106 protein-coding genes and 2 pseudogenes (1 of these 108 only partly in view) are annotated in these 111,717 nt (G+C 59.5%); 59 read left to right on the top strand and 49 right to left on the bottom strand.

Features of this window, described 5'->3' with window-relative positions:
* Together AC0ZWN_RS15945 and AC0ZWN_RS15940 are read right to left on the bottom strand one after the other, a co-directional pair.
* Window positions 1-394 carry the 5' end (the start) of a C13 family peptidase gene (locus AC0ZWN_RS15945; RefSeq protein WP_476335687.1) on the bottom strand. 1,334 nt of this gene lie to the left of the window's left edge, so 394 of the gene's 1,728 nt are visible here — the first part of the coding sequence; the start codon lies at window positions 392-394; the stop codon falls past the left edge of the window.
* A gap of 112 nt (window positions 395-506) precedes the next feature.
* The gene (locus AC0ZWN_RS15940) at window positions 507-962 is read right to left on the bottom strand and encodes a MaoC family dehydratase (RefSeq protein WP_007909575.1); all 456 of its coding nucleotides are present in this window, start codon (window positions 960-962) and stop codon (window positions 507-509) included.
* 193 nt (window positions 963-1,155) lie between these two features.
* Between AC0ZWN_RS15940 and AC0ZWN_RS15935 the strand changes: the two genes are divergently transcribed.
* From AC0ZWN_RS15935 to AC0ZWN_RS15915, 5 genes are all read left to right on the top strand, one after another.
* Window positions 1,156-1,518, top strand: coding sequence for a CidA/LrgA family protein (locus AC0ZWN_RS15935; protein ID WP_093434544.1), 363 nt, complete (start codon window positions 1,156-1,158; stop codon window positions 1,516-1,518).
* Complete coding sequence (locus AC0ZWN_RS15930) at window positions 1,518-2,234, top strand: LrgB family protein (protein WP_095048787.1); 717 nt, start codon at window positions 1,518-1,520, stop codon at window positions 2,232-2,234. The genes AC0ZWN_RS15935 and AC0ZWN_RS15930 overlap by 1 nt, the downstream gene beginning before the upstream one ends.
* A gap of 10 nt (window positions 2,235-2,244) precedes the next feature.
* Complete coding sequence (locus tag AC0ZWN_RS15925; RefSeq protein WP_476335685.1) at window positions 2,245-2,835, top strand: LON peptidase substrate-binding domain-containing protein; 591 nt, start codon at window positions 2,245-2,247, stop codon at window positions 2,833-2,835.
* A gap of 114 nt (window positions 2,836-2,949) precedes the next feature.
* The gene (locus tag AC0ZWN_RS15920) at window positions 2,950-3,180 is read left to right on the top strand and encodes a hypothetical protein (RefSeq protein WP_093434550.1); all 231 of its coding nucleotides are present in this window, start codon (window positions 2,950-2,952) and stop codon (window positions 3,178-3,180) included.
* A gap of 71 nt (window positions 3,181-3,251) precedes the next feature.
* Entirely contained in the window at window positions 3,252-3,812 is a 561-nt protein-coding gene (locus AC0ZWN_RS15915; protein WP_460089054.1) for a hypothetical protein, read from the top strand.
* 59 nt (window positions 3,813-3,871) lie between these two features.
* Here AC0ZWN_RS15915 and AC0ZWN_RS15910 read toward each other — a convergent pair whose 3' ends face one another.
* From AC0ZWN_RS15910 to AC0ZWN_RS15890, 5 genes are all read right to left on the bottom strand, one after another.
* Entirely contained in the window at window positions 3,872-5,599 is a 1,728-nt protein-coding gene (locus AC0ZWN_RS15910; protein WP_476335684.1) for a hypothetical protein, read from the bottom strand.
* A gap of 353 nt (window positions 5,600-5,952) precedes the next feature.
* Entirely contained in the window at window positions 5,953-9,426 is a 3,474-nt protein-coding gene (locus tag AC0ZWN_RS15905) for a calcium-binding protein (protein WP_476335682.1), read from the bottom strand.
* 49 nt (window positions 9,427-9,475) lie between these two features.
* The gene (locus AC0ZWN_RS15900; RefSeq protein ID WP_476335680.1) at window positions 9,476-11,293 is read right to left on the bottom strand and encodes a hypothetical protein; all 1,818 of its coding nucleotides are present in this window, start codon (window positions 11,291-11,293) and stop codon (window positions 9,476-9,478) included.
* Between the two features lie 564 nt (window positions 11,294-11,857).
* Complete coding sequence (locus tag AC0ZWN_RS15895; protein WP_476335679.1) at window positions 11,858-13,174, bottom strand: bifunctional DedA family/phosphatase PAP2 family protein; 1,317 nt, start codon at window positions 13,172-13,174, stop codon at window positions 11,858-11,860.
* Window positions 13,175-13,245: 71 nt separating this feature from the next.
* Window positions 13,246-13,941 (bottom strand): DNA-3-methyladenine glycosylase, encoded by a 696-nt coding sequence (locus tag AC0ZWN_RS15890; RefSeq protein ID WP_476335678.1) that lies wholly within the window; start codon window positions 13,939-13,941, stop codon window positions 13,246-13,248.
* 177 nt (window positions 13,942-14,118) lie between these two features.
* On the opposite strand from AC0ZWN_RS15890, the gene AC0ZWN_RS15885 reads away from it, so the two are divergent.
* The 13 genes from AC0ZWN_RS15885 to AC0ZWN_RS15825 all read left to right on the top strand — a co-directional run bounded on the left by AC0ZWN_RS15885 (window position 14,119) and on the right by AC0ZWN_RS15825 (window position 26,704).
* Window positions 14,119-15,390 (top strand): glutamate-5-semialdehyde dehydrogenase, encoded by a 1,272-nt coding sequence (locus tag AC0ZWN_RS15885; RefSeq protein WP_099759364.1) that lies wholly within the window; start codon window positions 14,119-14,121, stop codon window positions 15,388-15,390.
* Window positions 15,359-16,081 (top strand): nicotinate-nucleotide adenylyltransferase, encoded by a 723-nt coding sequence (nadD, locus tag AC0ZWN_RS15880; protein WP_228759245.1) that lies wholly within the window; start codon window positions 15,359-15,361, stop codon window positions 16,079-16,081. Before AC0ZWN_RS15885 ends, nadD begins: the two co-directional genes overlap by 32 nt.
* A gap of 72 nt (window positions 16,082-16,153) precedes the next feature.
* Window positions 16,154-16,648, top strand: coding sequence for a ribosome silencing factor (rsfS, locus tag AC0ZWN_RS15875; RefSeq protein WP_016986117.1), 495 nt, complete (start codon window positions 16,154-16,156; stop codon window positions 16,646-16,648).
* 9 nt (window positions 16,649-16,657) lie between these two features.
* Window positions 16,658-17,125: a 23S rRNA (pseudouridine(1915)-N(3))-methyltransferase RlmH gene (gene rlmH / locus AC0ZWN_RS15870; RefSeq protein ID WP_003185785.1), complete on the top strand. Its 468-nt coding sequence runs from the start codon at window positions 16,658-16,660 to the stop codon at window positions 17,123-17,125.
* Window positions 17,126-17,135: 10 nt separating this feature from the next.
* A complete protein-coding gene (mrdA, locus tag AC0ZWN_RS15865; RefSeq protein WP_093434576.1) occupies window positions 17,136-19,031 on the top strand; it encodes a penicillin-binding protein 2 in 1,896 nt (631 codons plus the stop codon).
* 31 nt (window positions 19,032-19,062) lie between these two features.
* Entirely contained in the window at window positions 19,063-20,166 is a 1,104-nt protein-coding gene (rodA, locus tag AC0ZWN_RS15860) for a rod shape-determining protein RodA (protein ID WP_175559619.1), read from the top strand.
* Between the two features lie 17 nt (window positions 20,167-20,183).
* Window positions 20,184-21,194: a lytic murein transglycosylase B gene (gene mltB / locus AC0ZWN_RS15855; RefSeq protein ID WP_476335676.1), complete on the top strand. Its 1,011-nt coding sequence runs from the start codon at window positions 20,184-20,186 to the stop codon at window positions 21,192-21,194.
* The gene (locus AC0ZWN_RS15850) at window positions 21,194-22,204 is read left to right on the top strand and encodes a septal ring lytic transglycosylase RlpA family protein (protein WP_093434584.1); all 1,011 of its coding nucleotides are present in this window, start codon (window positions 21,194-21,196) and stop codon (window positions 22,202-22,204) included. The genes mltB and AC0ZWN_RS15850 overlap by 1 nt, the downstream gene beginning before the upstream one ends.
* Before the next feature lie 187 nt (window positions 22,205-22,391).
* The gene (locus AC0ZWN_RS15845) at window positions 22,392-23,549 is read left to right on the top strand and encodes a D-alanyl-D-alanine carboxypeptidase family protein (protein WP_038361911.1); all 1,158 of its coding nucleotides are present in this window, start codon (window positions 22,392-22,394) and stop codon (window positions 23,547-23,549) included.
* Between the two features lie 85 nt (window positions 23,550-23,634).
* Window positions 23,635-23,910 carry a DUF493 domain-containing protein gene (locus AC0ZWN_RS15840; RefSeq protein WP_476335674.1) on the top strand — a complete coding sequence of 92 codons (276 nt, stop codon included), beginning with the start codon at window positions 23,635-23,637 and terminating at the stop codon, window positions 23,908-23,910.
* On the top strand, window positions 23,910-24,557 hold the full coding sequence (gene lipB / locus AC0ZWN_RS15835; RefSeq protein WP_460089048.1) for a lipoyl(octanoyl) transferase LipB: 648 nt from the start codon (window positions 23,910-23,912) through the stop codon (window positions 24,555-24,557). Before AC0ZWN_RS15840 ends, lipB begins: the two co-directional genes overlap by 1 nt.
* Before the next feature lie 25 nt (window positions 24,558-24,582).
* Window positions 24,583-25,581, top strand: a complete 999-nt coding sequence (gene lipA, locus AC0ZWN_RS15830) for a lipoyl synthase (protein ID WP_167394918.1) — start codon at window positions 24,583-24,585, stop codon at window positions 25,579-25,581.
* 172 nt (window positions 25,582-25,753) lie between these two features.
* On the top strand, window positions 25,754-26,704 hold the full coding sequence (locus tag AC0ZWN_RS15825; RefSeq protein ID WP_476335672.1) for a S66 peptidase family protein: 951 nt from the start codon (window positions 25,754-25,756) through the stop codon (window positions 26,702-26,704).
* 125 nt (window positions 26,705-26,829) lie between these two features.
* On the opposite strand, the gene AC0ZWN_RS15820 is transcribed toward AC0ZWN_RS15825, so the two are convergent.
* The 5 genes from AC0ZWN_RS15820 to leuS all read right to left on the bottom strand — a co-directional run bounded on the left by AC0ZWN_RS15820 (window position 26,830) and on the right by leuS (window position 32,885).
* Entirely contained in the window at window positions 26,830-28,152 is a 1,323-nt protein-coding gene (locus AC0ZWN_RS15820) for a lytic murein transglycosylase (protein WP_476335670.1), read from the bottom strand.
* Window positions 28,153-28,212: 60 nt separating this feature from the next.
* A complete protein-coding gene (gene arfA, locus AC0ZWN_RS15815) occupies window positions 28,213-28,377 on the bottom strand; it encodes an alternative ribosome rescue factor ArfA (RefSeq protein WP_064390740.1) in 165 nt (54 codons plus the stop codon).
* 131 nt (window positions 28,378-28,508) lie between these two features.
* Window positions 28,509-29,546, bottom strand: coding sequence for a DNA polymerase III subunit delta (holA, locus tag AC0ZWN_RS15810; RefSeq protein WP_093434601.1), 1,038 nt, complete (start codon window positions 29,544-29,546; stop codon window positions 28,509-28,511).
* 39 nt (window positions 29,547-29,585) lie between these two features.
* Window positions 29,586-30,191, bottom strand: coding sequence for an LPS-assembly lipoprotein LptE (locus AC0ZWN_RS15805; protein ID WP_095048769.1), 606 nt, complete (start codon window positions 30,189-30,191; stop codon window positions 29,586-29,588).
* Between the two features lie 87 nt (window positions 30,192-30,278).
* On the bottom strand, window positions 30,279-32,885 hold the full coding sequence (gene leuS / locus AC0ZWN_RS15800) for a leucine--tRNA ligase (protein WP_257356227.1): 2,607 nt from the start codon (window positions 32,883-32,885) through the stop codon (window positions 30,279-30,281).
* A gap of 255 nt (window positions 32,886-33,140) precedes the next feature.
* Here leuS and AC0ZWN_RS15795 point away from each other — a divergent pair, with 255 nt between their 5' ends.
* Both AC0ZWN_RS15795 and AC0ZWN_RS15790 read left to right on the top strand, forming a co-directional pair.
* Complete coding sequence (locus tag AC0ZWN_RS15795; protein ID WP_095048767.1) at window positions 33,141-33,464, top strand: hypothetical protein; 324 nt, start codon at window positions 33,141-33,143, stop codon at window positions 33,462-33,464.
* Window positions 33,465-33,568: 104 nt separating this feature from the next.
* Window positions 33,569-34,330, top strand: a complete 762-nt coding sequence (locus AC0ZWN_RS15790) for a YdcF family protein (RefSeq protein ID WP_095125492.1) — start codon at window positions 33,569-33,571, stop codon at window positions 34,328-34,330.
* Between the two features lie 85 nt (window positions 34,331-34,415).
* Here the strand turns inward: AC0ZWN_RS15790 and lnt are convergent, their stop codons facing one another.
* The 5 genes from lnt to miaB all read right to left on the bottom strand — a co-directional run bounded on the left by lnt (window position 34,416) and on the right by miaB (window position 39,809).
* Window positions 34,416-35,939, bottom strand: a complete 1,524-nt coding sequence (gene lnt / locus AC0ZWN_RS15785; RefSeq protein WP_093434616.1) for an apolipoprotein N-acyltransferase — start codon at window positions 35,937-35,939, stop codon at window positions 34,416-34,418.
* A 17-nt stretch (window positions 35,940-35,956) separates the two neighbouring features.
* Window positions 35,957-36,796 (bottom strand): HlyC/CorC family transporter, encoded by an 840-nt coding sequence (locus AC0ZWN_RS15780; protein ID WP_007909641.1) that lies wholly within the window; start codon window positions 36,794-36,796, stop codon window positions 35,957-35,959.
* A gap of 5 nt (window positions 36,797-36,801) precedes the next feature.
* The gene (gene ybeY, locus AC0ZWN_RS15775; RefSeq protein ID WP_476335666.1) at window positions 36,802-37,296 is read right to left on the bottom strand and encodes an rRNA maturation RNase YbeY; all 495 of its coding nucleotides are present in this window, start codon (window positions 37,294-37,296) and stop codon (window positions 36,802-36,804) included.
* On the bottom strand, window positions 37,289-38,287 hold the full coding sequence (locus AC0ZWN_RS15770) for a PhoH family protein (protein ID WP_095048764.1): 999 nt from the start codon (window positions 38,285-38,287) through the stop codon (window positions 37,289-37,291). Before AC0ZWN_RS15770 ends, ybeY begins: the two co-directional genes overlap by 8 nt.
* A 193-nt stretch (window positions 38,288-38,480) precedes the next feature.
* Window positions 38,481-39,809 (bottom strand): tRNA (N6-isopentenyl adenosine(37)-C2)-methylthiotransferase MiaB, encoded by a 1,329-nt coding sequence (miaB, locus tag AC0ZWN_RS15765; RefSeq protein ID WP_476335664.1) that lies wholly within the window; start codon window positions 39,807-39,809, stop codon window positions 38,481-38,483.
* Window positions 39,810-39,942: 133 nt separating this feature from the next.
* On the opposite strand from miaB, the gene AC0ZWN_RS15760 reads away from it, so the two are divergent.
* Window positions 39,943-40,272, top strand: coding sequence for a DUF1820 family protein (locus AC0ZWN_RS15760; protein ID WP_003185742.1), 330 nt, complete (start codon window positions 39,943-39,945; stop codon window positions 40,270-40,272).
* A gap of 54 nt (window positions 40,273-40,326) precedes the next feature.
* Here AC0ZWN_RS15760 and AC0ZWN_RS15755 read toward each other — a convergent pair whose 3' ends face one another.
* The 4 genes from AC0ZWN_RS15755 to AC0ZWN_RS15740 all read right to left on the bottom strand — a co-directional run bounded on the left by AC0ZWN_RS15755 (window position 40,327) and on the right by AC0ZWN_RS15740 (window position 43,845).
* Entirely contained in the window at window positions 40,327-40,881 is a 555-nt protein-coding gene (locus AC0ZWN_RS15755) for a tetratricopeptide repeat protein (protein WP_003228518.1), read from the bottom strand.
* Window positions 40,882-41,106: 225 nt separating this feature from the next.
* Complete coding sequence (gene hemL, locus AC0ZWN_RS15750) at window positions 41,107-42,390, bottom strand: glutamate-1-semialdehyde 2,1-aminomutase (protein WP_099757261.1); 1,284 nt, start codon at window positions 42,388-42,390, stop codon at window positions 41,107-41,109.
* A gap of 15 nt (window positions 42,391-42,405) precedes the next feature.
* Complete coding sequence (thiE, locus tag AC0ZWN_RS15745) at window positions 42,406-43,029, bottom strand: thiamine phosphate synthase (RefSeq protein ID WP_476335662.1); 624 nt, start codon at window positions 43,027-43,029, stop codon at window positions 42,406-42,408.
* Between the two features lie 18 nt (window positions 43,030-43,047).
* Entirely contained in the window at window positions 43,048-43,845 is a 798-nt protein-coding gene (locus AC0ZWN_RS15740) for a hydroxymethylpyrimidine/phosphomethylpyrimidine kinase (protein ID WP_007909650.1), read from the bottom strand.
* A 304-nt stretch (window positions 43,846-44,149) separates the two neighbouring features.
* Here AC0ZWN_RS15740 and AC0ZWN_RS15735 point away from each other — a divergent pair, with 304 nt between their 5' ends.
* From AC0ZWN_RS15735 to AC0ZWN_RS15720, 4 genes are all read left to right on the top strand, one after another.
* Window positions 44,150-46,504, top strand: a complete 2,355-nt coding sequence (locus AC0ZWN_RS15735; protein ID WP_476335660.1) for a 7TM diverse intracellular signaling domain-containing protein — start codon at window positions 44,150-44,152, stop codon at window positions 46,502-46,504.
* Window positions 46,505-46,600: 96 nt separating this feature from the next.
* Window positions 46,601-48,250: an acyl-CoA dehydrogenase family protein gene (locus AC0ZWN_RS15730; protein WP_476335659.1), complete on the top strand. Its 1,650-nt coding sequence runs from the start codon at window positions 46,601-46,603 to the stop codon at window positions 48,248-48,250.
* A gap of 191 nt (window positions 48,251-48,441) precedes the next feature.
* Window positions 48,442-49,941, top strand: coding sequence for an AMP nucleosidase (gene amn / locus AC0ZWN_RS15725; protein WP_016986142.1), 1,500 nt, complete (start codon window positions 48,442-48,444; stop codon window positions 49,939-49,941).
* A 72-nt stretch (window positions 49,942-50,013) separates the two neighbouring features.
* Window positions 50,014-50,649 (top strand): pseudouridine synthase, encoded by a 636-nt coding sequence (locus AC0ZWN_RS15720; RefSeq protein WP_476335658.1) that lies wholly within the window; start codon window positions 50,014-50,016, stop codon window positions 50,647-50,649.
* Here the strand turns inward: AC0ZWN_RS15720 and AC0ZWN_RS15715 are convergent.
* On the bottom strand, window positions 50,644-50,853 hold the full coding sequence (locus tag AC0ZWN_RS15715) for a DUF2788 domain-containing protein (protein WP_007909655.1): 210 nt from the start codon (window positions 50,851-50,853) through the stop codon (window positions 50,644-50,646). The genes AC0ZWN_RS15720 and AC0ZWN_RS15715 overlap by 6 nt on opposite strands.
* A 294-nt stretch (window positions 50,854-51,147) precedes the next feature.
* Window positions 51,148-51,627 (bottom strand): Lrp/AsnC family transcriptional regulator, encoded by a 480-nt coding sequence (locus AC0ZWN_RS15710; RefSeq protein WP_007909658.1) that lies wholly within the window; start codon window positions 51,625-51,627, stop codon window positions 51,148-51,150.
* A 451-nt stretch (window positions 51,628-52,078) separates the two neighbouring features.
* Between AC0ZWN_RS15710 and AC0ZWN_RS15705 the strand changes: the two genes are divergently transcribed.
* The gene (locus tag AC0ZWN_RS15705) at window positions 52,079-53,140 is read left to right on the top strand and encodes a DUF6515 family protein (protein WP_476335656.1); all 1,062 of its coding nucleotides are present in this window, start codon (window positions 52,079-52,081) and stop codon (window positions 53,138-53,140) included.
* Here the strand turns inward: AC0ZWN_RS15705 and AC0ZWN_RS15700 are convergent.
* Both AC0ZWN_RS15700 and AC0ZWN_RS15695 read right to left on the bottom strand, forming a co-directional pair.
* Window positions 53,134-54,042, bottom strand: a complete 909-nt coding sequence (locus AC0ZWN_RS15700; RefSeq protein WP_093434645.1) for a cation diffusion facilitator family transporter — start codon at window positions 54,040-54,042, stop codon at window positions 53,134-53,136. The genes AC0ZWN_RS15705 and AC0ZWN_RS15700 overlap by 7 nt on opposite strands.
* A gap of 12 nt (window positions 54,043-54,054) precedes the next feature.
* A complete protein-coding gene (locus AC0ZWN_RS15695; RefSeq protein ID WP_007909665.1) occupies window positions 54,055-54,474 on the bottom strand; it encodes a hypothetical protein in 420 nt (139 codons plus the stop codon).
* A 364-nt stretch (window positions 54,475-54,838) separates the two neighbouring features.
* Here AC0ZWN_RS15695 and hrpB point away from each other — a divergent pair, with 364 nt between their 5' ends.
* The 3 genes from hrpB (at window position 54,839) to AC0ZWN_RS15680 (ending at window position 58,498) form a co-directional block, all read left to right on the top strand.
* Window positions 54,839-57,358 carry an ATP-dependent helicase HrpB gene (hrpB, locus tag AC0ZWN_RS15690; RefSeq protein ID WP_476335654.1) on the top strand — a complete coding sequence of 840 codons (2,520 nt, stop codon included), beginning with the start codon at window positions 54,839-54,841 and terminating at the stop codon, window positions 57,356-57,358.
* A gap of 128 nt (window positions 57,359-57,486) precedes the next feature.
* Window positions 57,487-58,059 (top strand): hypothetical protein, encoded by a 573-nt coding sequence (locus tag AC0ZWN_RS15685; protein WP_093434649.1) that lies wholly within the window; start codon window positions 57,487-57,489, stop codon window positions 58,057-58,059.
* Between the two features lie 13 nt (window positions 58,060-58,072).
* The gene (locus tag AC0ZWN_RS15680; protein ID WP_093434651.1) at window positions 58,073-58,498 is read left to right on the top strand and encodes a hypothetical protein; all 426 of its coding nucleotides are present in this window, start codon (window positions 58,073-58,075) and stop codon (window positions 58,496-58,498) included.
* Here the strand turns inward: AC0ZWN_RS15680 and AC0ZWN_RS15675 are convergent.
* Window positions 58,477-59,406 (bottom strand): LysR family transcriptional regulator, encoded by a 930-nt coding sequence (locus AC0ZWN_RS15675; protein ID WP_093434653.1) that lies wholly within the window; start codon window positions 59,404-59,406, stop codon window positions 58,477-58,479. The two genes, AC0ZWN_RS15680 and AC0ZWN_RS15675, sit on opposite strands and share 22 nt — an antisense overlap.
* Window positions 59,407-59,627: 221 nt before the next feature.
* Between AC0ZWN_RS15675 and AC0ZWN_RS15670 the strand changes: the two genes are divergently transcribed.
* From AC0ZWN_RS15670 to AC0ZWN_RS15655, 4 genes are all read left to right on the top strand, one after another.
* The gene (locus tag AC0ZWN_RS15670; protein ID WP_476335652.1) at window positions 59,628-61,118 is read left to right on the top strand and encodes an aldehyde dehydrogenase; all 1,491 of its coding nucleotides are present in this window, start codon (window positions 59,628-59,630) and stop codon (window positions 61,116-61,118) included.
* 501 nt (window positions 61,119-61,619) lie between these two features.
* Window positions 61,620-62,606: an ABC transporter substrate-binding protein gene (locus AC0ZWN_RS15665; protein WP_476335651.1), complete on the top strand. Its 987-nt coding sequence runs from the start codon at window positions 61,620-61,622 to the stop codon at window positions 62,604-62,606.
* 10 nt (window positions 62,607-62,616) lie between these two features.
* The gene (locus AC0ZWN_RS15660) at window positions 62,617-63,420 is read left to right on the top strand and encodes an ABC transporter permease (RefSeq protein ID WP_064392296.1); all 804 of its coding nucleotides are present in this window, start codon (window positions 62,617-62,619) and stop codon (window positions 63,418-63,420) included.
* Window positions 63,408-64,244, top strand: coding sequence for an ABC transporter ATP-binding protein (locus tag AC0ZWN_RS15655; RefSeq protein ID WP_034153794.1), 837 nt, complete (start codon window positions 63,408-63,410; stop codon window positions 64,242-64,244). Before AC0ZWN_RS15660 ends, AC0ZWN_RS15655 begins: the two co-directional genes overlap by 13 nt.
* A 148-nt stretch (window positions 64,245-64,392) precedes the next feature.
* Here the strand turns inward: AC0ZWN_RS15655 and AC0ZWN_RS15650 are convergent, their stop codons facing one another.
* The 3 genes from AC0ZWN_RS15650 to AC0ZWN_RS15640 form a co-directional block, all read right to left on the bottom strand.
* Window positions 64,393-65,313: a WaaS/CpsH family glycosyltransferase gene (locus AC0ZWN_RS15650; protein ID WP_476335650.1), complete on the bottom strand. Its 921-nt coding sequence runs from the start codon at window positions 65,311-65,313 to the stop codon at window positions 64,393-64,395.
* A 50-nt stretch (window positions 65,314-65,363) separates the two neighbouring features.
* A complete protein-coding gene (locus AC0ZWN_RS15645) occupies window positions 65,364-66,443 on the bottom strand; it encodes an endonuclease/exonuclease/phosphatase family protein (RefSeq protein WP_476335648.1) in 1,080 nt (359 codons plus the stop codon).
* A gap of 75 nt (window positions 66,444-66,518) precedes the next feature.
* Window positions 66,519-67,193, bottom strand: a complete 675-nt coding sequence (locus tag AC0ZWN_RS15640; RefSeq protein WP_093434664.1) for a YciC family protein — start codon at window positions 67,191-67,193, stop codon at window positions 66,519-66,521.
* A 178-nt stretch (window positions 67,194-67,371) separates the two neighbouring features.
* On the opposite strand from AC0ZWN_RS15640, the gene AC0ZWN_RS15635 reads away from it, so the two are divergent.
* From AC0ZWN_RS15635 to AC0ZWN_RS15625, 3 genes are all read left to right on the top strand, one after another.
* Window positions 67,372-68,127, top strand: coding sequence for a DUF2076 domain-containing protein (locus AC0ZWN_RS15635; RefSeq protein ID WP_476335706.1), 756 nt, complete (start codon window positions 67,372-67,374; stop codon window positions 68,125-68,127).
* Between the two features lie 138 nt (window positions 68,128-68,265).
* Entirely contained in the window at window positions 68,266-68,745 is a 480-nt protein-coding gene (locus AC0ZWN_RS15630) for a LabA-like NYN domain-containing protein (protein ID WP_007949802.1), read from the top strand.
* A 41-nt stretch (window positions 68,746-68,786) separates the two neighbouring features.
* Window positions 68,787-69,392, top strand: coding sequence for a 3'-5' exonuclease (locus tag AC0ZWN_RS15625; RefSeq protein WP_077574644.1), 606 nt, complete (start codon window positions 68,787-68,789; stop codon window positions 69,390-69,392).
* A 128-nt stretch (window positions 69,393-69,520) separates the two neighbouring features.
* Here the strand turns inward: AC0ZWN_RS15625 and AC0ZWN_RS15620 are convergent.
* Together AC0ZWN_RS15620 and AC0ZWN_RS15615 are read right to left on the bottom strand one after the other, a co-directional pair.
* Window positions 69,521-69,595 (bottom strand): annotated as a pseudogene (locus AC0ZWN_RS15620) (Lrp/AsnC family transcriptional regulator); the annotation flags it as partial.
* Between the two features lie 33 nt (window positions 69,596-69,628).
* On the bottom strand, window positions 69,629-70,633 hold the full coding sequence (locus AC0ZWN_RS15615) for a hypothetical protein (RefSeq protein WP_476335646.1): 1,005 nt from the start codon (window positions 70,631-70,633) through the stop codon (window positions 69,629-69,631).
* Between the two features lie 450 nt (window positions 70,634-71,083).
* On the opposite strand from AC0ZWN_RS15615, the gene AC0ZWN_RS15610 reads away from it, so the two are divergent.
* Window positions 71,084-71,596 carry a BRO-N domain-containing protein gene (locus AC0ZWN_RS15610; RefSeq protein ID WP_476335645.1) on the top strand — a complete coding sequence of 171 codons (513 nt, stop codon included), beginning with the start codon at window positions 71,084-71,086 and terminating at the stop codon, window positions 71,594-71,596.
* 153 nt (window positions 71,597-71,749) lie between these two features.
* Here the strand turns inward: AC0ZWN_RS15610 and AC0ZWN_RS15605 are convergent, their stop codons facing one another.
* The gene (locus tag AC0ZWN_RS15605; RefSeq protein WP_150706848.1) at window positions 71,750-72,205 is read right to left on the bottom strand and encodes an Lrp/AsnC family transcriptional regulator; all 456 of its coding nucleotides are present in this window, start codon (window positions 72,203-72,205) and stop codon (window positions 71,750-71,752) included.
* Between the two features lie 163 nt (window positions 72,206-72,368).
* Here AC0ZWN_RS15605 and yedA point away from each other — a divergent pair, with 163 nt between their 5' ends.
* Both yedA and AC0ZWN_RS15595 read left to right on the top strand, forming a co-directional pair.
* Complete coding sequence (gene yedA, locus AC0ZWN_RS15600) at window positions 72,369-73,304, top strand: drug/metabolite exporter YedA (protein ID WP_476335644.1); 936 nt, start codon at window positions 72,369-72,371, stop codon at window positions 73,302-73,304.
* Between the two features lie 52 nt (window positions 73,305-73,356).
* Window positions 73,357-74,694 (top strand): RNA helicase RhlE1, encoded by a 1,338-nt coding sequence (locus AC0ZWN_RS15595; RefSeq protein ID WP_093434676.1) that lies wholly within the window; start codon window positions 73,357-73,359, stop codon window positions 74,692-74,694.
* A gap of 234 nt (window positions 74,695-74,928) precedes the next feature.
* Here the strand turns inward: AC0ZWN_RS15595 and AC0ZWN_RS15590 are convergent, their stop codons facing one another.
* Entirely contained in the window at window positions 74,929-76,164 is a 1,236-nt protein-coding gene (locus tag AC0ZWN_RS15590; protein ID WP_476335643.1) for a TIGR03862 family flavoprotein, read from the bottom strand.
* Between the two features lie 308 nt (window positions 76,165-76,472).
* Window positions 76,473-77,393, bottom strand: a complete 921-nt coding sequence (locus AC0ZWN_RS15585; RefSeq protein WP_476335641.1) for a histone deacetylase family protein — start codon at window positions 77,391-77,393, stop codon at window positions 76,473-76,475.
* An 82-nt stretch (window positions 77,394-77,475) separates the two neighbouring features.
* Between AC0ZWN_RS15585 and AC0ZWN_RS15580 the strand changes: the two genes are divergently transcribed.
* The 3 genes from AC0ZWN_RS15580 (at window position 77,476) to AC0ZWN_RS15570 (ending at window position 79,616) form a co-directional block, all read left to right on the top strand.
* Window positions 77,476-78,045 carry a GNAT family N-acetyltransferase gene (locus tag AC0ZWN_RS15580; protein WP_093434681.1) on the top strand — a complete coding sequence of 190 codons (570 nt, stop codon included), beginning with the start codon at window positions 77,476-77,478 and terminating at the stop codon, window positions 78,043-78,045.
* A 111-nt stretch (window positions 78,046-78,156) separates the two neighbouring features.
* Complete coding sequence (gene tesB / locus AC0ZWN_RS15575; RefSeq protein WP_003228466.1) at window positions 78,157-79,026, top strand: acyl-CoA thioesterase II; 870 nt, start codon at window positions 78,157-78,159, stop codon at window positions 79,024-79,026.
* A complete protein-coding gene (locus tag AC0ZWN_RS15570; RefSeq protein WP_476335640.1) occupies window positions 79,023-79,616 on the top strand; it encodes an HAD family hydrolase in 594 nt (197 codons plus the stop codon). Before tesB ends, AC0ZWN_RS15570 begins: the two co-directional genes overlap by 4 nt.
* A 115-nt stretch (window positions 79,617-79,731) precedes the next feature.
* Here the strand turns inward: AC0ZWN_RS15570 and AC0ZWN_RS15565 are convergent, their stop codons facing one another.
* From AC0ZWN_RS15565 to AC0ZWN_RS15550, 4 genes are all read right to left on the bottom strand, one after another.
* Window positions 79,732-80,682 carry an alpha/beta fold hydrolase gene (locus AC0ZWN_RS15565; protein WP_476335638.1) on the bottom strand — a complete coding sequence of 317 codons (951 nt, stop codon included), beginning with the start codon at window positions 80,680-80,682 and terminating at the stop codon, window positions 79,732-79,734.
* On the bottom strand, window positions 80,683-81,573 hold the full coding sequence (ypfJ, locus tag AC0ZWN_RS15560) for a KPN_02809 family neutral zinc metallopeptidase (RefSeq protein ID WP_476335636.1): 891 nt from the start codon (window positions 81,571-81,573) through the stop codon (window positions 80,683-80,685).
* A gap of 192 nt (window positions 81,574-81,765) precedes the next feature.
* Window positions 81,766-82,599: an aldo/keto reductase gene (locus AC0ZWN_RS15555; RefSeq protein ID WP_476335635.1), complete on the bottom strand. Its 834-nt coding sequence runs from the start codon at window positions 82,597-82,599 to the stop codon at window positions 81,766-81,768.
* Entirely contained in the window at window positions 82,583-84,322 is a 1,740-nt protein-coding gene (locus AC0ZWN_RS15550) for an FAD-dependent oxidoreductase (RefSeq protein ID WP_476335633.1), read from the bottom strand. Before AC0ZWN_RS15550 ends, AC0ZWN_RS15555 begins: the two co-directional genes overlap by 17 nt.
* A 176-nt stretch (window positions 84,323-84,498) precedes the next feature.
* Here AC0ZWN_RS15550 and AC0ZWN_RS15545 point away from each other — a divergent pair, with 176 nt between their 5' ends.
* The 4 genes from AC0ZWN_RS15545 to AC0ZWN_RS15530 all read left to right on the top strand — a co-directional run bounded on the left by AC0ZWN_RS15545 (window position 84,499) and on the right by AC0ZWN_RS15530 (window position 88,391).
* Complete coding sequence (locus tag AC0ZWN_RS15545; RefSeq protein ID WP_476335631.1) at window positions 84,499-85,275, top strand: IclR family transcriptional regulator; 777 nt, start codon at window positions 84,499-84,501, stop codon at window positions 85,273-85,275.
* A 244-nt stretch (window positions 85,276-85,519) separates the two neighbouring features.
* Window positions 85,520-86,581, top strand: coding sequence for a Gfo/Idh/MocA family protein (locus AC0ZWN_RS15540; protein WP_476335630.1), 1,062 nt, complete (start codon window positions 85,520-85,522; stop codon window positions 86,579-86,581).
* Between the two features lie 2 nt (window positions 86,582-86,583).
* Complete coding sequence (locus AC0ZWN_RS15535; protein ID WP_476335628.1) at window positions 86,584-87,399, top strand: sugar phosphate isomerase/epimerase family protein; 816 nt, start codon at window positions 86,584-86,586, stop codon at window positions 87,397-87,399.
* Window positions 87,400-87,512: 113 nt separating this feature from the next.
* The gene (locus AC0ZWN_RS15530) at window positions 87,513-88,391 is read left to right on the top strand and encodes a DMT family transporter (protein ID WP_034153813.1); all 879 of its coding nucleotides are present in this window, start codon (window positions 87,513-87,515) and stop codon (window positions 88,389-88,391) included.
* A 126-nt stretch (window positions 88,392-88,517) separates the two neighbouring features.
* Here AC0ZWN_RS15530 and AC0ZWN_RS15525 read toward each other — a convergent pair whose 3' ends face one another.
* Complete coding sequence (locus tag AC0ZWN_RS15525; RefSeq protein ID WP_099757240.1) at window positions 88,518-89,855, bottom strand: MFS transporter; 1,338 nt, start codon at window positions 89,853-89,855, stop codon at window positions 88,518-88,520.
* 358 nt (window positions 89,856-90,213) lie between these two features.
* Between AC0ZWN_RS15525 and quiC the strand changes: the two genes are divergently transcribed.
* Together quiC and AC0ZWN_RS15515 are read left to right on the top strand one after the other, a co-directional pair.
* Complete coding sequence (quiC, locus tag AC0ZWN_RS15520; protein WP_095048737.1) at window positions 90,214-92,115, top strand: 3-dehydroshikimate dehydratase QuiC; 1,902 nt, start codon at window positions 90,214-90,216, stop codon at window positions 92,113-92,115.
* A gap of 101 nt (window positions 92,116-92,216) precedes the next feature.
* Window positions 92,217-92,894, top strand: coding sequence for a TetR/AcrR family transcriptional regulator (locus tag AC0ZWN_RS15515; protein WP_095048736.1), 678 nt, complete (start codon window positions 92,217-92,219; stop codon window positions 92,892-92,894).
* A gap of 98 nt (window positions 92,895-92,992) precedes the next feature.
* On the opposite strand, the gene AC0ZWN_RS15510 is transcribed toward AC0ZWN_RS15515, so the two are convergent.
* Both AC0ZWN_RS15510 and aroQ read right to left on the bottom strand, forming a co-directional pair.
* A complete protein-coding gene (locus AC0ZWN_RS15510; protein ID WP_476335626.1) occupies window positions 92,993-93,847 on the bottom strand; it encodes a shikimate dehydrogenase in 855 nt (284 codons plus the stop codon).
* A gap of 5 nt (window positions 93,848-93,852) precedes the next feature.
* Window positions 93,853-94,293 (bottom strand): type II 3-dehydroquinate dehydratase, encoded by a 441-nt coding sequence (gene aroQ / locus AC0ZWN_RS15505; protein ID WP_008084592.1) that lies wholly within the window; start codon window positions 94,291-94,293, stop codon window positions 93,853-93,855.
* Window positions 94,294-94,607: 314 nt separating this feature from the next.
* On the opposite strand from aroQ, the pseudogene AC0ZWN_RS15500 reads away from it, so the two are divergent.
* Window positions 94,608-95,035, top strand: a pseudogene (locus AC0ZWN_RS15500) (DUF4160 domain-containing protein).
* On the top strand, window positions 95,032-95,478 hold the full coding sequence (locus AC0ZWN_RS15495; RefSeq protein ID WP_008084597.1) for a DUF2442 domain-containing protein: 447 nt from the start codon (window positions 95,032-95,034) through the stop codon (window positions 95,476-95,478). Before AC0ZWN_RS15500 ends, AC0ZWN_RS15495 begins: the two are co-directional and overlap by 4 nt.
* A 55-nt stretch (window positions 95,479-95,533) precedes the next feature.
* Here AC0ZWN_RS15495 and trmA read toward each other — a convergent pair whose 3' ends face one another.
* Together trmA and AC0ZWN_RS15485 are read right to left on the bottom strand one after the other, a co-directional pair.
* Window positions 95,534-96,613, bottom strand: coding sequence for a tRNA (uridine(54)-C5)-methyltransferase TrmA (gene trmA, locus AC0ZWN_RS15490; protein WP_476335625.1), 1,080 nt, complete (start codon window positions 96,611-96,613; stop codon window positions 95,534-95,536).
* Window positions 96,610-97,905 (bottom strand): NCS2 family permease, encoded by a 1,296-nt coding sequence (locus AC0ZWN_RS15485; protein WP_095048731.1) that lies wholly within the window; start codon window positions 97,903-97,905, stop codon window positions 96,610-96,612. The genes trmA and AC0ZWN_RS15485 overlap by 4 nt, the downstream gene beginning before the upstream one ends.
* Window positions 97,906-98,127: 222 nt before the next feature.
* Between AC0ZWN_RS15485 and AC0ZWN_RS15480 the strand changes: the two genes are divergently transcribed.
* On the top strand, window positions 98,128-98,577 hold the full coding sequence (locus AC0ZWN_RS15480; protein ID WP_476335624.1) for a DUF4879 domain-containing protein: 450 nt from the start codon (window positions 98,128-98,130) through the stop codon (window positions 98,575-98,577).
* Window positions 98,578-98,643: 66 nt separating this feature from the next.
* On the top strand, window positions 98,644-99,189 hold the full coding sequence (locus tag AC0ZWN_RS15475) for a DJ-1 family glyoxalase III (protein ID WP_095048729.1): 546 nt from the start codon (window positions 98,644-98,646) through the stop codon (window positions 99,187-99,189).
* 12 nt (window positions 99,190-99,201) lie between these two features.
* On the opposite strand, the gene AC0ZWN_RS15470 is transcribed toward AC0ZWN_RS15475, so the two are convergent.
* On the bottom strand, window positions 99,202-99,489 hold the full coding sequence (locus tag AC0ZWN_RS15470) for a HigA family addiction module antitoxin (RefSeq protein WP_095048728.1): 288 nt from the start codon (window positions 99,487-99,489) through the stop codon (window positions 99,202-99,204).
* 118 nt (window positions 99,490-99,607) lie between these two features.
* On the bottom strand, window positions 99,608-100,846 hold the full coding sequence (locus AC0ZWN_RS15465) for an MFS transporter (protein WP_007909739.1): 1,239 nt from the start codon (window positions 100,844-100,846) through the stop codon (window positions 99,608-99,610).
* A 395-nt stretch (window positions 100,847-101,241) separates the two neighbouring features.
* Here AC0ZWN_RS15465 and AC0ZWN_RS15460 point away from each other — a divergent pair, with 395 nt between their 5' ends.
* From AC0ZWN_RS15460 to AC0ZWN_RS15450, 3 genes are all read left to right on the top strand, one after another.
* Window positions 101,242-102,684, top strand: coding sequence for a cytochrome ubiquinol oxidase subunit I (locus AC0ZWN_RS15460; RefSeq protein WP_093434734.1), 1,443 nt, complete (start codon window positions 101,242-101,244; stop codon window positions 102,682-102,684).
* Between the two features lie 3 nt (window positions 102,685-102,687).
* Entirely contained in the window at window positions 102,688-103,695 is a 1,008-nt protein-coding gene (cydB, locus tag AC0ZWN_RS15455) for a cytochrome d ubiquinol oxidase subunit II (protein ID WP_093434736.1), read from the top strand.
* Between the two features lie 79 nt (window positions 103,696-103,774).
* Window positions 103,775-103,942 carry a DUF2474 domain-containing protein gene (locus AC0ZWN_RS15450; protein WP_095048725.1) on the top strand — a complete coding sequence of 56 codons (168 nt, stop codon included), beginning with the start codon at window positions 103,775-103,777 and terminating at the stop codon, window positions 103,940-103,942.
* 72 nt (window positions 103,943-104,014) lie between these two features.
* Here AC0ZWN_RS15450 and AC0ZWN_RS15445 read toward each other — a convergent pair whose 3' ends face one another.
* Together AC0ZWN_RS15445 and AC0ZWN_RS15440 are read right to left on the bottom strand one after the other, a co-directional pair.
* Window positions 104,015-105,139, bottom strand: coding sequence for a methyltransferase (locus tag AC0ZWN_RS15445; RefSeq protein ID WP_476335622.1), 1,125 nt, complete (start codon window positions 105,137-105,139; stop codon window positions 104,015-104,017).
* A 177-nt stretch (window positions 105,140-105,316) separates the two neighbouring features.
* Window positions 105,317-106,030, bottom strand: coding sequence for an autoinducer binding domain-containing protein (locus AC0ZWN_RS15440; protein ID WP_460096983.1), 714 nt, complete (start codon window positions 106,028-106,030; stop codon window positions 105,317-105,319).
* A 322-nt stretch (window positions 106,031-106,352) separates the two neighbouring features.
* Here AC0ZWN_RS15440 and AC0ZWN_RS15435 point away from each other — a divergent pair, with 322 nt between their 5' ends.
* Entirely contained in the window at window positions 106,353-107,129 is a 777-nt protein-coding gene (locus AC0ZWN_RS15435) for a ferredoxin--NADP reductase (protein ID WP_476335621.1), read from the top strand.
* Between the two features lie 46 nt (window positions 107,130-107,175).
* Here the strand turns inward: AC0ZWN_RS15435 and mscL are convergent, their stop codons facing one another.
* Window positions 107,176-107,589, bottom strand: a complete 414-nt coding sequence (gene mscL / locus AC0ZWN_RS15430; RefSeq protein ID WP_093434751.1) for a large-conductance mechanosensitive channel protein MscL — start codon at window positions 107,587-107,589, stop codon at window positions 107,176-107,178.
* Between the two features lie 286 nt (window positions 107,590-107,875).
* On the opposite strand from mscL, the gene katB reads away from it, so the two are divergent.
* The 3 genes from katB to radA are packed head-to-tail and all read left to right on the top strand — an operon-like array spanning window position 107,876 to window position 111,435.
* Complete coding sequence (gene katB, locus AC0ZWN_RS15425; RefSeq protein ID WP_476335619.1) at window positions 107,876-109,417, top strand: catalase KatB; 1,542 nt, start codon at window positions 107,876-107,878, stop codon at window positions 109,415-109,417.
* A gap of 59 nt (window positions 109,418-109,476) precedes the next feature.
* Window positions 109,477-110,022, top strand: a complete 546-nt coding sequence (locus tag AC0ZWN_RS15420) for an ankyrin repeat domain-containing protein (RefSeq protein WP_476335618.1) — start codon at window positions 109,477-109,479, stop codon at window positions 110,020-110,022.
* A 45-nt stretch (window positions 110,023-110,067) separates the two neighbouring features.
* Window positions 110,068-111,435: a DNA repair protein RadA gene (radA, locus tag AC0ZWN_RS15415; protein ID WP_007909773.1), complete on the top strand. Its 1,368-nt coding sequence runs from the start codon at window positions 110,068-110,070 to the stop codon at window positions 111,433-111,435.
* Window positions 111,436-111,482: 47 nt separating this feature from the next.
* Here radA and AC0ZWN_RS15410 read toward each other — a convergent pair.
* The coding region (locus tag AC0ZWN_RS15410) for a transposase (protein ID WP_476335616.1) at window positions 111,483-111,717 on the bottom strand (235 nt) is incomplete at its 5' end.

Here is a 111,717-nt window from a genome sequence, read left to right as displayed (position 1 = left end):
ACTCGCCACGATAGGTCATGGCGTTTTCTTTCAGGGTGCCTTCGCCTTCGCGGCGTCCCTGTTTGAAGCCGCCGGTGTAACTGCTGGCGTTGGTGGTCAGGCTGCCTTGGCCGTCGAACAGGCCTTGCTGAAACTGCCCGCGATAGACCTCGCCGTTGCTGCCATGCCATTCGCCCTGACCATGCCACTGACCCTTATCGAACTGCCCGGCATACCAGCTGCCGTTGGGGTAGTCGACGCGGCCCTGACCTTGCAGCAAGCCATCGACCAGTTCACCACGATAGCGTCCACCGTCGGGCAGGCGCGCATCCGGGGGCAGCAGCGATTCGCCGTCGCCGCACGCGGTGAGCATCAGGGTCAAGGCAAGGGGTGCAAGACGAGCGAGTGAGCGCATAGCGGGATCCGGGCAATTAGGCGACCGAGTATGCCGCAGCTATGTGACCTAATGCAGCCGGTAAAAACAGTGTTGACGCGAAACAGCGTGCGCTGCTTCGCATCCAGAACCATCAGACGAAGCAGAGCGACAGTGGCTCGGCGATATAGGCCGGTTTGTCCGAGCCTTCTATCTCCAGTGTCGCGGTGGCTTTGAGCAGCCACTGGCCCGGTTTTTTCTCGGTCACCTCGCCCAGATCGACCTTGAGGCGGACCTTGGAATTGACCTTCACTGGCTGGATGAAACGCACGCTGTCCAGGCCGTAATTGACCACCATCTTCACGCCTTGCGGCAGGATCAGGATGTCTTCCATCAATTTCGGGATCAGCGACAACGACAGGAAACCGTGGGCAATGGTGCTGCCAAATGGCGTTTGCGCGGCTTTGACCGGGTCGACGTGAATGAACTGATAATCACCGGTGGCTTCGGCGAACAGGTTGATGCGTTCCTGATCGATGGTGAGCCATTCGGAACGTCCGAGTTCCTTGCCGACATAATCTTTGAGCTCTGCAACGGGAACATAGGGCATTGAGACTCTCCTTGGGTTCATCGGTTTTATAGTTTTTCAGGTGGGGGATTTGACCGCCCTGCGAACCACTGTAGATCATCATGGCGATTTGCTCCGGTCAACCGACCATGCTTTTGGCGAATGCCGATCCATAGCGCAGGCGTGCTTATAATGCCGAGCCCCTGCTGGGTGAAAAGTAAGACGGAGATGTCGGATGTTGCTACGTGGCCTGACCCTGCTGGTGCTGTTCCAATTGCTCGGCACGGCGCTCAATCATTTGCTCTTGCCAGTGCTGCCGGGGCCGATCATCGGTCTGCTGCTGTTGCTGGTCTTCCTGATCGTTCGCGGTGAAGTGGGTGAGCCGCTGAACCTCGCGGCTGGCAGCCTGCTGCGCTATCTGCCATTGCTGCTGGTGCCGCCGGCCGTGGGCGTGATGGTTTATGCGAGCGACATTGCCGCGGATTTCTGGGCGATTGTCGGTGCGTTGGTGCTGTCGTTGATCCTGTCGATGGCCTTCGCCGGGGTGCTGATGCAACGCCTGGTCAAACGGCACGCCCCCACGTCGGAGGAGTCCTGATGCTCTTTGACTGGCAGGGCGCCTGGGCCTCCGTTATCCATCATCCGCTGTTCGGCATCGGCATCACCCTCGGCGCCTATCAACTGGTGCTGGCGGCGTTCGAGAAAACCCGCTGGATCTTTCTGCAACCGGTGCTGGTCTCCATGCTGTTGGTGATCGGTGTGCTGGTCGGCTGTGGCCTGACCTATGCCGAATATCGCAAGAGCACCGAGATCCTCAGCATTCTGCTCGGCCCTGCGACCGTTGCATTGGCGGTGCCGCTGTATCTCAACCTGCGGCGTATTCGCCAATTGTTCTGGCCGATTTTTACTACGCTGGTGATAGGCGGCGTAGTCGCCACAGGCATGGGGGTGGCGCTGGGCTGGTGGTTCGGTGCCGAGCACATGATTCTGATGACCATGGCGCCGAAGTCGGTGACCTCGCCGATCGCAATGCTGGTGGCTGAGCAGATTGGTGGCGTTGCGGCGCTGGCGGCGGTATTCGTGTTGATCACCGGGGTGATCGGTGCGATCTTCGGCCCGGCGTTGTTGACCCGCCTTGGCGTGCACAGTCCCGAGGCGCGTGGCATGGCGCTGGGCATGACCGCGCATGCGGTCGGCACGTCGGTGGCGTTGCAGGAAAGTGATGAGTGCGGCGCGTTTGCGGCGCTGGCGATGAGTCTGATGGGCGTGGCCACGGCAGTCTTCCTGCCGCTGGCGGTGTCGATGGTGGTGTAAGGAAATGTCTATGAGTCTGCCGCTTTTCCCGCTGAACACCGTGTTGTTTCCCGGCTGCAACCTCGATTTGCAGATATTCGAGGCGCGCTATCTCGACATGATCGGCCGCTGCATGAAGCAGGGTGGCGGTTTCGGTGTGGTGTGCATCCTTGATGGCCACGAAGTCGGCGTCGCGCCAGAAGGTTTTGCTATGGTCGGCTGCGAAGCACGCATCACCGATTTCCAGCAGCAGGACAACGGCTTGCTCGGCATTCGTGTGCAGGGCGGGCGGCGGTTCACGGTGTTGCGTACCGAGGTGCAGCGCGATCAGTTGATCCTCGCCGATGTCGACTGGCTGGATGACGAACCCGAGCAACCGTTACAGGACGAGGATGCTGATCTGGTGGCGTTGCTCAAGGCACTGGCCGAGCACCCGATGGTGGAAGCGCTGGACATGGGCACTGAAGCGCTGGGTCAGCAATCGCTGGCCAATCAGTTGGCCTATCTGCTGCCCTTCGCCGAAGAAGACAAGATCGATCTGTTACAACTCGATGATCCCCAGCAGCGGCTGGATGCAATTCAGGCGCTGCTCGACGAACTACAAGGTGAATTGTTCGCCTAGTTGCACTTTGAATTAACTGATGGCGCCTGCCAGCATTGTTTTGCTTTTGTCTTTGTCTTAATTTCAAGTTGTCCGCAGGAAGCGGATAACTTGAATAAAAATAAGGATAAAAGCATGACTGTCTATGAAGATGAATGGGCGTTTTGGGATGATATTGCCGGCAAGTATATTTTGAAACATGCCGAGACGGATCATAACGTTAGCCACGTAATTGAGGCGGCATCCACTTATGCGGACCGGATGGTAATAGCCCGGCGTAAACGAAAATCTGAAAAAGTCCCTGGCGGCGAAGTGCCACGGATGTCGGCGTCCGCCACCAGCGTAGTGACTGCGACTGCGGTTTGATTATTTCCTTTTTCAGCATTGCCTGTCGTCGTGGCTAATTGACGGCGGGGTGTTTACAGGTGGGCAATCCCATGGCTTTAGCAAAAACAAATAACCAGACATTCACTGCGCATCTTTATCTTGATGGCCGGCCAGTGGTACTTAATCAACTACGTCTGCAACAGGCTTTGCGTGACCTTCGCATAACCAAGGCAGAAAAACTGGATGCCGAAGTGGGGTTGGCGGATTCGCGCGTGTCCAGCTTCATAACGCTGGCTGACCATGATGACGACACACCACTGTTGTTGAAGTTCGTCCCAAAGGGTGACGTATATGCAATCAGCCTTGTGCTCGCGGGAATATTCGATGGTGCGCGGTTATTCATAGAGGACAAGACTCATAATCTGTTGGCCAGTACCCGTGCGCCAGAGCAATACTTTTCAATCAGCAAGTCTGGTGCTTCAAAGGCCTCCTTCAGTGATATCGAATCCGGTCCTGCCTATCTGGAGTTGATCCGCGAACCTGATGACAAGCCCTTGTATCGCCATATAAGCAGCGGAATGAGCACATTCCTCGACGTCGATCCTAACAGGACGGGGCATAACGCCTTCAATCACAAACCGGCAATATTTGTGATCAAGGTTATCCAATAGCGCCCAGCCGCTACTCCATAAAAAGGCGCCATTCATGTCTGGATGAATGGCGCCTTTTTTCAGGTTCGGTAATGCTCGGGTACCGGCCAGACAATGTCGTCGGCGAACGTCTTGTCGCCTTTGGGCAGATCCAGTATCACACCGCCAGAACCGGCGATTTCATCGATAAGGCTGTCATAGGCGTTGGCGCCAAAATACCCGGCAGCACGACTGTCGGTTCCCGCCCAGGTGGCCTGCTCGATGGCCGCGACCCGGTCACCCGCCTGTGTCAGCACATCCTTGACCCGGGCGGCTTTTGTCAGGTCGGAACGCACCAGCCAGATCCGCTCGGCACTGATGCCGCGTGTGGGCGTGGAGATATGCCCTTCCAGGTCGTCGAAGAGGAATGTGCCGTTAGCGGGGTTGAATGCCTTGTTTTCCGCCCCCGGCACCACTTCCAGGCCTCGGGTATCAATGGCGTAGACGAATGACGTGGTTTGCTGGCGGCGCGTGGATACATAATCTTTCGAATCATCGAAAACGAACGAGCTGTCAGAGTCGGTCTCGTCGCCGGTTCGTTTACCCTCCGACACCGAACTGCTGCCCGAGTCGGAGGATTCGCCGGTTCGTGTTTTCGAGCTTTGAGGGTTCACCCCGGGAAAACGATTGGCCTGCGAGTTGTAATGTAACTCGTGATAGAAGCCGCCCTTGGTCGCCGCGTAGGCGGTGGCGTCATGCAGTCCGAACGTTGCACTCAATGCGCGCTTGTTCGTGGTGCCCTTGGGATTGCCTTTACGGTGCATCATTCGATCATCCCGCGCCAACTCGAAGGGTAATCGGGTTTCGCCGCGGAACATCGCCGGAATGTCGGTGCGATACAACATGCCGTGGCGGGTTCGAAGATAGCCGAGGTGGGTCGCGTAGTCGGCCAAAAAGGCGTCGCTGTAGCGGGTGGCGGGCCAATGGTGGGCGAGGGCCAGTCCTTGACTCCGTAATTCCTCAATGTAGTTTTCCAGCTCTTCGTCGATCAGCTTGAAGCGCTGCTCATTGGTCGCATCGAGCGTCAGGCGTTTGTGCTGTTCAGCCCATTGCGGTATCTGGCCGTCGCCCGACTCTGTGCGCAGCCGACACAGTTGGTTCTGGGTCAGGTTATAGCTGCGCTGCAATTGCAGGCGCTGGGCAAGGGTCATGTGTGGATGCAGCCACTTCAAAGAATCAGCGACAAACAGATGGTCTTCGGTGTTCTGCGCGCGAAGTGCCCAGTCCGGTGGCTTACCGGCCGCTTGTGCTTCTGCGCGGAAGGCGGCAATCCGGGTGTCATCCAGAATGTACATGCGCTGGATGTCCTGATCCGACCATTGCGCAAGTGGCGCATCGGCTTTCCTGTCGCGTTTTGCCTGCGCGGGATCGATGGCAATCCAGTGATGCTCCGGATCCTTGATGGCATAGCCGAGGATGGCGTCATCGCCGCTCGTACCGAGAGCGCGAAAGGTGTAGTAACCGTCAGCATTCGGTGTCGCGGAAAACGCGTAGTCATCAACGTTGAGGAGGGTGAGGTGCCGATCCAGGCTCCACAGATGGCCTTGGGTGGTCCGGTAGATGGGTGGGCCTGGTGCCAGGCGCCAGAAGGACATTGCCCGATAGGCCCTGAGGTCGGCATCGTATTGAACACAAACGTGGTGTCGGCCTTCAGAGCCTGGCAGTCGCACGTCCACCCAGTCCTTGGCGAGATAACGCCGGATGCCGGATTCATTCGGCCCTGGCAGATCGCCGAAATACGGATGGGCGAAATCTTCCAGCGACGTCATCGAAAAGTCCGGCCTGTCTGTGGCGGATCTCGGTGTGACGCTCACTTCGATGGGTGAGGTTTTTGCTTGGGAAGTCCCGGGTTCCTCCAGACGAGGTCGCTTGGGTGAGGAGGTCGCCTCGACGGGTATAGGCCCCGGAATGTTTTCAGAGTTTGCAACTATCGCTCTGCTCGGCGAATGATCTGCGGAGGCCAGTGTTGAGGTGGCGGGCGTTTCGACTGAAGGTGATTTAGGCCGTGGCCCGGGTTTTTGGCGCATGAATAAACTCCGTTTTTTGCGAGTCAGCCTGTCCGTAGGCTGAGGTGAACGGGTGCCCGTGTGGACGTCTGATCCAGACGGGCACGTGGTGAGGGTCAGGTCTTGTCGTTGGAAAAGACCAGGTCTTGCGGGTTGATTCGCATCTGTGGATCGCTGGCCAGCGCCCAGTGTTTCCTTACTGCGTTGTAAACCACCGTACCGATCGTTCCGGCGTCGATTCCGACGTGGGTTACATGAACCCTTGCTGCCAGTTCGTTTCGCTGTTGATGGGCATTGATCTCGGCTAACAGAGCTTCGATATCGGCGTAGCGACGTGCATCGATGACGTAGAGTTGCAGCACTTCAAACAACAGCGACACTTCATAAATATGGCCGGCCGAAGTGGCCACGCTGATGGATTCCACCGGGACGTCGTCTTCGATATCGGGCAATTCGACGGTGACGCTGGCGATGTGCAGACGATTGCCGTCCAGTTGGATGTCGTCGCGGGTGACCGTTTCTTTCATTTTGTCGGTGTACAGCGTCCAGGTCGACGCATCGGCGGTTTTCGCTGCAGCGCCTGGCGTCGAAAGGCGAATGATGGTGTTGCTGGCCAGATGGACATCGTACGTCGAGCTCTGGCCATCGAGTACATAGATGCCGGTGTGCGAACCGGTGTCGATGGTGATGCGACTGGGTTCTGCCGTTATCAGCGGTTTCACGCTGGCCAATGGTCTGACAAAGCGATAGTTGCCATTGCGTTGCTTGAGGCAACTTCGGGTGCTGCGTACGCGGGTGCCGGGGTTTTTTACATCGTCTTCATAATCCAGTGCGGGAACTTGCAGGCGGTAGGAAACCTGGTCCTGCAGCACCAGCACAACATCCTGCTGCAGGTGTGGGGTGGTGACTTTCAGGTTGTTTCTGCCGCTGTAACCGGTGGCCGCCGCGATGGGCTGGACCACACCTTTGAACATGACCAATTTCGACGGCAGGGAGACCGACAGGGTGAAGTCTGTGTAGTACAAGTGGGTCGTGCCAGAGACGCCTTTGCGCACCTGCACCTCATAACTGACCTGCACATCGATGATTTCAGCGTTGTCGAATTCCAGATAAACAGTGCGGGACGTTTCGGCGGTATTGCGCTGGGCAACGAATTCCACCGGACGCTCGGTGCGAGCAACAAAGTGCTGCTTCAAGCCCTGTTCGGCGATCTCGATCATGCCGCCGTTAACGATTTGCGGTGCAGCGGCGGGTTGGCCGATGACGACAACGACGGGGGTTATATCCTGCTGCAGCGCCTCACCTGGCTGCTGGGGTAGCTGGACCAGCAGCTCATAGCCATCCTCGGTCTTGAAACGGAAACGGTCATTGTTCAACAGGCGTTTGCCGTCGACCCACTGGTAGACATTTTCGAGTGTCAGTACATGCTCCGGGTCGTTACCATCCTTGCCGCGCAATGAACTGATCACCAGCGCAGTACCGACGATCTGCCAACGCTGGATGACCTCCGCCGGCCAGCCGAACTCGATCAGACTCGACGCTTCAGCGTCCTCGTTGATGGTCGTGCGGGCGTTGCTGCTGGCGATGTAAAAACGATCTGCGCCGCTGCCGCCGTCAACTCGACAGTCCACTCCGTAGACGGCAATCGTGTCATCGCCTGCGCCGGCGCTGATGCGGTCGTAGCCATTGGCGGAAATCCGGTTGGCCGCGTCGTTTCCACTGACGCGGCTGGTGCCTCTGCGCAGGGTCGAGACGTTTTCGATCGACGTGAGCTGCGCGACGTCAACGGCATTTTCCTCAGGATCAAGACCGCGCAGCGCCACCCTGCCACTGTGCAGGTTGATGTCGTGACCGATATGGCGGGTGTCGCTGAGCGGGCGGCTGCCTTCGAAGGCCAGGGTGTCGGCACCTGCGCCGCCGTCCAGCACATTGAGGTGGGCCGGTTTGCTGGTGAGGTTCAATTGCTGCTCGCTAATGTCCTGATAGAACGCATCGTCCCTGTCGCCTCCGGTCAAAGCTTTGTGATCCGCGCGATAAGTGAACAGATTGGGCTTGTCCCGGACCCCGATAACCCGGTCATTGCCGTCACCCAAGCGCCAGAAAATGCCTTTGTCGTCACCGGCACTGCCCGACACTTTGCCTTTGAGGTTGGCGGGCAGGCCTTTGCCGGCATCGATCACGTCATCGCCGTCGACAACCACGGCCTGGTTGTCGAGCTTGAACGGTTGTTGGCCAGCGCTTTCGTCCCACTGGTAGCGCCAGATTTCAACGGGCTTCAATTCAACCTGAAAGGCACCGTTGATCACGTGTTCGATGGCGTGTTTGTAGGCGTTCTCCAGCATGTCCTTGGCCGACAACTGCAGTTGTCGCTGGTGGTCCCGATAGCCTTTGGCGAGCTTGAAGCGATCCAGTACGTCCTGGTCCAGTTCCTTGTTGGTGAAGGCGAACCAGCCCGAGCGCATGCGTTCTTCAAACGTCAGTTCGATGTAGTCATCGATGTCGTCCACCACTCGGGCGGCCTGGTAGATCATCGAGGCGGCGATAAGCAGTCCGGCGGCGACCAGCCCGACCGGCCCGGCGACGCTGCCAAACCCGGCCAGTGCGGCGACGCCCAGCACCAGGCTGATACCCGCCCCGGCGACGCTAAGACCGCCGCTGACGTAATGATCCTGGGCCTCTTTGCCCTGCGCCGCGGCGGCGGCATTGAACGACTTGATGGCATCGACAATGTCGAAGGGCAAGGTGATGGCGCTGGCGAACATTCCGGCACCGCGGCTCATGTATTTGCCCACCGAGGTCAGCGGGAAATACTTCAGCGCGTTGCCGCCGTTTCTGAGCATGGCCTCACCGGTCTTGGTCAGCCCGCGTTCGATGATCAGTGAGCCGAACTCGGCGGCGATCGAGCCACCCTGGAAAACCGCTTCCAGCGTGTCTCCGTGCTTGATCGCATCAATCATCGCCTTGTAGCCGCTGTAGATGCCGAACGCCTGCATGCCGACCCCGGCGCCGCTCATCAAATAGCTTTTGTTTTTGCTGATCCAGCCCGGGGCATTTTCCAGTGCGTCGGCGCGATGAATATCCAGTTTTTGCGCAGCCTTGCCCAACTGGTTCAGGCGGTCCACCGTGCTGCCGGTGGCAATGGTTATATCGGCGACAAACAGCGGCCCGGCATCGACCGAGCGCTTGCAGGCGATTTCATAAAACAGCATCGCCGCTACATTGCTGTCCGGATTGTCGACGGACAACAGACGCGCCTGCACCCGGTCTGCATCGAAATTGAGTCCGTCGAGAAAGTGTTGATCCACGCGCTGCATGCCGGCATTCGCCGGGCTGATGACTTGGCCGTGCACGGTCGCGCCCAAGGCCAGGAGTTCGACGCGGCTGGTGAGTATTTCGCCGATGCGCAAGGGGCCGAAATGTTTGTCGAGGGACTTGAGTGTGCGTCGATAAGGGGCGTCAGCGTCGTCTGGCAACACTGCGTTGAGCGTGCCCGCCGGCGGCGCATGGGGGTTGGCCGAGACGCTGACGGGATTGACCTGAACGACGCTGCTATTGGCGATTTGAAGTGGCGGAGCGATAAGTTTTGACATGTCATTAATCCTTTAATGAAAACGCATGAGCGGTGTCCCTACCGATGTGTCACTGATGTCGAGCCGCCGGCGTTGTCGACTCGGGCCAGTGGATGGCGTAGGCGAATTCGTCGCCGTTACCCGACAGACTGAGCACAGGTTTGCCGGCGGCTTCGGCGTTGTCGATCAACTGGTCGTAGGCGAATTTGTTCTCGTGTCCGGCATGGGTGGCGGCTTCGATGCGCTCAGCGTTCGCGCCTGCCTGTTCCTTGAGGTCATCGACCCTCACGGCCTTGCTCAGGTGCGAATTCAGCAGCCAGATACGCTCGGCATCCAGTCCTCTGCGGCTGACTGATATCAGCCCTTCGAAGTCATCGGAGGGAAACCAGGTGGGGGGTGTGTCGCGGGCCGCTGAATTGAAACTCATGTTTTCTTCATGAGGCACCACTTCCAGGTCGCGGGTGTCGAGCACATACAGAAACATTTCCCGCTGACGTGTGCGTGTTGATTCATAGCGGCGATCACGATCCCACGGCACCGGGCTTGTGGCGTCGGACCATTCGGACGATGAGCTGCTCTCGGTATCACTGACATCGCTGCCCGAGGCGCTATCGTCAGCATCCCGCCCCGGGTATTTGCTCGTCTGGCTGTTGAACCGCAAGTACTCGGGGTCAGGCTCCCTTGCGTACACCAGGCCTTCTTTGAGGCTGAAGGTTGCGCTCATCGGCTTATGCGTGGTGGCGCCCGGTTTATGCTGGTAGCGCGGTAGCATGAAGCCGTCATTGGCAAGCTCGAACGGTGTGCGTTCATCGCCACGGAACAGCGCCGGCACGTCGGTGCGGTACAGGCAATTGTTCTTGTTGCGCAGATAGCCGAGTTTGCCCAGCAGCGCTTCGCGCACCGGCGCGGTCATACTGGATTCCGGGCTGTACCAGTCATGCCGGGCATCACGCTTGAGGTTAAGTTCCTCGACAGCCTCGCGGCTCAGTTGCTCGAGACGCTGCGGATGGTCGAGAGCGTCGATCAGGTGTTTGTGTGCCTGCGCCCATTGCGGCATTTTCAGTTCAGTTTTCAGGTCCTGTTGCAAGCGGGCCAGTTGGCTGGGCAGCAGGTTATAGGACTGCAGAAATGCTTCGCGCTGTGCAGGATTCATGCTTGGGTGCAGCCAGCGCAGGGTGTCGCGTAACAAGTCGCGGTGCGGGTTCGTGACTTCGGGAATCGCCCATTGCGGACTCTTGCCGCTGGCTTGGGCTTCGGTGCGAAAACGCACGAGATCCTGGCCATGGATGTCGTACACCTGCCAGATCTCATGGTCCGTCCAATGCTTCAAGAGCGTGGGCTGGGCACCGAATCCGCCTGCGGGCGGATCGACCGGGATCCAGTGACCAAAAGCGTCCATAAAGGCAAATTGCGTGATCGCGTTGTTCGCCCCGAATGCGAGGGCCAGTTCGTAATAGCCTTGGGCATCCGGTGAACGCAGCGATGCCTTGTACAGATTCGAATCGAGGTGGGCGGGTCGAGGCCGTTTCGTGCCGGGGGCGATCCCCGGTTGATCGCCCGGTCGCGGCGCAGGTCGTTTTGTCGAGGCCATGGCGGGTGCCGGATGCTCCGTCAGGCGCCAGGTCAACCGGCCTTCATTCCGGTACAGCGCCGGTCCGGACGCGGACCGCTCGGTGACCATCTTGCAGCGATAAACCCCGTCGGCATCCTGGCCGACATGGGTGGTGCGCAAGTCGCCTTCATATTCGACGTCGACAAACTGTCGTCCGACGATCCAGCGAAAACCGTCATCCTCCGCCGGTTTCATTCCACGCAGGAAGTCGTCACGCAGCCAGTAGGTGTCGGGGGAATTATCGCTTGCGAGGCGGGCAGGGTTCGTCGCCTGCATCGGTTGGATGACCACGGCAGGCGGGGGGGCATCCGCGACCGGTCGGCCGCCAGCGGTGTGAACGGGATTCTGGCCACTCGGCAAACCCGGTAACCGGAAAATCGAAGGGCCACCTGGAGTGAACGGTGTGTCGGTACGCAGGGGCGGGAATGTGCTCGCGTCAGGTTGTTGCGTTGAGCTCTGGGTTGGTTTGCGCGGTGTCTTTGGACTCATGGCGTACTCGAAATCAGTTGATGTATTGAAACCCTCGCTTCGTCAGTTGAATTGATTGTTGGGCAGGCAAGTGCAGGCGGTCTCACTTTAATGGGTGAGAATGTGCCGAAGGGTTTCAAATATGTGGATTTAATCTAACCGGTTTTTCAAGTTATGGAAGGCGCTGGGGTGAGGGTTCGTAATTGATATGTAACTTCGGTTGTTTTTAGTTTGAAGTGTGCGAAGTTGCGGTTTGGTAAATAAGGATTCTTACCGTGGGCGAGTAAGTTTGAATAAGAGAACAGCGCTGCTCTTGTCGGAGAATTCCTAAAAGAGCAGCGCAGAAGGATTAAGGCTTGTGTATCGCCAGATTCAATAGGCGTAACGCAACAAGGTATGAGGCAAGTGCCGCAGGACGAAAAATCCGAACAGCGCCAACATTGCCGGCAGGATCAACCACCAGATCTTGAACGGCATGGGATTGAGTGGGGTTTTACGCTGGCTCAGCCACAGGGCGGCAGCGCAGACACAGGCGGCAAGCATGGCGCCGGCCAGCACGTCGGTTGGCCAATGAGCGCCCAGATAGACCCGCGACAGGGCGATGGAGAGGGCCGGAATACAGGCGATCAGCAACCAGGTCAGGCGCATGCGTGGCGGCTGGCCACGGCCGGCGAGTACCGCCAGGGTCAGAAACAGTGCAAACGAACCTGAGGCATGACCACTGGGCATGCTGTAAGTGGTCAGTGGGTCGGTCAGCACTTCCGGACGCACCCGGGCGAAGAAGTATTTGGTCCCGGTGTTGGCCAATGCGGTCACCAGCAGCGTACCGCCAACGAAGATCGCATGACGCCATTGCCGGCACATCAGCAACAGGCCAGTCAGCAGGACGCTGAACAGCAGCATGTTGCGGAACTCACCGATCAGGGTCAGTGTGACCGCAATTTCATCCAGCATTGGCTGGCGATGTTCCTGCACCAGTGTCATCACCCCTTGATCGAGCGCTGTCAGGTACGGATAGCCGATGAACAGACCAATCAGAATCAACAGGCTCATGCTGCTGATCCAGATGGTCGCGCGACGGTGGCGACGCAGGCTGCTGTTCACGCTGAGACCGACCATTGCGGCGATGCTGCCAGCGACAATGCCGGCCTCCAGCCAGAACCCTTCAGGCAATGGCAGGCGGAAGGCCGCGCCGGTGGCCCAGCCCGGCAGCAGATAGGCGAGACTCCAGCCGGCGGCCGCCAGCAGGCTGACAGCGGCGAAACGCGGGAAAGGCATGTCGCACATGCCGGCGACCATGGGCAGCATCGGTCGCAATGGCCCGATGAAGCGGCCGACCAGCAGACTGGCAATGCCGTAGCGCTGGAAATACGATTCGGCTCCGGCCATCCATTCCGGATGATGCCGTAGCCCCGGCAGGCGCCGAATGTTCTGGTGGAAATGGCGACCGAGGAAGTACGAAACGGCATCGCCGAGAATCCCGCCAAGAAAGCCCAGCAACAATGTCTCGCTGAGTGACAGGGCGCCGCTGCCGGCCAGCACGGCGACGGCAAACAGCAGCACGGTGCCCGGCACGATCAAACCGGCAATCGCCAGGCATTCCACAAAGGCCACAATGAAAACTGCAGCAGCCAGCCATTGTGGATTGGCTGCCAGCCACCCGGTAATGCTATCGAGCCATGGGCCCATACAGAAAAACTCCAAATCATTAATGGCCTCCTGTAGGAGCAGCCTTCGGCTGCTCCTACATGAGTGTGTGGTTACAGCAGAAAATAATCCCGGCCTTCGACCTGACCCCGTCGCAACGGGTTCCGCGTGCACCATTGCGCATAGTTGGCGTCGACAAAGCGGTACATCAGGTGCTCGTCACGGCCATGGGGAATGCCCAGGCGGGTGGTTTGAATGATGTGCGAAGGTGCCGGCCCGATGTCTTCTACCAGAAGGACTTCATGATCGAAACGCTTGGCGTCCCACATCGGCACCTTCAGTCCCAGCGCTTTGCACACCAGGGTTTGCCCGGCGCAAAGCTTTTGCGAAGGCCGCGCACGTCCCTGCGCGTCGGGATTGTTCAGCAGCATCTGCGCCAGACTCGCCGGCCCGCTGATTTCATCGACCCACGGATAGGCGGATTTGATCAGTACCGCATTGCCCGGCCCCTGCGCACTGAAATTCAGCGAATCACCGCCACGGGCGTAATACATATAGATGTGGCCGCCATCCAGAAACAAAGCCTTACGCTTTTCTGTGTAGCCCAACGAGGCGTGGCTGCCTTTTTCTGCGCAGTAATAGGCTTCGGTTTCGATGATTCGCGCGCTCAGCCACAGATCGCCGACCCGGTGACGAATGACTTTGCCGAGCAGATCCTGCGCCAGCACTTGCGCATCACGGTCGAAAAAGGCGTCCGGCAGCCCTAGCGGCAGGCGTTCGGCGCGGTGGCGAACGGTCAGGTTGGACATGGCAGGCAATGTTTATCCAGGCTCAGGAGGTCGTGATGATAACAACGCGCGGCTTAATTGGGCCTGAACGCCGGCGAATCCGCGCTCATTTCGACCATCCGCCCGTCACCGCTGTTAGTCCCGGGACGCGGCAGCTATAATCTGCCGCTTTCCTCTTTGCCAAGACCCCAGCAGACCATGACTGAGTCCGTTCTTGACTACATGACCCGATTGGGTCGCGCCGCCCGCGAAGCCTCCCGGGTCATCGGCCGTGCCAGCACCGCGCAGAAAAACCGCGCCTTGCAGGCTGCTGCCAATGCCTTGGACGCCGCGCGCGCCGAGCTTGCCGCCGCCAATGAGCAGGATCTGGCTGCCGGTCGCGCCAATGGTCTGGAACCGGCACTGCTGGAGCGTCTGGAACTGACCCCGGCGCGCATCGACGGCATGATCGTCGGTTTGCGGCAGGTCGCTGCACTGCCGGATCCGGTCGGTGCGATCCGTGATATGAGCTTCCGTCCGTCGGGCATTCAGGTCGGCAAGATGCGCGTGCCGCTGGGCGTGATCGGAATCATCTACGAATCCCGCCCCAACGTGACCATCGATGCTGCCAGCCTGTGCCTGAAGTCCGGCAACGCGACCATCCTGCGCGGTGGCTCTGAAGCGATTCATTCCAACCGGGCGATTGCCGCCTGCATTCAGCGCGGTCTGGCCGAGGCCGAATTGCCGGCTGCCGTGGTGCAAGTGGTTGAAACCACAGACCGTGCCGCCGTTGGCGCGATGATCACCATGCCCGAGTACGTCGATGTGATCGTCCCGCGCGGTGGCCGTGGCCTGATCGAGCGCATCAGCCGCGACGCGCGCGTGCCGGTGATCAAGCACCTGGACGGTATCTGCCACGTTTACGTCAGTGCCCACGCCGATCTGCCGAAAGCTCAACGCATTGCTTTCAACGCCAAGACTTATCGCTACGGCATCTGCGGTGCGATGGAAACCTTGCTGGTCGATCAAACTGTTGCCAAGGATTTCCTGCCGTCGATGGCCGCCCAGTTCCGCGAAAAAGGCGTCGAACTGCGCGGCTGCGAGCGTACCCGGGCGATCATCGAAGCCGTTGCTGCCAGCGAAGACGACTGGAACACCGAGTACCTGGCGCCGATTCTGTCGATTCGCGTCGTCGACGGTCTGGATCAGGCTATCGAACACATCAACCATTACGGCTCCCATCACACCGATTCGATTGTCAGCGAAAACCTCGCCGATACCCGCCGCTTTGTGGCGGAAGTCGACTCGGCCTCGGTGATGATCAACACGCCGACGTGCTTTGCCGATGGATTTGAATACGGATTGGGTGCCGAGATCGGCATTTCTACTGATAAGCTGCATGCCCGCGGCCCGGTGGGTCTCGAAGGACTGACCTGCGAGAAGTACGTCGTGGTCGGTGATGGCCAGTTGCGCGGCCAGGCGACGGTCTGACTTGACCGGCCTCGACCTGACAGCGCCGCAAACCGGCAACGAGTCCCGCCCCCGGCGCATTGGCGTCCTGGGCGGCACGTTCGACCCGGTGCACATCGGCCATTTGCGCGGTGGGCTGGAAGTCGCCGAAGCGCTGGCGCTCGATGAGTTGCGCCTGATGCCGAACGCGCGGCCGCCTCATCGTGGTACGCCGCAGGTGTCGGCGCAGGATCGGCTGGCGATGGTCGAGTGTGCGGTGGCCGGATTGCCGCCGCTGGTGGTGGACGCCCGCGAATTGCAGCGGGACAAACCGTCCTGGACCATTGATACCCTGGAGTCGATGCGCGCTGAAATGCCCGCCGAGACCCAGGTTTTTCTGCTTTTGGGCTGGGACGCATTTTGCGGCCTGCCCACTTGGCACCGCTGGGAAGAGTTGCTCCAGCATTGCCATATCCTGGTGCTACAGCGCCCGGACGCCGACAGCGAACCGCCGGATGCCTTGCGCAACCTGCTGGCAGCGCGTTCGGTGAGCGACCCGCTGGCCCTGAAAGGGCCGAGCGGACAGATTGCATTCGTCTGGCAGACACCGCTCGCGGTTTCCGCCACCCAGATCCGTCAACTGCTGGCCAGCGGTAAGTCGGTACGTTTCCTGGTGCCCGACGCGGTCCTGGCCTACATCGATGCGCACGGTCTGTACCGTGCGTCGAACTGAACAAGGCGTGCTTCACTGATACGAATCCACGTGTCGCCAAGCCGCCGAATATACGAGCAAAACGAGTTTTATATGACTGACAAAGACCAAACCAAAGTAAAGCGCAAAGGCACATTCAAGAGCGCCCCGCTGCCAGAACCGGTCAACACCAATGAGCCGCTGAAAGGCGACGAGCTGGTCAAACTGGCCGTGGCTGCCCTGGAAGACGTCAAGGCACAAGACATCCAGATCATCGATGTTCGCGACAAGCAGAGCATCACTGACTACATGATCATCGCCACCGGTACTTCCAACCGCCAGATCAACGCGATGCTCGACAAGGTTCGCGAAGAAGTCAAAAAGCAGGGCGCCAAGCCGCTGGGCGAAGAAGGCAAGGGCGACAGTGACTGGGTGCTGCTCGACCTGGACCTGGTGATCGTGCACATGATGACCGCCTCGGCACGTCAGTTCTACGACCTGGAACGCCTGTGGGCCGGTGCCGAGCAAAGCCGTGCGGCCGACGCCAAGCATCACAGCCCGGAAAACACCCACGAGCATTTCACCAAGCTCAACAAAGACCAGCTGTAAGGGATTGCTGTGCGACTGCGCCTGATCGCCGTCGGTTCACGCATGCCCAAGTGGGTGGAAGAAGGCTGGCATGAATATGCCAAGCGTCTTCCGTCCGAGCTGGCGCTGGAACTGGTGGAAATACCGCTCAATACCCGTGGCAAGAATGCCGACGTGGCCCGATTCATCCGCCAGGAAGGCGAAGCCATGCTGGCCAAGGTCGGGCCGAACGAGCGGATCGTCACGCTGGAAGTCCACGGCAAACCCTGGAGTACCGAGCAGCTGGCGGTCGAACTCGACCGTTGGCGGCTGGATTCGCGCACGGTCAATTTCATGGTCGGTGGCCCGGAAGGGCTGGCGCCTGAAGTCTGCGCCCGTGCCGATCAGCGCTGGTCGTTGTCGCCGCTGACGTTGCCGCACCCGTTGGTGCGGATCCTGATCGGCGAACAGTTGTATCGTGCCTGGACCGTGTTGTCCGGTCACCCTTACCACAAGTAATCCAGCCCACATGTCTCAGCCGATCCGCATCAAGGACCACGAAAAGGACGCACGCCTGGTGCGTAGCCGCGTCGTGTTCGGGGCCATTGCGATCATGTTGCTGATCGGCGTGTTGATCGCGCGGCTGTATTACTTGCAGGTGATCCAGTACGAGTACCACTCGACGCTCTCGGAAAACAACCGTGTCCATGTGCAGCCAATTCCACCGACCCGTGGGTTGATTTTCGACCGCAACGGCGTGGTGGTGGCGGACAACCGTCCAAGCTTCAGCCTGAGCATGACCCGCGAGCGCTCCGGCGACTGGCAGCAAGTGCTCGACGTCATCGTCGAAGTGCTGGAGCTGACGCCTGAGGACCGGGTGATCTTCGAGAAACGCATGCGTCAGGGGCGCCGACCGTTCGAGCCGGTGCCGATCCTGTTCGAGCTGACCGAGGAGCAGATCGCCCGGATTGCGGTGAACCAGTTCCGGCTGCCCGGCGTAGAAGTGGTGGCGCAGCTGGTTCGTCACTATCCGCAGGGCGCGCACTTTGCGCACTCGGTCGGCTACATGGGGCGGATCAACGAGAAAGAGCTGAAGACCCTCGATCCGGTCAACTACAGCGGCACCCACCACATTGGCAAGACCGGCATCGAGCGTTTCTACGAGCCGGAATTGCACGGTCAGGTCGGTTACGAAGAAGTCGAAACCAACGCCCGTGGCCGCGTCTTGCGCGTGCTCAAGCGCACTGATCCGATTCCCGGCAAGGACATTGTTCTGAGCCTGGACATCAAGTTGCAGGAAGCCGCGGAGGCTGCACTCGGCGGACGTCGTGGTGCGGTAGTTGCGCTCGATCCGAAGACCGGCGAAGTGCTGGCGATGGTCAGTCAGCCGAGCTTCGACCCGAACCTGTTCGTCACCGGGATCAGCTTCAAGGCCTATGCCGAGTTGCGTGATTCCATTGACCGGCCGCTGTTCAACCGCGTGTTGCGCGGTCTGTACCCGCCGGGCTCGACGATCAAACCGGCGGTGGCGATTGCCGGCCTTGATTCCGGTGTGGTTACCGCATCGAGTCGGGTGTTCGACCCTGGCTACTACATGCTGCCCAACTACGATCACAAGTACCGTAACTGGAACCGTACCGGTGACGGTTTCGTCGACCTCGACACGGCGATCATGCGGTCCAACGACACCTACTTCTATGACCTGGCCCACAAGCTCGGCATCGATCGGCTGTCGGCCTACATGAACAAGTTCGGCATCGGCCAGAAGGTCTCGCTGGACATGTTCGAAGAATCCCCAGGTCTGATGCCGTCCCGCGAGTGGAAGCGGGCGACGCGCAAGCAGGCGTGGTTCCCCGGCGAAACCCTGATCCTCGGGATCGGCCAGGGCTACATGCAATCGACTCCGCTGCAGTTGGCACAAGCCACAGCGCTGGTGGCCAACAAAGGCGTGTGGAACCGTCCGCACCTGGCCAAATCCCTCGAAGGGGTGAAGCCGGTGGATGAAAACCCGATGCCGGACATTGTCCTGCGTGATCCGTCGGACTGGACCAAGGTCAACCACGGCATGCAGCAGGTCATGCACGGTGCCCGTGGTACCGCGCGCAAAGCGGCGATCGGCGCGCAATACCGCATCGCCGGCAAGTCGGGTACCGCGCAGGTCGTGGCGATCAAACAGGGCGAGAAGTACGACCGTTCCAAGGTTCAGGAGCGCCACCGCGACCACGCCTTGTTCGTCGGTTTTGCTCCGGCCGACGATCCACGCATCGTCGTATCGGTGATGGTCGAGAACGGTGAGTCCGGTTCCGGCGTTGCCGCGCCGGTGGTGCGCCAGGTCATGGATGCCTGGCTGCTCGATCAGGACGGACGTTTGAAGGCCGAATACGCCAGCCCAATCAGTGCGGAGGCTACGGCCCGTGATGAATAACTTTGATCGCATGCTCTCCAGTGAGGATGTGATGCGTCGCCGCGCGACGCTGCTGCAAAGACTGCATATCGATGGCCCGTTGTTGATCCTGCTGCTGATCCTCGCCGCCGGCAGCCTGTTCGTGCTGTATTCGGCCAGTGGCAAAAGCTGGGATCTGCTGGCCAAACAGGCCACTTCGTTCGGTATCGGTCTGGTGTCGATGATCGTCATCGCCCAGTTCGAACCGCGTTTCATGGCCCGTTGGGTACCGCTCGGTTATGTGATTGGCGTGGTGCTGCTGATGGTGGTGGACATCATGGGCCACAACGCCATGGGCGCGACGCGCTGGATCAACATCCCCGGGGTGATCCGCTTCCAGCCTTCGGAGTTCATGAAGATCCTGATGCCGGCGACCATCGCCTGGTATCTGTCCAAGCGCACGTTGCCGCCGCAACTCAAGCATGTCGGCATCAGCCTGATGCTGATCGGTGTGCCGTTCATCCTGATCGTCCGTCAGCCTGACCTCGGCACTTCGCTGCTGATTCTCGCCGGTGGTGCGTTCGTGCTGTTCATGGGCGGGTTGCGCTGGCGCTGGATTCTCAGCGTGCTGGCGGCGGCGATCCCGGTGTCGGTGGCGATGTGGTTTTTCATCATGCACGACTACCAGAAGCAGCGAATCCTGACCTTCCTCGACCCGGAAAGCGATCCGCTCGGCACCGGCTGGAACATCATTCAGTCGAAAGCCGCGATCGGTTCCGGCGGCGTGTTCGGCAAGGGCTGGCTGCTCGGCACCCAGTCGCACCTGGACTTCCTGCCGGAAAGCCACACCGACTTCATCATTGCCGTACTCGGCGAAGAGTTCGGTCTGGTCGGTATCTGCGCGCTGTTGCTGATCTATCTGTTGCTGATTGGCCGGGGGCTGGTGATTACCGCTCAAGCCCAGACGCTGTTCGGCAAATTGCTCGCCGGCGCGTTGACCATGACGTTTTTTGTTTACGTTTTCGTCAACATCGGTATGGTCAGTGGCCTGTTGCCGGTTGTAGGGGTGCCGTTGCCGTTCATTAGCTACGGAGGAACTTCGCTGGTGACGCTGCTGTCAGCGTTTGGGGTTTTGATGTCGATCCATACCCATCGCAAGTGGATCGCACAGGTTTGAATAAGGTGAAGAGTTCAATGCAAGTTATGCGTGGCTGGGCGACTCGATGCGCGCCATTGGTAGGCCTGATGGGCCTGCTGGGCAGCGTGCAGGAAGCGCTGGCCGGCGAATACGAAGGCTCGCCGCAGGTGGCCGAGTTCGTCGGTGAAATGACCCGCGACTACGGTTTTGCTGGTGAGCAGCTGATGGCGGTGTTCCGCGAAGCTCAGCGCAAGCAGGCGATTCTCGACGCCATTTCCAGGCCTGCCGAGCGGGTCAAGCAGTGGAAAGAATACCGTCCGATGTTCATCACCGACGCGCGTATCGCCCGTGGTGTGGACTTCTGGCGTCAGCACGAGGCCACCCTGGCCCGGGCCGAGCAGGAATACGGCGTGCCGGCACAAGTCATCGTGTCGATCATCGGCGTTGAAACCTTTTTCGGACGTAATACCGGTAATTACCGGGTGATCGATGCCTTGTCGACGCTCGGTTTCGACTATCCTCCCCGTGCCGAGTTTTTCCGCAAGGAACTGCGTGAGTTCCTGCTGCTGGCGCGTGAAGAGCAGGTCGATCCATTGACCCTCAAAGGCTCGTACGCCGGGGCCATGGGCCTGCCGCAGTTCATGCCGAGCAGCTTTCGCGCTTACGCGGTGGATTTCGACGGTGACGGCCACATCAATATCTGGAACAACCCGGATGATGCGATCGGCAGCGTCGCGAGCTATTTCAAGCGTCACGGCTGGGTCGCCGGTGAGCCGGTGGTCAGCCGAGCCGATGTCCGTGGCGAACAGGTCGATGAAGGCCTGACCACCGGCATCGAACCGACGAAAACCGTTGGAGAGTTGCGAGTGCTGGGCTGGTCAAGTCATGATGCGCTGCGCGATGATATGCCGGTTACTGCATTTCGCCTCGAAGGCGACAACGGCCCTGAATACTGGATGGGCCTGAAGAATTTCTACGCGATCACGCGTTATAACCGCAGCGTGATGTACGCCATGGCCGTACATCAACTGTCTGAACAGCTGTTACAAGCACGGGGCGTCAAGTAATGCGGGCATTGCCTAACAATAAACCCCTGAAGCTGGTGGCATTCGCTGCGTTGGCGGTGCTGGTCGCCAGTTGCTCGACCAGCCGTTCGCCGACTCAGAAAACCACCACGACCGCTGTGCGTGCCCAGCCGGGCCTGGACATCAACCGTGCGCATAAAGATGGCGCGCCGTGGTGGGACGTTGACGTGTCGCGCATCCCGGACGCCACGCCGACCCTGCACACCGGTCCGTACAAGGCCAACCCGTACACGGTGCTGGGCAAGACCTACTTCCCGCTGCAGGAATCGAAGACCTACGTGGCTTCGGGTACGGCGTCCTGGTACGGCACCAAGTTTCACGGTCAGAACACTGCCAACGGCGAGGTCTACGACCTGTACGGCATGAGTGCCGCCCACAAGACATTGCCACTGCCAAGTTACGTTCGGGTGACCAACCTGGACAACAACAAGAGCGTGATCCTGCGGGTCAACGACCGTGGGCCGTTCTATTCCGACCGTATCATCGACCTGTCCTATGCTGCGGCGAAGAAGCTCGGTTATGCCGAAATCGGCACCGCGCGGGTCAAGGTCGAAGGCATCGATCCTCAGCAATGGTGGGCCGCCAAGGGCCGTCCGGCGCCTTTGATGCTCAACGAGCCGCAAGTCGCGCAGAATAGCGCCCCGGTGATCACGGCCTCGGCCGGCACCGTCGAGCAATGGACGCCACCACCGCAGCAACATGCCTCCGACACCGTCCCTGTGCCGATGAGTGCAAAAAAAAACGCTTCTGCACCAGCGTCTGGCCAGTATCTGCAGGTGGGCGCGTTCGCCAACCCGGACGCTGCAGAACTGCTGAGGTCGAAGCTCAGCGGGATGGTGAGCGCTCCGGTGTTCATCAGCTCGATCGTGCGCAATCAACAGACCCTGCACCGGGTTCGCCTGGGGCCGATCGGCTCGCCGGGTGAAATTGCCCAGGTGCAGAACAGCGTGCGCTTGGCCAACCTTGGTTCGCCAAGTGTGGTCACCGAGTAATACGTAGAACTTGATTGACGGTTCACTTGCGGTATCGGGGGGTGAACCAGGTTGTTGGCTCGTCGAAGAACAAAAGCCCGGCAAGGGTGACTGGAGTGAGCAACTGAACACGCGATGACTCGTTAGAAAGTCATCTGATTAAATTTTGTCCGCAAGGACAGTTTCCATTAGCGATTTCGAGAGACGGATGAACATCACCACCTTTGCCAAACGCCTGTGTCTGCTAGTCCCGCTGCTCCTCTCGCCAGCCGCCTTCGCGGCCGAGATGATGCCGTCGCCACCGCAACTGGCTGCCAAAGCCTACGTTCTGATGGATGCCAGCAGCGGCAACGTGCTGGTCGAGAACAATGGCGACCAGCGTCTGCCACCGGCCAGCCTGACCAAGCTGATGACCGCTTACATCGCGACCCTGGAAATCCGTCGCGGCCAGATCGGTGAAAACGATCCGGTGACCGTCAGCGAAAACGCCTGGCGCACCGGCGGTTCGCGGATGTTCATCAAAGTCGGCTCGCAGGTGACTGTCAGCGACCTGCTGCACGGCATCATCATCCAGTCCGGCAACGACGCCAGCGTGGCGCTGTCCGAGCACATCGCCGGCAGCGAAGACGCGTTCGCCGACCTGATGAACAAGACAGTGACTGATCTGGGCATGACCAACTCCCACTTCATGAACCCGACCGGTCTGCCAAACCCTGAGCATTACTCGTCGGCTCACGACATGGCGATCCTGGCCCGTGCGATCATCCACGAAGACCCGGCTCACTACGCGATCTACTCGCAGAAAGAGTTCTTCTGGAATGGCATCAAGCAGCCTAACCGCAACCTGCTGCTGTGGCGCGACAAGACCGTTGACGGTCTGAAAACCGGTCACACCGACGAAGCCGGCTACTGCATGGTGTCCTCGGCTGTACGTGACGGCCAGCGTCTGATCGCCGTGGTGTTCGGCACCAACAGCGAAGTGGCTCGCGCCGCTGAGACCCAGAAGCTGCTGACTTACGGCTTCCGCTTCTTCGAAACCCAGACCTTCTATCAGAAGGGCACCGAACTGGCTCAGGCCCCGGTGTGGAAAGGCACCACCAATCAAGTCAAGGCCGGCCTGGCTGAAGACCTGACCATGACCCTGCCAAAAGGCCAGCTGAAAAAGCTTGCTGCGAGCATGACCATGAACCCGCAACTGACCGCGCCAATCGCCAAGGGCGACGTGATCGGTAAAGTCGAAGTCAAACTGGAAGACAAGGTCGTGCACAGCGCTGACCTGATCGCTCTGGATGGCGTCGAGGAGGGTGGTATCTTCCGCCGCATGTGGGATAGCATCCGTCTATTCTTCTACGGCTTGTTCAACTGATTTGTGTTGACCTGCATGGCCCCGCCCCGACCCGGTGCGGGGCCATGCGCGTTATCACGGCTTGCGCTCAAGAGGCCGTTACGCCATGACCGATACCGAAGTAAAGGCGCCAAAGATCGAATTCCCTGTCACGGATTATCCCGTTAAGGTGATCAGCGATACCGGTGTGGGCAACAAAGACAAGATCATCGACATCGTCAAGAAACACGCGACCATCAATGATGAGCGCATCGACGAGCGTCAAAGCACCAACGGCAAATACACCACCATTCAGTTGCACATCGTCGCGACCGACCAGGAACAGCTGTACGACATCAACAGCGAACTGCGGGCGACCGGCTTCGTGCACATGGTGTTGTGATGCCGGGCACGCTGGGCTTTCGTGAACTCGGCCAGATGGCTTACGAGCCGGTCTGGCATGCCATGCAACGCTTCACCAACGAACGCGGCAGCGATGCCGCCGACGAAATCTGGCTCGTCGAGCACCCACCGGTGTTCACTCAAGGCCAGGCCGGCAAGGCCGAACACTTGTTGCTGCCGGGAGATATTCCGGTGGTGCAGGTCGATCGCGGCGGGCAGGTGACTTATCATGGCCCCGGCCAGTTAGTGGCCTATCTGCTGCTGGATGTACGCAAGCTGGGTTTCGGCGTGCGCGATCTGGTCAGCCGCATGGAGCTTTGCCTGATTGAACTGCTGGCCAGCTACGGCGTAATCGCTGCCGCCAAGCCAGATGCTCCCGGCGTCTATGTCGATGGAGCGAAAATCGCTTCTCTGGGTTTGCGGATTCGCCACGGTTGTTCCTTTCATGGCCTGGCCCTGAACGTGGATATGAACCTGGAACCGTTTCGACGGATAAATCCCTGCGGCTATGCCGGGCTGGCGATGACCCAGCTGAGCGACCACGCAGGATCGATTGAATTTGCCGAGGTAAGTGCCCGGCTGCGCGCGCAGCTCGTCAAACACCTCGACTATGCTGAGCAGACGACCCTGACGGGCGGAATCGACTGATATGACTACTGATGCAGTGCAAACCATGATCCCGACGCTCGACGTGACCGAGCGCCCGGCCCCGCGTCCCAAGGTAGAAGCCGGCGTCAAGCTGCGCGGCGCCGAGAAGGTTGCACGCATCCCGGTAAAGATCATTCCGACCACCGAACTGCCGAAGAAACCTGACTGGATTCGCGTGCGCATCCCGGTTTCGCCGGAAGTCGACCGGATCAAGAGCCTGCTGCGCAAACACAAGCTGCACAGCGTCTGCGAAGAAGCGTCTTGCCCGAACCTCGGCGAGTGCTTCTCCGGCGGCACCGCGACCTTCATGATCATGGGTGACATCTGCACCCGTCGTTGCCCGTTCTGCGACGTCGGCCACGGTCGTCCGAAGCCACTGGACGTCAACGAGCCGCAAAGCCTGGCCATCGCCATTGCCGACCTCAAGCTCAAGTACGTGGTGATCACCTCGGTTGACCGCGACGACCTGCGTGACGGCGGTGCCCAGCACTTTGCCGACTGCATCCGCGAAATCCGCAAACTGTCGCCGAACGTGCAGCTGGAAACCCTGGTTCCAGACTACCGTGGCCGCATGGACGTCGCGCTGGAAATCACTGCGGCCGAGCCGCCGGATGTGTTCAACCACAACCTGGAAACCGTGCCGCGCCTCTACAAGGCAGCGCGTCCGGGTTCGGATTACCAGTGGTCGCTGACCTTGCTGCAACGCTTCAAGCAGATGATGCCGCATATTCCGACCAAATCCGGCTTGATGCTGGGTCTGGGTGAGACCGACGAGGAAGTCATCGAAGTCATGAAGCGCATGCGCGAACATGACATCGACATGCTGACCCTCGGCCAGTACCTGCAACCGTCCCGTAGTCACTTGCCGGTGCAGCGCTTTGTGCACCCGGACACCTTCGCCTGGTTCGCCGAGGAAGGTTACAAGATGGGCTTCAAAAACGTTGCCTCGGGGCCGCTGGTGCGTTCTTCATACCACGCCGACGAGCAAGCGAAGTTGGTCAAGGCGGAGCTGCTGGGTTCCTGATCCGGCGCTGAATGAAAAAGTGCCCGCCGAGGTTTTAACGCCCGGCGGGCATTTTTTTGCCCGTCTTACATTCGATGCTGATTTTTCCTGCAACCTGCGGCGTGGCCGACCCTCTTCTGTTTGCCCCCGTTCATGACTACTGTGTGTGCATGACTCACAGGGAGATCCAAGGATGACCGTTCGACCGACCCATACTCTTTGCCCACACAGGGCCGTGCCTGCACTGCCCTCGGAAGGGTTGATCGGCGTCATTGCGCCTGCCGGCCCTGGCGCTCTGGACACCGATGAGGCGGTGCGATGGATGCGAGCCCGCGGCTATGGGCTGAAGGTGTTTCCCGGTGTTTATGAAAAAGACGGCTATCTGGCCGGCAGTGATGATGTGCGCCTGCGAGACCTGCACGCGGCGTTCGCTGACCCCGAGGTCGACGCGATCATTTGCCTGCGTGGCGGCTACGGCACGCCGCGCCTGCTCGACCGGATCGACTACGACCTGCTCAGCCGCAACGCCAAGCCATTCGTCGGCTACAGCGATATCACCGCGCTCCACCTGGCCATCAGCCGTTATGCCGGATTCGTGACCTTCCACGGGCCGCTACTCAATGCCGATCTGCTGGGCGACAAGGAGCCGCCAACCGTCACTTCGTTCTTTGCCATGCTGCGCGGGCAATTGAAGGCGGGAAGTGTGCTGAGCCATCCGGTGGCTTATCCGTTGACCACGGTCGAACCCGGTATCGCCCACGGTCGCTTGCTTGGCGGCAATCTGGCGATGATTGCATCGACGTTGGGTACGCCATACGAGATTGATGTCGAAGGGGTGATTCTGCTGATCGAAGACGTCAACGAGCCGCTATATCGTATTGACCGGTTGCTGACCCAGATGCGTCTGGCCGGCAAGTTGGCCAAGTTGCGCGGGGTGTTGGTTGGGGATATTGCTGGCGTGGATGTCGAAGCGCTGAACCGCTTGCTTAAGCAGACCTTCGAGCCTTTACGAATTCCGGTTTTGTCTGGCTGGCGTAGCGGGCATTGTGATCCGAACCTGACATTGCCGATGGGCGCGTTGGTGCGGCTGGATGCCGGGAAGAAGGAATTGATGCTGGAGCAGGATGTGGTGATCAAGGCTTAAAGATTTATTGCCTGATAGTCAGTCTTCCGAGCAGGCTCGCTCCCACATGGGTTCTGTAAACGACAGAGATCCAATGTGGGAGCGAGCCTGCTCGCTAAAGCGGTATACGCCATACGACAATCGTTCTACTGAGTACGCAGGCTTTCCAGCAACTTGTGCGTCGGATACCCGTCCGCCGGCCAGCCAAATGACTGCTGGGCACTGCGAATCGCCTTGCGCGTATTGGCGCCAATAATCCCGTCCGCCGTGCCGGCATCGTAATTGCGCGCACTCAGCAGGGTCTGCAACTCCATACGCTCGGTGCGGCTCAGCGGCAGGTCATCTTTTGGCCAACTGCCGTTGATCAGGCCGCCACCGCTGAAACGCTCGGACAACAGGCTCACTGCCAGCGCGTACGACGAGGAGTTGTTGTACTTGAGAATCGCACGGAAGTTGTCGAGGATCAGGAACGCCGGCCCACGATAACCAGCCGGCAGCAGCAGGGCGGCAGACAGCTGTTCAGAGCCTGCTGGCACCTGACCGCCATTCGGCAGAGTCACGCCCAACTGACGCCATTCGGCGACACTCTTGCGAATCGCGCCATCAGCCAGGGTGTAGTTGAAGCTGCTCGGCAGCTGCACTTCAAACCCCCACGGCTGGCCACGTTGCCAGCCGGAGCTTTGCAGGTAATGCGCAGTTGAGGCCAGCGCATCGGCAGGACTGCCCCAGATATCGCGGCGACCGTCACCGTCGAAATCCACTGCGTGGGTGTTGTAGGTAGTCGGAATGAACTGGGTCTGGCCCATCGCACCCGCCCAGGAGCCGAGCATTTTCTCCGGTGTGATATCGCCCTGTTGCAGGATCTGCAGCGCAGCGATCAATTGCGCATGAGCAAAGCCCGGCCGACGGCCTTCGTAAGCGAGGGTGGCCAGCGAGTTGATCACCGACTTGCTGCCCTGAAACTGACCGAAATTGCTTTCCATACCCCACACCGAAACCAGTGCCTGACGGTCAACGCCATAACGCTGCTCAATGCTTTGCAGGATGTCGGCGTACTGACTGATCAGTGCCTGACCTTTACGGACGCGCAGCGGCGAGAGGGCGCCATCGAGGTATTCCCACACTGGCCGGGAGAACTCAGGTTGACTGCGGTCGGCCCGAATCACGCTGGCGTCGAAGCTGACATTGGCGAACGCGCGATCGAACAGATCCGCACGAATACCGGCGGCCAGGGCATCCTTGCGGAATCCGGCTTGCCATTCAGCAAAGGTTTGAGTCGGTTGCAGATCGAGAGGGTCGGCGGACGGCACTACCGGCGGGATAATCGCTGGGGCCGTGGCGACAGGGGCAGCTTGAAGGGGTTGCGCATCGGCGGCGGTGGGTTTTTCCGCGCAGGCGACAAGCAGAATGAAGCTGGAGGCAGCGATCAATTGGCGAACAGGCCAACGACGGGAAAGACTTGGGGGCATGCACAGTTCCAGGAAAACGAATCAGGTGCAGACCTTAACATGACCGGGGGGTACTGCGCTTTAAGCGGCCAGAAAGTAAGAAGCCTCCCAGCTGTCAGACTGGAAGGCTTCGCGGCGGTAGCTGCCTTTACCCTTGGCTGGTCGTTCTTGGCGACTGCGGAACAGGGGTTGGGCGACGATGGATTTGGCCTTGTTGGGGCCATGTTTCGATGGCTTTTTGCTCATAAGGATTTTCTCGAGTGAGTGAGTTTTGCGGGGGAAATAATCTGCCGATGTCAGGCGTCTGTCCAGTCCCTGTTGTGTAGGAGTGTTCTGACGCTTTCGCGAGCAAGCTGGCCGTTATGCGGTAGAGCAGGTTATTCGGCGGGGAGTGTCAGACGCTGGCCAGCCATCAACAACGCCAAGCGGCTCAGGCTCATCCACGGCGAGCCGGCAGCCTGACCTTTGATCTGCGCATCGATACGCTGCGCCTCAAGCAACAACTGCGCCCAGCGTTGCGCCGAGTAGCGTTGCAGGGCTTTGCTCATCAAAGGTTTGCGCTTGTCCCAGACCGGCGGCTTCGCCTGGCTGAAACACTTGTCCAGCGGCGTACCCTGGCTGTATTGCAACGAAATATTAGCCAGCAAGCGCAGCTCCCGCGCCAGCGCCCAGAGAATCACCGGCGGTTCGACACCTTCACCGCGCAAGCCTTCAAGCATGCGCAGCGCGTGGGCCGGCTCGCCGTTGAGCACGGCGTCGGTCAAACCAAACACGTCAAACCGCGCACTGTCGGCCACGGCGGCCTGCACGGTTTCAACGGTGATCTGCCCACCTTCGGCCATCAATTTGAGCTTTTCGATTTCCTGCGCGGCAGCGAGCAAGTTGCCTTCGACGCGTGCAGCAATCAGTTCGACCGCGTCCTGGCTGGCCGACAAACCAGCCTGAGACAAGCGCTGACGAATCCAGCTCGGCAACTGATTGGCGTCCACCGGCCAGATCTGGATGAACTGGGTCTGCTGGCCTTCCACCAGTGCCTTGCCCCACTTGGTTTTCTGCGCGCTGCCATCCATCTTCGGCAGGCTGATCAGCAGCACCGTGTCTTCAGCGGGACGCGAGCAGTATTCGATGAATGCAGCGGCGCCTTTGTCACCGGGTTTGCCCGAGGGCAGGCGCAGTTCCAGCAGGCGCTTTTCGGCGAACAACGACATGCTGGCGCCGGCCTGCAACAACGTGCCCCAATCGAAATTGGCGTCGGCGGCGAAGACCTGGCGTTCATCAAAACCTTGCTGACGCGCAGCGCTGCGGATGGCGTCGGCGGCTTCCTGGCACAGTAGCGGGTCATCGCCGCTGATGATGTAGACAGGCGCCAAAGCACCTTGCAGGTGTTTACCGAGTTGGGCGGGAGCGAGCTTCATAAGAAATGCCGAACGGGGCGCCTGAGCGCCCCGAACGTCTTACTGCTGCGGTACTTCGAGCGGCGACTGGCGCGGGGTTTCCGCTTCAGCCTTTTGTGCCGCTTGCAGCGCATCGGCTTCTGCCTTGGCGCGGTCATTGGCGGCTTGCTGCAGCTGCTGCAGTTGACCCGGGGTCAGTTGCTGCAGACGCAACATCATGCGTTGGACCAGTTCGCGAGTGGTTTCGCGACGGGCGTCGTTGGCTTCCTGATCGGAGCCCACGAGGTTGTTACCGTCGTGAATAAACACTTTCTGAACTTCAAGCTTGTCGCTCAACAGTTGCAGGTTCTTGTCGCCACGGATCTCGTAGTTCAGAACAGTACTGACTTGATACTCGCCCGTACGACCGGCACCGGCGTAGCTGAGGATGCGCTGGCTCTCTTGCTGGTCAGCCAGGAACAGCTTGTACGGAGCACCGCTGTAAACCTTGACGCCGCTCGACTCCAGCACCTGACGCAGTTGCGTGACCGTCTCGCCGTAGGCGTTACGGGCGCTCAGGTCGAGTTCCTTGATCGACAGTTCGTTGGTGCCGGTACCGCGCAGCTGGAAACCGCAGGCGCTCAACAGAACGGCGAGGCCCATCACCAGCAGATTGCGTTTGATCATTGTGTTGCTCCCCTTGAAACCACGTGGGCCGACTGTACGGCCCGAAAGGTTTTACTTGGCGCCAGGCGAGCCTGACGCCCGATCCAATTAGCTGGCGACGATGTTGACCAGTTTCCCCGGCACAACGATCACTTTACGAATAGTCAGGCCGTCGACGAAACGCAGTACGTTTTCGTTGGCGCGGGCTGCTGCTTCAACTTCTTCGCGGGTCGCGCTGGCCGGCATTTCGATCTGGCCGCGCAGTTTGCCGTTGACCTGGATGACCAGGGTCAGGCTGTCCTGCACCAAAGCGCTTTCATCCACTGCCGGCCAGCCGGCGTCGATGACTGCATCGGCGTGACCCAGCTGGTTCCACAGTTCGTGGCTGATGTGCGGCGTGATTGGTGCCAGCAACAGCGTCACGGCTTCCAGACCTTCGTGAATCAGCGCGCGATCCTGCTCGGTGCTTTGCGCGGCTTTTTCCAGCACGTTCATCAGCGTCATTACCTGGGCGATGGCGGTGTTGAATTTGTGGTTCTGGCCGACGTCGTGGCTGGCCTGCTTGATGGCCACGTGAATGGCGCGGCGCACGGCCTTCTGTTCGTCATTCAGGCTGGCGATGTCCAGCTTGCCCGGCAAGCCCTGAGTGACGTGGGCTTGCGCCAGACGCCAGACGCGCTTGAGGAAACGGTGCGAACCTTCGACGCCGGAGTCGGACCATTCGGCGCTCATGTCAGGTGGCGAAGCGAACATCATGAACAGGCGGCAGGTGTCGGCGCCGAACTGATCGATCATCGACTGTGGGTCAACGCCGTTGTTCTTCGACTTGGCCATCTTCTCGGTGCCGCCGATTTCTACCGGCAGACCGTCGGACTTCAGTTTGGCGCTGATGACCTTGGCTTTGCTGTCGCGCTCGAGTTCTACGTCCGCCGGGTTGAACCAGGTGTAAGCACCATTGGCTTCGCGACGGTAGTAGGTTTCGGCGATCACCATGCCTTGGGTCAGCAGGTTCTTGAACGGCTCGTTGGAGCTGACCAGGCCTTCGTCACGCATCAGCTTGTGGAAGAAGCGCGCGTAAAGCAGGTGCAGAATGGCGTGTTCGATACCACCGATGTACTGATCGACAGGCAACCAGTGGTCGGCTGCGGATTTTTCCACCAGGCCACCTTCAAAGTGCGGCGAGGCGTAGCGGGCGTAGTACCACGACGACTCGACGAACGTATCCATGGTGTCGGTTTCACGCTTGGCAGGCTGGCCGCATTTCGGGCAGCTGCACTCGTAAAACTCAGGCATGCGCGCCAGCGGCGAACCGGCGCCGTCCGGCACCACATCTTCCGGCAGGACCACAGGCAATTGATCTTCCGGCACCGGCACGTCACCGCATGCATCGCAGTGGATGATCGGGATCGGGCAGCCCCAGTAGCGCTGGCGGCTGATGCCCCAGTCGCGCAGGCGGAACTGAGTGCGCGAGGCGCCCAGTTCTTTCTTGATCAGGGCCACTTCGATGGCGTCGAACGCACCCGCGAAGTCGAGACCGTCGAATTCGCCGGAATTGATCAGCGTGCCGTGCTCGCCGTAGGCGTCTTGCCACGGGGCCGGGTTGCTGTCGCCAGAGCTGGTACGCACTACCGATTTCACCGGCAGGTTGTACTTGTGAGCGAATTCGAAATCGCGCTCGTCGTGCGCCGGTACAGCCATGACTGCGCCGTCGCCGTAGTGCATCAGCACGTAGTTGGCGACCCACACCGGGAGTTTTTCACCGGTCAGCGGGTGCTCGACGAACAGGCCGGTCGGCAGGCCTTTCTTTTCTTGCGTGGCGACGTCAGCTTCGGCGACGCTGCCGCCCTTGCATTCAGCGATGAACGCTTGCAGCTCAGGGTTGTTCTGCGCTGCCTGGGTCGCCAGCGGATGCTCGGCAGCCACGGCGACATAGGTCGCGCCCATCAGGGTGTCCGGACGGGTAGTGAAGACTTTCAGGGTGCCGGCTTCGCCAATCGAGTCGACGTTGTACGGGAACTGCACTTCCATGCCGCGGGATTTGCCGATCCAGTTGCGCTGCATGGTCTTGACCTGTTCAGGCCAGCCAGTCAGTTCGTCGAGGCTCTCCAGCAGCTCATCCGCGTAGGCGGTGATCTTGAAGTAGTACATCGGGATTTCGCGCTTTTCGATCAGCGCGCCGGAACGCCAGCCGCGACCGTCGATCACCTGTTCGTTAGCGAGAACGGTCTGGTCGATCGGGTCCCAGTTCACGGTGCCGTTTTTACGGTAGATCACGCCTTTTTCGAACAGGCGAGTGAACAGCCATTGTTCCCAGCGGTAGTAATCCGGTTTGCAGGTGGTGACTTCGCGCGACCAGTCGACCGCCAGACCCAGGCTGCGCAGCTGGGTTTTCATGTAGGCGATGTTTTCGTAGGTCCACTTGGCCGGCGCGACGTTGTTCTTCATCGCGGCGTTTTCTGCCGGCATGCCGAACGCGTCCCAACCCATAGGTTGCAGAACGTTCTTGCCGAGCATGCGCTGGTAGCGGGAGATCACGTCGCCGATGGTGTAGTTGCGCACGTGCCCCATGTGTAGCTTGCCGCTGGGGTAAGGGAACATCGACAGGCAGTAGTAGGTTTCCTTGCCTGGCTGTTCACTGACTTCAAAGGACTTTTGCTCGTCCCAGAACGACTGGGCGGCGGCTTCGATTTCACGGGGCTGATATTGTTCGTGCATGGCTACTTTTGTACTGGATAGGGGTGGCCTAATCCTCTTCAACGCAGGTGCCGGGGTTGGCCCGGACGAGCTGGAAGTGGAATTACAGGAAGCGCCGTAGCATACATGACCGCGCTCGGCCTAGGGAAACCCTGATTACAGCTGTTTGTCCCGGCAAATCCTTGGCGAGGGCCGTTGGTCGCGGCGTGCAGCCGGTTTGTGCAGCGAAGCTAAGCTCTAACTGGGGAGTGAGTCTTATCTTCAATGAGGTGAGGGATGGTGGAGCAACGGCAAAAAAACGTGACGAAACCCGAGTTGTACGAAAGATTGATCGATCGTCTTGGTATGGCCCTGGACGCATTAAAAACCGCTGACCGGCTGCGCGACGAGCGCCCCCTGGAACTGGAATTGCGTGGCTTGAGCCCCGCCGAGTTCAAACTGGTCAAGGCCTATCTGGATCGCAGTGAACGTGAAACGCACGGATGCTTGTCACAGGCAGTGAAGCAGCTCGATGCAGCACATTCGGCCAAGGTCATCTGGCTCAAGGACAAGGCGCCCGGCAGAGACACCGTCAAGGTTCGCTCTGTACAGGCCAAGTAAGCGCATGGCAGGTCAAGAACCGGATCTTTTTCAACAGGATCCCACCTATTGGTTGTAACGCATTATTAACACTCTTAGGCTTCGGGCATCTGTGGAGATGCTCGATGCCTTTTCGTTATTTCATCAAACAACTTTTGTTACCACCCGGCATTCTTTTGCTGCTGTTGCTGGCCGCTTGGTGGCTGCGCCGCTCACGGCCGCGCCTGGCTGGATTGTGTTTTGCCATTGGCTTTGGCGGAATGTGGCTGATGAGCCTGCCGGTGGTCGTGCAGTGGGGCGCGAAAGCTCTGGAACGCGAGCCACCGTTGGCCCGTGAAGAGTGGGCGACGCTGGCGCAGCGCGCTGACGCGATTGTGGTGCTGGGTTCCGGCCGCGAGCGCGGTGATCTGGCCTGGGGTGAGGATCAGCCGACCGGCGTGGGCCTTGAGCGTCAGCGTTATGCGGCACGATTGGCCAAGGCTTCCGGGTTGCCGATTCTGACCACGGGTGGCCTGCATTACGGTACGCCGCCGACCGAGGCGAAGTTGATGGCGGATTCGTTGCGCGACGATTTTGGCGTGACCGTGCGCTGGCAGGAAGGCGAGAGCCGCACTACGTGGGAAAATGCGAAGTTCACGGCCGATATCTTGTTGCCGCAGGGGATCAAGCGCGTGGTCGTGGTGACGCAGGCCTGGCACATGCCGCGATCGGTATGGAGTTTTCAACAGGCGGGTTTTGAAGTGGTGCCGGCCCCGGTCGGATTTCTCGGAACCGATAACGCGAGACCGTTTGGTGGCTGGCTGCCGGAGTTCAAGTCGATCTGGCAGAGCGGGCAGTTGTTGAATGAAGCGGTGGGGCAGGTGGGGTATTCGCTGTTTTACCGCTGAAGATCAAAAGATCGCAGCCTGCGGCAGCTCCTACAGGGAAAATACAAATCCCGTTTAGGAGCTGCCGCAGGCTGCGATCTTTGCTTTAAAGTGTTTTCGACATCCGGCTGGCCATCAGTGCCCAGCCAAACAGCAGCAAGCACAGGATGATCAATGGCCACGAGCGCCATTGCAGATACGGCGTCAGGTTGTGCATCGGCACCACTTCGCCGTAGAGGATGCCCTGTTCAAACTGCGGAATCTGCTCGGTGATCTGCCCGAACGGGTTGATCAGTCCGGTCACACCGTTGTTGGTTGCACGAATCATCCAGCGCCCAGCCTCAAGCGCACGCATCTGCGCCATCTGCAAATGCTGCAGCGGGCCAATCGAGGTGCCGAACCAGGTATCGTTGCTGATCGTCAGCAGCAAATCACTGCGCGCCGACAGGCTGGCAGCAAACTCCGGATACACCACTTCGTAGCAGATAAACGGTGCGATCTGATAACCCTTGGCCTGCAACAACGCCTGATCGGCCGGGCCACGGGCAAAGTCGGACATCGGCAGGTCGAAGAAGGCGATCAGCCCGCGTAATACATCCTGCAGTGGCACGTATTCGCCGAAGGGCACCAGTTTCTGTTTCAGATAAGTACCGTCGCCTTCGCCGACCACGGTGATGCCATTGAAGAAGCGTTTTTCGTGACGAACGGTTTCGCGGATCGGTACACCAGTGATCAGCGCCGATTTACGCTCGGCGGCGAAGGTGCCCATCATGGTCAGGTAGCCCTCGGCGGACTCCTTCAATACCGGCACGGCGGTTTCCGGCCAGATCAGCAGGTCCACCGGTTTCGAGCGGAAGCTCAAATCGCGATACAAAGCCAACTGCGCGTTGAGCTCGGCCGGATCCCATTTCATGCTTTGCGCGACGTTACCCTGAATTGCGGCAACACTCAGCGGCGCGCCGGAGGGGCTGGTCCAGGCATGGCCCTTGAGCGCAATGCCGGCCACCCAAGGGCCAACCAGCAGCACCAAACCTGCGGCAACAAAACCTTTGCGGCCGGTTTGCAGCAGGCGTGGGGCGTTGTAGATCAGTGCTGCGGTCAGTGCCAGTACGAACGACACCAGCCACATGCCACCCACTGGAGCGAGCCCGGCCAATGGGCCATCGAGCTGGCTGTAACCCGAGTACAGCCATGGGAAGCCGGTGAGGAACCAGCCGCGAAACGCTTCCTGGCCGACCCACAACGCAGCAAACGCCAAGGCATCGGCCAGCGGAGCCTCGTTACGGCGCAACCAGCGCGCCCATAACCAAGCCGGCAAGGCGAAGAACCAGGCAATCGCCGCGGTAAACAGCAGCATCAGGAACCCGGCCAGCAGCACCGAAGCGCCGCCGAAATGGTGAATGCTGTAATAAATCCAGCTAGTGCCGGCGCCAAACAGGCCGAAACCGAAGCACCAGCCACGGCCCAGTGCCTGACGCGGACTCAGCTCGCGCAAACCGGCATAGAACAAGCCGACCGCCAGCAAAGCCAGCGGCCAGATGTTGAACGGTGCCAGAGCGAAAGTGGTGATTGCACCGGCCGCCACGGCCAGCAGGTTACCGGGCCAGCCGGGGCGGGTTGTCCAGCGCATTTCAGTCCTTAGATTTCTTACCGGGCGATAGGGGTCAGTCGCAGCAAATGAATCCGACGGCTGTCGGCGTTCAGGATGCGGAAACGATAGGCGCCGATTTCAGTGATTTCGTTGCGTTTTGGCAAGTGCCCGAACGCGCTCATCACCAGGCCGCCGACAGTGTCGAACTCGTCATCGGAGAACTCGCTGTCGAAGAACTCGTTGAAGTTCTCGATTGGGGTCAGGGCCTTGATCAGGAAGTCACCGCTGGGCAGCGGCTTGATGTAGCTGTCTTCTTCGACGTCGTGTTCGTCTTCGATGTCGCCGACGATCTGTTCCAGCACGTCTTCAATCGTTACCAGACCGGCCACGCCGCCGTATTCGTCGATGACGATGGCCATGTGGTTGTGGTTGGCGCGGAATTCTCGCAGCAACACGTTCAGGCGCTTGGACTCCGGCACGAAGGTGGCCGGGCGCAGCAGATCCTTGATGTTGAAGCTGTCGCCGTTCTCCTTGAGGATCAGCGGCAACAAATCCTTGGCCAGCAGCACGCCCATCACGTCGTCATGGCTTTCGCCGATCACCGGATAGCGCGAGTGGGCCGAATCGACCACGGCCGGGAGGAATTCACGGGGTGTCTGGGTCGCCTTGATGCTGATCATCTGCGAACGCGGCACCATGATGTCGCGTACTTGCAGGTCAGCCACCTGAATAGCGCCTTCGACGATGGCCAGCGCTTCGCTGTCCAGCAGTTTGTTCTGATGTGCATCACGCAGCAGCTCGAGGAGCTCCTGACGGTTCTTCGGCTCGTGGGCAAAAGCCTGGGTCAGTTTACCCAGCCATGACTTCTGCCCGTTGCTCGATCGATCTTCGCTCATAGCGATTACTCTGAATCCTTTGTTGTAACGATAGGGGATGTTTCGGGTTCGTCGTCCGCGTACGGATCGGGATAGCCCAGTTCAGCAAGCAACTCGCGTTCCAGTGCTTCCATTTCTTCGGCTTCTTCGTCATCTATATGGTCGTAACCAAGCAGATGCAAGCAGCCGTGAATGACCAGATGTGCCCAGTGGGCCTTTAGTTCCTTGCCTTGTTCGGCGGCTTCGCGCTCGACCACGGCCACGCAGATCACCAGATCGCCGAGCAGCGGGATGTCGAGAAACTCGTCAGGCACTTCAGCCGGGAACGACAGGACGTTGGTCGCGTAATCCTTGTGGCGCCAGGTGTGATTGAGCTCGCGGCCTTCTTCCTCGTCGACCAGACGAATGGTCATTTCCGAGTCGGCGGTGCGTTGGCGCAGGGCCAGTTCGCACCACAGGCGGAAGTCGGTTTCACTCGGCGCGTTCGCTTCAGTCGCGATTTGCAGGTCTAGCTCAAGCATTTCGCGAGGTGTCCTTGGGGGCTTCGTCACGGTTTTCGAAGCGCTCGTAGGCTTCGACGATCCGCTGTACCAAAGGATGGCGCACGACGTCTTTAGGCTGGAAGTGCGTAAAGCTGATGCCCGGTACGTCTTTGAGCACTTCGATCACATGATGCAGGCCGGACTTGGTGCCACGCGGCAGGTCGACCTGGGTGATGTCACCGGTGATGACTGCGGTGGAGCCAAAGCCGATCCGGGTCAGGAACATCTTCATCTGTTCGACGGTGGTGTTCTGGCTTTCGTCGAGAATGATGAAGCTGTTATTCAGCGTGCGACCGCGCATGTAGGCCAGCGGCGCAACTTCAATCACCTGACGCTCGATCAGCTTGGCCACGTATTCAAAGCCGAGCATCTCGTAGAGCGCGTCGTAGAGCGGACGCAGGTACGGGTCGATCTTCTGCGACAGGTCGCCGGGCAGGAAGCCGAGTTTTTCACCCGCTTCAACCGCCGGACGCACCAGCAGGATGCGACGGATCTGCTCGCGCTCCAGGGCATCGACAGCGCAGGCCACGGCCAGATAGGTCTTGCCGGTACCGGCCGGGCCAATGCCGAAGTTGATGTCGTTGCCGAGGATTTCCTTCACGTAGCGCAGTTGATTCAAGCCGCGTGGGCGAATCATGCCTTTCTTGGTGCGCAGGGCGACAGAGGCTTCGGCGGGGGCGTGATTGTCCAGCTCGACCACGGCCGATTCCTGGAGGAACAGGTGCACGAGGTCCGGCGACAGCTCGGTACCTTTGGTTTCCCGGTACAGGCGGCGCAGCAGGTTTTCCGCAGACGTGGTGTGCTTGGGGTCGCCGATCAATTCGAACTGGTTTCCGCGGTTGCGGATCTCGATGGTCAGGCGCTGTTCGATCAAGCGCAAATGCTCGTCGAATTGCCCGCACAGATTGGCGAAGCGGCGAGCCTCAAAAGGCTCGAGGATAAAACGATGTGGTTCTATGGGTGCGTTCAAGGTCGTATTTAGCCGCCCTGGGGCAATTAAGATGAAATCAAGGATAACGCCAGAGGCCTGGGTGCGAAAGCTCTTAAATCACCACGGTTCATGTGGGAGCGAGCCTGCTCGCGAAGGCGGTCCGTCAGACACATGAATGTTTAATGTGTCGCAGCCTTCGCGAGCAGGCTCGCTCCCACAGGGAAATGCAGTGTTACTGGACCAGCGAGCCGCGCAGCGAGTGCGGTTGCGCCGCGTCGATGTGCACATCGGCGAACTGGCCGATCAGGGTCGGATTGTCGCAGCGGAAGTTGACGATTCGATTATTCTCGGTGCGCCCTTGCAGCTCGCCCGGGTCTTTTTTCGAGTAATCGGTGACCAGAATGCGCTGGATCGAGCCGACCATTTGTCGGCTGATCTCAAAGCCTTGCTGATTCAGGCGATGTTGCAAGGCGTTCAGGCGTTCCTTCTTCAACTCTTCCGGGGTGTCGTCGGCCAGATCGGCCGCCGGGGTACCCGGGCGCTGGCTGTAAACGAACGAGTAGGAGAAGTCGAAACCAACATCGGTAATCAGCTTCATCGTCTGTTCGAAGTCTTTCTCGGTCTCGCCGGGGAAGCCGACGATGAAGTCCGAACTGATGCAGATGCCCGGCACCGCCGCACGCAGTTTGCGCAGCTTGGATTTGTACTCCAGCGCCGTGTGGTTGCGCTTCATCGCCGCGAGAATCCGGTCGGAACCCGACTGCACCGGCAAATGCAGATGCTTGACCAGTTCCGGGACGTCGGCGTGGGCCTGGATCAGGCTGTCGGAGAATTCCAGCGGGTGCGAAGTGGTGTAGCGAATGCGGTCGATGCCGTCGATGGCGGCGACGACGCGGATCAGCTCGGCGAGATCAGCCAGACGACCGTCATGGGTCGTACCGCGATAGCCGTTGACGTTCTGCCCCAGCAGCGTCACTTCACGCACGCCGTTTTCGGCGAGGTGAATGACTTCGGCGACCACGTCATCGAACGGCCGGCTGACTTCTTCGCCACGGGTGTAAGGCACCACGCAGAACGTGCAGTACTTGCTGCAACCTTCCATCACCGACACATAGGCGCTCGGGCCATCAATACGCGGCTCGGGCAAATGGTCGAATTTTTCGATTTCCGGGAACGACACGTCGACTTGCGGCAGCTTGGTGATACGCGCGGCGTCGATCATTTCCGGCAGGCGGTGCAGGGTCTGCGGGCCGAATACCACGTCGACGTACGGCGCGCGATCACGAATCGCCGCGCCTTCCTGACTGGCCACACAACCGCCAACGGCGATCACCATCTCTGGGTTGGCCAGTTTCAGTTCGCGCCAGCGGCCGAGCTGCGAATACACGCGATCCTGGGCGCGCTCGCGGATCGAGCAGGTGTTGAGCAGAATCACGTCGGCGTCTTCGGCACGCGCGGTGACTTCCAGGGCCTGATGTTCACCCAGCAGATCGACCATGCGCGAGCTGTCGTACTCGTTCATCTGACAACCGTGGGTTTCGATGTAAAGCTTCTTGGCCATGGATTAGGGTCATCACGTGATTCAAAGAACCGCGCATTATAGGGAACAAGCCTTCAGGTTCCTACCGCTGCGCGTCCGGTGGCTATGCTATAGTTTGCGCCCTCATTTTTATCCCCGATGTTATCCCCCCGCCATGACCAAACGCGAAGCTCCAATCTATAAGGTGATTTTCCTCAACCAGGGCCAGGTGTTCGAAATGTACGCCAAGCAGATCTATCAAAGTGATCTGTGGGGCTTTCTGGAAGTGGAAGAGTTCGTCTTTGGCGAGCGCACGCAAGTGGTCGTCGATCCGAGCGAAGAAAAGCTCAAGGCGCAGTTCGAAGGCGTGGTGCGCAGCTTTGTGCCGATGCATTCGATTGTGCGCATCGATGAAGTGGAACGTCTGGGCACCCCGAAAATCAGCGAAGCCCGCGGCGCGGTCGGCAATGTGATGCCGTTTCCGATGCCGATGCCTGAGAAGTAAGCCTTAAAACCGAGTAGCCTGCTCGCGAAGAGGCCAGAAAGGTCGGCGCAAAAATCAGGGAAGAGGCGAAAACGGCGTACGCCCATCGGCGCTCTGCAGTTCCATCAGGTATTTACGGAAAATTTGCCCGAGCACCTGAGTGGCGGTTTCGAGATCTTCGCGGGACATTTTTTCGGAAACTTCGTCAGCCGTATCCAGCGCATCTTCAGCGCCGTTGACCGCGGCCATCTTCAGCACGATATACGCCTGAATGTTGTTGGCCTGCACGCCTTCACCGTGGAAGAACATCGTGCCAAGTTTGAACTGTGCCTGAGCGTGGCCTTGCAGAGAGGCCTTTTCGAAATAGCTCAAGGCTTGATTGAGGTCGCGCGGCGCGTTTTTGCCGTCGTAGTAGAACTCACCCAACTCGTATTGCGCTTGCGCATCCCCTTCGTCCGCCGCTTTCTGGCAGGCGGCCAGTGCCTGCGTGACGTCTTGCGGCTGAGTATTGAGGGTGCAACGACCCATCGCCGGGATCAACAACGAGTTGCCGCCTGCTTGTGCATGCGCGAGCAGGGGCTGAAGGAGCAACAGGCAGCCCAAGGCAAGGGTGCGGCCGGTGCGGTTCATGGGAATCGACTTACCTCTGAAGGGCACGCGGACCCATCGAGGGATCCAATAAGCGCGCATTATGAAATAAGCAGGGCCAACCTTACAAAGTCTTTACTCGTTTTTCTGCTGCGCGGGGAATATATCGCCCACTTTAGGGGAGATTTTTAGCAGGAGCATCGGAAAAACAGCGTCGATGTAGGTGAATGCTGACGCTGGCGATAGCCAACGTCAGCGGTGCGGCGGTTATTTCAGTGCGGCGAAGGCGCGCTCGGCAGCGTCCAGTGTCAGTTTCAACTCGGCTTCGCCGTGGGCGATCGAGGTAAACCCGGCTTCGAAGGCGCTCGGCGCCAGGTACACGCCACCTTCCAGCATCAGGTGGAAGAAGCGACCGAACAGGGCAGCGTCGCTGGCCATCACATCTTCAAAGGTGACGATGTCGTCGGCGCCGCTGAAGTACAGACCGAACATGCCGCCAGCCTGAGTGGTCACGAACGGAATGCCAGCAGCATCGGCGCGTTGTTGCAGGCCATCGAGCAGGCGCGTGGTGTAGTCGGTCAGCTCGGCGTGGAAACCCGGACGGCTGATCAGGCGCAGTGTGGTCAAACCAGCGGCCATGGCCAACGGGTTACCCGACAGAGTACCGGCCTGATACACCGGACCCAACGGCGCGATGCGCTCCATGATTTCACGCTTGCCACCGAAGCAGCCAACCGGCATGCCGCCGCCGATGATCTTGCCGAACGTGGTCAGATCAGGATTGACCCCGTAGTACGCCTGAGCGCCACCGAGGGCAACGCGGAAACCGGTCATCACTTCGTCGAAAATCAGCACCACGCCATGCTTGTCGCACAGCGTGCGCAGGCCTTCGAGGAAGCCCGGCGCTGGTGGTACGCAGTTCATGTTGCCGGCCACTGGCTCAACGATGATGCAGGCCACTTCCTGGCCGACTTCAGTGAGCATCTTCTCAACCGCGTCGATGTCGTTGAACGGCAGGGTCAGGGTGTGTTTGGCGAACGCCGCCGGCACACCGGCCGAGCTCGGTACGCCCTGGGTCAGTGCGCCGGAACCGGCCTTGACCAGCAGGCTGTCGGAGTGGCCGTGATAGCAGCCCTCGAACTTGATGATGCTGTCACGGCCGGTGTAACCACGGGCCAGACGGATCGCGCTCATGGTCGCTTCGGTGCCGGAGCTGACCATGCGCACCATGTCCATCGACGGCACCAGCGAGCAGACCAGATCGGCCATCTCGGTTTCCATCGCGGTCGGCGCGCCGTAGGACAAGCCGTGTTGCAGTTGATTGCGCACCGCGTCCAGAACATCCGGGTGGCTGTGGCCGAGGATCATCGGACCCCACGAACCAACGTAATCGACATAACGCTTGTCGTCTTCGTCGGTAACGTAAGCACCTTCGGCGTGTTTGAAGAACAGCGGCGTGCCGCCAACGCTCTTGAACGCACGAACGGGCGAGTTCACGCCACCGGGGATGTGTTTCTGGGCATTGGCAAACAGCGTTTCGGAACGAGACATGATCGGGCTCTCAAATCAGACTTTCAGTAATTCATTGAACGCGCGGGCGCGGCGGGTCACTTCGGCGGTGCTCTCGGCACCAAACAGACCGTGAACTACGGCGAGCAGGTCGACCCCATGGGCCACCAGCGGCGCGGCGTTGTCGAGGGTGATGCCGCCAATCGCGCAGATTGGCAGGTGCAGCGTGCGCTTGGCTTCGTCGAGCAGATCGAGGCTGCAGGTCGGCGCGCCGGGCTTGGTGTTGGAGTTGAAGAAGCGACCGAAGGCGACATAACTCGCACCTTCTTTGGCCGCTTGTTCGGCCAGCGCGATTTGCGCGTGGCAGGTCGAGCCGATGATCGCTTTCGAGCCGAGCAGGGCGCGGGTCGGCGACAGCGGGCCGTCGGTCTGGCCGAGGTGCACGCCAACGTTGAGGCGCGCGGCCAGTTCAGCATCATCGTTGATGATCAGCTGCGTCTTGTAGCGCTCGCACAGATCACGCAGCGCTTCGGCCTCACGCAGACGGCGGGCATCATCGTTGCTCTTGTCGCGGTATTGCAGCAGGGTGACGCCGCCTTCCAGCGCCGCCTCCACGTAAGACAGAAACTTGCCGGCCAGCAACTGGCTGTCGGTAATGGCATACAGGCCACGTAGTTTCATCAGGCAGACCTCACGACGTTACGAGCAGAAATCCAGCGGCAGGCGACGCGGGACGAACTGGCCTTTGCCCAGTTGTTCGGCATCGCGTAGGGTGCGCCAGGTGTAATCCAGTGCACTGCGTACGGCGCTGGCCAGGTGTTCGCCCTGGGCCAGACGACCGGCGAGGGCGCTGGCCAGTGTGCAACCGGAACCGTGATAGCTGCCCGGCAGACGCTGGCAGATAAAGGTTTCACGCAGGCCGTCGCGGCTGTAAACGCGGTTGTGGATTTCAGTTTCGTCGCCATGGCCGCCGGTGATCAGCAGGTTTTTGACGAACGGCAGGAGTTTTTCAGCGCACTCGTCCGCAGTGCCTTCGGGCAGTTCGGCGAGGATTCGCGCTTCAGGAAGGTTAGGGGTGGCAATGATCGACAGCGGCAGCAGACGCTCACGCATCGCGTAACCCACCTCGTCCTTGCCCAGACGTCCGCCGCCGCCGGCGCGCAGCACCGGGTCGCAGACCACCGGCAAGTGCGGGTGCGCGGAAAGCAGTTCGACAACGGTGTCGACCATTTCCAGCGAACCGAGCATGCCCAGTTTGACTGCCGCGACTTCGGAGTCGTTGAGTACGGCATTGGCTTGAGCCAACACCCACTCACGGTCGAGGACGCGGAAGTCAGTGACGTTGACGGTGTCTTGCACGGTCAGGGCGGTGACGGCCGGAGCCGCATGGCAACCCTGCGCGAGCAGGGCTTCGATATCTGCCTGCAAGCCGGCGCCACCACTTGGGTCGTGGCCGGAGAGACAGAGGACAACGGGGCGGGAGCTGTAGATATTCATGGTGCGCGAGCTTACCACCAAAGCTGATTTTCGGGTTCAGTGCTGTTGTGGCGGGTCGATAACCCGGCAAGAGATTGCGACCATGCTGTCACATGTTGACCAACTCAACAGCTCTAGCCCGCTGCTTTGCTCTGGAACGCCCGTTCTAGAGCCTTTGCAGGAAAAATTTCAATGGTGCTCAATGGCCATCAACGGCTATGCTAGTCTGGATCCAAACCAATAACAGGTAATACCGGTTTTACGTCTACTCAAAGGGAATGGGGGGGCTTCCTGACACAACCGGACGAGCCACGCTGGGGCTTCAATGCGCTATTTGCTGATGTTGTTGTTCTGCTTGCCCCTCATGGCGAGCGCCGTCGAATTCGACGAATTTACCCAGAGCCTCCCTCTGGGCCGGTCGCTGCAAGTGTTCGAAGACCCGAGCGGTCAGGCGAGCATTGCCGATGTTCGTGCGCAAGCTGCCGCCGGCAATTTCAAACCCCACGATAAAGCCACGCTTAATGCCGGTTACTCGCGTTCGGCGTTCTGGCTGAAAATTGACCTGCATTACCGTCCGAGCAATCCCGCCGCCCAGCGCACCTGGCTGCTGGAACTGGCTTATCCACCGCTTGACCATCTCGACCTCTATACGGCCGACGCCAATGGCGACTACCGCCTCGTCCGGCAAACCGGCGACGCCTTGCCGTTCGCCAGTCGCGAGATCCGCCAGAACAACTATTTGTTCGACCTCGCTTTCGCACCGGGTCAACAACAAACCGTGTACCTGCGACTGGCCAGTGAAGGCTCGATTCAGGCGCCGGTGACGTTGTGGTCGAGCACGGCGTACCTCGAAGATCAGCCGGTGCGCCTGTATGTGCTGGGGATCATTTATGGCGTGCTGTTGGGGATGCTGGTCTACAACCTGTTCATCTACCTGAGTGTGCGCGACACCAGTTACCTCTATTACATCTTCTATATTGCCTCGTTCGGCCTTTATCAGCTGTCGGTGAACGGCGCGGCGGTGGAGTATTTCTGGCCGGACAATCCGTGGTGGGCCAACGCGGCCACGCCATTTTTCATCGGCTGTGCAGGGCTGTTCGGCAGTCAGTTCGCCCGCAGTTTCCTGCAGACCAAAAACCATAGTCGCTGGCTTGATCGCCTGCTGATTGCACTGATCGCGTTCGGCGCGCTGGTAGTCGGTTTGTCGCTGATGACCAGTTACGCGTTGTCGCTGCGCCTGGCGACGATACTGGCGCTGACCTTCACTGTGGTGATTTTCGCCGCCGGGATTCTGGCCTGGTGGTGCGGCTTGCGGGTGGCGCGTTATTTCATCATCGCCTGGTCGGCGTTTCTGCTCGGCGGCATCGTCAATACGCTGATGGTGCTCGGCTTGCTGCCGAACGTGTTCCTGACGATGTATGCCAGCCAGATCGGCTCAGCTATCGAGGTGGCGCTGCTGTCGTTGGCGCTGGCCGACCGCATCAACGCGATGCGCGAGCAACAGGCGCAGACCTTGTATGACGCCGGGCAGAAACTCGAAGTGCTCAACCAGCAACTGGCCCACAGCAACAAACTCAAGGACGAATTCCTCGCGACCCTGACCCACGAATTGCGCACACCGATGAACGGCGTGATCGGTTCGCTGGAGCTGATGCAGACCGTCGAGCTGGATCCGGAGCTTGAGCAATACCAGCAGACCGCCGCCGGTTCCGCGCGAGACATGATGCGCATGGTCAACGGCATCCTCACCCTCACGGAATTGCAGGCCGGCAAGCTCAAGGCTGTGCCGGGCAGTTTCAGCCTGCGCGCGGTGGTCGAAGCGCTGCGCGTGCAGTTCGACAGCAACGCGGCGAGCAAGTCGCTGGACTTCAAGGTCGAGGTGCTGCCGACCCTGCCGGATCGTCTGCACGGCGACAGCGCCAAACTCGCGCAATGCCTGGAATGCCTGCTGGACAACGCGATCAAGTTCACCCGCGTCGGCGGGCTGGCGCTGCGGGTGATCGGCAAACCATCGACGGACAATCGCCTGGCGTTGTCGTTTGCGGTGATCGACACCGGTATCGGTTTTACCGATCTGGGCGAGGCGACGATGTACCAGCGCTTCTTCCAGCTCGACGGTTCGATGACCCGCGAATACGGCGGACTGGGCGTGGGGCTGGCGATCTGCCGACAGTTGGTTGAGCTGCTCGGCGGCAAGCTCACTCATCGCTCGGAGCCCGGGCGTGGCAGCCGTTTTCAACTGGACGTTGAGTTTGAACTGCCGGCGGTTGAAGCTGCGCCGATCGTTGCGCCTTCGCACGATTGTGTGCGTGCGCCGCAGGACTGCACGGTGCTGCTGGTGGATGACAACAGTGTCAACCAACTGGTGATGCGCGGCATGTTGCTCAAGCTCGGCTTTCGCGTGCGTACCGCCGACAACGGCGCGGCGGCATTGGATTGCTTGCAACGAGAGACTTTCGACGCAGTGCTGATCGATTGCCAGTTGCCGGCTTACGACGGCGCGTCATTGTGCTGCCAGATTCATGCGTTGCCGGGCTGCGCGAACTTGCCGGTATTCATGCTGGCGCTAACTGCCGACCGAGAGCTTTGCGCAACGGGGGCGCCGGTCGATTACTTGAACAAACCCGTAAAATTCGAAGATCTGCAATCTGCGCTGGAGCGGCGGGTGCTGTGCTGCTAGCAGGGTAAAAGCGCCGCAAATTCGGCGGATATGACACTTTGACCGGTTGCGGAGCGGTGCTTAACTGGGTTCCTTGGTTGCCCGAAGGAGCCCGTCATGAACCTGCATCAGTTCGCCGAAACCCACGAAGTCACCAACCAGCCACCGTCGCTGGACGGCACTAACCTGTACCGCATCGACCTGCCGTTGCAGGAGTGGTCGCGGCGCTTTGGTGCCGGGTGGGCGGAGTCGCGGATCGATGCCTATGGTGCACTCGCTGGTGGGCCGTTGATGGAAGCCGGGTTCCTCGCCAATCAGAACAAACCCTCGTTTGCCAGCCATGACCGCTACGGTCATCGCATCGATCTGGTGGAATTTCATCCGGCCTATCACGAACTGATGCGCACGGCGATCGAGCATGGCCTGACTTCGCTGCCATGGACCCATCCACAGGACGGCGCGCATGTCGCGCGCGCCTCGATGACCTATCTGCACAGCCAGGCAGAAGCCGGCAGCGGTTGCCCGTTGACCATGACCTTCGCCAGCGTGCCGGCCCTGCGTTTGCAGCCGAATCTGGCCGAGCAATGGCTACCGAAAGTCCTCGCCACCGAATACGACCCACGCAACGTCGGCATGGCGCACAAGGCCGGCGTGACCATCGGCATGGCCATGACCGAGAAACAGGGTGGCACCGACGTGCGCGCCAATACCACAAAGGCTTACCCGGTCGGCGCCAGTGGCCCGGGTCAGGCTTATGAACTGGTCGGGCACAAGTGGTTCTGCTCGGCGCCGATGTGCGATGCGTTTCTGACCTTGGCGCAGACCGACAAGGGTTTGAGTTGTTTCCTGCTGCCACGGCATCGCCCGGACGACACGCGTAATCAGTTCTACATCCAGCGCCTGAAAAACAAACTCGGTAACCAGTCCAACGCCTCCAGCGAAGTGGAGTTCCGTGGCGCGCTGGCGTGGATGGTCGGTGAGGAAGGGCGCGGCGTGCCGACTATTATCGAGATGGTCGCCATGACTCGGTTCGATTGCATGGTCGGTTCCAGCGCTTTGATGCGCCAGGCGCTGACCCAGGCCAGCCATCACTGCGCGCACCGCAAGGTTGGCGGCAAGCTGCTCAGCGAACAGCCGTTGATGCAAAACGTCCTGGCTGATCTGGCCCTGGAAAGCGAAGCCGCGCTGGCCCTGAGTTTGCGCATGGGCAAGGCGCTGGATCATCTGGACGATCGCCACGAAGCGCAATTTGCGCGGCTGGTGACGGCGGTGGGCAAGTATTGGATCTGCAAGCGTGCACCGGGGATGATCAACGAAGCGGCCGAGTGCATGGGCGGCGCCGGGTATGTCGAGGACAGTATCCTGCCGCGTCTGTACCGTGAGGCACCGGTGAACTCGACGTGGGAAGGCTCGGGGAATGTGCAATGCCTCGACGTGCTGCGCGCGTTGTCGAAAGAGCCGGGGGTGCTGGATGTGTTGTTCAGCGAACTCGGTGACGGGCATGGCGACAAGCGTCTGGCGGCGCATATTCAGCAGTTGCAGGCGCAGTTCAAAGACACCAGTGATATTCAGTATCGGGCGCGGCAACTGACCGAAGACATCGCGCTCGGTTTACAGGCCAGGCTTCTGTTGGAGGCCGGAAATTCAACGGTCAGCGATGCCTTCATCGCCAGCCGCCTGAGCGGTGGCGGCCGGGTTTACGGCGCCTTGCCGCGCGGGCTGGACGTCGAAGCCATCGTCGCCCGCTCAACTCCACAAGGTTTCTGAGCTCAATTTCCCAAGCGGCACAAAACCCTGTGGGAGCGAGCTTGCTCGCGAAAGCGGTACATCAGTCGACAGCTATGTTGAATGACAATCCGTATTCGCGAGCAAGCTCGCTCCCACGGGATCTCCCTAGATGGGAAGATTTGGGTACACCCACAACGCCACTGTTCCCGTGACGCCACGATGCAGGCAAGATGAAGCTCTGCAAGTCAGAACACAGGAAGCTGATCGTGACCGAAGCGTTTATTGTCGTTCAAACCGCCGAACAAGCCGTGGACCGTCTGGCCGAGCTGCATGAGCGGGCCACCACTGCGCTGAACTCGGCGCTCAAGCGTTACCTCAAGGATCGCGTCGAACCCGACGCTGCGCAGCGTGCTCTGTTTCGTTATCCCGAACTGCGTCTGACCTATCACTGCCAGGGCGAAGTGCCGCAGACCACCCGCGCTTATGCCAAGGTGCAACTGCCGGGCACCTACAGCGTCACCGTCACCCACCCGGCGGCGTTCCGCAAATACCTGCTCGAACAGTTGGTGCCGTTGATGCACGACTTCACCGTGACCGTGGAAGTCGGCGTCAGCCAGCAAAACATTCCGTATCCGTATGTGGTCGAGCAGGGCGATGAACTCGCCGGTTCCGGGGTCACCGCTGCCGTGCTGGCGCGGGTGTTCCCGAGTACCGACCTGTCCGCCGCCACCGATGGCATCGCCGACGGTCTCTACGACTGGGAAAACACCGATCCGCTGCCGCTGGCCTTGTTCGACGCTGCGCGCGTGGATTTCTCGCTGCGCCGTCTGGTGCACTACACCGGCAGCGACTGGCGGCATGTGCAGCCGTGGATTCTACTGACCAACTATCACCGCTATGTCGACCAGTTCATCGTCCATGGTCTGGAACAGTTGCGCCGCGACCCGCGTTTCGTGCGCATGGTCTTGCCGGGCAACGTGATCATCGAGAAGGGCATGGATCACGGCGAAGCATCGGCGATTGCGGCCGGTGTGGTCTGGCACCGATACCAGATGCCGGCCTATCACCTGATTGCCAGCGATGGCCACGGCGTGACGCTGGTCAACATCGGCGTCGGCCCGTCCAACGCCAAGAACATCACCGACCACTTGGCGGTGCTGCGTCCGCATTGCTGGCTGATGATCGGCCACTGCGGCGGTCTGCGTCAGTCGCAGACCATCGGCGACTATGTGCTGGCCCACGCTTACATGCGTCGCGACGGCATTCTCGACCGTGTGGTGCCGCCGAACATCCCGATCCCGGCCCTGGCGGAAGTGCAAATGGCCCTGCAGCAAGCAGCGGCCAACGTCACCGGCGAGAAGGGCGATGACCTGAAGAAACGCCTGCGCACCGGCACCGTGCTGACCTACGACGACCGTAACTGGGAATTGCGCTGGGCGCAGGAACGACCGTTGATCAACCTGTCCCGCGCCGTGGCCGTGGACATGGAAAGCGGCACGATTGCAGCGCAGGGTTATCGCTTGCGGGTCCCATACGGCACGTTGCTCTGCGTTTCAGATAAACCGCTGCACAGTGAAATCAAACTGCCGGGTTCGGCCAACGCATTCTATGAACGCGCGGTCAGCCAGCACTTGAAGATCGGCATTGAAGCGGTGGACCTGCTGCGCACTGAACTCAACTCGCTGCACTCGCGCAAACTGCGCAGCTTCGACGAGCCGCCGTTCCGTTAACGCTTAGTCGTGGTCATTTGGCGGTCGGGGCACTAGCATTGTCAGCCCTGATCGCTAAATGTCTGTTCTCTTATGTCTCGTCCCCCGCGTCCACCTTCCCGCCGCCCCGGCGCGAAGCCTCAGTCGTCCGCGCCGCGCCGTGTTGCCAAGGCACCCCCGGCCGAGCCGAAACTGATCCTGTTCAACAAACCGTTCGATGTGCTGACGCAATTCAGCGACGGTGAAGGGCGGGCGACGCTCAAGGATTTCATCGATGTGCCCGGCATTTATCCGGCCGGACGCCTGGATCGCGACAGCGAAGGATTGTTGCTGCTGACCAACGACGGGCAGTTGCAGGCGCGTATCGCCGATCCGAAACACAAACTGGCGAAGACCTATTGGGTGCAGGTCGAAGGTGTGCCGACGGCTGAGCAATTGCAGCGCTTGCGCGATGGCGTTGAACTGAATGACGGCATGACCTTGCCCGCCGAAGCGCGGCAACTGGATGAGCCTGAGTTGTGGCCGCGCAATCCGCCGGTGCGTTTTCGCGCGACCATACCGACGTCATGGCTGGAACTGGTGATTCGCGAAGGGCGCAACCGTCAGGTACGGCGCATGACGGCGGCGGTAGGCCTGCCGACATTGCGGTTGGTGCGGGTGAAGATTGGTGACTGGACGATCGAAGGGCTCGATCAGGGCCAGTGGAAGGAAGTGCCGGCGCACTTATAGAGCGCCGGACTCGATCAGGCCGATCACCACACTCTTGATGATGAACGCGGCCACGCCCAGGCCCAGTACGAAGAACAGAATGAACGAGCCAAAGCGCCCGGCTTTGGACTTCTTCGCCAGATCCCAGACGATGAAACCCATGAAAATGATCAGGATGCTGACCAGACCGGTCATCATCCACTCTTCTAATAAGGCTGGATCCATTGGGTTTCTCCGACGCGCACGCGGCTAAAAGGGCGCGGCGAGTATACGCCAAGGTGTGCGGGGTGGCATTGATCTGGGTCTGATCCGGAACTGTTGCCCTCACCCTAACCCTCTCCCAGAGGGAGAGGGGACTGACCGGGGGATGCTCGCAAAATACGCCGACCTGAACGTTCTGTTGTGAATCCATAATCGACTCAATTTTTCAGGTCGATGTATGACAGCAGACACCTCGGTCGGCTCCCTCTCCTGAGGGAGAGGGCTGGGCGGGCGGCGTTCCGATGAGGGGGCCTTTGATCAGCTACGCAAATGAGTCAGCGGCAGTTCCGTGCTGTTCAAAACCTGATTCAGCACAAAACTCGAGCGCACACTGGTCACGCCTTCAATCCGCGTCAAATGCCCTAGCAACAACTTCTGATAGTGATCCATATCCGGCACTACCACCTTCAACTGATAGTCAGCATCCACCCCCGTCACCAGGCTGCACTCCAGCACCTGCGGCAACGTGCGGATCGCCGCTTCGAAATTCTCGAAACGCTCCGGCGTATGCCGGTCCATGCCGATCAGCACATACGCCGTCAGGCTCAGCCCGAGCATCTTGCGATCGAGCAATGCGACCTGGCGCGAGATGTAGCCGTCGTCTTCCAGTTGCTTGACCCGGCGCGAGCACGGGGAAGGCGACAGACCGATGCGCTCGGCCAGCTCCTGGTTGGAGATGCGGGCGTCGCGCTGCAATTCCGCCAAAATACTCAGGTCGTAACGGTCGAGTTTGCTCATCAATCTGTCCTTGGTTGTAACTATTGCGGCAGATTATCTATCCAGGGTTAAAAATTGCGCAAGTGGTGTTTATTTCAGCAATCTTCGCAATCCTCTGTCGCCGTCTCAGGCCTATTCTTATCACCAGAATCACTGCTCGGTAACACAGTCCACAGCGGCCCGCCCTATCAGGCCCGCCGCGGCCGCCACCCCCACCGGGGTTGTGCCGGCCCCCGAGCTGCACACTGTCCAGAAGACGGCGTGAGGTGAGCCGACGTCAAAAGCGTCGAGCCAGGACGAAGTTCTCTAAAGGGAGGCCGACGGGTCTCCCTTTTTTCTTGCCTGCGATTTCATGCAGGACGCTCAATAAATAAGTTGCGTGACTGATAACCTGTTGCAGAACCGGGCGTGTGTATTCCCGGTCTTAGTGACAAGTCCTCTTACATTTGCAGGCCCCGCAGTGAGAAAAAGCATGAATTCGCGCATCTGGCGTCTGGCCGGTGTTGGTTTGCTGTGTGTGAGTGTCAGTGCGCAAGCGCTTGCCGATGAACCGCAGAATCGCGGGCCGGAGGGCGGTGGCCATGGCCAGGACCATCAGGGCAATAATCAGGGCCATGGCGGCAACAATCAGCCGCGTCCGCCGAATAATCAGCCACAGCAGAATCAGCCGCGCCCTCAGAACAACGAGATCATTCGTGGCGACAACAGTCGCCAGTTCGAGCACAACGGCCAGCAGCACAACAACAATGGCCAGTGGCAAAACCACGACCAGAACCGTCCGGCGTACAACCCCAACCCGGTGCGCCAGCCGCCACCACCGCCACAACTGCCGGCCAATAGCCTGCCGATCCAGCCACGGCCCGATACCGTGCGCCAGAGCCAGGAACCGCGTCAGGGTTACTATCGCGACGAGCGCCCGCAAAACGGTTATCACAATCAGCAATGGCAGACCGGTAACCGGCCTAATGACAATCGCTGGCCGGGCCGTCCGGATGGTCATGGCAATGGCTGGGGGCCTGGTCCGCAATATCGACCGGGGCATGTGATCGACCGTTTCCCGGATCGTGACTACCGCGTGCCGTATCGCGGTCAGGATTACTTCTACTCCGCAGGCTACTGGTATCGCCCGCAAGGCCCGCGCTACATCGTCGTGCAGCCGCCACGCGGGATTCGCATTCAGTATTTGCCCGATTACGCCCGTGAAGTGTGGATCGGCGGTTCGCTATTGTTCCTCGCCGCCGGTGCCTACTACGCCTATCAAGAAGCGACCCAGGATTATGTAGTCGTCGAGCCGCCGGTTCAGCCGCAACCGCAGCCGCAATCCCAAGGCTATGACGTCGAAGCCTATCCGGCCAACGGCCAGTCGCCGGAGCAGGTGCAGCAGGATGGATACCAGTGCTATCAGTACGCCGTGCAGCAAAGCGGTTTCGACCCGCGCACCGCGACGTATCAACCGGCACCCGAAGTGGTGCAGGCCTACCGCCAGGCTCAAGGGAATTGCCTGAGCAGTCGCGGTTATCAGGTCAGTTACTGAAGCCGGGTTTGCGCCCGTTCTGACTTGACCACTTCCTGCGGGTCGGCGTGCACCAGCACTTCGGCTCGCGGGTAGGCCTTGTGAATGGCATCGGCGGCTTGGTCGCTGATGCCGTGTGCCACTGACAAGGTCAATTCCCCCGGCAATTCCAGGTGCAACTGCACGAACCAGTGGTTGCCGGAGATCCGCGTGCGCAAGTCATGCGCGCCCAACACCCCCGGCACGCTGCAGGCCAGTTCGAGCATGTGCTGACTGACGTCGGTTGGCAGTTCTTCATCCATTAGCACCGAAAAACTTTCCCGGGCGATCTGGATCGCACTCCACAGGATATAGGCGGCAATGCCGAGTCCGAACCAGGCATCCAGTTGATGCCAGCCGAAGCCGGCCAACACCAGCGCCACCAGAATACTGCCGTTGAGTAACAGGTCGGATCGGTAATGCAGTGAGTCGGCACGCACGGCGTTGGAACCGGTCTGCTTGATCACTCGATGCTGCAGCACCAGCAAGGCCACCGTCAGTAGCAATGAGAAAATGATCACGCCAATGCTGATCCACGGTGCGCCAAGCGGTTCCGGATGCTGGATGCGTTCATAGGCTTGAAACGCGATCAATACCGCGCTGCCGCCAATGAACAGCGCCTGCGCCATCCCTGCCAGCGACTCCGCCTTGCCGTGACCATAACGGTGATCGTCATCGGCCGGGCGCAGCGCGTAATGCACGGCCAGCAGATTGAGCAGCGAAGCGATGCCATCCAGCGCCGAGTCGGTAAGGCCGGCGAGCATGCTCACCGAGCCGCTGAGCCACCAGGCGATGGCTTTGGCGATGATCAGCGTGCACGCCACCGCTACCGAGGCGCGGGTTGCCAGCCTGAGCAGGCGGGCGTGTTCGGGGCTGGATGTCATTGAACGTCCTTTTTAAGCGGCGGGTTGCAGGCCGAACATCGCCAGTTGTTGAGTGCTGCCCTTGTGTTGAATCAGGCGCGGATCATCCAGTGGGAAATCTCGGCCCAACTCGCTCTCGAGAATAGCCTGCAACTTGTGATTATCGACCTGACCGTCCGGGCCGATGGCTTGCTTGAGTTTGGCCGGATCGATCTGCGCAGTGTGGCCCGGTTCGAAATAGATCGCACCGGTGGCGAAGTCGACGGCAAACGCGATCAGGCCGGGAATGACGTAGAACAGCAGGCCCACGGCGTCGAGCACGGCAATCGCCGGGTCGATCTTGCCGTCGATCTGCCCGCGCCGGTCCGGGTAGAAAATCGAACCGCACGCGGTAATTTGCGTGAGCAGGGTAGCGACCAGTACACCGCCGATCAGGCGAAAAGGTAAGCGCATGGGGAAATCTCCTGATTCATCTAAGAACGAAGCGTAGTCGTGTGAAGTTAAGACCCTGACGAACGCCTAGCAGTTCGCCGTTATACTCGCGCCTGGCAGTGCATGCCCACAGTAAATTGCGGCCTCGTCTCACCCCTACCGAAATACGTTGAGGACTGAAGTTGTTTTCTCCAGATCGACACCGCGTGAAGGCCAACGAATCCTATCGGGGTTCGGCCCTCCGGGCTAAAGCTGTGAGCGCGCCATGCTGCGTTGCGGGACTTGGCAAGGAAACGACCCTTACCTGCGTCCCGCGCCTTGCCTGGCACGCTCACAGCTTTAACGCGACTCGCAATTTAATGTGGGCACGCCCTGGGGAGCCAGCATGATTTCTTTGCCAATCGATGATGTTTTACCCGCCCTGCGTGAAGCCCTCGCGACACGCCACGAAGCCGTGCTCGAAGCACCGCCGGGCGCCGGTAAAACCACCCGCGTGCCCTTGGCCCTGCTCAATGAAGCGTGGCTGGCCGGGCAAACCATTCTGATGCTTGAACCACGGCGTCTCGCTGCGCGTGCAGCAGCGGAGCGTTTGGCCAGCGAGTTGGGTGAGAAGGTCGGGGAAACCGTCGGATATCGCATCCGTCTCGACAGCAAAGTCGGCCCCAATACGCGTATCGAAGTGGTCACCGAAGGCATTCTCACCCGCCGTTTGCAGGATGATCCGGCGCTGGAAGGCGTGGGTCTGCTGATCTTTGACGAATTTCACGAACGCAGCCTCGACGCCGATCTGGCGCTGGCCTTAAGTCTGAACGGTCGCGAGCTGTTCCGGGCTGAACAGCCGCTGAAGATTTTGCTGATGTCGGCCACGCTGGAAGGCGAGCGTCTGGCCGGGTTGCTGGATGACGCGCCGATACTGCGCAGCGAAGGCCGCATGTACCCGGTGACGATGCGCTGGGGCCGGCCGTATCAGCCCGGCGAGTACATTGATCAGCGCGTTACGCAAACCGTGCTCGAAGCACTGCACGATGAAACCGGCAGCCTGTTGGTGTTCCTGCCGGGGCAGGCGGAAATCCGTCGCGTCCATCAACAACTGGCCGACGCCATCGGTGAGCGCAGTGATGTTTTGCTGTGCCCATTGCACGGCGAACTGGACCTCAACGCCCAGCGTGCCGCCATCGACCCGGCGCCGACCGGCCAGCGCAAAGTGGTGCTGGCGACCAACATTGCCGAGACCAGTTTGACCATCAACGGCGTGCGCGTAGTCATTGATGCCGGGCTGGCGCGGGTGCCGCGTTTCGATCCCGGCAGCGGTATGACGCGCCTCGATACCCAGCGGATTTCCAAGGCCAGCGCCACTCAGCGTGCGGGCCGCGCCGGGCGACTGGAACCGGGGGTTTGTTATCGCTTGTGGTCGCAGGATCAGCACGAACAACTCGCCGCTTATGGCAGTGCGGAAATTCTCTCGGCGGATCTCGCCAGCCTCGCTCTGCAATTGGGGCGCTGGGGTGTCACGCCGGGTGAACTGGTCTGGCTGGATGTTCCGCCAGCGGCGGCTTATGCACAGGCGCAGGATTTGCTGCAACGGCTCGGTGCGCTGGAAGGGGAAACGCTGACCACTCACGGTCAGGCCATGGCTGAGTTGCCGGCGCATCCGCGCATCGGGCATTTGCTCCTGCGCGGTCAGGCGCTGGGGCTGGCGAACATGGCCTGCGATGTCGCCGCGCTGCTGGGCGAGCGCGATATCTTGCGCGGTGCCGGGGCGGATTTGCACAGTCGCTTGGTTTTGCTATCCGGCGAAGAACGCGCCGCTCGCGGTGCGCACGGTGGTGTGCAGCGCGCCCGGCAACTGGCGCGGCAATATCGCGGTTATCTGCGCGGCAAGGCGAGCGAGCCGGTCAGCGATCCCGATCATCCGCGCTGGCTCGGTGCCTTGCTGGCGCTGGCCTACCCGGATCGCGTCTCGCAACAGCGGCGTGCCGGTGGCGCCGAATATCGTCTGGCCAACGGTCGCGCGGCGCTGTTCGCCGAAGCCGACAGCCTGATGAAAGAGCCGTGGATCGTCATTGCCGACCTCGGCAGCCGTCAGGGCCAGCGCGAGGAGCGGATTTATCTGGCGGCGGATTTCGATCCGGCGCTGTTCGATTCGGTGCTCGCCGAACAGGTGCGCAACGTTGATCAACTCGACTGGGACGAACGCGAAGGCGTATTGCGCGCCGAGCGCCAGCGCAAGGTCGGCGAGCTGATTCTCAGCCGTGAGCCGTTGACCGGTCTCGATGAAAATGCACGCAGTCAGGCGCTGGTCAATCTGGTGCGGCGCAAGGGTCTGGAGCTGTTGCCGTGGACGCCGGAATTGCGTCAGTGGCAGGCGCGGGTGGCGTTGTTGCGGCAGTTGGAATTGAACCATCAGGACGACAGTCAGTGGCCGGATGTCAGCGATGCGACATTACTGAACACCCTCGAAGACTGGCTGATGCCGTATCTGGGCAAGGTCTCGCGGCTCAGTCATTTTGCCAACCTCGACCTGTCGAGCATTGTGCGCAATCTGCTGCCATGGCCGCTGCCGCAAAAGCTCGATGAGCTGGCGCCACATCATCTGAGCGTGCCGTCGGGGTCGTCGATTCGTCTGGACTACAGCGAGTTTCCACCGATTCTCGCGGTGCGTTTGCAGGAGTTGTTCGGGCTCGCCGATACCCCGCGCATTGCCGGCGGGCGGCAGGTGGTCAAGTTGCATCTGTTGTCGCCAGCAAGGCGACCGGTGCAGGTGACGCAGGATCTGGCCAACTTCTGGCGCAGCACCTATGCCGAGGTGAAAAAGGATTTGAAGGGGCGCTACCCGAAGCATTATTGGCCGGATGATCCGCTGGTCGCCGAAGCCACGGCGCGGGCGAAGCCTCGGGGCACCTGAGCAGCAGTGGCAGCGCGCCATTAGCCCATCCGCCCTAATTGCCCCTGTTCGGGCCGCCTCCTAAAGTGGCGGCCCGAACAATAACAAGTTGCTGCCTGGCAACCTGTGCCCAAGGAACGGAACTGCCCATGTCATCTTTTCTCAAGTTCAAGAAGTTGATCTTCTTGTCGGCTGCGCTTGTCGTTGCCTGCAATTCGGCAAATGCCGAAGAATCCAACCCGGTTGGCGACTGGTGGATTATCTACGGCAACGGCGTTGCCCATAAAAACATCATGTACGTGGCGGATGCGACGTCGGTGGTGCCCTCGGAAAAAACCAAAGGCGCGACCATGGTGGCGGTCACGCTGGTGTATGAAGAACCCGGCAAACCAATGATCGACGTGTACAACCTCGAAACCCAGTGCTCTACGGGCAAGGTACGTTTTATCAATGGCCAGTCCATCGAGCGTCTCGCATATACCCTGCGTCATCTGAAAGTTGCCAACCAATGGCAGACCCCGAAAGAATTCTGGGTCCAGCAAGCGCTGAAGTTTGCCTGCGCGCCGGGTAGTCGGGCTAAAAACGACATGGCCGCCGTGGGCAAGATGGAATACATGCAAATGATCCAGATGCTCCAGCAGATGTTCTTCAAACTTGCACCGATTCAGGAAAAGAGCCAGATGATGGACAACATCGACAGTCTGCTCGAACTTAAAAAATAAGCCGGGACAGCCCATGACTTACATCCGTTTATTGCTGGCCACCGTGTTGGCCGCGTTGCTCTTGACTGGCTGTTCCACCATTGCGCAGAGCCGCTGGGAAGGGCGTGATGCGCAGGAAGCGCTGGACTTGTTCGGCAAACCCGACTCGATGAAAAAGGAGATCGGTCCGAACGGCGAACCCTTGGCGGTGCTGACCTGGTACAAGTCCGCGAGCTGGACCACCACCGAAGCGGCCGGGACTTCGATGACCCATACCGGCAATGGCATGGTGTACACCGAGCACTATCAACAAGTCGGGCACAGTTCCGATTGCAAATTGCAGGCGAAAATCAACCAACAGAAGAAGATCGCGCAGTTCCTGATCGAAGATGGACGGATCCTGCATGGCAAGTGCACCAATGTCAGGTATGTCCCCGGTTATATTCCACCAGGCATGTGAGCGGTCTTCGCGGTCAGTTGCTCGCGGCAATAATCGGCGAACAGCTGCGCCGGTTTGGTCAACTGCCCGCGCTTGAGCCACGCCGCTACCAAACCGGAACCGGTGACGTCTTCGACGATGTCCACGCACACGACTTTCTTGCCATCGTAGGTGCATTCCGAATGCGGTCTGGTTACCAGAATCGAAAAGCCGAAACCTTGGCCAACCATTCCGCGCACCATTTCAATCGATGGCGAGCTGAACTCGATACGCGGTGTTAATCCAAGCTCTTCGAACAGGCTGACGAAGTAGGTCCGGCTCGGCTGCACATCAAGCAAGATCATCGGGTCCAGACACAGATCGCGCAGCGACACTTGCTTGTACTGGGCAAAGCGATGATCCGCCGGCAACAACGCATAAGGTCGTTGCGCCGGCATAAGCGGTTCGGTCTGGATGGTCGCGTCGAGCTCATGTTCATAAAGAATCACCAGATCGAACGCGCCTGACGTCAGGCCTTGCACCAGCTCTTGTTGCTCACCGTCGCGAATGCGGATTTTCACGCCCGGATACAGCCCCGAGAACCCGGAAATCAACTGCGGCAAATACAACGGCGCGACCGTTTCGAAACAACCGATATCGATCTGCCCGGCGACCACGTCGTTGTCGGCGAGGGCGTTCTGTTCGAACTCCTTGGCCATGCGCAACAGTTCTTGAGCCTTGCGAAAGAACCGCGCACCGCTTGGGGTCAGTGACACACCTTGGGCGTGGTGACGGATCAGCAGTTGCACGCCGAAGCTGTCTTCCAGGCCTTTGATCGCGGTGGAAATCGCCGGCTGCGCGATGTACAGCTTGCGCGAAGCCTCGGCAACGCTGCCGCATTCGACGGTGGTGATGAAGTATTTCAGCTGACGCAAATTGTAGGCGGCCACGGCAAACCTCAGGACGAGCGGACTCGACTTGCAAGCAATTTGTGCGCCGCCACGTCCGTTGCGCGACGATGTTGTTGTCCCTCAACCATAGCCACCTGCGCGGGGTTTGGGGAAAGTCGTTGCCCAGTGTTTTTATTGCCTGCGAAGACATTTTTACTATTTTTAGCCCGTGCGGGCCTGAGCGACCATCGAGGCACAATAACGTCTCAGGAGCATCCGTCGTGTTCGAGCTTGCAGAGTGGCAGCGCCGCGCCGTTGCATTGAAGTTTCCCGATCAGGCCGTGATCGACGGCAAGCATTGCGCGGCGCAATCGGGGCAGACTTTCGCTGCGATAAACCCGGCGACCGGGCAATGTCTGGCCAACGTCGCTGCGTGCGGCGAGGCTGATGTCGACGCGGCGGTGCGCAATTCACGACAGGTTTTTGAGGCCGGTACGTGGTCGCAACGTGCTCCGGCCGAGCGCAAACAGGTGCTGCTGCGTCTGGCTGATTTACTGATGAGTCATCGCGAAGAACTGGCGTTGCTCGACTCGCTGAACATGGGCAAACCGGTGATGGATGCCTACAACATTGACGTGCCGGGCGCCGCCGGGGTGTTCCGTTGGTACGCCGAAGCCATCGACAAACTCTACGATCAGGTCGCGCCCAGTGCGCCGAATGTGCTCGCGACCATCACCCGTGAAGCACTCGGTGTAGTCGCTGCTGTGGTGCCATGGAATTTCCCCTTGGACATGGCCGCGTGGAAGCTCGCGCCGGCGTTGGCGGCGGGTAATTCGGTGATCCTCAAACCGGCCGAGCAGTCGCCGTTTTCGGCACTGCGTCTGGCCGAGCTGGCGCTGGAAGCAGGGCTGCCGCCGGGTGTGCTGAACGTGTTGCCGGGGCTTGGCGAGCAGACTGGCAAGGCCTTGGGTCTGCACGCGGATGTCGATTGTCTGGTGTTCACTGGCTCGACGCAGGTCGGCAAATATTTCATGCAGTACTCCGCACAATCGAACCTCAAACAGGTCTGGCTGGAGTGCGGCGGCAAGAGTGCCAATCTGGTGTTCGCTGACTGTCAGGATCTCGATCTGGCGGCGGAGAAAGCCGCGTTCGGGATCTTCTTCAATCAGGGCGAAGTCTGCTCGGCCAACTCGCGCTTGCTGGTGGAGCGCTCGATTCATGATGCGTTTGTCGAACGCCTGAAAGCACAGGCCGAGCGTTGGTTACCGGGGGATCCGCTGGATCCGCAGAGCAGCGCCGGGGCGATTGTCGACAGCAAACAGACGGCGAGCATCATGCGCTTTATTCGCAATGCCGAGCAGTCGGGGGCGACGCGGGTGTGTGGTGGGCAGCAGCGGCGTTTCAACGGGTCGGATAATTTTATTGAGCCGACGATTTTTACCGGTGTGACAGCTGACATGCCGCTGTTTCGTGAAGAGGTATTTGGGCCCGTGCTGGCGGTCGTGCCATTCGACAGTGAAGAGGAAGCGGTGCGGTTGGCAAACGACAGTGTCTACGGGCTGGCGGCGTCGCTGTGGACCGATGACCTTAACCGCGCCCATCGAGTGGCGCGACAGTTGCGTGCGGGTACGGTGTCGGTCAACACGGTCGATGCGCTGGATGTGACGGTGCCTTTCGGCGGCGGCAAGCAATCGGGTTTTGGCCGGGATCTGTCATTGCATTCATTCGACAAATACACCCAACTGAAAACTACCTGGTTTCAATTGCGCTGAAACCGGGTCGCCCCTATCGCTGGCAGGCCAGCTCCCACGCTGGATCTAAGTCGCACGGCAGATTCCCTGTGGGAACGAGCCTGCTCGCGAAAGCGGTGGGTCAGCAGCGAAAATGTCGACTGACGCGGCGCCATCGCTGGCAAGTCAGCTCCCACAGGTTTCAGCGTTGTTCACACAATCCAGGCACACTCGTGATCCCTGTGGGAGCTGGCTTGCCAGCGATAGCATTCTCCCAGTAGCCGAAAATCCCCAATTTGCACCCACCTCGCGCACCCCCGCAATCCCCGCCCTTTAGCAGTGCGCACTAGCCAGTTTTTTCATCATTTGCAGCCAACAATTTCCTGATTTTCCTCACCGCGCACATGGGCCACCATCAATCTTGCCCGCCAGCCGAATGTTGTCCGCCCAAGCGTCCGCGAGAGACCAACGGCAGCAACTGCATAACGGCCGGCGACCGTACTGCCCATGACAAAACTAAATCAACAGCGTCGGGAGTGCTCCATGATCAAGTCCTTGTGTTCACGTCTTACTCATCCTATGGCAATCACCGCCCTGGCTGCCACGGTCGCCACCAGCGCCCAGGCCGGCACCTTGTCCATCGGCCACACCACGTGGGTCGGCTACGGCACCCTCTATCTGGCTCAGGACCTGGGCTACTTCAAGGAAAATGGCCTGACCGTCGAGTTGCCGGTGGTCGAAGAGGCCTCGATGTACATGGCCGCGCAGGCCTCCGGGCAACTGTCCGGCTCGGCCTCGACCATCGATGAAGTGCTCAAGTACCGTCCGCAATTCTGCTTCAAAGCCGTCGCGGCGCTGGACGACAGTCATGGCGGCGACGGTGTGCTGGTCGGCAAGGATGTGAAGAGCCTGCAAGAACTCAAGGACAAATCCGTGGCGGTCAACGAAGGCTCGACTTCACAGTTCTGGCTCTCGTACCTGCTGAAAAAGAACGGCATGAAGATGACCGACATCACCGTGCAGAACATGACCGCTGACGATGCCGCGACCGCGTTCATCGCCGGTCGCGTACCCGCTGCCGTGACTTGGGAACCGCACTTGTCGATGGTCCGCGACAAGCAGCAGGGCAAAGTATTGATCGACAGCAGCAGCACCCCCGGGGTGATCGTCGATGTGGTCGCGCTCAATTGCACGGTTATCGAAAAACAGCCGGAAGACGTCAAGGCGTTGGTCGCCGGCTTGTACAAAGCCGTGCAGTACACCAAGGATCACCCGGAAGACGCGTACAAAATCATGGCCAAAGGCGTCGGCGGCTACCTGTCTGATCCGAAGGAACTGGCTGCCGCTGCACAAGGCGTGCGTTTTTACGATCAGGCCATGAGCGAGAAACTTCTCGGCTCGCCGGGCAAACCGGGCGACAGCGCAGCGCTGATCAAACTGGCCAACGAAACCGCCAGCGAATTGCAGGGCAAACCCTACAACGTCAGCAACGACGAGCTGGTCGACAACCGTTTTGTCAGCCCGCTCTAGGAGGTCTGTCATGTTCAAGCGCAATTCGTGGCTGAGCCGCAGCCTCACGCCGAAAACCGCTTTGCCGGTGCCAGTGGTGTGGAGCGCCAGCGCTCTGGCCTGGGTGTTGTTGGTCGGTCTTTGGGCCGGGTTGTCTTACGGCGGCATCGTCCCGGGGATGTTCCTGCCGACACCGGGCGCGGTGGTTGAAGCCGCCGTACGCCTGGGACGCGACGGCACCCTCGGCACCCATGTGTGGGCCAGTGTCGAAGTGGTGATGGTCGGCTTCATTGTGTCGTCGCTGGTGGCGGTGCCACTGGGGTTGCTGATGGGCAGCTTCCGCATCGTTCAGGCGTTTCTTGAACCGCTGGTGAATTTCATTCGTTATCTGCCAGTGACCTCGTTTGTGCCGCTGTTCATCCTGTGGATCGGCATCGGTCTGGAGCAGCGCGTGTCGGTGATTATTTTCGGCGTGTTCTTTCAGCAACTGGTGATGATCGCTGACGTGTCGAAAGGCATTTCCAAGGATTTGATCAACGCTTCTTACACCTTGGGCTCCAACCGCCGCGACGCGGTATTGCATGTGATCGCGCCGGCCTCGGTGCCCGGCGTGCTCGACACGTTGCGGGTGACCATGGGCTGGGCCTGGACCTATCTGGTGGTGGCTGAACTGGTCGCCGCTTCCAGCGGTTTGGGTTACCTGAGCCTGAAGGCCATGCGCGGTTTTCAGGTTGACGTGATCTTCCTCGCCATCGCGATCATCGGCCTGCTCGGTCTGGTCACCGATCAACTGTTCCGCTTTCTTCGCCTGAGGGTTGCCGCATGGGCTCAGTGACTGCTGCCAATCATCGTTTCATCGAACCTGTCGCGACCCCGGCGCAAGCGGCGCCACGCTTGCAGGTGGACAAGGTCAGCCTGCGCTACAAGAAACCTGACGGCGGAACGTTTACAGCGCTGGAGGAGGTGTCGTTCGAGGTGCCGGATCAGCAGTTTGCCGTGCTGGTCGGGCCGTCGGGTTGCGGTAAGTCGAGTCTGTTGTATTTGACTGCGGGGCTGGCTGAGCCGACCTCCGGCGAGATTTATGTCGGCGGCCAGCAAGTGCAGGGCCCTGGCGCGGATCGCGGCATGGTCTTTCAGAGTTACACGTTATTTCCGTGGCTGACGGTGCGCCAGAACGTCGAGTTCGGCCTCAAGCGTCGTGGCATGCCGGCGGCGCGGCGCAAGGAGATCGTCGATTATTACGTCAACGAAGTCGGTCTCGCCGGGTTCGCCGACAATTACGCCAAACAGCTGTCGGGCGGGATGATGCAGCGCGTGGCAATTGCCCGGGCACTGGCCAATGATCCACAGATTCTGCTGATGGACGAACCGTTCGGCGCCCTCGACAGCCAGACACGGCTGCAGATGCAACAGTTGTTGCTGCGGGTCTGGGGTAACAGCAAGAAAACCGTGTTGTTCGTCACCCATGACATCGACGAAGCGATTCTGCTCGGCGACCGGGTCTATGTGATGGGCGCGAAACCGGGGCGGATCAAGCAGATTCTCGACGTGCCGATCGAACGCCCGCGTTCACTGGACATGGTCATGGAGCGCTCGTTCATCGACATGAAACGACAGATCTTCGGATTGCTGCATGACGATCTGGAAGAAGTGCATTGATCCAACGGTCATAAAGCCTGGCCATTGTGAGAGCGAGCCTGCTCGCGAAGGCGTAGTGTCAGTCGATAAACAGGGTGCCTGACACACCGCTTTCGCGAGCAGGCTCGCTCCCACAGGGTCCTGTGGTGCAAGGGATGGCGAGGTCAGCTCACGGCCGGGTAAATACGGTTTTGACCCACCCCTGCAAGGTGTACTTCTGGTAGATGTGCTCAGGCACATCGACATACGGATCAGTAATGAACCGTTCCGGAATCACCGGATTAGCCTCATCAATGACCAAAATGTTCGCCGGGTTGTAAAAGTCATAGTCGACCACGCTCTTGTTGGTGGTAATGACTTTTTTGCGTGAGGCCATGGCTTCGAAGAACCGGAAGCTCAAACCGGCCTGACCGGGCTTGGCAATGTCGAGAATGATCCGTGAGCGCTTGACCAGCTCCCCTACCGACTCCAGCGACATTCTTTGCTCGAAAAAGGTGATGCCCGGATGCGCCCCCGGAACCGGTTTGGACTGAACCAGAAACTTGTAATCGGTCAGCCCGAGGCGATCGAATTCCTCGGCCAGACCGGCAAGTGCCGGCACCCGATCCTTGCCCGCCATCACCACAAACGCCGAGTACTCACTGGGCTCACCGTCCGCGATGTAGTCGTCGTAAATGAAGTTGTAGAGTTTTTTCAGCCCGTAGCTTTCGGCATTTTCCGGGTCGAAGGAAAACACCTCGTCATAACCGGTAAGGGCTTCGCGAGTCATCGGCCAACGACTGAAGCTGTCGTAGAGGTAGGCGATCTTGTGGTCGGAGACCTTGAGTCCGGCGGTCAACTGGTTTGCATCGATCTGGGCCGGGTTGATGATGAGTGCCACATCGAAACGTCCATGCGCAGCGATGGCTTTGTTGAACAGGCGTATCTGCGCCCAGCGTTTCAGCGGGCGGCGCAAGATCTTCGGCGCTTGATCAAAGCTGTTCTGCATCGATGACGTATCGATGAAACACACGTCATTGTCGATCATCAGGTAGTCCGCCAGTTTGCGCGCGTAACCACCAATGTCCTTGCACACCAATAAGATTTTCATGGGATTCCATATGTCAATTCGGGCGACGGGGCGATGATCCTCGGCCCAGCCTATGGCGCCGCCGGTAGCAGGAAGCGCGCAATCACCGGCAGGTGATCGGAGATGCGCAACGTGTCGTCCTGGCGCACCCTTGCTTCAACCCGCTTGATTTTCGGGCTGTAAAACAGATAGTCGACTGTACGATCCGGGCCATTCAGGCCGGGATCGTTGGGGTAGTGGGTCAGCCATTGCGCCCGGTCGATGCCGCTGGCTTCGTTGTTGGTCGGGATCATCGGGTACTTGTCCCACAGCAGATGCAATTCGCTGTCGGCGGAGTAGGGCGTGCGCTGTTCGGCAGGCAGGCGGCGGTACTGGCCGAGCGGCAACAGATTGAAATCGCCGCCGATCAGCCACGGCAGGCCTTGGCTCTCATACTTGTCGAGCACTTTGGCTACGGCGGTCAATTGTGCTTGCGCGGTGTCACCCGGTTGGCTGGAGCGTTCAAGGTGGGTGTTGAATACGGTCAGTTGCCCGCCGTCACTCAGGGGCAGTTTGGTCGCGAGCAGGGCGTCTTTCGGCTGGAACTGGCGGTTGATGAAGTTGGCGGCAGCGACCGGCAATTGCAGGCGTTCGGCGTGTTCGATGCGGTAGCGACTCAGGGTCGCCAGTTGCCGGCCGACGCTGCCGTAAATGTGCGGGTCGGGGACGAATTCGGCCTTCCAGTCGAAGGCACTGACACTGCACGGATACAGGTCAGCGACCCGTTCCTGCAACAGTTTGAGCTGGTTCTGATAGTCGCTGGCCTTGGCGCCGTCATCGAGTTCCTGCAACAGCACCAGATCGGGCTGCTCGTCGCGGATCACTCGCGCCACTTCGTCGAGGCTGAAGGCCATGTCTTCCAGCGTCGGCGCTTCATCATCGCCCTGAGCCAGATCACTCCAGAACACGTAGCGTTTGCCGGCCAGGTATTGCACGTTCCAGGTCATGACTTTCAGCGCCTGGCCCGGCACCAGCGTCGGCGTTGTGGCGGTGCAACTGACCGGCAAGGTTTCGCGGGCGTCGGGGCGCCAGGTCAGGCTGAACAGCAGCCCGCCGATCAGGATGATGGCGAGCACGACAAGCAACAGGGTGTAGCGCAGTAGACGGGTCATGGCTCGGCTTATAGCGTTACAGAAAGTGGCCCCGAGCATACCTGACGGTCGTCTCGAAGCCCAAGTGCAGTGCTGTCAGATGGCTCTGTCACGTTTGTCAGGTAATTCGCTGATCAGCATGAACAGGCGGAACAACACCACACTGGTGAACAGTTGCAGGAAGCTGTGAGCGCTGTCGATCAGAATGGCGATCACAGGATTCTGCGGCTCGGGGTACACCGCCAGTGTCGCGCCTTTGAGCAACCACAGCGGCGTCATCACGCAGAGAATGCACAGCAGGATCCGCCAGAAATGTCCGCGGGTCAGGCGCAGGCTTTCCTTCATCGCCTGCAAAGGCCCCATACCACGCAGTACCAGCAGGTATTCGCCGAACGCGAGCATCACCATCAGCATCAGGCCCGGCAGGAAATACAGCGACAGGCCCAGCAGAATCAGCAAGGTATTGAGCGCCGTGAGCAACGCGAAGCGCGGCCAAAGGGTGGCGGCCATCGCCAGCAGATCGCGGTTGCGCGGCGCCTCGCCACGGCTGCGCGCATCGAGAAAGAGGATCAGTGCGGCGGTGTACAGCGGATACACCAACAGACCAACGACAATGCTGATCGCCGAGATGTTATCCGGCCCGCTGGCGTGATCGACCACTTGTTGCAGGAATGCTTCGAAAATCACCAGCGGCAGGCACAACCGCACGATGCTGCCCAAATGGCGTTTGAAAAAATACAGAGAGTCGCGCAGCACTTCGAGGGCATTCATCAGTCGGTATCGCAGGTCGAAAACAGTGGCTCACTTTAACCGATGATGGCTGGCGCGACACAAACGTAAACATTCGGTAAAGGTCATTGAAACGTTTTGTCGCCGTCTCCATTACAGGAGAGCACCTCGGCCAACGTGGACGAGGGCAATGTTATCCCCTGCAATCTACGAGGTCGCCATGAACAGCGAAGAGCAAACCCTGATCGATGGACTGTTTTCCCGGCTGCAACAGGCCGAAACGGAGGCAGCCCCGCGCGACGCCCAGGCCGAGGCGCGGATCAAGGAACACCTGACCCGCCAACCGGCGGCAGGTTATTTCATGACCCAGGCGATTCTGGTGCAAGAGGCGGCGCTCAAGAGCCTCGACGAGCAGAACAAGCAACTGATTCAGCAAGTCCAGCAGTTGCAGGCCGAGTTGCAAGCGGCCAAGGCGCAGAGTGCCGCACCGGCGCCGAGCGGCGGCGGTGGTTTCCTGTCGAGCATTTTTGGTGGCAGCCCGCGTCCGGCGCCGACCCAGAGCGCCCCAGCCTCGACTGGCGGCTGGCGCGAACCGGCAGCGCAACAGAATTACGCGGCCCCCGCGCCACAACAGAACTTCGGCGCACCACCGCCTAACTATGCGCAACAAGCCGCTCCGGCAGCCGGCAGCAGCTTTCTCGGCGGTGCCTTGAAAACCGCCGCCGGTGTGGCCGGTGGCGTGATGCTGGCGCAGGGCATCAGCAGCCTGTTCCATCACAACCAGCAGCCGGAAGAAATCGTTGAAGTGATCAAGGAAGAGCCGGCGCAGGTCGCCGATCAGAGCAACAACGGTTGGGGCGATGACCAGCGTGTGGCCGATAACGGCTTCTCTGGCAATGACCAGGGCGGCTTCACCGACACCGACTACGGCAACGACAACTCATCGTTCTTCGATGACGACGATTCCTTCGTCTGACTCACCATTCGTCCGGAGCCCCTTGGGGCTTCGGGCCGATTATTCGCGGAACCCTCCTGATGGCTGGCATACTGAGCGCCTTTTTCGGGCCTGGCGCCTGATCCCGCTTCGTGCGCTTGCGCGCCCACAGGAACTCCGGTGAAAAAAATCGCAGTGTTCGCCGACGTGCAGAACCTCTACTACACCGTGCGTCAGGCTTATGGTTGTCACTTCAACTACGCCGCATTGTGGGCCGACATCAGCAAGGACGGGCAGATCGTCGAGGCCTACGCCTATGCGATCGACCGTGGCGACAGCAAGCAGCAGCAGTTCCAGCAGATCCTGCGCAACCTCGGTTTCACCGTGAAGCTCAAGCCCTACATCCAGCGCAGCGACGGCTCGGCCAAGGGCGACTGGGACGTGGGCATCACCCTCGACATCATGGACGCCGCCGACCACGTCGACGAAATCGTCCTGGCTTCCGGTGACGGCGATTTCGACATGCTGCTCGAACGCATCATCAGCAAACACGGCGTGCAAGCGGTCGCCTATGGCGTGCCCGGCCTCACCGCCAACTCGCTGATCCGCGCCGCAAGCCGTTATGTGCCGATCGAAGGCGCACTGTTGTTGAAGAATTGAGCTGTTACTGAAGAATTGATTTGTACGGAGTTGAACCCGGTTTGGAACGCATTGCAGTCATCGACTTTGAAACCACTGGCCTGTCGCCGAACAGCAACTGCCGCGCCACGGAAATCGCTGTGGTCATGCTGGAAAACGGCCGCATCGTCGAGCGTTACCAGAGCCTGATGAACGCCGGCGTACGCGTCCCTGCGTTCATCGAGCAACTGACCGGCATCAGCAACGCCATGCTGCGTACTGCGCCGTCGGCCGAGCAGGTGATGAACGAGGTCAATGAGTTTGTCGGTTGCACGCCGCTGGTCGCGCACAATGCCTCGTTCGACCAGAAGTTCTGGGACTTTGAACTGGGGCGGATCAAGCGCACGCGGTTGCAGAACTTTGCCTGCTCGCTGCTGCTGGCACGGCGGCTGATGCCGGCCGCGCCTAATCATAAGTTGGGTACGCTGACCACGTTTGCGCGCCTGCCGCACACGGGGCAGGCTCACCGGGCCATGGCCGATGCCGAGATGGCGGCGAATCTGATGGCGCATCTGGCGGATGAGTTGCGGCACAAGCACGGCGTCAGTGAGTTATCGCATGACCTGCTGTGCAAACTGCAAAAAGTCCCCGCCGCGAAAGTCAGCGAACACCTGCAGCGCTACCGCTGATCCCCAATCCAGCACAAAACCCCTGTGGGAGCGAGCTTGCTCGCGAATGCGGTGTGTCATTCAACTTCAATGTGACTGATCTACCGCTTTCGCGAGCAAGCTCGCTCCCACAGGGGGCATCATCGTCCTCAGGCTTTGCCGTTGCTTTCGATATGGCCGAGTGGCACGCGTTTTTCGATCGCACTCGACAACACAATCGACGTCTAGTAATTGCCGAAGGCTGCGATCTTTTCGCGTCAGGCCAGACTGGCGAATTGTTGACTATCAACCTTGTCCACCGGCATAAATCCGGTTGTTTTCTTGAAATTCATCGTGTGTACAAAGTTCTTCATCGAATCGGATGGATCGATGCTTTGCATGTTGAGTTTGAATAGCGTCTCGCGTGCAAGCGCGACGCTGAGGATCGGCTGATCTTCGAGATGGCCGGTTGCGGAGTTGAGAAGAGAGTCAACCGCCGTAACAATAACGAGTCGTTCGGGAAGAATACTCAGCAGTTCCTGACCTACGCGCAAAACACAGCTGGATACGTAGTCCTGTAACAACTCATTGAATTTGCTGATTGGCATTTTTTTAACTGACAGTTTTCCACTCTGTAGTAGTGACTTGATTTCTTGAGGGATCACTTTGATGCCGTGTACCGAGAGCGTGCATTCGAGAATGCCAGTTTCGGCAACCGAGAAATTAATTGACGTGCCCAAGTGCGAAATATCCGTGAACGGATCCACTCGCAGGACTGCATCAATTTTCGATTGGGCATTACCAGCGAGTATTCCCAACGCAAGCTCGTGATCTACTTTCCAATCCTGATACTGCGCTTCCCACTCGCTTAATTCTTGAGCTAACTGCTGCGTATCTTTGGCAACCGCTGCTTGAATGGCTAATTCAATTTTTTTGCGTTGCCTGGCCTCAAGTTTCAAGGTGCGCGCAAAGAAACCAGGCTTGTAACTGGATTGTTTTGCCATTGCCTGGTTTTCATGGGTATTGAGCGCTTCGGGTTTGATCGGTGGCAGTTGATTTGCGAATTCACTCCAGTCGATTATCTCGCCACAATCTTTATGCACGGAAAGCAACAAATCTATGTGGTTTTCATAGACCTCAACTTCGTACGCGGCCTGCTCAAGAGCCTCCATTTTTGCGAATTCTTTCTGACGTACCTGCAATTCGCGTTGGCGCCGCTTCGAGTTGCGCTCAGCTCTCCTGGCTGACGCCTGCATCGAGCGTAGGGTTCCCTTCCAAGTCATTTCTGAGTTCCTCTCATTTGTAACGGGGCTTTATTTTTTTAGAAGGCCGGTTCTCGGCATAGTCAGGACATTAGCTGCTGCGTTGGGTGGCGTCCATCGACCAAAAGTCTCGTGTAATCGGGTTGTTTAGTTACGTGTATGGGTTGGCGAAGCATCCTACTGAAGTTTAGGGGGAATCCGTCTTGAGCTCAGATAACCCCGCCGATAACCTCTGTGTGTCGCTGCAAATTCAGCGATCGGGACTGCAAGCCCGCCGATAGTTTGTTAGGAGACCACTGGCAAACCTATAATCGCGTCGCTTCAATTAGCGACTATCGATTTATGGTAGCTGTGTGCGGGAGACCTTCGGGTCTGCCGAGGTCTCCTACTCGGTCTTGCAGACCCGCGCACAGCTGCCACCCATCATCTGCAAGTGATGCGGGCAGCTCCGATGTTCTTAGGAGATTTGTCATGGTCAAAGTCGTCCCCACACACTCAGAAAATTTCGGTTCAGCAATCACTCATGAGCCGCTCATAAAGCCCCAATTGTTCATCCGTCATCACATTCAACTGCGGGCTACTCTGCAACATGCGGAGGCTTGGTTCTGTGCCCGAGACATCGGTCGTCTCATGGGGCTGGAAATCAATGCGCGGCAAGTTCTCAAGCTGGATGAGGATCAGCGGCGGATGATGCGTCTGTCAGGTAATGATGGCGCTCAAGAGTTTTTGATGTTGAGCGAGTCAGGGGTTTACGCAATGCTGGTTTATCACTATTCCCCAGAGAACCGTCATCTGCGTCGTTGGCTGACTCACGAGATTGTGCCAATGCTTCGTCAGAGTTCGAAGTCAGTTCCAGACCCACATTTGCGCTTGATCATGTGTGCCGGGGAAACGTTGAGGCTTCTGCATTGGCGTAATGAGCCATGGATACGCATGCGAGACATGCCGTACATGTTGACTCAGGAAGGGGCCAGCTACAGATGAAGACCGCTAGTTGTTTCAGGATGGAAAGTTGATTTTTGATCGGGTGAATGAGCTATGAACCTGCTCGCGATGACGGTGTGTCAGCCAAAATTTGTATCGACTGATACACCGCTTTCGCGAGCAGGCTCGCTCCCACAGGGGGCATCATCGTCCTCAGGATTTGCCGTTGCCTTCGATCTGGCCTAACGGCACACGCTTTTCGATCGCGCTCGACAACACAATCGAGGTCTTGCTGAAGCCAAACTTCGCCACCCGATTGATCAACTCCTCAAGCTCCGTCATCGACCCCACCGCGGCCTTCATCATCACGCACGGATCGCCCGTGACTCGAAAGCATTCGGTCAGTTGCGGGATTTTCACCAGTTCGTCGTAGACCTTCTGGCTGCCGTTCTGGTGCAGACGTAATTCGATCATGCATTGGATCGGCAGGCCGATTTTCGATAGGTCGATTTTCGCCTCATAGCCGGTGATCACCCCGGATGCCTCAAGTTTGGCCACGCGCTCTGCCACCGCCGGGGCGGAGAGGTTAACTTTGCGCGCCAGATCGGCGTAGGACGCACGGCCGTTTTCAAGCAGGGCGCTGAGCAGCATGCGGTCGTATTTGTCCAAGGCCGGACTCCTGAAAATGCCAGACTTTCGAAATCCCGGTTTATTCCGATGATCTCCGTTCTTTCAAAAGTGTACCTGCGCTATAAACAGGTTTTGTAACTTATTTTTGCTCGTCAGCCTTTCTAGAATAATCCATCCCCTGACTCAGACTTTCGAGCTGCCCATGCCTGCCTTGCGCCGTTTTTCCTTGCCGCTGATCGCCGCGTTTTTCGCGTTGTATGTGATTTGGGGATCGACCTATCTGGTGATCCGAATTGGCGTCGAATACTGGCCGCCGCTGATGCTCGGCGGGGTGCGCTTCGTGATCGCCGGCAGCCTGATGTACGCCTTCCTGCGCTGGCGCGGGGCGCCGGCGCCGACCTGGGCGCAGTGGAAAGCGGCAGGGATCATAGGGATTTTGCTGCTCAGTTTCGGTAATGGCGCGGTGAGCGTGGCCGAGCACACGGGCGTGGCTTCCGGTGTTGCAGCATTGGCGGTGGCGACGGTGCCATTGTTCACCTTGCTCTGTGGATATTTCTGGGGCGCGCGTAATACGCGTCTTGAGTGGGCCGGGGTGGCGTTGGGGATTGTTGGTATTGCCATGCTCAACATGGGCTCGAACCTGCAATCGAGTCCGCTGGGCGCAGCATTGCTGATTTTCGCGGCGGCAACCTGGGCGTTCGGTTCGGTGTGGAGCAGACATTTGCCGTTGCCACAGGGCGCGATGGCCAGTGCGGTGGAAATGCTGGTCGGCGGTGTGGTGTTGCTGATCGGCAGCGCTGTCAGCGGCGAGCATCTGCAAGCCATGCCACCGGTTGAAGGCTGGCTGGCGCTGGCGTACCTGATCTTCTTCGGCTCGATCATCGCCTTCAATTCCTACATGTACCTGCTCAAGCACGTGCGTCCGGCGGCGGCGACCAGTTATGCCTACGTCAACCCGGCGGTCGCGGTGTTGCTGGGGATTGTGTTTGTCGGCGAGACCATCGGCATCGAAGAAGCGCTGGCGATGCTGGTGATCATCAGCGCGGTGGTGTTGATCGGACTGCCGCAGTGGCGCCGTCCGGCACAGCCGCCAGTCGTGGCGCCGACAGCCGTTCCCACAGAAACGCGTACGAATTAGGGTAAACTGCGCGGCATTGCATGCCTGCGTTATTTTTTCCTACGGTACTCCCATGACTTTCGCCACCCTTGGCCTGATCGAACCCTTGCTGCGCTCCCTCGAGACGCTCGGCTACCAGACCCCGACGCCGGTTCAGGCGCAAGCCATTCCGGCCGTGCTGGCCGGTCGTGACTTGATGGCAGCCGCTCAGACCGGCACTGGCAAAACCGCCGGTTTCGCCTTGCCACTGCTGCAGTTGTTGGCCATGGAAGGGCCGAAAGTCGCTGCCAACTCGGCGCGTGCACTGATTCTGGTGCCGACCCGTGAGCTGGCCGAGCAGGTTCATGAGTCTGTGCGTCAGTACGCCGAAAACCTGCCGCTGCGTACCTATGCGGTTTACGGCGGCGTCAGCATCAATCCGCAGATGATGAAGCTGCGCGGCGGCGTCGATGTGCTGGTCGCCACGCCCGGTCGCCTGATCGACCTGTTCCGCCAGAACGCGCTGAAACTCGATCAACTGCAAACGCTGGTGCTGGATGAAGCCGACCGTATGCTCGACCTGGGCTTCTCTGAAGAACTGGCGAACATTTATCGCATGCTGCCGAAAAAGCGCCAGACCCTGCTGTTCTCTGCGACATTCTCCGATGACATCCGCCTGCTGGCCGGGCAGATGCTCAACGATCCGCTGACCGTCGAAGTCAGCCCGCGCAACGTCGCCGCCAATACGGTCAAGCAGTGGATCGTCACGGTGGACAAGAAGCGCAAGGCCGAACTGTTCGTGCACCTGATGCGCAAGAACAAGTGGAAGCAGGTGCTGGTGTTCGCCAAGACCCGTAACGGTGTGGATGCGCTGGTGGAAAAACTCCAGGGCCTGGGCGTGAATGCCGACGGTATCCATGGTGATAAACCTCAGGCGACCCGTCAGCGTGCGCTGGATCGTTTCAAGCTCAGTGAAGTGCAGATTCTGGTGGCAACTGACGTTGCGGCGCGGGGCCTGGATATCGAAGATCTGCCGCTGGTGATCAACTTCGATCTGCCGATCGTGGCTGAAGACTACATTCACCGTATCGGCCGCACGGGTCGTGCTGGCGCGACGGGCGAGGCTATCTCGCTGGTGTGCGCGGATGAAGTGAACATGTTGTCGGCGATTGAAATGCTGACGCGCCAGACCTTGAAACGTCAGAACGAGCCAGATTTCGAACCGGAGCACCGCGTGCCGGACACCGATGCCAGCGGTCAGGTGATCAAGAAGCCGAAAAAACCGAAGAAGCCGAAGGCTTCCGGTGGTGGCGGCAAGCGCAATCTGGGCAAGTGGGTCGACAGTGGCGAAACGCAGGCGCCGGAGCCTTCGGTCAAGCCTGTGCGTAAAGTGCCTGTGTTCAATACCGGGCCGCGTAAGCGTAAGCCTTAAAGTCAAAAGCCCCTCACCCTAACCCACTCCCAGAGGGAGAGGGGACTGATTGGGGGATATTCGGGAATTACGCCGACCTGATCCGACTGTTGTGAATCTACAATCGACAGAGCTTCGCCAGACACCTCGGTCGGTTGGCCGAATCCATAATCGACTCGGTGTTTCAGGTCGATGTTGGACGCCAGACACCTCGGTCGGCTCCCTCTCCCTCTGGGAGAGGGCTGGGGTGAGGGTTTAGCTTTTCAGCCACTGCACAATTCCCAACCCGGCCGCCCGGCCACTGGCAAAACACCCCGTCAGCAAATACCCGCCCGTCGGCGCTTCCCAGTCAAGCATCTCGCCCGCGCAGAACACCCCCGGCAACGCCTTGATCATCAAGCGTTCGTCCATCGCCTCGAACGTCACGCCCCCGGCACTGCTAATCGCCTCGTCCAATGGCCGCGTTTTGACCAGAGTCAGCGGCAACGCCTTGATCGCCCGCGCCAACAGCGCCGGATCAGCAAACGTCGCCGCATCAGTCAACTCGCGCAACAACGCCGCTTTCACCCCATCAATCCCGACCTGACTGTGCAGATGCTTGGCCATCGACCGCGAACCGCGTGGTTTGCTCAACGCTGCCTGCAATTTATCCACAGGTCGGCCGGGCAACAGATCAATGTGAACAACCGCCGCGCCATGCTGATTGATCGCCTCACGAATCGGCGCCGACAGCGCATAAATCAGACTGCCTTCAATGCCGGTCGCGGTGATCACGCATTCGCCCAAACGCGGTACATCGTCGTTCAAACCGATGGCGATATTTTTCAGCGGTGCGCCGGCGAATTTGCTCACCATCAAATCGCTCCAGGCCTGCACCTCGAAGCCGCAATTGCTCGGTTGCAACGGCGCCAGTCCTACACCGCGTTGCTCCAGGGCGAGCATCCACGCACCGTCGGAACCGAGGCGCGACCAACTGCCGCCGCCGAGGGCAAGCAGCGTGGCATCGGGTTTGACGGTGATTTCACCTTCCGGGCTGTCGATGCGCAGCGCGCCATGTGCATCCCAACCGAGCCAGCGATGGCGGGTGTGGATAACGACGCCGCTGTCGCGCAGACGTTTGAGCCAGGCGCGCAGTAGCGGGGCCGCTTTCATATCAGTGGGGAACACCCGGCCGGAGCTGCCGACAAAGGTTTCGATGCCCAGGTCGTGAATCCATTTACACAACGCATCGGCATCGAAACCGCGCAGCAGCGGGGCGATTTGCGGGGCGCGCTCGGCGTAGCGTGAAAGGAACGCCGGGTAGGCTTCGGAGTGGGTGATGTTCATGCCGCCGACGCCAGCGAGCAGGAACTTGCGGCCCACCGAGGGCATGCCGTCGTAGAGGTCGACGCGGATTCCGGCCTGGCTCAGCACTTCGGCAGCCATCAGGCCGGCGGGGCCACCGCCGATGATGGCGACGTGAGCGGGGGAGGAGGCGGAGTTCTGGGTCATGGTGAGCGCTGCGGTATGGCGGGATAAGCCGCGCATTCTAACAGCGCAAACCAATGTGGGAGATCCCTGTGGGAGCGAGCCTGCTCGCGAAAGCGGTGGGTCAGTCAGTTAAATGTTGAGTGCTCCGACGCCTTCGCGAGCAGGTCGAATCGTCGCACCGTCGCTCCCACAGGGGGATTTTGGTGAACTCAGTATCTGGTTAAAAAATAGCCAGTGTTCTGTAGGTCGCAGTAGGTATGGCCTGCAGGGCGTTCCACTCAGGTTATCCACAGGCAGTTCCACAGCGATTGTGGGTAACGCAGCACAACTCAATGACAACCGTATGACTGCCAGACCCGTTGCGCGCTGTGATGGAGGATGCCGTGGCGGCGGGCGAGGGCGTGGCGGTCCTTGCTGTAGCCGCCGCCAATTACGCCCATCACCGGAATGTCGCGGCCCAGGCAATGGCGCATCACGCTTTCGTCGCGGGCGGCGACGCCTTCGTCCGTCAGTTGTAGATAACCGAGGGCATCGTCCTTGTGTACATCGACCCCGGCGTCATACAGCACCAGGTCCGGTTGATACAGCGGCAGCAGATAATTGAGTGTGTCGTCGACCACTTTCAAATAATCAGCGTCGCCCATGCCCTTGGGCAGCGGGATATCCCAGTCACTTTCCGCCTTGCGTGCAGGAAAATTCTTCTCGCAATGCAGGGAAACCGTAATCGCCTCCGGCGTGTCATGCAGGATTCGCGCGGTGCCGTCGCCCTGATGCACGTCGCAGTCGAAGATCAGCACGCGATTCACCCGGCCGCTTTGCAGCAGGTAATGGCTGATGATCGCCAGGTCATTGAAGATGCAGAAGCCTGCCGGGTAGTCGTAGTGCGCATGGTGGGTGCCGCCGGCCAAGTGACAGGCCAGGCCATGTTCTAGGGCTTTTTCCGCCGCCAGAATCGAACCGCCGACCGCCCGTACCGTGCGCCGCACCAAGGCTTCGTTCCACGGCAGACCCAGACGCCGTTGGTCTTCGCGGGACAACTCGCCGCTCATATAGCGTTCGATATACGCACGGTCATGGGCGAGGGCGAGGATGTCGTTGGGGCAGATTTCCGGGCGCAGCAGATCAGCGTCGCGGGTCAAACCGCTGTCGACCAGGTGATCGCGCAGCAGACGAAACTTGTCCATCGGGAAGCGGTGATCCGCCGGAAACTCGGGGCTGTAGTCTTCGTGGTAGATCAGCGGCAGTGGCATGGCGGTTTCATGTAGGAACGTAGGAAAGAGTGAAGGATCCTACCAGCGATGTAGACTTGCGGCATGGAAACGGAGGGGCATGATGGAGCCGATACTGGAACTTGAAAGCGCGCGCTTGCTGATGCGTCAGTGGCAGGACGAGGATTTGCCGGCATTTGCCGCGATGTGCGCCGATCCTCAAGTGATGCGCTACTTCCCGACACCATTGAGCCGACTGGAAAGCGCTTCGATGATTGGTCGCGTGCGCGGGCATTTCGCCGAGCACGGTTTCGGCTTGTGGGCGCTGGAGCGCAAGGACAGTGGCGAATTTATTGGTTTCACCGGGCTCGGCGTGGTTGGTTTCGATGCACCGTTCACGCCTGCGGTGGAAATCGGCTGGCGCCTGGCCAAGGAACACTGGGGCCTGGGTTACGCCAGCGAGGCCGCGTGGACTGCTCTGCGCTGCGGCTTTGATCGGTTGGCGCTAAAGGAAATTGTCTCCTTCACCGCGCAATCCAATCTGCCCTCAGAGAAAGTCATGCAGGCGATCGGCATGCATCACGCCCCGGAAGATGATTTTGATCACCCCAAGCTTGCGGTCGATCATCCGCTAAGACGGCATCTGCTGTACCGCATTACTCGGGAACAATGGCTGCAAACCTTGCATGGATAAGCCGACACGGACGTTTACAATGGCCGCCATATCATTGGCCCGCGCCAGAATCTGAATCGGCCGCCGCAGCCAAGACTGCGCGCCATAGTGCTTTGTGTGAGGAGAGTCTGAATGAGCCAAGTGTTGGAAGATCTGGTCGACTTGCTGACCCTGGAACCGATCGAAGAAAACCTGTTCCGTGGCCGTAGCCAGGACCTGGGTTTCCGTCAGTTGTTCGGTGGCCAGGTGCTCGGCCAGTCGCTGTCGGCGGCCAGTCAGACCGTTGAAGAGGCGCGCCACGTGCATTCGATGCACGGCTATTTCCTGCGTCCGGGCGATGCCAAGTTGCCAGTGGTCTACTCGGTTGATCGCGTGCGCGATGGCGGCAGTTTCAGCACTCGCCGCGTCACGGCGATCCAGAAGGGCCATCCGATCTTCACCTGCAGCGCTTCGTTTCAATACGACGAGGCAGGCTTCGAGCACCAGAGCCAGATGCCGGTGGTGGTCGGCCCGGAAAATCTGCCGTCGGAGCTGGAATTGACCCAGCAACGCGCGCACCTGATCCCGGAACACATGCGTGAAAAACTGCTGTGCCCGAAACCGATCGAAGTGCGCCCGGTCACCGAAAAGGACCCGTACAACCCGCAGCCGGCCGATCCGGTCAAATATGTGTGGTTCCGCGCCGACGGCGCATTGGCCGACATCCCGGCGCTGCACAAATACTTGTTGGCGTACGCCTCGGACTTCGGTTTGTTGACCACCTCAATGCTGCCCCACGGCAAATCGGTCTGGCAGAAAGACATGCAGGTCGCCAGCCTTGATCATGCGCTGTGGTTCCACAACGATCTGCGCGCCGATGACTGGTTGCTCTACGCAATGGACAGTCCGTGGGCCGGCAATTCCCGTGGATTCTCCCGTGGCAGCGTGTACAACCGCGCCGGGCAACTGGTCGCTTCGGTGACGCAGGAAGGCCTGATCCGCCATCGCAAGGACTGGGCATGAGTCTGAAAGAGGTCAAGCACTGGGTGTTCGATATGGACGGCACGTTGACCGTCGCCGTGCATGATTTTGCGGCGATTCGCGTGGCGCTGGCGATTCCGCCGGAGGACGACATCCTCACTCATCTCGCCGCGTTGCCGGCGGATGAAGCGGCGGCGAAACACGCTTGGCTGCTGGAACATGAAAGGGATCTGGCACTGGGTTCGACCCCGGCCACCGGAGCGGTGGAGCTGGTGCGTGATCTGCACGCACGCGGTTATCGCCTCGGCATCCTCACCCGCAACGCGCGGGAACTGGCGCATGTGACGCTGCAAGCGATTGGCCTCGCCGACTGCTTTGCGGTGGACGATGTGTTGGGCCGCGATGAAGCGCCGCCGAAGCCGCATCCGGGTGGTTTGCTGAAACTGGCAAACGCCTGGGACGTGCCGGCCAGCGCGATGGTCATGGTCGGTGATTACCGCTTTGATCTGGATTGCGGACGAGCGGCGGGGGCGCGCACGGTGTTGGTGAATTTGCCGGAAAACCCTTGGCCGGAGTTGACCGATTGGCATGCGAAGGATTGTGTCGAGTTGCGGCGGATGCTTCTGGCCTGAAATCTTTGCTGCCTGAGCTGGCCTCTTCGCGAGCAAGCTCACTCCTACAATTGGAATGCGTTCCCCTGTAGGAGTGAGCCTGCTCGCGATGGCGTCAGATCAATCAGCACAAAACTTATTCGAACAACGCCTTCTGCCCCTCCGGCGAGGTCAGCATCCCATCGCCGTTATGCCCGACCCCGGGCACTTCAACCAGCCGCTGATTCACCCCTTCCGGATGCCGCCGCAGCAAATAGCCGAAGTATAACTTCCCACGCTCCAGGCGATACGCACCTTGCGCCTCGGCTTCACAGCGCTTGTCCAACGCTGGATGCTTGGGATCGACGTCCTGCTGTCCAAGCAGATAAATCACCTCGCGCTTGATGTAACTGCTCTCAAGCTGCAACGGCGTTTGCCCACCGGCGTACACCGGCATGTCTGACAGACCGTACTTCCAGCGATTGAAACCCGCGCATTTGGCGTGATCGAACGCCACCGGCCGTTGTTCATTGAAGTAGGCATACGATGACGGGTTGGCGACCACGTAGCGCAAGCGAATGCCGTTGGCCTTCAGCGCAGGCTGATCCTTGGCCAGCAGGGCATAGCGCTGCACCACCTGGCCACCGCCAGAATGACCGAAGATCACGATCTGCTTCACGTCGGGAAACTGTTTGCGGTCGCTGATCCGTCCGATGATCTCATCAAGTGCGGCGTAGGAACTCAACGGGTTCGGCCCTGTGGATAAGCCGCCGCCCATCCACTCGTTGCCTTGCCAGCGCAGCAACGTGGCGGGGAGTGAGTACAGCGCGACATCGCTTTCATTGAGGAACTGCGGCGCGATTACCAGCGTGTGGGCACTTTGTCCCGCCAGCTCGGCGGCGCTCTCGGCGCTTTTGCGATAGGTTTCCGAGTTGCGCAACCGGCCATGAATGACGATCAGCACCCGTTCGATCTTCTCCGGCGCAGGACCAATGCCGACTGCCATTTCCCCGGCCTTGAGTTGCAAACGACCGGGGCTGATCGCATCGACACCGGCGGCTTGCGCAGTGCTGCCAACGATCAGTAACGCCAAAAGCCATTTATGCATTTACAGGTTTTTCGCCGCTAAGGTATCGCACTGGCCGACCTGGCCCTGCGCGAATCCGGTTTTGAACCAGCGCACCCTTTGCGCCGACGTACCGTGTGTGAACGAGTCTGGCACCACACGGCCCTGACCCTGTTGTTGCAGGCGATCATCACCGATGGCGTTGGCCGCATTCAAGGCCTCTTCGATATCGCCCGGTTCCAGCCAGTTCAAACGCTTCTGCGCACTGTAGGCCCAGACGCCGGCGAGGCAGTCGGCCTGCAATTCCTGACGCACCAGCAAACCGCCGTCGCCTTCCATCTGCCGACCTTGCTGGCGAGCTGTCTGAATTTTCGCCGAGACGCCGAGAAGCGTCTGCACATGATGTCCGACTTCATGCGCGATCACGTAGGCCTGGGCGAAGTCACCGGCCGCTTTGAAGCGTTGCGACATTTCCTGGAAGAACGCCATGTCCAGGTAGACCTTCTGATCCGCCGGGCAATAGAACGGGCCAGTGGCCGAGGTTGCCAGACCGCAGGCGGAGTTGACCCGGTTGCTGAACAGCACCAGGGTCGGGTCCTTATATTGGCGCCCGGCCTGTTGGAAAATCGCGCCCCAGGTGTCTTCGGTATCGCCAAGGATCGAGCGAACGAATTCGGCCTGTTCATCGTTCGCCGGCGGGGCCTGACGGGTTTGCGAGGTTGGCGCCGATTGTTGGGTGGATTGCCCGGCGAGCTGACCGAGGATCTGCATTGGGTCCTGGCCGGTGATCCAGCCGATACCGACGATCAGCAGGATGGCCCCCAGGCTCAGGCCTTTGCCGCCGCCGAAGCGCATGCCGCCACCGCCACCGCCGGCATCATCACCACGGGCATCGACGACGTTGTCACTGCGTCGGCCTTTTTTCCATAGCATGTGGGAATCCTCTGTGTGTATCGGGTGGTGATGAGTGTTGCTGTTGTGTGAGTGTGGCGCCAGTCCGGTCGTCCGTCTATTGGCCACACGCAAACAGGCCCGGTCTCGTGCTGAAGAGGTAGGGCCTGTTATTGACGGTCTGGCACGCGGTAAATTCAATCCCGCGCAGGATTTCTATCGCTGGATTATCAATCAGCGATCAAAGGCATCCCATTCAGGGGCGAAATCCGGGCTGACCTGACGTTGGTTTTTCGGCAGTGCTGCAATCAATGCGCGGTCTTCATCATCCAGTTCAACTTTCAGCGATGCGAGGTTGGCCAGTTGATTGGCCCGGCTGCTGGCCTTGGGAATCGCCGCGACGTTGGGCTGATCAAGCAACCATTTCAACGCTACTTGGGTCGGCAACACGCCATGTTTGTTGGCGATCTGTTGAATCTGTGGGATGTCTGAGACCTTGTTGCGCGCCAGCGGGGTGTAGGCCGTTAGTGCCATGTCGTGTTGACGGGCGTAGTCGAACAGGGCGTTTTGGCCGAGCAGGACGTGGTATTCGACCTGAATCGCTGACAGACCGATGCCGTATTCCTCGACGACTTTGCGCAGCAACGGCAGCGGAAAATTCGCCACGCCGATGTTGCGCGCCAGGCCTTGCTCCTTGAAGGAGGCCAGCGTGGCGAGGGTGCTTGGCAAATCCCAGTCGGTGGTCGGCCAATGGATCATGAACAAGTCGACGTAGTCGCTGCGCAACGCGGTAAGGCTGCGGTCCATGGAATGGCGCATCGCGTCGGGTTGCAGCTGATCCCACCAGACTTTGGTGGTGACGTGAATTTGCTCGCGCGGTGTCGGGGTATTCGCCAGTGCTTGTCCGACGGCTTCCTCGTTGTTGTAGGCCGCCGCTGTGTCGATGTGTCGATATCCCAATTCCAGCGCTTGCTCCACGGCGCGAGTGCATTCGTCGCCGAGCAGCGGCCAGGTGCCGAGGCCGAGTTTCGGCATGTTCAAACCTTGGGCATTAACGATGTGCTGCATGGTCGATCTCCTGTTCGAAAGCAGTCATACCGGCGATATGCCGGGCGGCGATGTAACCGAAAGTCAGCGCCGGGCCGATGTTGATACCGCCCGCCGGGTAGTGGCCGCCCATGATGCTGGCCATGTCGCCACCGGCTGCGTAGAGGCCGGCGATGGGCTGTTCGTGGGCATCCAGTACTTGCGCGTGCGGGTTGACCTTGAGCCCGGCGAAGGTGCCGAAGCAGCCCGGCTGGACTTTCACGGCGTAGAACGGGCCAGTGTCTATTGGGGCAACGCAGGGGTTGGGCAGGTTCGCCGGATCACCCTGTTTGCGGTTGTAGGGTGTTGCGCCGCGACCGAACAACGGGTCTTCGCCGTGGCGGGCATGGCGGTTGTAGTTATCCACAGTCTGGCGCAACCCGCTCGGGTCGATGCCGCAGGCGAGGGCCAATTCTTCAATACTGTTGCCGCTTTTCAGATAGCCGCTGCGGATAAAATCTGACACTGGCAGCGGAAATGGCCGCGATATGCCCAGTCCATAACGCCGTTGAAAGGCGCGCGTGCAGATCAGCCATGAGGCGACTTCTTCACCTTCCGGCGCAGCAGCGACCATGGCGCTGACGTAGTCGTAATAACCGTTGGCTTCGTTGACGAAACGCTGGCCGTTGCGCAGAACCCCGATGATCCCGGGTTTGCCGCGCTCAATGATGTGTGGGAAATGGCCGATGCTGCCGTCGGAATGTGGCACTTGCGACACAGGCGCCCACGCCACGGGCGAAGCGACATCGGCATTGACCCGTGCGCCGACACTTTCGCCCAGGCGCAAACCACCGCCGTCGACGGCCAGCGGCGGCAGCGCCCAATGCTCGTGACCGGTCGGCGTGCGCGGGAACAGGGCTTTGCGCCGCTCGATGTCATTGGCAAAACCACCGGCGGCGAGCAATACGGCTTTGCGTGCATGAATGCGGATCGAGCCTTTGTCTGTTTTGACCACAGCGCCCGAGACGCGAGCGCCTTCACGCAGCAACGCTGTCACGGGTGCCGATTCCCAGAGCAACACGCCGAGGTCTTCGGCGGATTTTGCCAATCGTGCAATCAACGCCACGCCATTGACCAATTGCATGGCCCGGCCATGGATCGCGAGATCTAGCAAATGTCGGGTAAAGCGCCGGGTGACATGCCATGCGGCTTTCAGTGAACGGGTCAGATTGAGGAACGCCGACAGATCGGCGCCGGCCATGATCGGCATGCCCATGAAGGACGTTTCGCGCATCGTTGTACGAAGGCGCTTGAGCAAGCGTCCGACCTTGCGTCCATCGTAAGGCGCGGCGATGACCGAGCGGCCACCAGTGCCAGCACCCGGCGTGTCGCCATGAATGTCGGCAATGGCATTGCCGTCGGCAAATTGCAGCGCAGTGTGTTGCTCGAAAAACGCGACCATGCGCGGTCCCGCTTCAAGGAAAGCGTCGATCATCGCCGGGTCGAAGTGCTCGCCCAGTTCATGGCGCAAATAGGTGCGCGGTTGTTCGATGTCTTCGATGATCCCGGCCCGACGCGCCAGTGGATTGCACGGCACCCACGCCCAGCCACCCGACCAGGCAGTGGCGCCACCGAACACCGGATCTTTCTCGACAACGATGACTTTCAAACCATGCCACGCGGCAGTCACGGCGGCCGACAAACCGGCGGCACCGGAACCGACGACCAATACGTCGCAGTCGATATCAGGATGTTCGGCAGACATCAAACAACGCTCCGGCAGTAAGTTATTTTTGGAATTTGATTCCAGAAAATAACCAGTGTCGTGACGACTCGACAAGCCTTTAACCCATAAAATGGGCGGTTATCGAACGGCCGGTTCCAGATTTCGCTTTGCCGTCAATGTCTTCTAGAATCAGCAAAATTTCTTTGGACGTCCCCATGGCCGGCAGTCAAATCGAACGGGTTTTCAGCGTGCTGGAAAGCCTCACCAGTGATCCGCGCGGGCTGCCGATGCAGACGCTCGCCGAGCAGCTGGATATCCCCAAGAGTGCAACACACCGCTTGCTCGCCGAGCTGATTCGGTTGGGCTACGTACGGCAGAATGCGGAAACGTTGCGCTATCACTTGTCGACCAAACTGGTCGCTATGGGCTTTCAATACCTGTCGAGCTGCGGTGCCGATATCGTCCAGCCAGTACTCGACCGACTGGCGCAGGAAACCGGCGAACTGGTGCGTTTGGGCGTGATCGATGGCGAGCGCCAGACCTGGATTGCCAAGGCACAAGGCGCGCGCACCGGTCTGCGTTATGACCCGGACATGGGCCGCGATGCGCCGCTGTTCTACACCGCCTCCGGGCATGCGTGGCTGGCGTGCATGAGCGACGCCGAGGCGCTGTCACTGGTCGAGCGGCAGGCGGCGGAGGTGCCGGTGGGGATCGGGCCGAATGCGCCGCGTTCAAATATCGAGTTGCTGGAACGGCTGCGTCTGGCTCGTGAGCAGGGTTATGCCTGGGTTGAGGAGAGTTCGGCCGTGGGGACTTCGGCGATTGCAGCGGTGGTGAGGCATCCAACGGATGGTCGGGTGATCGGTGTACTGAGTATTGCCGGTCCCAGTGCGCGGATGCCGGGGGCGCGGTTGCATGAGCTGGCACCGTTGCTTCTGCAGTTTGCTAAGGAGATGTCGGCGGCCAGCCTGGCCTCCGAACTGTTTGTCTAATTCGAATTCACAGAGATCCCGTGTGGGAGCGAGCCTGCTCGCGAAAGCGTTCTGTCAGTCAGCATTGATGTTGCTTGACACGGCGCCTTCGCGAGCAGGCTCGCTCCCACATTTGATTTGGGTTGTTCATGGAAATTGTGCGGTGTTCGCACGGTTTTAGGATGGATGGGTGTTTGATTCTGGAACTCGGTTCTAAATTGTTGCTGGAGTGATATTCCAACAACAATCACAAAAGGACCGCACCTTGAATTCGCCCCTTCGAATCGCCCTGATCGGCGCCGGCAACATGGGCCAGCAACATTATCGGCATCTGCAAACCCTCAACGAAGCAACGCTGTGCGCGGTGGCGGATCCCGGGTCGCAAGCAGCAGGGCTTGCGGCGGAATGGGGTGTAAGGCATTTCGCTGATCATCGTCAGATGCTGGAGCAAATCCGGCCAGACGCGGTGATCGTCGCCAATCCGAATAATCAACACGTCAGCACGGCACTCGATTGTCTGGCGGCGGGCGTGCCGGTGCTTCTGGAGAAGCCGGTCGGCGTGCACCTGGATGAAGTGCGCGAACTGGTTGCGGTGGTCAAAAGCAGCGGCGTGCCGGTGCTGGTCGGCCATCATCGGCGCCACAACCCGCTGATCGTTCGCGCTCATGAGCTGGTGCAGAGCGGGGCGCTTGGACGGCTGATCACGGTGACCGCACTGTTCCAGTTGCGCAAACCGGACAGTTATTTCGAGATCCCGTGGCGCCGTGAACCGGGCGCCGGGATGTTGCTGACCAACCTGATTCACGATCTCGATCTATTACGGCATCTGTGCGGTGAAGTGCGCTCGGTACAAGCGATCACCGACAACGCCGTGCGCGGTTTCGCCAACGAAGACAGTGCGGCGGTGTTGCTGCAATTCGAAGGCGGCACACTGGGCACATTGAGCGGTTCCGACGCGGTCGCCGCGCCGTGGAGTTGGGAGCTGGATTCCGGCGAGAACCCGGTGTATCCACGTCAGGCCGATCAGCCGTGCTATCTGCTGGCCGGGACCGCCGGTGCCTTGAGCATTCCGCAGCTTAAGCGTTGGCACTATGGCTCTGAGCAGGTCGACGCCGGTTGGCATGAGCCCTTGTTGATGGTCGAAGAATCCTACGGCGGTGACGACGCTTTACGCTTGCAGTTACTGCATTTCGTACGCGTGGCGCGGCGTGAAGTCGAGCCGCTGGTGAGTGCGGCCGATGCTGCGCGCACTTTGGCGCTGATCGAAGCGATTCGCGAGGCCGCCGCCACCGGCCGTGCCTGCACCCCTGCGCTGATTGAGGCTTGAACATGAACGAACGAATCCTGTCTCTGGCCAGCCTCACTGTGCTGGAGTTGTCGCCACCGCAAATGGTCGAAGTGGCGGCATGTGCTGGTTACAGCCATGTCGGCCTGCGCCTGGAACCGGCGACGCCCGAGGAGCATCATTTCCCTTTGGTCGCCGATGCTGAATTGCGCCGTCAGACTTTGCAGCGGCTGCGCGACACCGGTATCCGCGTGCTCGACGTGGAAATCCTGCGTCTGAAGCCGCAAACCGACGTCGCCGATTTCGAGAAACTTCTTACGGTCGGTGCGGAATTTGGCGCTACCGAATTGCTGGTCGCCGGTAACGATCCTGATGAACAGCGGCTCACCGATAACTTTGCGGCGCTTTGCGATCTGGCCGCGCCTTACGGGCTGCACCCGCATCTGGAGTTCATGCCCTGGACTGATGCGCGCAACCTCGAACAAGCGCTGCGAATGGTCGAAAACGCTGATCGGGAAAACGCTGCGGTGCTGGTCGATGCGTTCCACTTTGATCGTTCGGCGTCACGCTTGGAGGATCTGGCTGGAGTGCCAGTGTCGCGTCTGCGTTATGCGCAATTATGTGATGTAGCGGGGCCGAGGCCGTCAGACATGGCCGAGATCTTGCGTCAGGCGCGCAACGAGCGGCGGTTTCCCGGCGAGGGTGATTGCGATCTGCTCGGGTTGCTGCGAGCGCTGCCGACTAATATTCCACTGAGTCTGGAAATTCCCACGGTAAAACTGCTCGAGCAGGGCGTGAGCGGATTGGAGCGAGCGCAGATGGCGATCGACAGGACGCGGGAATTGTTGGCGCGACTGTGAGTCTTTTTTGTGGCGAGGGAGCTTGCTCCCAGTGGACTGCGTAGCCGTCCCGGATCGGTAACCGCTGCGCGATCTCCTTCGCCACCGTATTGTTGTTCAAACAGGGATAACCAATGACTGTCAGCACCCCGCTCTCCGGTGTCAACCAACCCTTCAAGGGGATCTTGCTGATTGTCGTGGCAACCTTCCTGTTCTCCAGTCACGACGCATTGTCGAAATACCTGTCCGGTTTTTATCCGATCGTGATGGTGGTCTGGGCGCGCTATCTGGTGCACACACTGCTGATGGCGGGGATTTTTCTGCCGCAATCCGGGTTGCGTGTGCTGCGCACCAAGAAGCCGTTATGGCAATTGGTTCGGGCACTGTGCCTGCTCGGCACCAGCCTGTTCTTCACCACCGCGTTGTTGTACATCCCGTTGGCGGAAGCCACGGCGGTCAACTTTCTTGCGCCAGTGTTGGTGACCGCATTGTCGGTGCCGCTGCTCAAGGAGCGAGTGACCCGAGGTCAATGGATCGCGGTGATCTGCGGCTTTATCGGCGTGCTGATCATCGTCCATCCCGGCGGTGAGTTGTTCACTCCGGCGGTCTTGCTGCCGTTCTGCTCGGCGCTGTTTTTCTGCTTCTATCAACTGCTGACCCGCAAGCTCGCCGAGGTGGACAGCCCGACCACCAGCAACTTCTTTGCCGGGTTATGCAACACGCTGGTGATGAGTGCACTGGTGCCGTTCTTCTGGCAGGTGCCGACGTTGACCCATGCCGGGTTGATGCTGGCGCTGGGCAGTTGCGGGATGACCGCGCATTTGTTTCTGACCCAGGCGTTCCGCCATGCCGCGCCGGCACTGCTGGCGCCGTTCGGTTATTGCCAGATTGTGTTTGCCGGGTTGTTGGGCTGGCTGCTGTTCAATCACACGCCGAGTCTGCTGACGATCATTGGTATCGCGGTGATCTGTTGCAGCGGACTGGCGGCAGCGTGGCAGCAGAGCCGCCGTTGAGGGATACGCAAACCCCTGTGTAGGAGCTGACGAGTGAAACGAGGCTGCGATCTTTTGATCTTCAACATCAAGATCAAAAGATCGCAGCGTGCCGCAGCTCCTACAAGGAAGCCGGGTGTAGGCAGATTACTCGGTGACGGTAGGAATCTTGCGCGGTGCCATGAAGTACATCCACGTCAGCGCAATGAAGTACATCGCCGGAATCAGGGTGAACAACACGGTGTAGTTGTTGTTGGTCACGGTGAGGATGTGGCCGACGATCTGGGTCATGAACATCCCGCCGATCGCTGCGCACATGCCGCCGAAACCGAACACGGTGCTCATCATGTGCTTGGGCGTGTAGTCCATTACCAGGCTCCAGATGTTTGCTGTCCACGCCTGGTGCGCACCGATTGCCAGAGAAATCGCGGCCACCGCCACCCACAGGTTGGCTGAGCCGGCGGCCATGATCACGCCGATGATGCAGCAAGCAAACAGGAACATCGACAGCAGCCGCGCTTTGATCGAGTTCATCCCGCGACCGATCAGGAACGAAGACAGAATGCCGCCACCGACGCTACCGAAGTCGGCCGTGACGTAGATGATGATCAGCGGAATACCCATTTGGGTCACGTTGATGCCCAGATTGTATTGCTGATTGAGGAACGGCGGCAGCCAGTACAGATAGAACCAGAACACCGGCGCGGTCAGCGAGTAGGCGAGGGCGAAGGCCCAGGTGCCGCGCATCCGCAGGATTTTCGAGAACGGCACGCGGGCCTGTTCCGGTTCGACTTCTTGCTGGATGTAGTCCAGTTCGGACTGCTTAACGCTCGGGTGATCTTCCGGGTTGAAGTACTTCAAGCCCCAGAACAGCAACCAGATCCCGCCCAGTGCCGACATGCACAGGAATGCCGCTTGCCAGCCCCAGACGTGCAGGACCAGTGGCAGCAGCATCGGCGTGAACATCGCACCGACGTTGGTGCCGGCGTTGAAGATGCCGGTGGCAACCGCACGTTCGCCGGCCGGGAACCACAGGCGCGTGGTTTTCACGCAGGCCGGGTAGTTCGCCGCTTCAGTCAGGCCGAGGATAAACCGGCAGACCATGAAACCAACGGCTGACGTTGCCAGACCGTGGGCACCGGTGGCCAGGCTCCACAGCAGCACGGCGCAGAAGAACACGCGCTTGACGCCGACCCGGTCGATCAAGCGTCCTTGCAGGACGAAACCGATCGCGTAGCCGACCTGAAACCAGAAGTTGATGTTGGCGTAATCCATCGCCGTCCAGCTCATTTCCTTGGCGAGGATGGGCTGCATGACGCCGAGGGCGGCGCGGTCGATGTAGTTCAGGGTAGTGGCGAAAAACACCAGCGCCAGCATGCCCCAACGGGTCTTGCCGACAGCCATGGCGCCGCGGATCTTGTCGCCGATGCCACCCGTGGCAGTGCTCATGGCCGGAGCCATGCGGGAAGTCTGTGAAGGAATCATGTGTTCCACCCGTTTTTGGATTTGTTATTTGGTGTGCTTGTTACTTGCACGCTGCGACCGGTGGTTCAGATCCGGACTCAATGTGCAGTCGATGTTGGGCAGTGGACGAAAAATCGTCAATTCGCCAAACCGCCATTGTGTTCGATAATCGCACGCAAAACTAACCGGGTAGTACACTTTAAATTGCTGCCACGTTCGATGCAGCCAATAATTTCCCCCACTATAAAAATCATCCTGTGTAGGAGCTGCCGAAGGCTGCGATCTTTTGATTTTGCTTTTCAGCAATAAAGATCAAACGATCGCAGCCTTCGGCAGCTCCTACAGTAAAGATAAAGCGGCGCAGTCCGGGAGTTGAAACATGCAGCGTTCCATTGCCACCGTTTCCTTGAGCGGCACCCTGCCGGAAAAACTCGAAGCCATCGCCGCCGCCGGGTTCGACGGGGTGGAGATTTTCGAAAACGACCTCCTGTACTACGACGGCAGCCCGCGGGAAATTAAACAGATGTGCGCCGATCTCGGCATCGCCATCACTCTGTTTCAGCCGTTCCGCGATTTCGAAGGCTGCCGCCGTGATCGCCTGGCGCGTAACCTTGAGCGCGCCGAACGCAAGTTCGACCTCATGCAGGAGCTGGGCACCGACCTGGTGTTGGTCTGCAGTAACGCCTCGGCCGACAGCGTCGGCGATCAGCAAATTCTAGTCGATGATCTGCGCCTGCTGGCCGAGCATGCCGGCGCGCGCGGCTTGCGCATTGGTTACGAAGCGCTGGCGTGGGGCCGTCACGTGAATACTTATCAACAGGTCTGGGACATCGTGCGTCAGGCCGATCACCCGAGCCTCGGCGTGTTGCTCGACAGCTTCCATACGCTGTCGTTGAAGGGCGATCCCCGCGCCATTGCCGACATTCCCGGCGACAAGATTTTCTTTGTGCAAATGGCCGACGCGCCGATCCTGGCCATGGATGTGCTGGAGTGGAGCCGGCATTTCCGTTGCTTCCCGGGACAGGGCGAATTCGATCTGCCGGGTTTCCTCGCGCCGATCATCCAGAGCGGTTACGCCGGGCCGCTGTCGCTGGAAATTTTCAACGATGGCTTCCGCGCCGCGCCGCCACGGGCCAATGCCGCCGATGGTTTACGTTCACTGCTGTATCTGGAAGAGAAGACCCGCCAGCGTCTCGAGCAGGAAGCGACGCCTGTCGCCAATCGCGAAATCCTTTTCGAAACACCGAAGGCCAGCGAGTACAACGGCATCGAATTTCTTGAGTTCGCCGTTGATGAAAGCCTCGGCGCCAAGCTGTCGAACTGGCTGGAACGCTTGGGGTTCGTCAAGGCCGGGCAGCATCGTTCCAAGAGTGTGAGCCTGCTGCGTCAGGGCGACATCAACCTGATCCTCAACTCCGAACCGTATTCCTTTGCCCACAGCTTCTTCGAGGCTCACGGCCCGTCGCTGTGTGCCACGGCTGTGCGGGTCAAGGACAGCGCCAGTGCATTGGCACGCGCCGTCGCTTACAAAGGTCAGCCCTATCGTGGACTGGTCGGCCCCAACGAACTGGAACTGGCGGCGGTGCGCGCGCCGGACGGCAGCCTGATTTATCTGGTGGATGAGCAGGCCGACGTTTATGGCACCGACTTCAATCTGCTGGCAGATGCTCCCGCCCGTGGCGGTCTGAAACGCATCGACCACATGGCCATGGCGTTGCCGGCCGACAGCCTCGACAGTTGGGTGCTGTTCTACAAGAGCCTGCTGGATTTCGAGGCGGACGATGAAGTGGTGCTGCCTGATCCGTATGGTCTGGTGAAGAGCCGCGCCTTGCGTAGCCGCGACAGTTCGATCCGCTTGCCGCTGAACATCTCCGAGAACCGCAACACCGCCATCTCCCACGCGCTGTCGAGTTATCGCGGCTCCGGTGTGCACCACATCGCCTTCGATTGTGACGACATCTTCGCCGAAGTCAGTCGCGCCAAAGAAGCCGGCGTGCCGCTGCTGGATATTCCGCTCAACTATTACGACGACCTTGCCGCGCGCTTCGATTTTGACGACGAGTTTCTCAGTGAACTGGCGTATTACAACGTTCTGTACGACCGTGATGCGCAGGGCGGTGAGCTGTTCCACGTCTACACCGAACCGTTTGAAGGGCGCTTCTTCTTCGAGATCATCCAGCGTAAGAACGGCTATGCCGGGTATGGCGCGGCGAACGTCGCGGTGCGTCTGGCGGCGATGGCCAAATCTCGCAGTGGTGCCGTGCGCCAGGCGAAGTTGTAGGAAATTCGTAAACGCGGGATTAAACACGGGCCGCGCGGCTTCCTTCACTGTGCTGCGCAGCCCATAATCGCCGCCTGTGCAGTGATGGCCGTGAGCCCGCAATGACGATGAATACAGAACTTTCCGCAGCTCCTGAAGTTTCCACTGTAGAGCCGCGCAAGAGTCGCAAGAACAACCCGGAAAAGACCCGCGAGAACATCTTGCAGGAGGCGATCGTCGAGTTCGTCCAGCAAGGCTTGTCCGGGGCTCGCGTCGATGCGATCGCCGAGCGAATCCACACCTCCAAACGCATGATCTATTACTACTTCGGCAGTAAGGAGCAGTTGTACGTCGAGGTGCTGGAAAAGCTTTACGGTGACATCCGCAGCACCGAAAACCGTCTGCACCTGGCCGAGCTGGCGCCGGTAGAGGCGATTCGGCGTCTGGTGGAATTCACCTTCGATCACCACGACCGCAACGTCGATTTCGTGCGCATCGTCAGCATCGAAAACATCCATAACGCCGAATACGTGAAGCGTTCCGATGCGATCAAGGCGATGAACAACACCATCCTCGATTCACTCGGCGAGATTCTGCGTCGTGGTGCTGCTGAAGGTGTTTTCCGTGTAGGGCTGGATGCGCTGGATGTGCATTTGCTGATCAGTTCTTTCTGCTTCTATCGCGTGTCGAACCGGCACACGTTTGGCGAGATCTTTCAGATCGATCTGCCGGATGAAAGCATCAAACAGCGGCATCGCGAGATGATTTGCGAATCGGTGCTGCGCTACCTGCAGGCCTGACACATTCCCCTGTGGGAGCGAGCCTGCTCGCGAAAGCGGTGTGTCAGTCAACAGATGTATTGGCTGGCCGTAAGCCTTCGCGAGCAGGGGGAAAGAACTCAGCCATTCATGCTTTGAAAATGCGCGAGCATCCGCTGCGCGTCCGGCACCACGTCACTGAACAATTCAAACGCTTTCACTGCCTGAAACACCGCCATGTTGCCGCCATCCAGCGTCCGGCAACCCAGCGCGCGGGCGTTGCGCAGCAGTTCGGTTTCCAGCGGGAAATACACAATCTCCGCCACCCATAAATCCTTACGCAGGAGTTCGACCGGCACCGGCATGCCCGGCAGTTTGGCCATGCCCATCGGCGTGGTATTCACCAGCCCGTCCGCTAGATTCAGCGTGCTCGGCAGATCATGCCCGGCGATCGCACGAGCAACGCCGAAATGCTCATTGAGATTGTTCGCCAGGCTTTCGGCGCGGTCACGGTCGACGTCGAAAATACTCAGTTGTTGTACGCCTTCGCTCAACAACGCGTGGGCCACTGCCGCGCCTGCGCCACCGGCACCCATCTGGACTACACGCTCGCGGGCGGCGTCTTTCAGACCTCGGCGAAAACCTTCGGCGAAACCGAGGCAGTCCGTGTTGTGGCCGACACGCTTGCCATCCTTCAGCACCACCGTGTTCACCGCGCCGATGCCTTTGGCTTCCGGTGACAATTCGTCGAGCAGCGGAATGATCGCCTGCTTGCACGGGAAGGTGATGTTCAGCCCGGTGTAGTTCATCCGCTCGGCCGCCAGCAGCAGGTCGGGCAGGGCGGTGCTGTCCATTTTCAGTTGATCGAGATCGATCAGTCGGTACAGATAACGCAGGCCTTGGGCATCACCTTCGTGCTCATGCAGCGCCGGCGTGCGCGAGGCCTGAATACCGGCGCCGATCAGCCCGGCGAGTATTACGTTAGAGCGAGACATGCGAGTTACCCCTTCAGCCGCTGGCTGAAATGTTCCAGCGCCAGGCGATAGCCATGACTGCCAAACCCGGCCATTACCGCCGTGGCAATCGCCGAGACAAACGAGTGATGACGAAACGGCTCGCGGGCGTGGACGTTGGACAGGTGTACTTCAATCACCGGCAATTCACTGGCCACCAGTGCGTCGCGAATCGCCACCGAAGTATGCGTCCACGCGGCCGGATTGATCACGATCCCGGCGCAACGGCCACGGGCGGCGTGAATCCAGTCGAGCAGTTCGCCTTCGTGATTGGTCTGGCGAAACTCCACGGCCAGGCCGAACTCTTCTGCCGCGCGACCGCATAACGCCGAGATATCCGCCAGGGTTTCGTGACCGTAAGTCGCCGGCTCGCGGGTGCCGAGCAGGTTCAGGTTCGGGCCGTTGAGCACCAGAACGATAGGGGGCATGAGGGGTAACTCCACTTATTGTTTTTGGCTTTGGCCGAGGATTTCAGCCTGTGGAGATAAAATGTACTAGATGGTTACCATGGTCAATTGAACAAAAATGGACGTGGCGTTTTATGTTCGGTGATCGCACAGAAGCAATATTGATCGAGATATGACGACAGCTTTGCTTACGTTTTTCACTGGAGATTGCCCGGCTCATAACCTGTTGCGACGCTAGCCTGAAAAGCGGTGAAACGTCATGTGCCGATCACCAGTCGTCGGATTTGAAAGGAATCTTGAATCCTGAAACTTATTAACCTAACTGATGGGTTGGCATGAAGGTGTGCAGCTACAAAGGATTGTCGATTGTCATCATGTTGCGAGATGAGCATTGCCCCCGCACGTTCACGTGAATTCAGGTAGCTGGAGCGCCCGATTACAGTTCAGTTTCTGGCACAACGATATTGAGCTTTGGGATGTCATGCCGCTTTCTCGTCGACCACCGTTAACCGTGCTGGATGGCTTGTGTCGATCTCTTGAGCAGCCTGCTCATCTGCGACGAGCACGCGGGATCTGGTGGTCAAGATTGCAAACTGTCTGTCTCGACAATCAATTGTGGGACAGCCATTCAAACGAAGTGCTGGGGATGAAACTCGTTACTGACAAGACATACAGAGTGGGATCGGCGCGTTATCTGCCAGAAGAGGGCAAAACTCTTCTGACATTGATAGGCGCATTGGAAGGAGTGGAAATCGATTTATGAAAGTCATCAAGGCTAAGCCATCCACACATCGTCCCCTGACGGAGGAGATGATCGACGCCGCCATCCTGCAAGGGGAGGCACGCCGAGCGAGTAGCTTGCAGGCTGTCTCCGTAACCTTTGAAGAATCATCTCTGGTCATCCGTTTTGAGGATGGCAGTGGTGTGTTGCTTCCGGTGAACCAGTATCCAGAGTTTGACGGGTTTGATGCAGGCGATTACGAGGGGCTGACAGTCGGCTTCGCAGGCACTGCGCTTTGCCATGAGGGCAAAGACCTTGACGTTTCCATTGCCGGGATGATTTCAGCGAGCCCGTCACTCATGAGGATGGCTGCGTCGGTGGTTGCTTCACGTAACGGTCGTCAAAGCAGTGCTGCGAAGTCCGAAGCTGCTCGGGCGAATGGCAAAAAGGGCGGGCGACCACGCAAGGCCGATCCCGCGTTGTAAACACCCACAAAAAAGCCGTCAATCACGACGGCTTTTTCGTATCCGGCATTAGCAATCAGCGGCGAGTCAACAACACACCCGATTCCATGTGATGCGTCCACGGAAACTGGTCAAACAACGCGCACTGGGTAATACGGTGCGTGTCGTGCAACTGGGCGATGTTGGCCGCCAGGGTTTCCGGGTTGCAGGAGATGTACAGGATGTTGTCGAAGCGGCGGGTCAGCTCGCAGGTGTCCGGATCCATGCCGGCGCGCGGCGGGTCGACGAAGACGCTGCCGAACTCGTAGCTCTTCAGGTCGATGCCTTGCAGGCGACGGAACGGGCGCACTTCGTTGAGCGCTTCGGTCAGTTCTTCGGCAGACAAACGCACCAGAGTGACGTTATCCACAGCGTTTTCGCTGAGGTTGCTCAATGCCGCGTTGACCGAGGTTTTGCTGATTTCAGTAGCCAGCACTTTGCGCACGCGAGTCGCGAGCGGCAGGGTGAAGTTGCCGTTACCGCAATACAGCTCCAGCAAGTCGTCAGTGCGGTCACCGAGTGCTTCGTACGCCCAGTTGAGCATCTTCTGGTTCACCGTGCCGTTCGGCTGGGTGAACGCGCCTTCCGGCTGGCGATAGCTGAAGGTGCGACCGCCGACTTCGAGTTTTTCGACCACGTAATCGAGGCCAAGCACTTCGCGTTTGCCCTTCGAGCGTCCAATGATGCTCACACCGAGATCCGCCGACAACCTGGTTGCTGCCGCGTGCCAGTGTTCGTCCAGCGGGCGGTGATAGCACAGGGTGATCATCGCATCGCCAGACAGTGTGGTCAGAAACTCCACTTGAAACAGCTTGTGGCTCAGCGCCGAACTGGCTTGCCACGCCGCTTTCAATTGCGGCATCAACTGGTTGATGCGCAGGCTGGCAATCGGGAACGCTTCGATGAGGATCGGCGTGCGTTTGTCGTCCTGAGAAAACATCGCGTAATGCCGCTCGCCACCTTCGCGCCACAGGCGGAATTCGGCGCGCAGACGGAAGTTCTGCAGCGGTGAGTCGAACACGGTCGGCTCGGGGGCATCGAACGGCGCCAGCAGATCACGCAAACGCGTGACCTTGGCTTCAAGTTGCTCGGCGTAAGCCTGGGAATCGAATGTCATGCGTTGAACCAACCCAACTTGATCACAAACAGAATCGACAGAATCACCAGCGCCGGGTTCAGCTCACGAGCGCGGCCGGACAGCAACTTGATCACGGTCCAGGCGATGAAACCGAACGCGATGCCGTTGGCGATCGAGTAAGTGAACGGCATGGCCAGCGCGGTCACCACGACCGGTGCGGCAACGGTGATGTCGTCCCAGTCTATTTCGGCCAGACCGGAAGTCATCAATACGGCGACGAACAGCAGTGCCGGCGCGGTGGCGAAGGCCGGAACGCTGGCCGCCAGTGGCGAGAAGAACAGTGCCAGCAGGAACAGAATCGCCACGACGATGGCGGTCAGACCGGTACGCCCGCCCGCACTCACGCCGGCAGCGGATTCGATGTAACTGGTGGTGGTCGACGTACCCAGCAACGAACCGGCCATGGCCGCGGTGCTGTCGGCGATCAGTGCGCGGCCCATTTTCGGCATGTGGCCGTCCTTGCCCATCAGGCCGGCGCGCTTGGCAACGCCGATCAGGGTGCCGGAGTTGTCAAACAGGTCGACGAACAGGAAGGCGAAAATCACGCTGACCAGACCGATGTCCAGTGCGCCTTTGATGTCCAGCTGCATAAAGGTCGGCGCCAGCGAAGGTGGCATCGAGGTCACGCCGTTGAACGGGGTGACGCCCATGGCGATGGAAATGATGGTCACGGCCAGAATGCCGATCAGTACTGCACCGCGCACTTTCAATGCTTCGAGGGCGACGATCAGGGCAAAACCGAGGGTGGCGAGGATCGGTGCCGGGGCTTTCAAGTCACCGAGGCCGACCATGGTCGCCGGGTTGCTGACGACGATGCCAGCGTTGTGCAGGGCGATCAGTGCCAGGAACAGGCCGATACCGGCAGCAATCGCCGAGCGCAGCGGTAGCGGGATGCTGTTGATGATCCATTCACGGATACGGAAGATCGACAACAGGAAGAAGCACACGGCCGAGATGAACACCGCACCCAGCGCCACTTGCCAGGTGTGGCCCATGTGCAGGACGACGGTGTAGGTGAAGAAGGCGTTCAGACCCATGCCCGGCGCAAGGGCGATCGGGTAGTTGGCGATCAGGCCCATGATCGTCGAACCGATCGCAGCCGCCAGACAGGTGGCGACAAACACCGCACCCTTGTCCATGCCGGTCTCACCGAGAATGCTCGGGTTGACGAACAGAATGTAGGCCATGGCCAAGAAAGTCGTGATGCCCGCCAGAATCTCGGTGCGCACGTTGGTGTTGTGTGCCTTGAGTTGAAACAGCCTTTCCAGCATGTCTGCTCCCCGTGGCGCGCGTGGCGCCGTGAATGTATCGACCTCAACAGCAAAGCACAGACCATCGCAAGCGCCTGGAAAATTGTGGTGGGCCGGAAAAAGCCGCGCATCATACCAGCAGCGTGAGGAATATGGCGGTTGTTGGTGTCGATCGTCGGCGAAGTTTTGCCTAGAAGCCAACTGCGCCATACTGCGCGCTGATTTTTTCGGGGCGGGAAGCGCATGAGCAGTTGCTGGATAAAGGTTTTGGGTTTGATTGCCGCGCTGATGGCCGTGACGCCGGTAGCGCTGGCGGCCTCGGCGGAGCCGTTGACCCAAGTGAAAGTGATCAAGGTGCAATCGCCGGCCTGTGGCCTGGAAGACATTGGTGATGGGCAGACACAGACCCAATGCAATCACAACGGGCCGAGCATCAAAGTCTATGTACTGGAAGTCGGATACGGCCAGAGCCAGCCGCATGCCACGCTGGATGGTTTCGAAGTGAACGGCACCCGAGCGCCGGTATGTGCCTTTGATAATGGCAACCTGACCGAGTGCAGTCCGGGCCGTAGCACCGTCGGTTCTCTTTATACCTTCGATCTGGCGGGCAAACAGGAAGGTACCTTCACCTTCAGCAACACCTCGATCAACGCGCCACGCAACACGATGTCGACCCAGCTTTACATCAAGTAACGGCTGTTGCAGCGCGATCCGGGTGAAGCTGACTACGCTTCAAGTATCACCCAGCGGATAGCGCCCATGACCTTTAGAGCCCTGATTACCCTCGCCGAGGGCATCGATGATCTGCAAAGCGTGACCCTGATCGACGTGCTGCGCCGCGCCGGCATCGAAGTGGTCGCCGCCAGTATTGAAGGACGACGCATGCTGACCTGCGCGCGTGGTACACGCCTGACCGCCGACGGCATGCTGGTCGATGTGCTGGCGCAAACCTTCGACCTGATCGTACTGCCCGGCGGTGTTGTCGGTTCACAACATCTGGCCGCACATCAACCGCTGCAACAACTGCTCAAGGATCAAGCCAGCGCCGGACGCCTGTTCGCCGCCATCGCCGAATCCCCGGCCGTCGCCCTGCAAACCTTTGGAGTGCTGCGTCAACGACGCATGACCTGTTTGCCCAGCGCCAGCCATCAACTCTCGGGCTGTACGTTTGTTGATCAACCGGTGGTGGTCGACGGCAATTGCATCACCGCGCAAGGTTCCAGCGCTGCGCTGGAGTTTGCCTTGACGCTGGTCGAGCAACTCGGCGGCAAGGCCTTGCGGGTGAAAGTGGCGGGGGAGTTGTAGTGGCTGGAGGTGTCAGGCGTGGACAGCGATCAGTTCGATAACCGGTTGCTCCCGATGCTCCGCTTGCCACAGATCGTAGTCGGTTTGTACGCCTAGCCACACACGCGCCTTGCCAATGCCAGCACGCTCAAGACGCACAGCCAGATCCGGGCTGATTGGCGCATGTCCGTGTAGTACACGGGAAAGATGTGGGCGCGCGAAGCCCAAGTGTCGGGCCAATTCGGTCACGCTGATGCCAAGCTCGGGCAAAACATCCATCAGCAGGGTTTCGCCGGGGTGTGGCGGGTTGTGCATGGGCATGAGCCTGCCTTCTGTCAGTGAAGGATTTGATCATGGGCTGGAGTGTAAGGCGATACATTACACTCGGTGCGGTAACTATGTACCGCACCTTTTCAGTTATTTTGTGTTTTGGAGGTTGTCAGACCTTCACCTCTTCCACCGGCACATGCATCCGATCCCGGTTAGCCAACGTCGGAAACAACTTGATCCACGTCCCGGTCACCACCAGCGTGCCGATCCCGCCCATGACCACCGCTGGGACAGTACCGAACCAGTGAGCGGTGACACCGGACTCGAATTCGCCCAACTGATTGGAAGCGCCGATAAACAGCCCGTTCACCGCGCTGACCCGGCCGCGCATTTCGTCGGGGGTTTCCAATTGTACGAAAGAGGCGCGGATGACCATGCTGATCATGTCCGCCGCGCCGAGCACCACCAGCACCGCCAGCGAGAACCAGAACGAGGTCGACAGGCCGAAGGCGATGGTGGCAACGCCGAATACCCCGACCGCCGTGAACATCACTCGGCCAACGTTGCGTTCTACGGCAAATCGGGCGAGGAACAGCGACATCCCCAATGCGCCGACCGCCGGTGCCGAACGCAGCAGGCCGAGGCCCCATGGCCCGGTCAACAAAATATCCTTAGCAAACACAGGCAACAGCGCCGTGGCGCCGCCGAGCAGCACCGCAAACAGATCCAGCGAAATCGCCCCGAGAATGTCCGGGCGGCTGCGAATGAAGCGAATCCCGGCCAATAACGAATCCAGCGTGGCTTTGCCTTTGTTCAACGGCGTTTGCCGCGCGGGCAGGTTGAGCATCAAGGTGCAGGCAATGACATACAGCAGCACGGTCGGGCCATACACCCAGACGCTGCCGAACGCATAGAGCAAGCCGCCCAGCGCCGGGGCGACGATGGTTGCCGACTGTTGCGCCGATTGTGCCGCTGCCACCGCCCGTGGGAACAGTGCGCTGGGCACAATACTCGGCAGCAGTGCCTGGGTGGTCGGCATCTCGAACGAACGCGCCGCGCCGAGCAGGAAGGCGAGGATGAAGATCATCTCGCGGGTGACGTGATCGGTGGCGCTGCCGATGGCCAGCGCCAGGGCGATCAATGCCTGCAACGACTGACAGATCGCCGCGACTTTGCGCCGGTCGTAACGATCAGCGACATGCCCGGTGTGCAGCATGAACAGCACACGCGGGGCGAATTCGACGAGCCCGACCAGACCCAGATCGAGGACGTTGCCGGTCAATTGGTAGAGGTTCCAGCCAATTGCCACAGTGAGCATCTGAAAGCCGCTGGCGGTGAAGATCCGCGCGAACCAGAAAGCGAGAAACGGACGATGGTGACGTAACAGCAGGGGCTCTTGGCTGGGCATCTGAAGGCAGGTCTGGCTCGAGGGGAACCGCGAGGTTATCACCAGTCTGTAACAGGAAGTTGCTATGACAAAAAATTTAGTTAGCCAGACATCGATTTCCTCCAGCTCGCCGCAAGAAATCCATTGCAGAGCATTGCCGCGCCGATGAGGCAACTTGTCACGCGGCAAACGACCACGCAGTTGTTCGTCGGAAATGGGACTACTCTTTCAACGTTGCTTGATCCAGATCAAGACCCTCCCGGGCCATGCTCTGGTGGCCCGTTGGCCAGACTCCCTGCGTTGCGATGGTTGTTAAAAAAGAACGAATCAGAATTCGCCGCACTCCATATCCGTGGGGGCAGTAGGCGCAGGGGCCACAAGCCCCGAAGCCGGTATTACCTGACAGAGGAAGACTTATGTTCGGTTTAGAGGCACTCGATCTCGCCCGAATTCAGTTCGCGTTCACCATTTCGTTCCACATCCTGTTCCCGGCCATCACCATCGGCCTGGCGAGTTACCTCGCGGTGCTCGAAGGCTTGTGGCTGAAAACCCATAACGACACCTACCGTGACCTTTACCATTTCTGGTCGAAGATCTTTGCCGTCAACTTCGGCATGGGCGTGGTCTCGGGGCTCGTCATGGCCTACCAGTTCGGCACCAACTGGAGCCGCTTCTCGGACTTCGCCGGCGCCGTCACCGGGCCGTTGCTGACCTATGAAGTGCTCACGGCATTCTTCCTTGAGGCCGGTTTCCTCGGGGTGATGCTGTTTGGCTGGAATAAGGTCGGACGTGGGCTGCACTTCTTTTCCACCGTCATGGTGGCCATCGGCACGCTGATTTCGACGTTCTGGATTCTCGCGTCCAATAGCTGGATGCAGACCCCGCAGGGCTTCGAGATCGTCAACGGTCAGGTAATCCCCACCGACTGGCTGGCAATCATTTTCAACCCTTCGTTCCCTTATCGTCTGATGCACATGGCAACGGCTGCGTTTGTCGCCACGGCGTTCTTCGTCGGCTCTTCGGCGGCCTGGCACTTGCTGCGCGGCAAGGACAATCCGGCGATCCGCACCATGCTGTCGATGGCGATGTGGATGGCGCTGATTGTCGCGCCGATCCAGGCCGTCATCGGCGACTTCCATGGCCTGAATACGCTCGAGCATCAGCCGGCGAAAATCGCCGCGATCGAAGGTCACTGGGAAAACAAGGGCGACGAAGCGACGCCGCTGATCCTGTTCGGCTGGCCGGACATGAAAGAAGAGAAAACCAGATTCGCCGTGGAGATCCCGTACCTCGGCAGTCTGATCCTCACTCACTCGCTGGACAAACAGGTCCCGGCGCTAAAGGAATTCCCGCCGGAAGACCGGCCGAATTCGACCATTGTGTTCTGGTCGTTCCGGATCATGGTCGGCCTCGGTTTCCTGATGATCTTCACCGGTCTGTGGAGCCTGTGGCTGCGTAAGCGCGACACGCTCTACACCTCGCGCCCGTTCCTCTATCTGGCATTGTGGATGGGGCCTTCCGGCCTGATCGCGATTCTCGCTGGCTGGTTCACCACCGAAATCGGTCGTCAGCCGTGGGTGGTCTACGGACTGATGCGCACGGCGGATGCGTCTTCAAACCACAGCTTCATGCAGATGAGCATCACCCTGATCATGTTTGTGGTGGTGTATTTCGCTCTGTTCGGCGCAGGTCTCGGTTACATGATGCGCTTGGTGCGCAAAGGGCCGAAGATCAGCGAAGGCGCCGAGACGCCGGACGGTGGTCCAGGCAAGCAGCGTACTCCGGCGCGTCCGTTGTCCGCCGCCGACGATTCGGCCGATGCCGATCACGACACCCCCAGCCTGACCAAGGAGATTTGAGCCATGGGTATTGATCTTCCGCTGATCTGGGCCGTGATCATCATCTTCGGCATCATGATGTACGTGGTCATGGACGGCTTCGATCTGGGCATCGGGATTCTTTTCCCGTTCATCCCGGGCAAAGTCGACCGTGACGTAATGATGAATACGGTCGCCCCGGTCTGGGACGGCAACGAAACCTGGCTGGTACTGGGCGGCGCGGCGTTGTTCGGCGCCTTCCCGCTGGCTTATTCGGTGGTGTTGTCGGCGCTGTACTTGCCGCTGATCTTCATGCTGATCGGATTGATCTTCCGCGGCGTGGCGTTCGAGTTCCGCTTCAAGGCCAAGGACGACAAGCGCCACTTGTGGGACAAGGCGTTTATCGGCGGCTCGGTGGCGGCGACGTTCTTCCAGGGCGTGGCGCTGGGCGCGTTCATCGACGGCTTGCCGGTGGTCAATCGGCAGTTCGCCGGCGGCTCACTGGACTGGCTGACACCGTTCACCCTGTTCTGCGGCGCCGCACTCGTGGTGGCGTATGCCTTGCTCGGCTGCACCTGGCTGATCATGAAAACCGAAGGCAAGTTGCAAGAGCAAATGCACAATCTGGCGCGGCCACTGGCATTCGTGCTGTTGGCGGTGATCGGTGTCGTCAGCCTGTGGACACCGCTGGCACACCCGGAAATCGCTTCGCGCTGGTTCAGCATGCCGAACCTGTTCTGGTTCATGCCGGTGCCGATTCTGGTGTTGGTGACAATGTACGGCCTGATCCGCGCTGTGGCGCGCAATGCCAACTACATGCCGTTCCTGCTGACCCTGGTACTGATCTTCCTCGGCTACAGCGGTCTGGGCATCAGCCTGTGGCCGAACATCGTGCCGCCGTCGATCTCGATCTGGGACGCCGCCGCACCGCCGCAAAGTCAGGGCTTCATGCTGGTGGGTACGCTGTTCATCATTCCGTTCATCCTGGGTTACACCTTCTGGAGCTACTACGTGTTCCGCGGCAAGGTCACCCATGAGGACGGTTATCACTAAGCGAAACCCTTTGGCAGCGAGCCTGCTCGCGATGGCGTCGGCAACGGCGCCATCGATCTGACTGATGAGGATCGAAACAATGACCGGCAAACATTCCCTGCACGACATTGAAGAAGCCGAAAAAAAACCGCTGTGGCAGCGGCTCGGCTGGTTGGCCTTGATCTGGGTCGGTAGCGTCGGCGTGCTGTTTATCGCCGCCAGCCTGATGCGCCTGTTCATGAACGCGGCAGGCCTGACCACGCACTGAATCATCCCGTCCCGGCGCCTTCGGGTACGGTTTTGCAACCCTCCTCACGGAGGGTTTTTTTTGCCTTGAGGTTTACTTGCGCGCTTTAAGAATGACGAATTTCGGTGTGGCGGCCACTTGCTCGACGCCGCGGAACAGCCGCGCCAGTTTGCTGTGGTAACCCAGATGACGGTTGCCGACGATGTACAGCGCGCCACCCACTACCAGCGCTTCGCGCGCCTGCTGGAACATGCGCCAGGCGAGGAAATCGCCCACCACTTGCTGCTGATGGAACGGCGGATTGCACAGCACCACGTCCAGCGACTGCGCTTCCTGTCCGGCCAGGCCGTCGCCGGCTCGCACGATCACTTCGCGGTCGCCCAGCGCTGCGCGCCAGTTTTCGCTAGCCGATTGCACCGCCATGTACGACTCGTCGACCAGCGTGTACTGCGCATCAGGGTTTTGCAGAGCACTCGCGATTGCCAGTACACCGTTGCCACAGCCCAGATCGGCGACTCGGGCGCTCCCCAGATTTTTCGGCAGATGCGGCAGGAACGCACGCGTGCCGATGTCCAGGCCTTCGCGACAGAACACGTTGGCGTGGTTGAGCAACTCGATCGGTGGCTCGTCGAGGCGATAGCGTGACGGGTAGGGCGAGACGGCCGGGGCTTTTGCTTCAGGCGTGGCGATCAACAAGCGAGCCTTTTTCACCGCCAGCGAGGCTTGCACCGGACCAGTGTAGCGTTCAAGCAGATCACCGGCGGCGCGTGGCAGGTGTTTGACCATGGCCGCTGCGACGACTTCAGCGCCGGGCGCGAGTTGCCCCTGTAAACGGATCAGTTGTTCTTCCAGCAGTGCAAGGGTTTTCGGCACGCGGATCAGCACCCGATCAAACGGTCCGACCAATGGCTCGCTGGCGGGGATCCCGCGAACAGCGTCGAATGCCTGACCATTGCGCAGCAGGTTTTTTTCCAACCCCTGGAAACCGAGGAATGAGTCACCGCTGCTACTGACCCTGACCTTGCCTGACAAACTGGCAGCCAAGGCCCCGAAGCTGTCGTTGAGCACCAATACGTGCGTGTCCGCCGCCGGTTGCTGCGCCGCCAGATGGTTGAGCAGGTATTCGTCAGCGGCATCGAAGGCTTGCAGCGGTTCGTTCTGCTGTTCGGGCTGGCGGATCAGGTCGAGTTGGGCAAAGGGCGTATCAAGCAAAGGCATGGGGCGGGAACTCAGGGTAATCAACGGGGTGTTCCACAGCCCTGACATTGTGCTGCGGCACCGACCGAGTGTACTGCAACGCCGAACGTTCACGTCATCACTCAGGAGGGTCGCGAATGGTACGTTTTTTTCTTGGTTATTACCTGCACGTTTTATAGGGGACGCAAGACTGCTTGATCAGATGATGCCGGCTCTGGCGGCCGCGATGACAGCGGAAATCTTGTTGCAGACGTTGAGTTTCTCGATGACGTTCTGCACGTGGTAGTTCACGGTGCGTTCGCTCAGGCTGAGGATTTTCGAAATCTCATAAGCGGTCTTGCCGCCGGCTGATAATTGCAGAACCTCCAGTTCGCGGGGCGACAGGTGCGGTTGGCGGGGCTTGAGAGATTGGGGCGGCAGCGTCCTGGCGAACAGTTCACTCAGGTGACTGGTGGCGTAGAACATATAACCAAAATGTTCATACAACTCCAGAGGACTGATGGGGCAATGCTTGCGCGCCAGGCTGATAATGCTGCACAAACCGCTTTGCTCATGGTGGAACGACTGTGACCAGCCATATTGCAGTCCATATTGCTGCAAACCCTGCCAAAGCTGAGGCTTTTCTGCGAATACCGATTCGCTCCAGACGATGGGCATCATTGAGTGATTGCAGTGTGCTATTAGTGGGTCGATTTTACTGTAATGTTTCTGATCATATTGTGCGTTCCATTCTTTGGGGTAGTTGTTGATTTGCAAGGGATCAAGACGTAGTTCCCGATTGGGTGAAGTAACCGAAATGGCACAAAAATTAAAGCCCAGGTTTTCGGCGAATCTCAACAGAATCGTATAAGCAGCGTCTATATCCCTGGCGAAAGTCAGTTGCTTTAACTGCGACTCCTTCCACGTTTCCATTACAGAGTCTCCATTGGTATTGCTGGGGGGGCGCAAAATGGATCCAAAAGATCCGGCACGCAACGGAGTGTAGGACGTTTCATACAAGGGGTATTAAATTTTTTCGATATTGATGGTGGGAATGTTTTTATAAAAAGTTCTTAGCGAATGACGGCGTTTAGTATTCAGGTCGTCATCCTAACTTTCAGTTTTGCATTTAAGGTTTCTTGATGAGTTGAGTTTCTATTCATGTAGGTGAATAGCTGAATGCCATTACTCATCGTCGGTGTTTAAGGCGACCAATATGCGCGACACTGGCAGCAATCGTTCAATGGAGTGCCTCATGACCGCCAGTGCCGAGAAATACACCACGCAGACATTGCTTGATGTTCAACCCTTGACCCCAAGCCTGTTTACCTTGCGTACCAGTCGGGATGCAGGGTTCCGTTTCCGCGCCGGGCAGTTTGCCAGGCTCGGTGTGGCCAAAGCCGATGGCAGCATTGTGTGGCGTGCCTATTCGATGGTGTCGTCGCCTTTTGACGAGTTTCTTGAGTTCTTTTCCATTGTCGTGCCGGGCGGGGAGTTCACCAGTGAGCTGAGTCGGCTGCAGGTCGGCGACACCTTGCTGGTGGATCGCCAGGCTTTCGGCTACCTGACGCTGGACCGTTTCGTCGACGGTCGCGATCTGTGGCTGTTATCCACAGGCACCGGGGTGGCGCCGTTTCTGTCGATTTTGCAGGACTTCGAAGTCTGGGAAAAATTCGAGCGAATCATTCTGGTGTACAGCGTGCGCGAGGCGCGGGAGTTGGCCTATCAGGCGTTGATTGCCGGACTCACGCAGCGTGAATACCTCAGCGAACATGCGCACAAATTGCAGTTCATCACGACGGTGACGCGTGAAGCGCATCCTGACGCATTGCACGGGCGCATCACTACCCTGATTGAAAATGGTGAACTGGAGCGCGCCGCGGGTGTGGAGCTGTCGGCGGAGCACTCGCGCGTCATGCTGTGCGGCAATCCACAGATGATCGATGACACCCGCGCGCTGCTGAAAAAACGCCACATGAGCCTCAGCCTGACCCGCCGGCCCGGTCAGGTGGCTGTGGAAAATTACTGGTAAACAAACGGCGCCTCGAAGGCGCCGTTGTTTCTATCGTGCACAGCATTCAGGGCCGGGTGTTCTGGGCCTTGAGCAAGTCGCGGATCTCGCCCAGCAACTCTTCTTCCTTGGTCGGAACCGGTGGCAGGGTAGGGGCCACGGCTTCTTCGCGTTTGAGGCGGTTGATCGCTTTGACACCCATGAAAATGGCGAACGCGACGATCACGAAGTCCAGAATGGTCTGCAGGAATTTGCCGTAGGCCATTACCACTGCAGGCGCATTGCCCTCGGCGGCCTTGAGCGTGACGGCCAGATCACTGAAGTCCACCCCACCGATCAACAGGCCGATTGGCGGCATGATGACGTCACCGACAAATGACGAAACAATCTTGCCGAAGGCAGCACCGATGATGATACCAACGGCCATGTCGACCACATTGCCTTTGACCGCGAAGGCCTTGAACTCGCTTAGCACGCCCATAGTTATTTCCTTGTTACAGATGAGTTTGGTGTACGCAGTGTAAATCAGCAAAACGCGTCCTGCGCGAAACACCTTCTTACAATGCCCGTTTTTATCGACACATCAATCGACGATTAGTTTGCAAAGTGCCACCAATCGCGCGCGTTATATCCTGTAACCTGCTGATCAGAAAGCCAATTCTATCAATCATGGCGTTACGTTCTTTCTATTTATGTTCGACGTCGCAGGCCTCTAGCCTTGGGTTGGCGCATCTGGATGCGCCCCAAAACAACCAGAGGATCCTGATATGAATTTCGCACTTGGACTGGGGGCTTTTCCCCGTCGCCGCACCCTCGGTGTACTCACCGCCAGCCTGTTGACCTTTTCGGTTAACGCCGCGCCCCTGACCCGCGATAACGGTGCCGCCGTCGGCGACAATCAGAACTCGCAGACCGCCGGTGCCAGCGGCCCGGTGCTGCTGCAGGATGTGCAGTTGATTCAGAAGCTGCAGCGCTTCGATCGCGAGCGCATTCCCGAGCGCGTGGTTCACGCCCGCGGCACTGGCGCCCATGGCACGTTCACGGTCACCAACGATCTCAGCGACCTGAGCAAGGCCAAAGTGTTTGCTGCTGGCCAGAGCACACCGGTGTTCGTACGCTTCTCTGCGGTGGTGCACGGTAATCACTCGCCGGAAACCCTGCGCGATCCACGAGGTTTCGCCACCAAGTTCTACACGGCCGACGGCAACTGGGACCTGGTCGGCAACAATTTCCCGACCTTTTTCATCCGTGACGCGATCAAGTTTCCGGACATGGTGCATGCGTTCAAACCGGACCCTCGGACTAACCTAGATGACGATTCGCGCCGATTCGACTTCTTCTCCCATGTACCGGAAGCCACCCGTACCCTGACCGAGTTGTATTCGAACTCGGGAACGCCGGCCAGTTATCGAGAAATGGACGGTAATGGTGTTCATGCTTACAAGTTGATTAACGCCAAGGGTGAAGTCCACTACGTCAAGTTTCACTGGAAGAGCTTGCAGGGACTTAATAATCTCACGCCAAAACAAGTCGCGAACGTCCAGGGTCAAGACTACAGTCATATGACCAATGACTTGGTGAGCAACATTAATAAAGGTAACTTCCCGAAATGGGACTTGTACATTCAAGTGCTGAAACCACAAGATTTGTCCAAGTTTGATTTTGATCCATTAGACGCCACCAAGATCTGGCCAGGTATTCCTGAGCGAAAAGTTGGACAAATGGTGTTGAACCGTAATCCGGCGAATGTCTTCCAGGAAACCGAACAAGTGGCCATGGCGCCAGCCAATGTAGTTCCAGGTATCGAACCTTCCGAAGACCGTTTGTTACAAGGTCGAGTGTTCTCCTATGCCGATACGCAAATGTATCGCCTGGGTGCCAATGCCCTGCAATTGCCGATCAATGCGCCGAAAGTTGCCGTGAACAATGGCAACCAGGATGGCGCAATGAACTTCGGTGCCAGCAACAGCGGTGTGAACTACCAGCCAAGCCGACTGCAACCCCGTGACGAGACACCAAGCGCGCGTTACAGCCAATCGGCGCTATCGGGCAGCACCCAGCAGGCGAAAATCCAGCGTGAGCAGAACTTCAAGCAGGCCGGCGATCTGTATCGCTCGTTCAGCAAGCAAGAACGCCGGGACTTGATCGACAGCTTCGGCGGCTCGCTGGCAACCACCGATGATGAGAGCAAGCACATCATCCTGTCCTTCCTTTATAAGGCCGATCCGGAATATGGCACTGGCGTCACTGAAGTGGCCAAAGGCGACCTGAGCCGGGTCAAGGCGCTGGCAGCGAAACTGGTCGACTGATACCGATGCAGCGCACGCGGGGCCTGAGTCAGGCCCCGTTCCGTTAAAGGAGAATGCTGATGCGAAGCTGTCTTTTACTCTTGGCCGGTTGCCTGTCGTTCGCGGCATGGGCGGCACCGGTCGAGCAGAGTCCCGAGGCAATCCAGGCGCAACTGCGCGACTATTACTTCGATGCGGCCCGACGCGGTGATTTGCCGATGCTCGACACGTTCATCGAGTCCGGGTATTCCCTCGACACCCGCGACAGCAAGGGTTACACCGCGCTGATTCTGGCGGCCTATCACGGTCAGGCTCCGGCCGTGGAGCGTTTACTTGCAGCCGGCGCCGATGCCTGTGCCCAGGATCAACGTGGCAACACCGCGCTGATGGGGGCGATTTTCAAAGGTGAAGTACAGATCGCCCGACGCTTGATGGCCACCGATTGCAGCCCCGATCAGCGCAATGGCGCCGGGCAGACGGCAGCCATGTACGCCGGATTGTTCAAGCGTCTGGAATTGCTCGATGCGCTGAAGGCCAAGGGCGCGGACCTGAATGCCGAAGATCCGTTCGGTAATAGCGCCACGCGTCTGGCCAGTGGCGAAATCCGTAGTGCGGCGCCGCGCTGATCGGCGGTACGTGCGTTATCATCGCGGTTTTTGTCGGGGGTTCTGATGGCCAAGGCCAAGCGCATGTACGGTTGCACCGAGTGCGGCGCAACCTTTCCCAAGTGGGCCGGGCAGTGCGGTGAATGCGGTGCCTGGAACACCCTGACCGAGACCATGATCGAAAGCGGCGGCGCCACGGCACCGACCGGCCGCACCGGCTGGGCCGGGCAGCAGGCGCAGATCAAGACCCTGGCCGAAGTCAGCATCGAAGAAATCCCGCGCTTTTCCACAGCGTCCGGTGAGCTGGACCGGGTCCTCGGTGGCGGTCTGGTCGACGGCTCTGTGGTGCTGATCGGCGGTGATCCGGGTATCGGCAAATCGACCATTCTGTTGCAGACCTTGTGCAACCTGGCCAAAAGCATGCCGGCTCTCTACGTCACCGGCGAAGAATCCCAACAGCAAGTGGCCATGCGTGCCCGGCGCCTCGGCTTACCGCAGGATCAACTGCGGGTAATGACCGAAACCTGCATCGAAACCATCATCGCCACCGCCCGTCAGGAAAAGCCCAAGGTGATGGTGATCGACTCGATCCAGACGATCTTCACCGAACAGCTGCAATCGGCCCCCGGCGGTGTTTCCCAGGTACGTGAGAGCGCGGCGCTGCTGGTGCGTTATGCAAAACAGAGCGGCACGGCGATTTTCCTCGTCGGCCACGTCACCAAGGAAGGCGCGCTCGCGGGTCCCCGAGTTCTCGAACACATGGTCGACACCGTGTTGTATTTCGAAGGTGAATCCGATGGCCGTTTGCGTTTGCTGCGTGCGGTGAAAAACCGTTTCGGTGCGGTCAACGAACTCGGTGTGTTCGGCATGACCGACAAGGGCCTGAAAGAAGTCTCCAACCCTTCGGCGATTTTTCTCACTCGTGCGCAGGAAGAGGTCCCCGGCAGTGTGGTCATGGCCACGTGGGAAGGCACACGACCGATGCTGGTGGAAGTGCAGGCGCTGGTCGATGACAGCCATCTGGCCAATCCGCGTCGGGTGACGCTTGGGCTGGATCAGAACCGTTTGGCGATGTTGCTCGCGGTTTTGCATCGCCATGGCGGCATTCCGACCCATGATCAGGACGTGTTCCTTAACGTGGTCGGTGGGGTAAAGGTGTTGGAGACGGCATCGGATCTGGCGTTGATGGCGGCGGTCATGTCGAGCTTGCGCAACCGGCCGTTGCCGCATGATCTGTTGGTGTTCGGTGAGGTCGGGTTGTCGGGCGAAGTGCGCCCGGTGCCGAGCGGGCAGGAGCGTCTGAAGGAGGCGGCCAAGCATGGCTTCAAGCGGGCGATCGTGCCGAAGGGCAATGCGCCGAAGGAATCGCCTCCGGGTTTGCAGATCATCGCCGTGACCCGCCTCGAACAGGCCCTCGACGCATTGTTTGAGTGAACTCCGAACCTGTGGGAGATTCTATGTTGCCCAGCAACCCTAAAATCTCAGGCTAATCGGTATTCGCCCTGACTTTTCATCAGGGCGAATGCCACTCGACAGAGCTTGCGAGCAAGGGCCACCAACGCCTGTGTTTTCGAGAAGCCTCTGGCCAAGTAAGACTCGTAAAATGGTTTCCACTTGGCTGAGCGACTCGCCGCCATCGCGGCGTTGTACGTCAACCGCCGGATCTCCGGATCTCCTTTTTTGGTCAGGAATCTCGGGCCATTCTTTTTACCCGAA

It is taken from the genome of Pseudomonas sp. 3B-A001-10F (genome assembly GCF_056313565.1).
Note: the sequence above shows the minus strand (reverse complement) of the source record. Positions and strands in the feature narration are given on the sequence as shown.

What these genes read in the sequence shown, in the direction of transcription:
- cydB (WP_093434736.1), top strand. Translation starts at nt 102,688, where the DNA reads ATGGGTATTGATCTTCCGCTGATCTGGGCCGTGATCATCATCTTCGGC.
- AC0ZWN_RS15480 (WP_476335624.1), top strand. Translation starts at nt 98,128, where the DNA reads ATGAGCAGTTGCTGGATAAAGGTTTTGGGTTTGATTGCCGCGCTGATG.
- AC0ZWN_RS15570 (WP_476335640.1), top strand. Translation starts at nt 79,023, where the DNA reads ATGAGTCTGAAAGAGGTCAAGCACTGGGTGTTCGATATGGACGGCACG.
- AC0ZWN_RS15825 (WP_476335672.1), top strand. Translation starts at nt 25,754, where the DNA reads ATGACCGTTCGACCGACCCATACTCTTTGCCCACACAGGGCCGTGCCT.
- AC0ZWN_RS15545 (WP_476335631.1), top strand. Translation starts at nt 84,499, where the DNA reads ATGGCCGGCAGTCAAATCGAACGGGTTTTCAGCGTGCTGGAAAGCCTC.
- AC0ZWN_RS15695 (WP_007909665.1), bottom strand. Translation starts at nt 54,474, where the DNA reads ATGCGCTTACCTTTTCGCCTGATCGGCGGTGTACTGGTCGCTACCCTG.
- AC0ZWN_RS15530 (WP_034153813.1), top strand. Translation starts at nt 87,513, where the DNA reads ATGACTGTCAGCACCCCGCTCTCCGGTGTCAACCAACCCTTCAAGGGG.
- AC0ZWN_RS15650 (WP_476335650.1), bottom strand. Translation starts at nt 65,313, where the DNA reads ATGAAAATCTTATTGGTGTGCAAGGACATTGGTGGTTACGCGCGCAAA.
- trmA (WP_476335625.1), bottom strand. Translation starts at nt 96,613, where the DNA reads ATGACATTCGATTCCCAGGCTTACGCCGAGCAACTTGAAGCCAAGGTC.
- AC0ZWN_RS15465 (WP_007909739.1), bottom strand. Translation starts at nt 100,846, where the DNA reads ATGCCCAGCCAAGAGCCCCTGCTGTTACGTCACCATCGTCCGTTTCTC.
- lnt (WP_093434616.1), bottom strand. Translation starts at nt 35,939, where the DNA reads ATGCGCTGGACAACCCGCCCCGGCTGGCCCGGTAACCTGCTGGCCGTG.
- AC0ZWN_RS15485 (WP_095048731.1), bottom strand. Translation starts at nt 97,905, where the DNA reads ATGCTGGAAAGGCTGTTTCAACTCAAGGCACACAACACCAACGTGCGC.
- AC0ZWN_RS15525 (WP_099757240.1), bottom strand. Translation starts at nt 89,855, where the DNA reads ATGATTCCTTCACAGACTTCCCGCATGGCTCCGGCCATGAGCACTGCC.
- AC0ZWN_RS15640 (WP_093434664.1), bottom strand. Translation starts at nt 67,193, where the DNA reads ATGAATGCCCTCGAAGTGCTGCGCGACTCTCTGTATTTTTTCAAACGC.
- radA (WP_007909773.1), top strand. Translation starts at nt 110,068, where the DNA reads ATGGCCAAGGCCAAGCGCATGTACGGTTGCACCGAGTGCGGCGCAACC.
- AC0ZWN_RS15565 (WP_476335638.1), bottom strand. Translation starts at nt 80,682, where the DNA reads ATGCATAAATGGCTTTTGGCGTTACTGATCGTTGGCAGCACTGCGCAA.
- AC0ZWN_RS15555 (WP_476335635.1), bottom strand. Translation starts at nt 82,599, where the DNA reads ATGCAGCACATCGTTAATGCCCAAGGTTTGAACATGCCGAAACTCGGC.
- ypfJ (WP_476335636.1), bottom strand. Translation starts at nt 81,573, where the DNA reads ATGCTATGGAAAAAAGGCCGACGCAGTGACAACGTCGTCGATGCCCGT.
- AC0ZWN_RS15475 (WP_095048729.1), top strand. Translation starts at nt 98,644, where the DNA reads ATGACCTTTAGAGCCCTGATTACCCTCGCCGAGGGCATCGATGATCTG.
- AC0ZWN_RS15760 (WP_003185742.1), top strand. Translation starts at nt 39,943, where the DNA reads ATGACCAAACGCGAAGCTCCAATCTATAAGGTGATTTTCCTCAACCAG.
- AC0ZWN_RS15445 (WP_476335622.1), bottom strand. Translation starts at nt 105,139, where the DNA reads ATGCCTTTGCTTGATACGCCCTTTGCCCAACTCGACCTGATCCGCCAG.
- mrdA (WP_093434576.1), top strand. Translation starts at nt 17,136, where the DNA reads ATGTCTCAGCCGATCCGCATCAAGGACCACGAAAAGGACGCACGCCTG.
- AC0ZWN_RS15730 (WP_476335659.1), top strand. Translation starts at nt 46,601, where the DNA reads ATGAACCTGCATCAGTTCGCCGAAACCCACGAAGTCACCAACCAGCCA.
- ybeY (WP_476335666.1), bottom strand. Translation starts at nt 37,296, where the DNA reads ATGCTTGAGCTAGACCTGCAAATCGCGACTGAAGCGAACGCGCCGAGT.
- hrpB (WP_476335654.1), top strand. Translation starts at nt 54,839, where the DNA reads ATGATTTCTTTGCCAATCGATGATGTTTTACCCGCCCTGCGTGAAGCC.
- AC0ZWN_RS15580 (WP_093434681.1), top strand. Translation starts at nt 77,476, where the DNA reads ATGGAGCCGATACTGGAACTTGAAAGCGCGCGCTTGCTGATGCGTCAG.
- AC0ZWN_RS15795 (WP_095048767.1), top strand. Translation starts at nt 33,141, where the DNA reads ATGGTGGAGCAACGGCAAAAAAACGTGACGAAACCCGAGTTGTACGAA.
- AC0ZWN_RS15470 (WP_095048728.1), bottom strand. Translation starts at nt 99,489, where the DNA reads ATGCCCATGCACAACCCGCCACACCCCGGCGAAACCCTGCTGATGGAT.
- AC0ZWN_RS15515 (WP_095048736.1), top strand. Translation starts at nt 92,217, where the DNA reads ATGACGATGAATACAGAACTTTCCGCAGCTCCTGAAGTTTCCACTGTA.
- AC0ZWN_RS15510 (WP_476335626.1), bottom strand. Translation starts at nt 93,847, where the DNA reads ATGTCTCGCTCTAACGTAATACTCGCCGGGCTGATCGGCGCCGGTATT.
- AC0ZWN_RS15755 (WP_003228518.1), bottom strand. Translation starts at nt 40,881, where the DNA reads ATGAACCGCACCGGCCGCACCCTTGCCTTGGGCTGCCTGTTGCTCCTT.
- hemL (WP_099757261.1), bottom strand. Translation starts at nt 42,390, where the DNA reads ATGTCTCGTTCCGAAACGCTGTTTGCCAATGCCCAGAAACACATCCCC.
- miaB (WP_476335664.1), bottom strand. Translation starts at nt 39,809, where the DNA reads ATGGCCAAGAAGCTTTACATCGAAACCCACGGTTGTCAGATGAACGAG.
- AC0ZWN_RS15645 (WP_476335648.1), bottom strand. Translation starts at nt 66,443, where the DNA reads ATGACCCGTCTACTGCGCTACACCCTGTTGCTTGTCGTGCTCGCCATC.
- AC0ZWN_RS15900 (WP_476335680.1), bottom strand. Translation starts at nt 11,293, where the DNA reads ATGCAGGCGACGAACCCTGCCCGCCTCGCAAGCGATAATTCCCCCGAC.
- AC0ZWN_RS15780 (WP_007909641.1), bottom strand. Translation starts at nt 36,796, where the DNA reads ATGAGCGAAGATCGATCGAGCAACGGGCAGAAGTCATGGCTGGGTAAA.
- AC0ZWN_RS15850 (WP_093434584.1), top strand. Translation starts at nt 21,194, where the DNA reads ATGCGGGCATTGCCTAACAATAAACCCCTGAAGCTGGTGGCATTCGCT.
- nadD (WP_228759245.1), top strand. Translation starts at nt 15,359, where the DNA reads ATGGCCAGTTGCGCGGCCAGGCGACGGTCTGACTTGACCGGCCTCGAC.
- AC0ZWN_RS15450 (WP_095048725.1), top strand. Translation starts at nt 103,775, where the DNA reads ATGACCGGCAAACATTCCCTGCACGACATTGAAGAAGCCGAAAAAAAA.
- AC0ZWN_RS15915 (WP_460089054.1), top strand. Translation starts at nt 3,252, where the DNA reads ATGGCTTTAGCAAAAACAAATAACCAGACATTCACTGCGCATCTTTAT.
- leuS (WP_257356227.1), bottom strand. Translation starts at nt 32,885, where the DNA reads ATGCACGAACAATATCAGCCCCGTGAAATCGAAGCCGCCGCCCAGTCG.
- AC0ZWN_RS15665 (WP_476335651.1), top strand. Translation starts at nt 61,620, where the DNA reads ATGATCAAGTCCTTGTGTTCACGTCTTACTCATCCTATGGCAATCACC.
- AC0ZWN_RS15820 (WP_476335670.1), bottom strand. Translation starts at nt 28,152, where the DNA reads ATGCCCCCAAGTCTTTCCCGTCGTTGGCCTGTTCGCCAATTGATCGCT.
- AC0ZWN_RS15660 (WP_064392296.1), top strand. Translation starts at nt 62,617, where the DNA reads ATGTTCAAGCGCAATTCGTGGCTGAGCCGCAGCCTCACGCCGAAAACC.
- rodA (WP_175559619.1), top strand. Translation starts at nt 19,063, where the DNA reads ATGCGTCGCCGCGCGACGCTGCTGCAAAGACTGCATATCGATGGCCCG.
- AC0ZWN_RS15740 (WP_007909650.1), bottom strand. Translation starts at nt 43,845, where the DNA reads ATGAATATCTACAGCTCCCGCCCCGTTGTCCTCTGTCTCTCCGGCCAC.
- AC0ZWN_RS15635 (WP_476335706.1), top strand. Translation starts at nt 67,372, where the DNA reads ATGAACAGCGAAGAGCAAACCCTGATCGATGGACTGTTTTCCCGGCTG.
- AC0ZWN_RS15735 (WP_476335660.1), top strand. Translation starts at nt 44,150, where the DNA reads ATGCGCTATTTGCTGATGTTGTTGTTCTGCTTGCCCCTCATGGCGAGC.
- rsfS (WP_016986117.1), top strand. Translation starts at nt 16,154, where the DNA reads ATGACTGACAAAGACCAAACCAAAGTAAAGCGCAAAGGCACATTCAAG.
- holA (WP_093434601.1), bottom strand. Translation starts at nt 29,546, where the DNA reads ATGAAGCTCGCTCCCGCCCAACTCGGTAAACACCTGCAAGGTGCTTTG.
- AC0ZWN_RS15845 (WP_038361911.1), top strand. Translation starts at nt 22,392, where the DNA reads ATGAACATCACCACCTTTGCCAAACGCCTGTGTCTGCTAGTCCCGCTG.
- mltB (WP_476335676.1), top strand. Translation starts at nt 20,184, where the DNA reads ATGCAAGTTATGCGTGGCTGGGCGACTCGATGCGCGCCATTGGTAGGC.
- lipA (WP_167394918.1), top strand. Translation starts at nt 24,583, where the DNA reads ATGATCCCGACGCTCGACGTGACCGAGCGCCCGGCCCCGCGTCCCAAG.
- AC0ZWN_RS15585 (WP_476335641.1), bottom strand. Translation starts at nt 77,393, where the DNA reads ATGCCACTGCCGCTGATCTACCACGAAGACTACAGCCCCGAGTTTCCG.
- AC0ZWN_RS15715 (WP_007909655.1), bottom strand. Translation starts at nt 50,853, where the DNA reads ATGGATCCAGCCTTATTAGAAGAGTGGATGATGACCGGTCTGGTCAGC.
- amn (WP_016986142.1), top strand. Translation starts at nt 48,442, where the DNA reads ATGAAGCTCTGCAAGTCAGAACACAGGAAGCTGATCGTGACCGAAGCG.
- tesB (WP_003228466.1), top strand. Translation starts at nt 78,157, where the DNA reads ATGAGCCAAGTGTTGGAAGATCTGGTCGACTTGCTGACCCTGGAACCG.
- AC0ZWN_RS15885 (WP_099759364.1), top strand. Translation starts at nt 14,119, where the DNA reads ATGACTGAGTCCGTTCTTGACTACATGACCCGATTGGGTCGCGCCGCC.
- AC0ZWN_RS15910 (WP_476335684.1), bottom strand. Translation starts at nt 5,599, where the DNA reads ATGACGTCGCTGGAAGATTTCGCCCATCCGTATTTCGGCGATCTGCCA.
- AC0ZWN_RS15590 (WP_476335643.1), bottom strand. Translation starts at nt 76,164, where the DNA reads ATGACCCAGAACTCCGCCTCCTCCCCCGCTCACGTCGCCATCATCGGC.
- AC0ZWN_RS15895 (WP_476335679.1), bottom strand. Translation starts at nt 13,174, where the DNA reads ATGGGCCCATGGCTCGATAGCATTACCGGGTGGCTGGCAGCCAATCCA.
- lipB (WP_460089048.1), top strand. Translation starts at nt 23,910, where the DNA reads ATGCCGGGCACGCTGGGCTTTCGTGAACTCGGCCAGATGGCTTACGAG.
- AC0ZWN_RS15685 (WP_093434649.1), top strand. Translation starts at nt 57,487, where the DNA reads ATGTCATCTTTTCTCAAGTTCAAGAAGTTGATCTTCTTGTCGGCTGCG.
- AC0ZWN_RS15705 (WP_476335656.1), top strand. Translation starts at nt 52,079, where the DNA reads ATGAATTCGCGCATCTGGCGTCTGGCCGGTGTTGGTTTGCTGTGTGTG.
- AC0ZWN_RS15655 (WP_034153794.1), top strand. Translation starts at nt 63,408, where the DNA reads ATGGGCTCAGTGACTGCTGCCAATCATCGTTTCATCGAACCTGTCGCG.
- AC0ZWN_RS15595 (WP_093434676.1), top strand. Translation starts at nt 73,357, where the DNA reads ATGACTTTCGCCACCCTTGGCCTGATCGAACCCTTGCTGCGCTCCCTC.
- AC0ZWN_RS15720 (WP_476335658.1), top strand. Translation starts at nt 50,014, where the DNA reads ATGTCTCGTCCCCCGCGTCCACCTTCCCGCCGCCCCGGCGCGAAGCCT.
- AC0ZWN_RS15440 (WP_460096983.1), bottom strand. Translation starts at nt 106,030, where the DNA reads ATGGAAACGTGGAAGGAGTCGCAGTTAAAGCAACTGACTTTCGCCAGG.
- AC0ZWN_RS15920 (WP_093434550.1), top strand. Translation starts at nt 2,950, where the DNA reads ATGACTGTCTATGAAGATGAATGGGCGTTTTGGGATGATATTGCCGGC.
- thiE (WP_476335662.1), bottom strand. Translation starts at nt 43,029, where the DNA reads ATGAAACTACGTGGCCTGTATGCCATTACCGACAGCCAGTTGCTGGCC.
- AC0ZWN_RS15420 (WP_476335618.1), top strand. Translation starts at nt 109,477, where the DNA reads ATGCGAAGCTGTCTTTTACTCTTGGCCGGTTGCCTGTCGTTCGCGGCA.
- AC0ZWN_RS15790 (WP_095125492.1), top strand. Translation starts at nt 33,569, where the DNA reads ATGCCTTTTCGTTATTTCATCAAACAACTTTTGTTACCACCCGGCATT.
- arfA (WP_064390740.1), bottom strand. Translation starts at nt 28,377, where the DNA reads ATGAGCAAAAAGCCATCGAAACATGGCCCCAACAAGGCCAAATCCATC.
- quiC (WP_095048737.1), top strand. Translation starts at nt 90,214, where the DNA reads ATGCAGCGTTCCATTGCCACCGTTTCCTTGAGCGGCACCCTGCCGGAA.
- mscL (WP_093434751.1), bottom strand. Translation starts at nt 107,589, where the DNA reads ATGGGCGTGCTAAGCGAGTTCAAGGCCTTCGCGGTCAAAGGCAATGTG.
- AC0ZWN_RS15495 (WP_008084597.1), top strand. Translation starts at nt 95,032, where the DNA reads ATGAAAGTCATCAAGGCTAAGCCATCCACACATCGTCCCCTGACGGAG.
- AC0ZWN_RS15710 (WP_007909658.1), bottom strand. Translation starts at nt 51,627, where the DNA reads ATGAGCAAACTCGACCGTTACGACCTGAGTATTTTGGCGGAATTGCAG.
- AC0ZWN_RS15610 (WP_476335645.1), top strand. Translation starts at nt 71,084, where the DNA reads ATGGTCAAAGTCGTCCCCACACACTCAGAAAATTTCGGTTCAGCAATC.
- AC0ZWN_RS15700 (WP_093434645.1), bottom strand. Translation starts at nt 54,042, where the DNA reads ATGACATCCAGCCCCGAACACGCCCGCCTGCTCAGGCTGGCAACCCGC.
- AC0ZWN_RS15680 (WP_093434651.1), top strand. Translation starts at nt 58,073, where the DNA reads ATGACTTACATCCGTTTATTGCTGGCCACCGTGTTGGCCGCGTTGCTC.
- AC0ZWN_RS15925 (WP_476335685.1), top strand. Translation starts at nt 2,245, where the DNA reads ATGAGTCTGCCGCTTTTCCCGCTGAACACCGTGTTGTTTCCCGGCTGC.
- AC0ZWN_RS15935 (WP_093434544.1), top strand. Translation starts at nt 1,156, where the DNA reads ATGTTGCTACGTGGCCTGACCCTGCTGGTGCTGTTCCAATTGCTCGGC.
- AC0ZWN_RS15840 (WP_476335674.1), top strand. Translation starts at nt 23,635, where the DNA reads ATGACCGATACCGAAGTAAAGGCGCCAAAGATCGAATTCCCTGTCACG.
- AC0ZWN_RS15940 (WP_007909575.1), bottom strand. Translation starts at nt 962, where the DNA reads ATGCCCTATGTTCCCGTTGCAGAGCTCAAAGATTATGTCGGCAAGGAA.
- AC0ZWN_RS15435 (WP_476335621.1), top strand. Translation starts at nt 106,353, where the DNA reads ATGACCGCCAGTGCCGAGAAATACACCACGCAGACATTGCTTGATGTT.
- AC0ZWN_RS15535 (WP_476335628.1), top strand. Translation starts at nt 86,584, where the DNA reads ATGAACGAACGAATCCTGTCTCTGGCCAGCCTCACTGTGCTGGAGTTG.
- AC0ZWN_RS15930 (WP_095048787.1), top strand. Translation starts at nt 1,518, where the DNA reads ATGCTCTTTGACTGGCAGGGCGCCTGGGCCTCCGTTATCCATCATCCG.
- AC0ZWN_RS15615 (WP_476335646.1), bottom strand. Translation starts at nt 70,633, where the DNA reads ATGACTTGGAAGGGAACCCTACGCTCGATGCAGGCGTCAGCCAGGAGA.
- AC0ZWN_RS15890 (WP_476335678.1), bottom strand. Translation starts at nt 13,941, where the DNA reads ATGTCCAACCTGACCGTTCGCCACCGCGCCGAACGCCTGCCGCTAGGG.
- AC0ZWN_RS15805 (WP_095048769.1), bottom strand. Translation starts at nt 30,191, where the DNA reads ATGATCAAACGCAATCTGCTGGTGATGGGCCTCGCCGTTCTGTTGAGC.
- AC0ZWN_RS15460 (WP_093434734.1), top strand. Translation starts at nt 101,242, where the DNA reads ATGTTCGGTTTAGAGGCACTCGATCTCGCCCGAATTCAGTTCGCGTTC.
- AC0ZWN_RS15550 (WP_476335633.1), bottom strand. Translation starts at nt 84,322, where the DNA reads ATGTCTGCCGAACATCCTGATATCGACTGCGACGTATTGGTCGTCGGT.
- aroQ (WP_008084592.1), bottom strand. Translation starts at nt 94,293, where the DNA reads ATGCCCCCTATCGTTCTGGTGCTCAACGGCCCGAACCTGAACCTGCTC.
- katB (WP_476335619.1), top strand. Translation starts at nt 107,876, where the DNA reads ATGAATTTCGCACTTGGACTGGGGGCTTTTCCCCGTCGCCGCACCCTC.
- AC0ZWN_RS15905 (WP_476335682.1), bottom strand. Translation starts at nt 9,426, where the DNA reads ATGTCAAAACTTATCGCTCCGCCACTTCAAATCGCCAATAGCAGCGTC.
- yedA (WP_476335644.1), top strand. Translation starts at nt 72,369, where the DNA reads ATGCCTGCCTTGCGCCGTTTTTCCTTGCCGCTGATCGCCGCGTTTTTC.